This window comes from Streptomyces sp. NPDC002499 (genome assembly GCF_053595415.1).
This window is the reverse complement of sequence record NZ_JBSFXO010000004.1, coordinates 111,328-226,670: the sequence shown is the minus strand read 5'-3', so window position 1 is coordinate 226,670 and position 115,343 is coordinate 111,328. Positions and strand designations below refer to the sequence as shown.

90 protein-coding genes, 1 other RNA gene and 7 pseudogenes (2 of these 98 only partly in view) are annotated in these 115,343 nt (G+C 69.9%); 43 read left to right on the top strand and 55 right to left on the bottom strand.

Features of this window, described 5'->3' with window-relative positions; all coding sequences use genetic code 11:
- The 3 genes in view from ACWD5F_RS12005 to ACWD5F_RS11995 are tightly spaced (each overlapping or abutting the next) and all read left to right on the top strand, a layout consistent with a single transcriptional unit that may run on beyond the window.
- On the top strand, positions 1-698 hold the 3' portion of the coding sequence (locus ACWD5F_RS12005) for a glycosyltransferase family 4 protein (protein WP_451253504.1). 685 nt of this gene lie to the left of the window's left edge; the window shows 698 of its 1,383 coding nt (coding positions 686-1,383); its start codon lies beyond the left edge, outside the window; its stop codon occupies positions 696-698.
- Positions 692-1,435 (top strand): class I SAM-dependent methyltransferase, encoded by a 744-nt coding sequence (locus ACWD5F_RS12000; protein ID WP_123999535.1) that lies wholly within the window; start codon positions 692-694, stop codon positions 1,433-1,435. The genes ACWD5F_RS12005 and ACWD5F_RS12000 overlap by 7 nt, the downstream gene beginning before the upstream one ends.
- Entirely contained in the window at positions 1,432-2,502 is a 1,071-nt protein-coding gene (locus ACWD5F_RS11995) for a prenyltransferase/squalene oxidase repeat-containing protein (RefSeq protein ID WP_451253502.1), read from the top strand. Before ACWD5F_RS12000 ends, ACWD5F_RS11995 begins: the two co-directional genes overlap by 4 nt.
- Positions 2,503-2,522: 20 nt before the next feature.
- Here the strand turns inward: ACWD5F_RS11995 and ACWD5F_RS11990 are convergent, their stop codons facing one another.
- A complete protein-coding gene (locus ACWD5F_RS11990) occupies positions 2,523-2,810 on the bottom strand; it encodes a hypothetical protein (protein WP_401727677.1) in 288 nt (95 codons plus the stop codon).
- A 147-nt stretch (positions 2,811-2,957) separates the two neighbouring features.
- On the opposite strand from ACWD5F_RS11990, the gene ACWD5F_RS11985 reads away from it, so the two are divergent.
- Complete coding sequence (locus tag ACWD5F_RS11985; RefSeq protein WP_451253500.1) at positions 2,958-3,548, top strand: hypothetical protein; 591 nt, start codon at positions 2,958-2,960, stop codon at positions 3,546-3,548.
- Positions 3,549-3,753: 205 nt separating this feature from the next.
- Here the strand turns inward: ACWD5F_RS11985 and ACWD5F_RS11980 are convergent, their stop codons facing one another.
- The 5 genes from ACWD5F_RS11980 to ACWD5F_RS11960 form a co-directional block, all read right to left on the bottom strand.
- Positions 3,754-4,758, bottom strand: a complete 1,005-nt coding sequence (locus tag ACWD5F_RS11980; RefSeq protein ID WP_451253499.1) for an LLM class F420-dependent oxidoreductase — start codon at positions 4,756-4,758, stop codon at positions 3,754-3,756.
- A 139-nt stretch (positions 4,759-4,897) separates the two neighbouring features.
- Positions 4,898-5,686 carry a hypothetical protein gene (locus ACWD5F_RS11975; protein WP_451253497.1) on the bottom strand — a complete coding sequence of 263 codons (789 nt, stop codon included), beginning with the start codon at positions 5,684-5,686 and terminating at the stop codon, positions 4,898-4,900.
- 84 nt (positions 5,687-5,770) lie between these two features.
- The gene (locus tag ACWD5F_RS11970; RefSeq protein ID WP_451253495.1) at positions 5,771-6,757 is read right to left on the bottom strand and encodes an N-acetylmuramoyl-L-alanine amidase; all 987 of its coding nucleotides are present in this window, start codon (positions 6,755-6,757) and stop codon (positions 5,771-5,773) included.
- Positions 6,758-6,767: 10 nt separating this feature from the next.
- On the bottom strand, positions 6,768-7,442 hold the full coding sequence (locus tag ACWD5F_RS11965) for a class I SAM-dependent methyltransferase (protein ID WP_451253493.1): 675 nt from the start codon (positions 7,440-7,442) through the stop codon (positions 6,768-6,770).
- 151 nt (positions 7,443-7,593) lie between these two features.
- Positions 7,594-9,330, bottom strand: coding sequence for an MFS transporter (locus ACWD5F_RS11960; RefSeq protein ID WP_451253491.1), 1,737 nt, complete (start codon positions 9,328-9,330; stop codon positions 7,594-7,596).
- 194 nt (positions 9,331-9,524) lie between these two features.
- On the opposite strand from ACWD5F_RS11960, the gene ACWD5F_RS11955 reads away from it, so the two are divergent.
- The 4 genes from ACWD5F_RS11955 (at position 9,525) to ACWD5F_RS11940 (ending at position 13,639) form a co-directional block, all read left to right on the top strand.
- Positions 9,525-10,715 carry a lipid-transfer protein gene (locus tag ACWD5F_RS11955; RefSeq protein ID WP_451253489.1) on the top strand — a complete coding sequence of 397 codons (1,191 nt, stop codon included), beginning with the start codon at positions 9,525-9,527 and terminating at the stop codon, positions 10,713-10,715.
- A gap of 63 nt (positions 10,716-10,778) precedes the next feature.
- Positions 10,779-12,230, top strand: coding sequence for an MFS transporter (locus ACWD5F_RS11950; RefSeq protein WP_451253487.1), 1,452 nt, complete (start codon positions 10,779-10,781; stop codon positions 12,228-12,230).
- A 51-nt stretch (positions 12,231-12,281) separates the two neighbouring features.
- Entirely contained in the window at positions 12,282-12,827 is a 546-nt protein-coding gene (locus ACWD5F_RS11945) for a SigE family RNA polymerase sigma factor (protein ID WP_451253485.1), read from the top strand.
- On the top strand, positions 12,824-13,639 hold the full coding sequence (locus ACWD5F_RS11940; RefSeq protein ID WP_451253483.1) for a hypothetical protein: 816 nt from the start codon (positions 12,824-12,826) through the stop codon (positions 13,637-13,639). Before ACWD5F_RS11945 ends, ACWD5F_RS11940 begins: the two co-directional genes overlap by 4 nt.
- A 9-nt stretch (positions 13,640-13,648) precedes the next feature.
- Here ACWD5F_RS11940 and ACWD5F_RS11935 read toward each other — a convergent pair whose 3' ends face one another.
- The 4 genes from ACWD5F_RS11935 to ACWD5F_RS11920 all read right to left on the bottom strand — a co-directional run bounded on the left by ACWD5F_RS11935 (position 13,649) and on the right by ACWD5F_RS11920 (position 17,451).
- Positions 13,649-14,281 (bottom strand): response regulator, encoded by a 633-nt coding sequence (locus tag ACWD5F_RS11935; protein WP_401729231.1) that lies wholly within the window; start codon positions 14,279-14,281, stop codon positions 13,649-13,651.
- 117 nt (positions 14,282-14,398) lie between these two features.
- Entirely contained in the window at positions 14,399-15,733 is a 1,335-nt protein-coding gene (locus ACWD5F_RS11930; protein ID WP_451253482.1) for a sensor histidine kinase, read from the bottom strand.
- 15 nt (positions 15,734-15,748) lie between these two features.
- On the bottom strand, positions 15,749-16,465 hold the full coding sequence (locus tag ACWD5F_RS11925; protein WP_451253480.1) for an ABC transporter permease: 717 nt from the start codon (positions 16,463-16,465) through the stop codon (positions 15,749-15,751).
- Positions 16,465-17,451 (bottom strand): ABC transporter ATP-binding protein, encoded by a 987-nt coding sequence (locus tag ACWD5F_RS11920; protein WP_451253478.1) that lies wholly within the window; start codon positions 17,449-17,451, stop codon positions 16,465-16,467. Before ACWD5F_RS11920 ends, ACWD5F_RS11925 begins: the two co-directional genes overlap by 1 nt.
- Before the next feature lie 280 nt (positions 17,452-17,731).
- On the opposite strand from ACWD5F_RS11920, the gene ACWD5F_RS11915 reads away from it, so the two are divergent.
- Genes ACWD5F_RS11915 through ACWD5F_RS11905 form a run of 3 tightly spaced genes read left to right on the top strand, consistent with a single transcriptional unit; the run spans position 17,732 to position 20,663 of the window.
- Positions 17,732-18,589 carry a MaoC/PaaZ C-terminal domain-containing protein gene (locus ACWD5F_RS11915; RefSeq protein ID WP_401729204.1) on the top strand — a complete coding sequence of 286 codons (858 nt, stop codon included), beginning with the start codon at positions 17,732-17,734 and terminating at the stop codon, positions 18,587-18,589.
- A 44-nt stretch (positions 18,590-18,633) separates the two neighbouring features.
- Positions 18,634-19,710 (top strand): Zn-dependent alcohol dehydrogenase, encoded by a 1,077-nt coding sequence (locus ACWD5F_RS11910; protein WP_451253475.1) that lies wholly within the window; start codon positions 18,634-18,636, stop codon positions 19,708-19,710.
- Positions 19,711-19,721: 11 nt separating this feature from the next.
- Entirely contained in the window at positions 19,722-20,663 is a 942-nt protein-coding gene (locus tag ACWD5F_RS11905; RefSeq protein WP_451253473.1) for a 3-oxoacyl-ACP reductase, read from the top strand.
- A 113-nt stretch (positions 20,664-20,776) separates the two neighbouring features.
- Here ACWD5F_RS11905 and ACWD5F_RS11900 read toward each other — a convergent pair whose 3' ends face one another.
- Together ACWD5F_RS11900 and ACWD5F_RS11895 are read right to left on the bottom strand one after the other, a co-directional pair.
- Entirely contained in the window at positions 20,777-20,920 is a 144-nt protein-coding gene (locus tag ACWD5F_RS11900; RefSeq protein WP_401729201.1) for a hypothetical protein, read from the bottom strand.
- Positions 20,921-21,015: 95 nt separating this feature from the next.
- The gene (locus tag ACWD5F_RS11895) at positions 21,016-22,320 is read right to left on the bottom strand and encodes a hypothetical protein (RefSeq protein ID WP_451253471.1); all 1,305 of its coding nucleotides are present in this window, start codon (positions 22,318-22,320) and stop codon (positions 21,016-21,018) included.
- Between the two features lie 198 nt (positions 22,321-22,518).
- On the opposite strand from ACWD5F_RS11895, the gene ACWD5F_RS11890 reads away from it, so the two are divergent.
- The 3 genes from ACWD5F_RS11890 to ACWD5F_RS11880 are packed head-to-tail and all read left to right on the top strand — an operon-like array spanning position 22,519 to position 25,337.
- A complete protein-coding gene (locus tag ACWD5F_RS11890; protein ID WP_451253469.1) occupies positions 22,519-23,373 on the top strand; it encodes a Nif3-like dinuclear metal center hexameric protein in 855 nt (284 codons plus the stop codon).
- Positions 23,370-24,113, top strand: coding sequence for a zinc ribbon domain-containing protein (locus ACWD5F_RS11885; RefSeq protein ID WP_401729228.1), 744 nt, complete (start codon positions 23,370-23,372; stop codon positions 24,111-24,113). The genes ACWD5F_RS11890 and ACWD5F_RS11885 overlap by 4 nt, the downstream gene beginning before the upstream one ends.
- 12 nt (positions 24,114-24,125) lie before the next feature.
- The gene (locus ACWD5F_RS11880; protein ID WP_451253467.1) at positions 24,126-25,337 is read left to right on the top strand and encodes a bifunctional RNase H/acid phosphatase; all 1,212 of its coding nucleotides are present in this window, start codon (positions 24,126-24,128) and stop codon (positions 25,335-25,337) included.
- On the opposite strand, the gene ACWD5F_RS11875 is transcribed toward ACWD5F_RS11880, so the two are convergent.
- A complete protein-coding gene (locus tag ACWD5F_RS11875; RefSeq protein WP_451253466.1) occupies positions 25,325-26,122 on the bottom strand; it encodes a helix-turn-helix domain-containing protein in 798 nt (265 codons plus the stop codon). The two genes, ACWD5F_RS11880 and ACWD5F_RS11875, sit on opposite strands and share 13 nt — an antisense overlap.
- A 124-nt stretch (positions 26,123-26,246) precedes the next feature.
- On the opposite strand from ACWD5F_RS11875, the gene ACWD5F_RS11870 reads away from it, so the two are divergent.
- The gene (locus ACWD5F_RS11870; protein WP_451253464.1) at positions 26,247-27,275 is read left to right on the top strand and encodes a zinc-dependent alcohol dehydrogenase family protein; all 1,029 of its coding nucleotides are present in this window, start codon (positions 26,247-26,249) and stop codon (positions 27,273-27,275) included.
- Here ACWD5F_RS11870 and eda read toward each other — a convergent pair.
- Positions 27,259-27,885, bottom strand: a complete 627-nt coding sequence (gene eda, locus ACWD5F_RS11865; protein WP_451253462.1) for a bifunctional 4-hydroxy-2-oxoglutarate aldolase/2-dehydro-3-deoxy-phosphogluconate aldolase — start codon at positions 27,883-27,885, stop codon at positions 27,259-27,261. The genes ACWD5F_RS11870 and eda overlap by 17 nt on opposite strands.
- Positions 27,886-27,959: 74 nt before the next feature.
- Positions 27,960-28,742 carry a peroxide stress protein YaaA gene (gene yaaA, locus ACWD5F_RS11860; RefSeq protein ID WP_451253460.1) on the bottom strand — a complete coding sequence of 261 codons (783 nt, stop codon included), beginning with the start codon at positions 28,740-28,742 and terminating at the stop codon, positions 27,960-27,962.
- A gap of 77 nt (positions 28,743-28,819) precedes the next feature.
- Between yaaA and ACWD5F_RS11855 the strand changes: the two genes are divergently transcribed.
- Positions 28,820-30,256 (top strand): RNB domain-containing ribonuclease, encoded by a 1,437-nt coding sequence (locus ACWD5F_RS11855; RefSeq protein ID WP_451253458.1) that lies wholly within the window; start codon positions 28,820-28,822, stop codon positions 30,254-30,256.
- Here ACWD5F_RS11855 and ACWD5F_RS11850 read toward each other — a convergent pair.
- Positions 30,204-30,875: a hypothetical protein gene (locus ACWD5F_RS11850; protein WP_451253456.1), complete on the bottom strand. Its 672-nt coding sequence runs from the start codon at positions 30,873-30,875 to the stop codon at positions 30,204-30,206. The two genes, ACWD5F_RS11855 and ACWD5F_RS11850, sit on opposite strands and share 53 nt — an antisense overlap.
- Positions 30,872-31,642 (bottom strand): MerR family transcriptional regulator, encoded by a 771-nt coding sequence (locus ACWD5F_RS11845; RefSeq protein ID WP_451253454.1) that lies wholly within the window; start codon positions 31,640-31,642, stop codon positions 30,872-30,874. Before ACWD5F_RS11845 ends, ACWD5F_RS11850 begins: the two co-directional genes overlap by 4 nt.
- Before the next feature lie 172 nt (positions 31,643-31,814).
- Between ACWD5F_RS11845 and ACWD5F_RS11840 the strand changes: the two genes are divergently transcribed.
- The 3 genes and pseudogenes from ACWD5F_RS11840 to rnpB all read left to right on the top strand — a co-directional run bounded on the left by ACWD5F_RS11840 (position 31,815) and on the right by rnpB (position 34,046).
- Positions 31,815-32,666, top strand: coding sequence for an AraC family transcriptional regulator (locus ACWD5F_RS11840; RefSeq protein ID WP_451253452.1), 852 nt, complete (start codon positions 31,815-31,817; stop codon positions 32,664-32,666).
- A 63-nt stretch (positions 32,667-32,729) separates the two neighbouring features.
- A pseudogene (locus ACWD5F_RS11835) lies at positions 32,730-33,509 on the top strand (DMT family transporter); the annotation flags it as partial.
- Positions 33,510-33,627: 118 nt separating this feature from the next.
- An RNA gene (gene rnpB / locus ACWD5F_RS11830) (RNase P RNA component class A) lies at positions 33,628-34,046 on the top strand.
- A gap of 196 nt (positions 34,047-34,242) precedes the next feature.
- On the opposite strand, the pseudogene ACWD5F_RS11825 reads toward rnpB, so the two are convergent.
- Together ACWD5F_RS11825 and ACWD5F_RS11820 are read right to left on the bottom strand one after the other, a co-directional pair.
- Positions 34,243-35,503: pseudogene (locus ACWD5F_RS11825) on the bottom strand (IS110 family transposase).
- A 5-nt stretch (positions 35,504-35,508) separates the two neighbouring features.
- Positions 35,509-36,154: pseudogene (locus tag ACWD5F_RS11820) on the bottom strand (IS30 family transposase); the annotation flags it as partial.
- A gap of 372 nt (positions 36,155-36,526) precedes the next feature.
- On the opposite strand from ACWD5F_RS11820, the gene ACWD5F_RS11815 reads away from it, so the two are divergent.
- Together ACWD5F_RS11815 and ACWD5F_RS11810 are read left to right on the top strand one after the other, a co-directional pair.
- Positions 36,527-37,543 carry a protein NO VEIN domain-containing protein gene (locus ACWD5F_RS11815; RefSeq protein WP_451253450.1) on the top strand — a complete coding sequence of 339 codons (1,017 nt, stop codon included), beginning with the start codon at positions 36,527-36,529 and terminating at the stop codon, positions 37,541-37,543.
- Positions 37,544-37,645: 102 nt separating this feature from the next.
- Positions 37,646-39,505: a DNA/RNA helicase domain-containing protein gene (locus ACWD5F_RS11810; protein WP_451253448.1), complete on the top strand. Its 1,860-nt coding sequence runs from the start codon at positions 37,646-37,648 to the stop codon at positions 39,503-39,505.
- Between the two features lie 134 nt (positions 39,506-39,639).
- On the opposite strand, the pseudogene ACWD5F_RS11805 reads toward ACWD5F_RS11810, so the two are convergent.
- Both ACWD5F_RS11805 and ACWD5F_RS11800 read right to left on the bottom strand, forming a co-directional pair.
- Positions 39,640-39,921: pseudogene (locus ACWD5F_RS11805) on the bottom strand (transposase family protein); the annotation flags it as partial.
- A 200-nt stretch (positions 39,922-40,121) separates the two neighbouring features.
- Positions 40,122-40,514, bottom strand: coding sequence for a DUF6221 family protein (locus ACWD5F_RS11800; RefSeq protein WP_451253446.1), 393 nt, complete (start codon positions 40,512-40,514; stop codon positions 40,122-40,124).
- A gap of 163 nt (positions 40,515-40,677) precedes the next feature.
- On the opposite strand from ACWD5F_RS11800, the pseudogene ACWD5F_RS11795 reads away from it, so the two are divergent.
- From ACWD5F_RS11795 to pglW, 3 genes and pseudogenes are all read left to right on the top strand, one after another.
- Positions 40,678-41,214, top strand: a pseudogene (locus ACWD5F_RS11795) (transposase family protein); the annotation flags it as partial.
- Between the two features lie 49 nt (positions 41,215-41,263).
- On the top strand, positions 41,264-41,413 hold the full coding sequence (locus ACWD5F_RS11790) for a hypothetical protein (protein WP_451253444.1): 150 nt from the start codon (positions 41,264-41,266) through the stop codon (positions 41,411-41,413).
- A 120-nt stretch (positions 41,414-41,533) separates the two neighbouring features.
- Positions 41,534-45,922, top strand: coding sequence for a BREX system serine/threonine kinase PglW (pglW, locus tag ACWD5F_RS11785; RefSeq protein WP_451253442.1), 4,389 nt, complete (start codon positions 41,534-41,536; stop codon positions 45,920-45,922).
- Positions 45,923-45,966: 44 nt separating this feature from the next.
- Here pglW and ACWD5F_RS11780 read toward each other — a convergent pair whose 3' ends face one another.
- The 3 genes from ACWD5F_RS11780 to ACWD5F_RS11770 are packed head-to-tail and all read right to left on the bottom strand — an operon-like array spanning position 45,967 to position 49,308.
- On the bottom strand, positions 45,967-47,439 hold the full coding sequence (locus ACWD5F_RS11780) for a hypothetical protein (protein ID WP_451253441.1): 1,473 nt from the start codon (positions 47,437-47,439) through the stop codon (positions 45,967-45,969).
- On the bottom strand, positions 47,436-48,788 hold the full coding sequence (locus ACWD5F_RS11775) for a KGGVGR-motif variant AAA ATPase (RefSeq protein ID WP_451253439.1): 1,353 nt from the start codon (positions 48,786-48,788) through the stop codon (positions 47,436-47,438). The genes ACWD5F_RS11780 and ACWD5F_RS11775 overlap by 4 nt, the downstream gene beginning before the upstream one ends.
- A gap of 52 nt (positions 48,789-48,840) precedes the next feature.
- Positions 48,841-49,308, bottom strand: a complete 468-nt coding sequence (locus tag ACWD5F_RS11770; protein WP_451253437.1) for a hypothetical protein — start codon at positions 49,306-49,308, stop codon at positions 48,841-48,843.
- Between the two features lie 254 nt (positions 49,309-49,562).
- Here ACWD5F_RS11770 and pglX point away from each other — a divergent pair, with 254 nt between their 5' ends.
- Positions 49,563-53,306: a BREX-2 system adenine-specific DNA-methyltransferase PglX gene (pglX, locus tag ACWD5F_RS11765; protein WP_451253435.1), complete on the top strand. Its 3,744-nt coding sequence runs from the start codon at positions 49,563-49,565 to the stop codon at positions 53,304-53,306.
- Positions 53,307-53,372: 66 nt separating this feature from the next.
- On the opposite strand, the gene ACWD5F_RS11760 is transcribed toward pglX, so the two are convergent.
- Complete coding sequence (locus tag ACWD5F_RS11760; protein ID WP_451253433.1) at positions 53,373-53,564, bottom strand: DUF397 domain-containing protein; 192 nt, start codon at positions 53,562-53,564, stop codon at positions 53,373-53,375.
- A complete protein-coding gene (locus ACWD5F_RS11755) occupies positions 53,561-54,391 on the bottom strand; it encodes a helix-turn-helix domain-containing protein (RefSeq protein WP_451253431.1) in 831 nt (276 codons plus the stop codon). The genes ACWD5F_RS11760 and ACWD5F_RS11755 overlap by 4 nt, the downstream gene beginning before the upstream one ends.
- A gap of 192 nt (positions 54,392-54,583) precedes the next feature.
- Here ACWD5F_RS11755 and ACWD5F_RS11750 point away from each other — a divergent pair, with 192 nt between their 5' ends.
- A complete protein-coding gene (locus ACWD5F_RS11750; protein ID WP_451254107.1) occupies positions 54,584-54,994 on the top strand; it encodes an ATP-binding protein in 411 nt (136 codons plus the stop codon).
- Positions 54,995-55,011: 17 nt separating this feature from the next.
- Here the strand turns inward: ACWD5F_RS11750 and ACWD5F_RS11745 are convergent, their stop codons facing one another.
- Entirely contained in the window at positions 55,012-56,118 is a 1,107-nt protein-coding gene (locus ACWD5F_RS11745) for a hypothetical protein (RefSeq protein ID WP_451253429.1), read from the bottom strand.
- Positions 56,119-56,441: 323 nt separating this feature from the next.
- Here ACWD5F_RS11745 and ACWD5F_RS11740 point away from each other — a divergent pair, with 323 nt between their 5' ends.
- From ACWD5F_RS11740 to ACWD5F_RS11705, 8 genes and pseudogenes are all read left to right on the top strand, one after another.
- On the top strand, positions 56,442-60,347 hold the full coding sequence (locus tag ACWD5F_RS11740; RefSeq protein WP_451253427.1) for a PglY protein: 3,906 nt from the start codon (positions 56,442-56,444) through the stop codon (positions 60,345-60,347).
- Complete coding sequence (pglZ, locus tag ACWD5F_RS11735; protein ID WP_451253425.1) at positions 60,347-63,109, top strand: BREX-2 system phosphatase PglZ; 2,763 nt, start codon at positions 60,347-60,349, stop codon at positions 63,107-63,109. The genes ACWD5F_RS11740 and pglZ overlap by 1 nt, the downstream gene beginning before the upstream one ends.
- The gene (brxD, locus tag ACWD5F_RS11730) at positions 63,106-64,437 is read left to right on the top strand and encodes a BREX system ATP-binding protein BrxD (protein ID WP_451253423.1); all 1,332 of its coding nucleotides are present in this window, start codon (positions 63,106-63,108) and stop codon (positions 64,435-64,437) included. The genes pglZ and brxD overlap by 4 nt, the downstream gene beginning before the upstream one ends.
- Positions 64,434-66,566 (top strand): DEAD/DEAH box helicase, encoded by a 2,133-nt coding sequence (locus tag ACWD5F_RS11725; RefSeq protein ID WP_451253421.1) that lies wholly within the window; start codon positions 64,434-64,436, stop codon positions 66,564-66,566. The genes brxD and ACWD5F_RS11725 overlap by 4 nt, the downstream gene beginning before the upstream one ends.
- A gap of 821 nt (positions 66,567-67,387) precedes the next feature.
- A complete protein-coding gene (locus ACWD5F_RS11720) occupies positions 67,388-67,699 on the top strand; it encodes a hypothetical protein (protein ID WP_451253419.1) in 312 nt (103 codons plus the stop codon).
- Positions 67,700-67,705: 6 nt separating this feature from the next.
- Complete coding sequence (locus tag ACWD5F_RS11715) at positions 67,706-72,145, top strand: DUF6531 domain-containing protein (protein WP_451253417.1); 4,440 nt, start codon at positions 67,706-67,708, stop codon at positions 72,143-72,145.
- 9 nt (positions 72,146-72,154) lie between these two features.
- The gene (locus ACWD5F_RS11710) at positions 72,155-72,718 is read left to right on the top strand and encodes a hypothetical protein (protein ID WP_451253415.1); all 564 of its coding nucleotides are present in this window, start codon (positions 72,155-72,157) and stop codon (positions 72,716-72,718) included.
- Between the two features lie 113 nt (positions 72,719-72,831).
- Positions 72,832-73,098, top strand: a pseudogene (locus ACWD5F_RS11705) (ATP-binding protein); the annotation flags it as partial.
- A gap of 273 nt (positions 73,099-73,371) precedes the next feature.
- On the opposite strand, the gene ACWD5F_RS11700 reads toward ACWD5F_RS11705, so the two are convergent.
- On the bottom strand, positions 73,372-74,091 hold the full coding sequence (locus ACWD5F_RS11700; RefSeq protein WP_451253413.1) for a hypothetical protein: 720 nt from the start codon (positions 74,089-74,091) through the stop codon (positions 73,372-73,374).
- Between the two features lie 336 nt (positions 74,092-74,427).
- Between ACWD5F_RS11700 and ACWD5F_RS11695 the strand changes: the two genes are divergently transcribed.
- Positions 74,428-76,260 carry a discoidin domain-containing protein gene (locus tag ACWD5F_RS11695; protein ID WP_451253411.1) on the top strand — a complete coding sequence of 611 codons (1,833 nt, stop codon included), beginning with the start codon at positions 74,428-74,430 and terminating at the stop codon, positions 76,258-76,260.
- Between the two features lie 28 nt (positions 76,261-76,288).
- Here ACWD5F_RS11695 and ACWD5F_RS11690 read toward each other — a convergent pair whose 3' ends face one another.
- Positions 76,289-77,104: a FadR/GntR family transcriptional regulator gene (locus ACWD5F_RS11690; RefSeq protein ID WP_451253410.1), complete on the bottom strand. Its 816-nt coding sequence runs from the start codon at positions 77,102-77,104 to the stop codon at positions 76,289-76,291.
- A 46-nt stretch (positions 77,105-77,150) separates the two neighbouring features.
- Between ACWD5F_RS11690 and ACWD5F_RS11685 the strand changes: the two genes are divergently transcribed.
- Positions 77,151-78,023, top strand: coding sequence for a carbon-nitrogen hydrolase family protein (locus ACWD5F_RS11685; protein WP_451253408.1), 873 nt, complete (start codon positions 77,151-77,153; stop codon positions 78,021-78,023).
- Positions 78,024-78,084: 61 nt separating this feature from the next.
- Positions 78,085-79,461 (top strand): APC family permease, encoded by a 1,377-nt coding sequence (locus ACWD5F_RS11680; RefSeq protein WP_451253406.1) that lies wholly within the window; start codon positions 78,085-78,087, stop codon positions 79,459-79,461.
- 58 nt (positions 79,462-79,519) lie between these two features.
- Here ACWD5F_RS11680 and ACWD5F_RS11675 read toward each other — a convergent pair whose 3' ends face one another.
- Entirely contained in the window at positions 79,520-79,816 is a 297-nt protein-coding gene (locus ACWD5F_RS11675; protein ID WP_451253404.1) for a hypothetical protein, read from the bottom strand.
- A gap of 890 nt (positions 79,817-80,706) precedes the next feature.
- On the opposite strand from ACWD5F_RS11675, the gene ACWD5F_RS11670 reads away from it, so the two are divergent.
- A complete protein-coding gene (locus ACWD5F_RS11670; RefSeq protein ID WP_451253402.1) occupies positions 80,707-82,479 on the top strand; it encodes a helix-turn-helix domain-containing protein in 1,773 nt (590 codons plus the stop codon).
- Positions 82,480-82,522: 43 nt separating this feature from the next.
- On the opposite strand, the gene ACWD5F_RS11665 is transcribed toward ACWD5F_RS11670, so the two are convergent.
- From ACWD5F_RS11665 to ACWD5F_RS11595, 15 genes and pseudogenes are all read right to left on the bottom strand, one after another.
- A complete protein-coding gene (locus ACWD5F_RS11665; protein WP_451253400.1) occupies positions 82,523-83,179 on the bottom strand; it encodes a response regulator in 657 nt (218 codons plus the stop codon).
- Entirely contained in the window at positions 83,176-84,516 is a 1,341-nt protein-coding gene (locus ACWD5F_RS11660) for a sensor histidine kinase (protein WP_451253398.1), read from the bottom strand. The genes ACWD5F_RS11665 and ACWD5F_RS11660 overlap by 4 nt, the downstream gene beginning before the upstream one ends.
- Before the next feature lie 97 nt (positions 84,517-84,613).
- Positions 84,614-86,956: an MMPL family transporter gene (locus ACWD5F_RS11655; protein WP_451253396.1), complete on the bottom strand. Its 2,343-nt coding sequence runs from the start codon at positions 86,954-86,956 to the stop codon at positions 84,614-84,616.
- Positions 86,957-87,094: 138 nt separating this feature from the next.
- Entirely contained in the window at positions 87,095-88,258 is a 1,164-nt protein-coding gene (locus tag ACWD5F_RS11650) for an MSMEG_0565 family glycosyltransferase (RefSeq protein WP_451253394.1), read from the bottom strand.
- A 426-nt stretch (positions 88,259-88,684) separates the two neighbouring features.
- Positions 88,685-89,524: a carbon-nitrogen hydrolase family protein gene (locus tag ACWD5F_RS11645; RefSeq protein WP_451253392.1), complete on the bottom strand. Its 840-nt coding sequence runs from the start codon at positions 89,522-89,524 to the stop codon at positions 88,685-88,687.
- The gene (locus tag ACWD5F_RS11640; protein ID WP_451253390.1) at positions 89,521-90,372 is read right to left on the bottom strand and encodes a carbon-nitrogen hydrolase family protein; all 852 of its coding nucleotides are present in this window, start codon (positions 90,370-90,372) and stop codon (positions 89,521-89,523) included. The genes ACWD5F_RS11645 and ACWD5F_RS11640 overlap by 4 nt, the downstream gene beginning before the upstream one ends.
- On the bottom strand, positions 90,369-91,802 hold the full coding sequence (locus ACWD5F_RS11635; RefSeq protein WP_451253388.1) for an MSMEG_0567/sll0787 family protein: 1,434 nt from the start codon (positions 91,800-91,802) through the stop codon (positions 90,369-90,371). The genes ACWD5F_RS11640 and ACWD5F_RS11635 overlap by 4 nt, the downstream gene beginning before the upstream one ends.
- Positions 91,803-91,807: 5 nt before the next feature.
- Positions 91,808-92,899: an MSMEG_0568 family radical SAM protein gene (locus ACWD5F_RS11630; RefSeq protein ID WP_451253386.1), complete on the bottom strand. Its 1,092-nt coding sequence runs from the start codon at positions 92,897-92,899 to the stop codon at positions 91,808-91,810.
- A 10-nt stretch (positions 92,900-92,909) separates the two neighbouring features.
- Positions 92,910-93,431, bottom strand: a complete 522-nt coding sequence (locus ACWD5F_RS11625; RefSeq protein WP_280877547.1) for an MSMEG_0572/Sll0783 family nitrogen starvation response protein — start codon at positions 93,429-93,431, stop codon at positions 92,910-92,912.
- A 55-nt stretch (positions 93,432-93,486) separates the two neighbouring features.
- Positions 93,487-94,302 carry an amidohydrolase family protein gene (locus ACWD5F_RS11620; RefSeq protein WP_451253384.1) on the bottom strand — a complete coding sequence of 272 codons (816 nt, stop codon included), beginning with the start codon at positions 94,300-94,302 and terminating at the stop codon, positions 93,487-93,489.
- 3 nt (positions 94,303-94,305) lie between these two features.
- Complete coding sequence (locus tag ACWD5F_RS11615; RefSeq protein ID WP_451253382.1) at positions 94,306-95,646, bottom strand: MSMEG_0569 family flavin-dependent oxidoreductase; 1,341 nt, start codon at positions 95,644-95,646, stop codon at positions 94,306-94,308.
- 333 nt (positions 95,647-95,979) lie between these two features.
- Entirely contained in the window at positions 95,980-96,987 is a 1,008-nt protein-coding gene (locus tag ACWD5F_RS11610; protein ID WP_451253380.1) for a transporter, read from the bottom strand.
- On the bottom strand, positions 96,984-97,880 hold the full coding sequence (locus ACWD5F_RS11605) for an ABC transporter ATP-binding protein (protein ID WP_451253378.1): 897 nt from the start codon (positions 97,878-97,880) through the stop codon (positions 96,984-96,986). The genes ACWD5F_RS11610 and ACWD5F_RS11605 overlap by 4 nt, the downstream gene beginning before the upstream one ends.
- Positions 97,877-98,281, bottom strand: a complete 405-nt coding sequence (locus ACWD5F_RS11600; RefSeq protein ID WP_451253376.1) for a GntR family transcriptional regulator — start codon at positions 98,279-98,281, stop codon at positions 97,877-97,879. The genes ACWD5F_RS11605 and ACWD5F_RS11600 overlap by 4 nt, the downstream gene beginning before the upstream one ends.
- A gap of 153 nt (positions 98,282-98,434) precedes the next feature.
- Positions 98,435-98,548: pseudogene (locus ACWD5F_RS11595) on the bottom strand (IS5-like element IS4811 family transposase); the annotation flags it as partial.
- 184 nt (positions 98,549-98,732) lie between these two features.
- On the opposite strand from ACWD5F_RS11595, the gene ACWD5F_RS11590 reads away from it, so the two are divergent.
- Positions 98,733-99,050: a hypothetical protein gene (locus tag ACWD5F_RS11590; protein ID WP_451253374.1), complete on the top strand. Its 318-nt coding sequence runs from the start codon at positions 98,733-98,735 to the stop codon at positions 99,048-99,050.
- Between the two features lie 39 nt (positions 99,051-99,089).
- Here the strand turns inward: ACWD5F_RS11590 and ACWD5F_RS11585 are convergent, their stop codons facing one another.
- The 6 genes from ACWD5F_RS11585 to ACWD5F_RS11560 form a co-directional block, all read right to left on the bottom strand.
- Entirely contained in the window at positions 99,090-99,878 is a 789-nt protein-coding gene (locus tag ACWD5F_RS11585; protein WP_451253372.1) for a thioesterase family protein, read from the bottom strand.
- 69 nt (positions 99,879-99,947) lie between these two features.
- Positions 99,948-102,092 carry an RICIN domain-containing protein gene (locus ACWD5F_RS11580; protein WP_451254105.1) on the bottom strand — a complete coding sequence of 715 codons (2,145 nt, stop codon included), beginning with the start codon at positions 102,090-102,092 and terminating at the stop codon, positions 99,948-99,950.
- Positions 102,093-102,255: 163 nt separating this feature from the next.
- Positions 102,256-103,617: a lectin gene (locus tag ACWD5F_RS11575; protein ID WP_451253370.1), complete on the bottom strand. Its 1,362-nt coding sequence runs from the start codon at positions 103,615-103,617 to the stop codon at positions 102,256-102,258.
- A gap of 181 nt (positions 103,618-103,798) precedes the next feature.
- Positions 103,799-105,769 (bottom strand): glycoside hydrolase family 5 protein, encoded by a 1,971-nt coding sequence (locus tag ACWD5F_RS11570; protein ID WP_451253368.1) that lies wholly within the window; start codon positions 105,767-105,769, stop codon positions 103,799-103,801.
- An 83-nt stretch (positions 105,770-105,852) separates the two neighbouring features.
- The gene (locus ACWD5F_RS11565) at positions 105,853-106,218 is read right to left on the bottom strand and encodes a MazG-like family protein (protein ID WP_401729140.1); all 366 of its coding nucleotides are present in this window, start codon (positions 106,216-106,218) and stop codon (positions 105,853-105,855) included.
- Positions 106,219-106,240: 22 nt separating this feature from the next.
- On the bottom strand, positions 106,241-106,819 hold the full coding sequence (locus ACWD5F_RS11560; protein ID WP_451253367.1) for a DoxX family protein: 579 nt from the start codon (positions 106,817-106,819) through the stop codon (positions 106,241-106,243).
- Positions 106,820-106,985: 166 nt separating this feature from the next.
- Here ACWD5F_RS11560 and ACWD5F_RS11555 point away from each other — a divergent pair, with 166 nt between their 5' ends.
- Both ACWD5F_RS11555 and ACWD5F_RS11550 read left to right on the top strand, forming a co-directional pair.
- On the top strand, positions 106,986-107,312 hold the full coding sequence (locus ACWD5F_RS11555; RefSeq protein WP_401729138.1) for a nuclear transport factor 2 family protein: 327 nt from the start codon (positions 106,986-106,988) through the stop codon (positions 107,310-107,312).
- Between the two features lie 113 nt (positions 107,313-107,425).
- The gene (locus ACWD5F_RS11550) at positions 107,426-108,412 is read left to right on the top strand and encodes an aldo/keto reductase (protein WP_451253364.1); all 987 of its coding nucleotides are present in this window, start codon (positions 107,426-107,428) and stop codon (positions 108,410-108,412) included.
- Between the two features lie 46 nt (positions 108,413-108,458).
- Here ACWD5F_RS11550 and ACWD5F_RS11545 read toward each other — a convergent pair whose 3' ends face one another.
- The gene (locus tag ACWD5F_RS11545) at positions 108,459-109,256 is read right to left on the bottom strand and encodes an ABC transporter ATP-binding protein (protein ID WP_451253363.1); all 798 of its coding nucleotides are present in this window, start codon (positions 109,254-109,256) and stop codon (positions 108,459-108,461) included.
- Between the two features lie 94 nt (positions 109,257-109,350).
- Entirely contained in the window at positions 109,351-110,808 is a 1,458-nt protein-coding gene (locus ACWD5F_RS11540) for an ABC transporter permease (RefSeq protein ID WP_451253361.1), read from the bottom strand.
- 200 nt (positions 110,809-111,008) lie between these two features.
- On the opposite strand from ACWD5F_RS11540, the gene ACWD5F_RS11535 reads away from it, so the two are divergent.
- Complete coding sequence (locus ACWD5F_RS11535) at positions 111,009-112,205, top strand: D-alanyl-D-alanine carboxypeptidase family protein (RefSeq protein WP_451253360.1); 1,197 nt, start codon at positions 111,009-111,011, stop codon at positions 112,203-112,205.
- A 242-nt stretch (positions 112,206-112,447) separates the two neighbouring features.
- On the opposite strand, the gene ACWD5F_RS11530 is transcribed toward ACWD5F_RS11535, so the two are convergent.
- Entirely contained in the window at positions 112,448-113,236 is a 789-nt protein-coding gene (locus ACWD5F_RS11530) for an SDR family oxidoreductase (protein WP_451253359.1), read from the bottom strand.
- A 61-nt stretch (positions 113,237-113,297) separates the two neighbouring features.
- Positions 113,298-114,296, bottom strand: coding sequence for a Gfo/Idh/MocA family protein (locus ACWD5F_RS11525; protein WP_451253358.1), 999 nt, complete (start codon positions 114,294-114,296; stop codon positions 113,298-113,300).
- 103 nt (positions 114,297-114,399) lie between these two features.
- Between ACWD5F_RS11525 and ACWD5F_RS11520 the strand changes: the two genes are divergently transcribed.
- A protein-coding gene (locus ACWD5F_RS11520) for a multidrug effflux MFS transporter (protein ID WP_451253357.1) crosses the window boundary here: on the top strand, positions 114,400-115,343 show its 5' portion. 421 nt of this gene lie beyond the right edge of the window; 944 of the gene's 1,365 nt are visible here — the first part of the coding sequence; its start codon is at positions 114,400-114,402; the stop codon falls past the right edge of the window.

The following is a 115,343-nucleotide window of genomic DNA, read 5'->3' as shown; positions in this document are numbered from 1 at the left end:
ACCGTATCCACGTGGTCCACATCGGCGCGAACGCCGAGCTCTTCTCGCCCGACCCCGCGGTGCCCGTCGTACCCGGCCGGATCGTCACCACGTCCAGCGCGGACGTCCCCCTCAAGGGCCTGGTCTTCCTGGTCGAGGCGCTCGCCAAGGTCCGTACCGAACACCCCGACGCGCACCTCGTCGTCGTCGGCAAGCGGCCCGCCGAGGGGCCCGTCGCGCAGGCGATGGAGCGCTACGGGCTCGAAGGCGCCGTCGAGTTCGTCAAGGGCATCTCGGACGCCGAACTGGTCGACCTGATCCGCTCCGCCGAGGTCGCCTGCGTGCCGTCCCTGTACGAGGGCTTCTCCCTGCCGGCCGCCGAGGCCATGGCCACCGGGACGCCGCTGGTCGCCACGACGGGCGGCGCGATTCCCGAGGTGGCCGGGCCGGATGGGGAGACCTGTCTCGCGGTGCCGCCCGGCGATCCCGGGGCGCTGGCCGCGGGGTTGAGCCGACTGCTGGGCGACCCCGAGCTGCGCGAGCGGCTCGGCCGGGCCGGGCGTGAGCGGGTGCTGGCCCGCTTCACCTGGGCCCGCGCCGCCGAGGAGACGGTGGCCCGCTACCGCGAGGCGATCGCCGCCGCCGCGGCCCACAGCTCCGGCCGCCCGGCGGCCGTCAGTGTTGCAGGCATCTCATCCGAAAGCAGGGCCACGTGCTGACCGTCGACTTCTCCCGGTTCCCGCTCGCGCCGGGCGACCGCGTCCTGGACCTCGGCTGCGGAGCCGGCCGGCACGCGTTCGAGTGCTACCGGCGCGGCGCCCGGGTCGTCGCGCTGGACCAGAACGGCGAGGAGATCCGCGAGGTCGCCAAGTGGTTCGCGGCGATGGAGGAGGCGGGCGAGGCACCGGCCGGCGCGACCGCGACCGCGATGGAGGGCGACGCCCTCGCGCTGCCCTTCCCCGACGAGTCCTTCGACGTCGTCATCATCTCCGAGGTGATGGAGCACATCCCCGACGACAAGGGCGTACTCGCCGAGATGGTACGGGTGTTGAAGCCCGGCGGCCGGATCGCCGTCACCGTCCCGCGCTACGGACCCGAGAAGGTCTGCTGGGCGCTGTCCGACGCCTACCACGAGGTCGAGGGCGGCCACATCCGCATCTACAAGGCCGACGAACTCCTCGCGAAGATGCGCGAGGCGGGCCTGCGCCCCTACGGCACGCACCACGCCCACGCGCTGCACTCCCCGTACTGGTGGCTGAAGTGCGCGTTCGGCGTCGACAACGACAAGGCGCTGCCCGTGCAGGCGTACCACAAGCTCCTGGTCTGGGACATCATGAAGAAACCCCTGGCCACCCGGGTCGCCGAACAGGCGCTGAACCCGCTGATCGGCAAGAGCTTCGTGGCCTACGCGACCAAGCCGCACCTGCCCGGCCTCGCCGAGGCGGCCGCCAAGTGACCACCCCCCGGACAGAACACCTCGTCCTGCCCGGGGTCCTCACCGCGGAGGAGGCCGCCGCGACCGTGCACGGCGTCCTGGCGGTGCAGCGGGAGGACGGGGCGATCCCGTGGTTCCGCGGACACCACCTCGACCCGTGGGACCACACCGAGGCCGCGATGGCCTTGGACGCGGCCGGCGAGCACGAGGCCGCCGAGCGGGCCTACGAGTGGCTCGCACGGCACCAGAACGGGGACGGTTCCTGGTACGCGGCCTACGCCGACGGGGACTTCGCCGACGTCACCGACCGCGGCCGCGAGACGAACTTCGTGGCGTACGCGGCCGTCGGCGTCTGGCACCACTACCTCTCCACCGGCGACGACACGTTCCTGGACCGCATGTGGCCGACCGTGTACGCGGCCGTCGAGTACGTGCTGCGGCTCCAGCAGCCCGGCGGGCAGATCGGCTGGAAGGGCGAGGACGACGGCAGCTTCACGTCGGACGCGCTGCTGACCGGGTCGTCCTCCGTCCACCACGCCCTGTGCTGCGCGCTCGCCATCGCCGAACAGCGTGAAGAGCCGCAGCCCGACTGGGAGTTGGCGGTCGGCGCACTGCGGCACGCGATCCGCCGGCACCCGGAGCGGTTCCTGGACAAGGACCGCTACTCGATGGACTGGTACTACCCGGTGCTGGGCGGGGCGTTGACCGGTACGGAGGCCAAGTCCCGGATAGAGGACGGCTGGCAGCGCTTCGTCGTGCCCGGCCTCGGTGTGCGCTGCGTGGTCCCCAACCCGTGGGTGACGGGCGGCGAATCGGCCGAACTCGCCCTCGCGCTCTGGGCGATGGGCGAGTCCGACCGTGCGCTGGAGATCCTCCAGTCGATCCAGCACCTGCGCGATCCGGAGACCGGCCTGTACTGGACCGGCTACGTCTTCGAGGACGAGACGGTCTGGCCCCAGGAACTCACCACCTGGACGGCCGGCTCGCTCCTCCTCGCGGTCGCCGCACTGGGCGGCCACGAGGCCACCTGCGCGGTGTTCGGCGGCGAACACCTGCCCAGGGGGCTGGACCCGGACTGCTGCGACTGAGACGTCAGGCCGTTGTCGTCTCAGTGGCGCTGCATGCGTCCGGCGATGGCGTGGCCGATGAAGAGGTAGACGACCGCCGCCAGTCCGTAGCCCGCGACCACACGTGCCCACGCCTCGTCGAAGGTGAACAGGTCGCGCGACCAGCCGGCCAGCCAGTAGGCGATGTTGTGGACGAACTGCACCAGGTCGTTGGCCCGGTTGGCGTCCAGGAGGTACATCAGAATCCACAGGCCCAGGATGAGGGCCATGACGTCGGCGACGATCGCTATGACCGCGCCGGCCCGATTGCCGCTTCTGTATCGAGACATGGTTTCCGGATTGCCGCCGAATCCCATATGAAACCGGATCGCATCTTGAAACCCGGACGGCTTCGCCCGAGTGGCGCGCCCGCCCGTCCCGGGTGAGGCTGTCGGAGGCAAACGCCCGCTCGGGGAGGACACGCCGGAGGACTTCTCGTGCGCGTACCGATACAGCGCCTCGCAGTGGCGCTCACCCTGTGCTGTGCCCTGTTGGCCGGAGCCACCGCCTGCGGCAGCGGCGGCGGTGACAGGAGTGGAGCCCGGGAGACCACCGCCGCGGACGTGGCGGCCGCCGCGGACCAGGCGGCCACCCCGAGCCCGAGCACCTCCGCCCAGCGCCAGAAGTTCGCCAAGACCCGCTTCGTGGCCAACGCGGGTCTCGCCGCCGGGGCTTCGTACCAGTGGATCGTGAAGCCCTGGAAGGCCGGCAAGTTCAAGAAGGGCGCCAAGGGCCGCAAGTTCGCCCTCGTCAAGGCGGGCCTCGCGGGCGCGTTCGCCTACAACCGGCTCAAGGCGGCCACGCGCAACGCGAAGGGCGACCCCACCCTCTCCAAGGCCGTGGCCCCGCTCACCGCCGGCATCGACTCCCTCAAGGACCTCCCGTCCAAGCTCCGCAAGGGCGACTCCACCGACTCGGTGGCCGGTTCCTTCGACGACATCATCAACAAGGTCAAGGACGCGGGGAAGAGCGCGGGCGCGGAGGTGACGGACAAGGTGCCGTCGGCCGGGCAACTCGCGGGCGGCTAGGGCCTGTCTTTCGGATCATGTCGGCGTCGCGGGCCCTGGCACGCACATCTGCGGCGTTGTCGTCGGTTGTCGACGCTCCGCGTCGCCGCCCTCCTCCGCCTTGCAGCTGCACGCACCAAACCCCGCTCGGGTCGGCCAAGAGGCACCGAGCCTCGCAGCCAACCTGATCCGAAAGACAGACCCTAGCGGGAGTTCACCGAGGCGGTCAGGAGTTCAGCTCCGCCAGCACCCGCAGCGTGTGCGGGTCGGGGGCGAGGGCCAGAAGGTCCGTCACCGGGCCCTTGCGCCACAACTCCAGGCGTTCCGCGATGCGTTCGCGCGGACCGACCAGGGAGATCTCGTCGGCGAAGGCGTCCGGCACGGCCCGTACCGCCTCCTCGCGGCGGCCGGACAGGAACAGCTCCTGGATCCGGCGGGCCTCCTCCTCGTACCCCATGCGCGCCATCAGGTCGGCGTGGAAGTTGCGGGCCGCGTGGCCCATCCCGCCGATGTAGAAGCCGAGCATCATCTTGACCGGGAGGAGGCCCTCGGCGACGTCGTCGCAGACCTTCACCTGGGTCATGGGCGCGACGAGGAAGCCGTCGGGGAAGTCGGTCGTCCCGTACACCTCGGGCCGGCTCGGCGACCAGTACAACGGCAGCCAGCCGTCCGCGATCCGGGTCGTCTGCGCCACGTTCTTCGGGCCCTCGGCGCCGAGCAGGATCGGCAGGTCGGGGCGGAGCGGGTGGGTGATCGGCTTCAGCGGCTTGCCGAGCCCGGTGCCGTCCGCGCCGCGGTAGGGGTGGGAGTGGAACCGGCCGGCGAGCTCCACCGGGGCCTCCCGGCGCAGCACTTGGCGTACGACCTCCACGTACTCCCTGGTCGCGGTGAGCGGTGACTTGGGGAACGGGCGCCCGTACCAGCCCTCCACCACCTGCGGCCCCGACAGGCCGAGCCCGAGCATGACCCGCCCGCCCGAGAGGTGGTCGAGGGTGAGCGCGTGCATCGCCGTGGTGGTGGGGGAGCGGGCCGCCATCTGGGCAATGGCCGTACCCAGCTTGATCCTTGAGGTCTGCGCGGCGATCCAGGTGAGGGGCGTGAAGACGTCGGAGCCCCACGACTCGGCGGTCCACACGGAGTCGTAGCCGAGCCGCTCCGCCTCCTGGGCGAGCGGTACGTGGTCGGCGGAGGGGCCGCGCCCCCAGTAGCCGAGTGCCAGACCGAGCCGCATGCCTGCCTCCTGACGATCCGTCAGATACCGGGTGACCGCTGGCGACTGTACGACAACGGCCCCCCGCCGGGAAGGGCGAGGGGCCGTCGGGAGACTCGGCGGTGGGACTCGGCCGCGTCGGGAAACTCTGTGCTGGGACTCAGCCGCGCTGGATCCCGCTCGTGTCCTGCAGCACGCCACGACGGCCGTCCTGCGTCTGCGCCACCAGGCTCGGACCGCGCTGCTCGACGGCCAGGTACCAGGTGCCGGGCGCCAGTTCGGCGATCGGCGACGGCGAACCGTCCTCCGCGAACAGCGGGCGCGCCACCGGCACGGCGAACCAGAACGGCGCGAACTCCCCGGCCGGCTGCGGCGGCTGGGCGGCGGGCGCCGGCTGACCACCGTAGGGCTGACCCGGCTGCGGCTGACCGCCGTAGGGCTGGGGCTGCTGCGGCTGCTGCGCGCCGGGGTAGCCATAGCCACCGGGCGGCGGCTGAGCGCCGTAGGGCTGGGGCGCGTTGGGGTTGGGCGCCGGGAGCAGGGCCGCCTGGAGCGGGGGCAGGAGGGGGGTGGCGATGGCGCCGCCGGCCAGGATCAGGGCGGCGAGGAAGCCGATGATGAGGCCGACGCCGGCGCTGGCGCCGTCCGGGACACCCACCAGCGTCCAGAACATGGCCCACGCGGCGAGGACAGTGAACGCCACGCCGACCGTGCCGAGGTCCAGGCCGAGGATCTTGCGCGGTTGCGGGAGCGCACGGTTGACGACGATCAGGGCGGCGCCGATGACTCCGCCCACGTAGACGCCGAGGCCGGTGCCGAGGTAGTCCCAGGCGTTCTGGTCGAGGTTGAAATTCTCGACGGAGTAGATCTTGAGGAACGACGCGATGAACAGCAATACCGCTGCCCCGATCACCACGCCGTCGCCCCGAGTGAGGGAGCGGATATTCACTTCAGGTCCTTCGTAGGTCGTCATCGTCGTCGGTAGACCCTATCGCCCACCCGACCTGGGTGTCCGCTGGGATCCGCCCGCCGATCAGGAACCGCGCAGGAAACTCACGATTCCCTCAGAGATTCCCTGCGCGGCCTTCTGTCGCCAGGCGCCACTGGTGAGCAGTGCCGCGTCCTTGCTATCGCGCATGTTCCCGCATTCGATGAACACCTTGGGAACCGTTGACAGATTGAGACCCCCGAGGTCCGTGCGGGTGACCAGTCCGGTGCCGTCACCGATGTAGTTGGAGGGGGCGCTGCCGGTCGCGCGCAGGAAATTGCCCGCCACGCGCTCGCCGAGATCGGCCGAAGGGGCCACGATCTTGCGGGTGTCGGCGGCGCCGGCGTGCACGGAGCCCGGCAGGATCACGTGGAAGCCGCGGTTGCCGACGGCGGCGCCGTCCGCGTGGATGGAGATCGCCGCGTCGGCGTGCGCCTTGTTCCCGATCTCGGCCCGCTCGTCCACGCACGGCCCCCACGGCCGGTCCCCGTCCTGCGTGAACTTCACCGTGGCGCCCTGCTTCTCCAGCAGCGTGGCCAGTCGCCGCGAGACGTCCAGCGTGAACTGGGCTTCCGGATAACCGGAGTTGGTGGACGTCCCCGTGGTGTCGCATTCCTTGGAGTTGGTGCCGATGTTCACCTTGCGGTTGATCTCGGCCGTGTGCCGGAAGTTGGTCGGGTTGTGCCCCGGGTCGATGACGACGACCTTGCCCCTGAGGGGCGTGGATCCGGCGGGCGCGGAGGTGCCGGGCGTCGCACTCGACCCCGGCTGCTTGTCGTCGCCCGCGGAGGGGCCGGTGGGGGAGGGCGCGGAGGCGGAGCCGGAGGCAGGGCTGCTGAAGGCCGACGCCGTGCCGGCCGTCGCCACCCCTGCCCGGTCCGACCCGCCACCGTCGCCGGAACCCCCCACCGCCTCGTACACGAGCCACCCGAGCAGCGCCCCCGGCACGAGCGCGGCGACCGCGACGGTCAGGGGACGGCGACGGGAACGGCGGGGCTGAGGGGGATCGAAGTCCGGGCCTACGTACGACACGTCAGCCACCCTAGCTTCCGTCGCGCCCCTGTCCCCGCAGCCCCGCCTCCGTCCGCCGCAGCACCCGCAGGGAGCCGGTCGGCGGGAGTTCGGTGAAGGCGCCGGACTCCAGGGCGCGGAGGTAGACGCGGTACGGGGCCTGGCCGGTGAACTCGTCCTTCGGGTCCGGGAAGACGTCGTGGATGAGGAGGAGGCCGCCCTCGGCGACGTGCGGGGCCCAGCCCTCGTAGTCGGCGGTGGCGTGCTCGTCGGTGTGGCCGCCGTCGATGAAGACGAGGGCGAGGGGGGAGGTCCAGAACTTCGCGATCTGCGGGGAGCGGCCGACCAGCGCGACCACATGGTCCTCCAGACCCGCCCGGTACAGGGTCCTGCGGAAGGTCGGCAGCGTGTCCATCAGGCCGAGTTCGGAGTCGACCGTCTCCGGGTCGTGGTACTCCCAGCCCGGCTGCTGCTCCTCGCTGCCCCGGTGGTGGTCGACGGTGAGCGCCGTGACGCCCGCCTCGCGGGCCGCGTCGGCGAGCAGGACGGTGGAACGGCCGCAGTACGTGCCGACTTCGAGGAGCGGCAGCCCGAGCGCGCCCGCCTCGACGGCGGCCTCGTACAGGGCGAGGCCCTCGTCCACGGGCATGAAGCCCTTCGCCGCCTCGAACGCGGCCAGGATCTCGGGCTTGGGGGCCGCGGGCATGGGGGTCCTCTCGGTCGTACGCGGGTCCGGGCGGCCCATGCTGCCGCACCCCCTGCCGGTGTGGCGACAGGGGGTGCGGACAGACGTACCGCTGGATCTCCGTGGCCGGCGTCCCGGGGCGTGGGACGACGGCCGCACGGTCATCGGTGGGTCAGTTGGCGGACACCGTCTCCGACGGCAGGGACAGGTCCAGGTCCACCGGACGCTCCTCGCCCCCGTGCGTCGCCGACGAGGCCAGCGGGCCGTGGCCCGTCGCCCGCGCGGCGAGGACGTACGCGCCCCCGGACGGTACGGCGAGCACGTAGCCGCCGTCCTCGTCGGAGACCGTGGCGCCGGCCTGCCGTCCCCGTCGGTCGATCAGCGTGACCTTGGCGCGGGCGACCGGGGAGCCGCCGGCGTCCAGGACCCGGCCGCGGAAGCCGCGCAGGATCTGCTCGGCGCGCTCCAGGTTGGTCTCCTCGTCGCTGCTGAAGTTCAGCTGCGGGGCCCGGTTGGGCCTGGGCAGGAACAGGGCCATCAGCAGGCCGACCGCCACCGCGCCGGTCGCGATCAGGAAGGAGACGCGGAAGCCGTGCATGGTCGGGACCGCGACGCCGTTGACGTTGTTCGCGGTGTTGGCCAGCACCATGCCGATGACGGCGCTCGACACCGACGTACCGATCGACCGCATCAGGGTGTTGAGGCCGTTGGCCGCGCCCGTCTCCGAGGCCGGGACCGCGCCGACGATCAGCGCGGGGAGGGAGGAGTAGGCGAGGCCGATGCCGGCGCCGAGGACGACCGCGATGACCAGGCTCTGCCAGGCGGCGCTCATCAGGCCGATGCCGGCGCCGTAGCCGATGCCGATGATGATCATGCCGAGGATGAGGGTGACCTTCGGGCCGTACTTCGCCGACAGGCGGGCGTAGACCGGGGCCGTGAACATCATCGTCAGGCCGAGCGGCGCGACCAGCAGACCCGCGGAGACCATCGACTGGCCGAGGCCGTAGCCGGTGGCCTTCGGCAGCTGGAGCAGCTGGGGCAGGACGAGCGAGACGACGTAGAAGCTGACGCCGACCATGATCGACGCGAGGTTGGTGAAGAGGACGGCCGGGCGGGCCGTGGTGCGCAGGTCGACCAGCGGGGCCTTCACCTTCAGCTCCATCACGCCCCACAGGAGCAGGACGGCGGCGGACGCGGCGAACAGGCCGAGCGTGGTGGTGGACGTCCAGCCCCAGTCGCTGCCCTTGGTGATCGGCAGCAGGAAGAGGACCAGGCCGGCGGAGAGGCCGATCGCGCCCAGGACGTCGAAGGTGCCTTCGGCGCGCGCCGGGGACTCCGGTACGACGAGGAGGGTGAGGCCGATGGCGAGCACGCCGAGGCCGGCGGCGCCGTAGAAGAGGGCGTGCCAGTCCATGTGCTGTGCGACCAGGGCCGCCGCGGGCAGCGCGAGGCCGCCGCCGACGCCGATCGAGGAGCTCATCAGGGCCATCGCCGAGCCGAGCTTCTCGCGGGGCAGCATGTCGCGCATCAGGCCGATGCCGAGGGGTATGGCGCCCATGGCGAAGCCCTGGAGCGTACGGCCCGCGATCATCGTGAGCAGGTCGCTGGTGAGGGCGCTGACCAGCGCGCCGCCCACCATGACGGCGAGGCTGAGGATCAGCATCCGCCGCTTGCCGTACAGGTCGCCGAGCCGGCCCATGATCGGGGTGGCGACGGCGCCCGAGAGCAGCGTCGAGGTCAGGACCCAGGTCGCGTTGCTGGGCGCGGTGTCCAGCAGCTGCGGCAGGTCCTTGATGACCGGGACGAGCAGGGTCTGCATCACCGCGACAACGATGCCCGCGAAGGCGAGCACCGGGACCACGGCCCCGCTGGCTGCCCGGGCGGGCTGTTCGTTGATCGTGTGGGTCATGAGGTGAGGCCTCCAGAAGAGATAAGTGCTGGGTAAACCTCGTATGCATGGGCAACTATTCCGTTGCTTCGCGCCTCTAATCAATTCTTGACCATGTCATGGGGGTCTGAGTCGGCGTCAGGTTCCGGCGGGTTCCGGCGGACGGGCGTGCCAGGGGCTGGTGAATGAATGGAACGTGTTCTAGTCTCCGCGCCATGAAGGCTTACCTGGCCGGGGTCGGCATGACGAGGTTCGAGAAGCCGGAGACCCGGGACTGGCAGTACTGGGACATGGCACGGGAGGCGGGGAGTGCGGCGCTCGCGGACGCCGGGGTCGCGTACACGGAGGTGGAACAGGTTCCTGTCGGGTACTGCTTCCAGCCCTCCACCGCCGGCCAGCGCGCCGCGTATGAGCTGGGTCTCACCGGCGTCCCCGTCTACAACGTCAACAACAACTGCGCCACCGGCTCCACCGCCCTGATGCTGGCCCGGCAGCTCGTCGAGGGCGGGGCGGCCGACTGCGTCCTGGCGCTGGGCTTCGAGAAGATGAAGCGGGGCGCGCTGGGGAGCGGGGCGGACGGAGGCGACTTCGCCACCTCTCCCGTCGCCCGGCACTACGGGATCATGGCCGCCCGGCACGGCTTCGAGATGACCCCGCCCACCGCCCAGATCTTCGGCGACGCGGCCCGCGAGCACATGGAGCGGTACGGCACCACCGAGGCGCAGCTCGCCGCCGTCGCCGCCAAGAACCACCGGCACTCGGCGCACAACCCGAACGCGCAGTTCCGGGACGTGTACGAGGTCGACGACATCCTCGCCGCGCGCACGGTCCACCGGCCGCTCACCAAGCTCCAGTGCTCGCCGACCTCCGACGGCGCGGCGGCGGCCGTGGTCGTCTCGGAACGGTTCGCCGAGCGGCGCGGACTCACCGGCCTCGTCGAGATCGTCGCCCAGGCGATGACGACGGACACCGAGGAGTCCTTCGCGTCGGGTTCCTGCATCGACGTCGTCGGACAGCCGATGTCCCGCGAGGCGGCCCGGCAGGTGTACGAGCGGTCCGGACTCGGGATCGAGGACGTGGACGTCGTAGAACTGCACGACTGCTTCTCGGTCAACGAGCTGCTGACGTACGAGGCCCTCGGGATGTGCGCGGCGGGGGAGTCCGGGAAGCTCGTCGAGTCGGGGGCGACGACGTACGGCGGGCGGTGGGTGGTCAATCCGTCCGGCGGGCTGATCTCCAAGGGGCATCCGCTGGGCGCGACCGGACTGGCCCAAGTGGCCGAACTGGCATGGCAGTTGAGGGGGACGGCGGGGGAGCGGCAGGTGCCCGGGGCGCGGGTCGGACTCGCGCACAACATCGGGCTGGGCGGGGCGGCCGTGGTGACGCTCCTGCGCGCGGGGTCCTAGGACCCGGGGTCCAGGCCGGGTGCGGCGAAATCCCGATGCAAGGGGCGCAGGCGGGTTGAGAGTATGACACCCATGCTCGAAGCCCCTGATGCAACCCGAATAACCCGCCGCACCGCGCCGCCGACCTGGCTGGTGGTGGCGCTCGCCTGTGCGGGGCAGTTCCTGGTCGTGCTGGACGTGTCGGTCGTGAACGTGGCGCTGCCGTCGATGCGGACCGACCTCGGGCTGAGCGCGCAGGGGCTGCAGTGGGTGGTCAACGCGTACGCGATCGCCTTCGCCGGGTTCATGCTGCTGGGCGGCCGGGCCGGGGATCTGTACGGCCGCAAGCGGATGTTCCTGGTGGGGCTCGCCCTGTTCACGCTGGCCTCGCTGGGCGGCGGGCTCGCCCAGGAGGGGCCGGAGCTGCTGGTCGCGCGGGCCGTGCAGGGACTCGGCGCGGCCGTCCTCGCGCCCTCGACGCTGACCATCCTCACCGCCGCCGTCCCCGAGGGCGCCGCACGCGCGCGTGCCATCGCCACCTGGACCGCGGTCGGCGCGGGCGGCGGGGCCGCGGGCGGGCTCGTCGGCGGGGCGCTGGTGGACGGGCTGTCGTGGCGGTGGGTGCTGCTGATCAACGTGCCGATCGGAGCGGTCGTGCTGGCCGGCGCGTACCGGTGGCTCGCGGAGAGCCGCAACGGCGACGGACGGCGCCTCGACCTGCCGGGAGCGATCCTGGTCACGGCCGGACTCGCCACCCTCGCCTACGGCATCTCGCAGACCGAACGGGAAGGCTGGACGGCGGCGGCCACCCTGATACCCCTGCTCGCCGGCATCGCGCTGGTCGCGCTCTTCCTGCTGGTCGAGGCGCGTACGGCGGCCCCGCTGATGCCGCTCGGGCTGTTCCGCGCGCGGGCGGTGTCGTCGGCGAACGCGGCGATGTTCCTGACCGGCTCCGCGATGTTCTGCATGTGGTTCTTCATGACCCTGTACGCCCAGAACGTGCTCGGCTACTCCCCGCTGGAGGCCGGTCTCGCCCTGGTGCCCAGCTCGCTCGCGGTGCTCGTCGGCTCCAAGTCCGCGCCCCGCTTCCTGCCCCGGCTCGGCGCGCGCAACGTGGCCGCGCTCGGCGCCCTGATCGCGGCGAGCGGCTTCGCCTGGCAGTCCGCGATGACCGCGCGGGGCGACTACCTCACCGAGATCATGTTCCCGGGGATCCTGATGATGCTGGGCGCGGGCCTGACCGCGACCCCGCTCGCCGCGCTCGCCACGTCGGGGGCGGCGCCCGGCGAAGCGGGCCTGGTCTCCGGGCTGATCAACACCTCGCGCACGATGGGCGGCTCGCTCGGCCTCGCGGTCATGTCGACGATCGCGGCGGCCCGGACGGGGGACAGCCTGACGCCGGACGCGCTGACGGAGGGGTACGCGCTGGTGTTCCGCACGGGGGCGGGAGTGCTGCTCGCGGGGTCGGTGCTGATGCTGGTCTGGCTGCCGAGGAAGGTGCGGCCGAGAAAAATGTCGACGAGTTCGGCCGGGTGAGGCAACGATCCGGGTGGTCCATGGACTCCTTTGAACATCTAGGAGGTGCCCATGGGGGAACGCAAGCAGGCTCGGGACGAGGAGTTCCAGGGCTTTGTCGTCGGCCGCTGGCCGCGGTTGTTGCGGACGGCATTTCTCCTCACGGGGGAGCAGCACGCCGCGGAGGATCTCGTCCAGTCGACGCTCGAACAGGTCTACGTGGCCTGGCGCAGAGTCGGCTCGGCCGATGACCCGGAGGCGTACGTACGGCGCGTGATGGTCAACGCGCACGCGCGCAGGCACCGAAAGCGACTCAAGGAGTTCCTGGCGCCCAGGGACGACTCCGGCCTGGCCCGCGAGGTGGCCGACACCGGCGACCGCATCGCCCAGGCCGAGGACCGGGGCGCTCTGCTGACGGCGCTGGCGAAGCTGCCGCCCAGGCAGCGGACGGCGGTGGTCCTGCGCTACTGGGAGGACCTCACCGAGACCCAGACGGCACAGGCGATGGGGTGCTCGGTCGGCACGGTGAAGAGCAACGCGGCCAGGGGGATCGCGAAACTCCGGGCCATACCGGGACTGGCGGACATGGTGACGAGCGGGGAAGGGCGGCGGCAGTGACGAGCGCGGACCGGGAGCAGCACACCATGACGGAGCGGGACATCGCCCTTCTGCTGGCCGACGCGGCGGACGGGGTCGAGGTCGGTATAGCCCCCACCCAGGCGGTCATCAGGGGCGGGCGCCGACGCCGGGCCCGGCGCTGGGCGGTGGCCACGGCGGCGGCACTGGCGATCGTCGGCTCCACGGGGACGCTGGCGCTGGCGGGGCTGCCGGGGGGAGGGGACGGGCGCGCGGTGCGCCCGGCGGCCTCGCCGACGCCGGCCGCGTTCCAGGACGCGCCGCACCGCACCACGCTGGCGACCGGGACCGACCAGGGCACGAAGTGGAAGGTGTTCATCGACGTCTGGGGCGCGCCGCGCGACGAGGCGGAGGCGCAGGCCCAGTTGACGGCGATGGCCGAGTACGAGGAGTCGGCACCGGACGTCCGCAAGGCATCCGATCTGGTCGGCAAGGTGGCGTACTTCGTGTACCGCGGCTACGGGGACACGACCTCGCCGGTGCTGGAGAACACGGTCGAGGCGTCGGACGCCATGGCGGACACGGACCTCACCTCGGGTGCGCTGCCGCTGGTGCCCGGTGCCGACAACCCTGTGCGGCTGGGCATCGGTTCGGTGGGCAAGACCGCCGAGCAGGTCCTGTGCCACATCAAGGACGGCGACGGCATTTACCTCACCAAGACACCCGCCGACAACACGACGGACAACGTCGAGCCGGCGATCCGCCCGGCCGAGGGCTCCCCGTACAACTGGTTCGTGTGCGTGGCGCCGAAGGGCACGGAGTTCGAGTCGGCGGAGGTGACGGCGCTGAGCTGACGGCCCGCGTCACAACCACCCCTGCTGCCGGGCCTCCCGCATCGCCTCCATCCGGTTGCGGGTGCCGGTCTTGCCGATCGCGGAGGAGAGGTAGTTGCGGACCGTCGACTCGGACAGATGCAGCTTCCCGGCGATGTCCGCGACGGTCGCGCCGTCCACCGAGGCCTTCAGCACGTCGCACTCGCGCGCGGTGAGCGGATTGGGCCCGGCGCTCAGCGCGGCGGCGGCGAGCGCGGGGTCGATCACGGTCTCGCCGGTCAGCACCCGGCGGATCGCGGCGGCGAGCTCCTCCACGGGACCGTCCTTGACGAGGAAACCGGCGGCTCCGGCCTCCATGGCCCGCCGCAGATAGCCGGGGCGGCCGAAGGTGGTCAGGATCAGGACACGGCAGTCGGGGACCTGGTCGCGCAGTTCGGCGGCGGCGTCGAGGCCGCTCATGCCCGGGAGTTCGATGTCGAGCAGGGCGACGTCGGGGCGGTGGATCAGCGCGGTGTCCACGATCACGTCACCGGCGCCGACCTGCGCGACGACCTCGATGTCCGGCTCGAGACCGAGCAGCAGGGCGAGTGCGCCGCGCATCATGCCCTGGTCCTCGGCGAGCAGCACTCGGATGGATTTGGCGGGCCGGTGGTTCCTGGGCATCTCATCCACGAGGAAAGAGTAGGTCCCCGAAGGTCACCGGCCGCTCCGGAACGCCTTCGGCAGCGCTGCCTCCTCGACGGACACGGTGCTATGTCCTCGACCGGCCACGTCGGCCGGTCACAGTGCCCTGGGCGCCGTAGTCACCACCGAGGAGGTGAAGTCGGCCGGTTCGACGGGGAGTTCGGCGGTGACGGTGAAGCCGCCGTGCGGTGACGGGCCGGCGGTCAGGGAGCCGCCCGCCGCCCTGAGGCGCTCAGTGAGGCCCTTGAGGCCGGTGCCGCCGATGCCTTCGATGCCTCCGATGCCTTCGGCGGGGCCGGTCGTGGGGGAGTCGATGCTCTTGTCGCCGGCGTCTGTACCGGTGGCTGTGTCGGTGCCGATGCCGTTGTCCGTCACCGTGAGTTTGGCGCGGTCCAGGACGCCGCCGATGGTGATCTCGCAGCGGGTCGCGCCGCTGTGCCGCAGGACGTTGGTGACCGCCTCCCGCACCACCCAGCCGAGCAGCACCTCGGTCTGCGGGGTGAGCGGGGCGCCGGAGCGGGTCACGACCGGTTCGATCGCCGCCGCCGACAGCGCCGAGCGGGCCCGGTCCAGCTCGGTGGCCAGGCTGCCCTCGCGGTAGCCGGTCACCGCCTCCCGGATCTCGGTCAGCGCCTGGCGGCCGACGGACTCGATGTCGGTGATCTGGGCGAGGGCCGCGTCCATGTCCCGCGCGGCCAGGCGCCGGGCCGCCTCCGACTTCACGACGATCACCGACATGGTGTGCCCGAGCAGGTCGTGCAGGTCGCGGGAGAAGCGCAGACGCTCCTCCTCGACCGCGCGCCGGGCCAACTCCTCGCGGGCGGCGCGCAGTTCGCGTACCGCCTCGGAGAGGGAGAGGATCGCGGCCGTGACCATGGTGGACAGGAAGGTGCCGTAGGCGATGTTGATGGCGTCCCAGCCGGCCCGGAACACCGAGACCGTGGCCGCCAGCGCGGTCAGCCCGAGGCCGACCTGGCCGAGCCGCGGGCCCCGCAGCGCCGCGCCGGCGGCGAGGCCGAGCAGTGGGAAGAAATACAGCCAGCTGCCGCCGTACCCGATGGCGAGACCGCAGGTCACCAGCGCCATCACGGCGAGCGCCACCCGGGTCGAGACCGCCTCGCGCGCCTCCTTCACGAACGAACGGAAGGTCACGTAGATGTACAGGGAGTTGAAGGTGAGCAGGCCCAGGGCGCCCACCCAGGGGTTCGGGGTCTCGCCCTGGAACAGGTTGGAGAACGCGCCCATCCCCATCAGCAGCCACGGCAGCAGGGAGAAGCCGGTCGGCGGCGGGCCCGGGTGCTCGGGCATCTCCTTCCCGCTGCGGCGGGCCTCCTTCTGCGCGGCCTTGAAGGCCTCCATGTCCGCCTTCCACTGGGCCCGCGCCGTCCGCCACCGGCCCAGCTGGCAGGACACGTCTCGCATCCAGGTCATCTCTCAGCTCCCCGTTCAGACGGTCCGGCCGGACCGGCGGTACGACAGCACAGCGTACGAACCGAAGGCCAGCAGCCAGAGGGTCAGGACAAGGATGGCTCCGATCGCCGGGGCGTGTCCCTCCGCGACGCCCGTCCCCAGCTGGGCGAAGCGGTACGTGGGGGTGTACGCCGACAGGGTGCGCAGCCAGTCGGGGAAGAGGGTGACCGGGAACCACAGACCGCCCAGGACGGCCAGGCCCAGGTTGCAGGCCATGTTGGTCACGCCGGTGGTCTGGCCGGTCAGCCGGTAGCCGTTGCCCAGGCCCAGCAGCGTGAAGGGCACCGAGCCCAGCCACAGCAGCAGGGCGACGGCCGCCCACTGCCAGGCGGCCAGCCGGACGCCGTTGACCAGACCGCCCGCCGCGAGCACCACGACGATCGCGGGCAGCACGGTCACCGAACCGGTCAGGGTGCGGCCCACCACGACCTGGCGCGGGGTCATCGGGGTCACCCGCAGCTGCCGCAGCCAGCCGATCGCCCGGTCCTCGGCGACCCCGCCACCGGTGTTCAGGGCGCAGCCGACGGCGCCGTACCCCGCCATGCCGATCATCGAGCCGGTCTTCCAGCCACCGTCGTCTCCGCCGAGGTTGGTGAAGAGCAGGTACATCAGCACCGGCATCGCGATGCCGCCGATCACGAAGCCCGCGTCACGCAGGGTCCGGCGCACTTCGAGCCGCAGGTAGTCCAGCATCACGCCACCTCCACCGAGGTCGAGGTGGAGCCGGAGAGCGAGGTGGAAGTGGCGGGGGCGAAGGTGGTGGAGTCCGACGTCAGCGCCAGGAACGCGTCGTCCAAGGAGGCCGGGGCGACCTCCAGGCCGCGGATCGCGCCGAGGCCGGCGAGTGCGATCACCGTCGCGTCCGGGTCGTCGGTGCGCAGCCGCGCCCGGTCGCCGCGCACCTCCAGGGACCGCACCCCGGGCAGCCGGTCGAGGCCCGCGGTGTCGCGCCCGGCGAGGTCGAAGGCGACCAGGCCGCCGCCCACCGAGCGCTTGAGCTGCTCGCCGGTGCCGTCGGCGACGATCCGGCCGCGGTCGATGACGAGGATGCGGTCGGCGTACGCGTCCGCCTCCTCCAGGTGGTGCGTGGAGAACAGGACCGTGTGGCCGCGGCGCGCGAACACCCGCATCGACGCCCAGAAGGCCTGCCGCGCCTCCACGTCCAGGGCGGCGGTCGGCTCGTCAAGCACGATCAGCGAGGGGTTGCCGGCCAGCGCCACGGCGAACCGGACCCGCTGGGTCTGGCCGCCGGAGAGCCGGTCCACGCGCCGCCCGGCCAGTTCGGCGATGCCGGCCAGCCGTAGGGCCTCGGAGACGGGGAGCGGGGCCGGGTAGCGCCCGGCGACGAAGGCGACCAGTTCGCGGACCGTGACCCGGGGCACCGCCCGTGCCTCCTGGAGCATGGCGCCGACCCGTCCGGCCCGCACCGACAGCTCCGGGGGAGCGCCGAAGAGCCGGACGGTGCCCTCGTCGGGCTCGTTCAGGCCGAGCAGCAGCGAGATCGTCGTCGACTTGCCGGCGCCGTTGCGGCCCAGCAGGGCCACGGTCTCGCCGGGGGCGATGTCGAGGTCGATGCCGTCCACGGCACGGACGGCGCCGAAGGATTTGACGGCGGCGGTGAACCGTACGGCCGTCTCCGTTGGTGTGCCTGGTGTCTGTGTACCCGTCCCCTGAGTCATGGCTATGACGCTACGAACTCGGCCCCACCTCGCGGCAGATGCGCTTGTACGGACTCCGGCAGGACAAATGTCATGGCCCGGAACGGGAGGGGGGCCGGGAGCCGGTCGGGGTGCGTCCGGTCACCTGACACAGTGTCAGGAGCCTTCACAAGTGCGGTGCGCTGGGCTATACAAGGGGCGCCGGACTGGAACGCGTTCTAGATCGGCCCGTGACGACCTCGGTGCGGCCGACGGTGCGGACGGCCGTACCGGGGTCTCTCCGATTACTCAGGGAGCCGCATTGCCCATCGACGCCGCCAAGGCCCTGGCCGCCGAACCCCGGACCGGCGAGATCACCTGGACCTCGAAGGACGTCCAGCTGTACCACCTCGGCATCGGGGCCGGCCGCCCCGCCACCGATCCCGACGAACTGCGCTACACCCTGGAGTCCCGGCTGCACGTCCTGCCGAGCTTCGCCACCGTCGCCGGATCCGGCGCGCCCGGCGTGATCAGCGGACTGTCCCTGCCCGGTATCGACGTCGAACTGGCCAAGGTGCTGCACGGCGGCCAGACGCTGGAGCTGCACCGCCCGATCCCGGCGACGGGCAGCGCGACCACCACCAACCGGATCGCCGCCGTGTACGACAAGGGCAAGGCGGCCGTCCTGCTGATGCGCTCCGAAGTCGCCGACGCCGAGGGCCCGTTGTGGACCAACGACTCGCAGATCTTCGTACGGGGAGAAGGGGGATGGGGTGGCGATCGTGGTCCTTCCGCTCGTCTCGACCCGCCCTCCGGCGAACCCGACCGGACCGTCGAGCGCGGCATCCGTGAGGACCAGGCGCTGCTCTACCGGCTCTCCGGCGACTGGAACCCGCTGCACGCGGACCCCGAGTTCGCGAAGGTGGCCGGGTTCGAGAAGCCGATCCTGCACGGGCTGTGCACGTACGGCATGACGCTGAAGGCGGTCGTCGACACGCTGCTCGACGGTGATGTCGGCCGGGTCCGCGCGTACAGCACCCGGTTCGCGGGGGTCGTGTATCCCGGCGAGACCCTGCGCATCCGGATGTGGCGGCTGGACGGCTCGGTCCGGGTGGCCGTGAGCGCCGTGGAGCGGGACGACGCGCCCGTCCTCGCCGACACCATCGTCCAACACTCCTGAATCCACGCCGACTTGACCGGGGATCACCTGAGGGGAGCCGCACCATGCGCGCAGCCGTACTGCAAGAGATCGGCCAGGACAAACTGGAGGTCCTCGACGACGTCGAGACGGTGGGCTTCGGGCCCGGCAAGGTGCGGATCCGGGTGCGGGCCACGGGCCTGTGCCACTCCGACCTGTCCGCGATGAGCGGGGTGCTGCCGCAGCCGGCGCCGTTCGTGCCCGGGCACGAGGGCGCGGGCGAGATCCTCGAAGTCGGGGAAGGCGTCAGCAACTTGAAGGCCGGCGACCGGGTCGTCGTGTGCTGGCTGCCGGCCTGCGGCGAGTGTGCCGCCTGCAAGCGCGGCCAGACCGAACTGTGTCTGGCCGGGTTCATGAACGCCGGCACGCCCAACTTCCGGCGCCCCACCGGTGACCTCTTCGGCTTCGCGGGCACCGGCACCTTCGCCGAGGAGGTCGTCGTCGACGCGGGCTGCGCGGTCCCGATCCCCGACGACGTGCCCTTCGACATCGCCGCGCTGATCGGCTGCGGGGTGACCACGGGACTCGGCGCCGCCCTCAACACCGCTGATGTGGAGGCCGGTTCGTCGGTCGCCGTCATCGGCTGCGGGGGCGTCGGGATCTCCGCGATCCAGGGCGCACGGCTCAAGGGCGCCGCCGAGATAGTCGCCGTCGACCCGGTCGCCTCCCGGCGCGACTCTGCGCTCAAGTTCGGTGCCACCAGGGCCGTTTCGCCCGAGGAACTGGCCGACGCCAAGCAACAGGTCACCGCGGGCGAGGGGTTCGACTACGTCTTCGAGGTCGTCGGCCGTTCCAGCACCGCCCGCACCGCCTACGACAACACCCGGCGCGGCGGCAGCCTGATCATCGTCGGCGCGGGCGCCATGGACGACTTCCTCCAACTCAACATGTTCGAGCTGTTCTTCGACGAGAAGCGGATCCTGCCGTCGATGTACGGTGGCGGCGACGTCCTGCGCTCCTACGAGCGGACCATCGCCCTGTGGCGGGCCGGCCGCATCGACCTGGAGGGCCTGATTACCCACCGGGTCCCGCTGGCCGACATCAACGAGGCCCTGGACCAGATGCGTACCGGGACGGCCCTGCGTACGTGCATCGAGATCTGACGGGAGTTCCTGTGTCGTCGCTGCCACTTGAGGGGCTCTCCGCCGTCGTCACCGGCGCCGGCCGGGGCCTCGGCCGGGCCGAGGCGCTGGAGCTCGCCCGGCTCGGCGCGGCCGTCGTCGTCAACGACTTCGGCCAGCCGGGCCGGGACGGATCGGGGGACGCCTCCGCGGGCCCCGCCGAGGAGGTCGCCGCCGAGATCCGCGCGGCGGGCGGCACGGCGGTCGCCCACACCGGGGACGTCGCCGACTTCGCCCAGGCCCGCGCGCTCGTCGAGACGGCCGTGTCGGAGTTCGGCAAGCTGGACGTCCTGGTCAACAACGCGGGCATCCTGCGCGACCGGATGGTCTTCTCGATGACCGAGGGCGAGTGGGACGCGGTGATCCGGGTCCATCTCAAGGGGCACTTCAACACGACCCACTTCGCGTCCGCGCACTGGCGCGAGCGGTCCAAGGCGGCCGGCGCACCGGTGTACGGGCGGATCGTGAACACCTCCTCGGAGGCGTTCCTCGCGGGCTCGGCCGGACAGCCCAACTACGCGGCCGCGAAAGGCGGGATCGTCGGCCTCACCACCTCCACGGCCCTCGCGCTCGCCAAGTACGGCGTGACCGCCAACGCCATCTGCCCCCGCGCCCGCACCCGGATGACCGAGGACGTCTTCGCCGGCTTCGCCACCCCCGAGGAGGGCCTCGACCCGCTCGCGCCCGAGCATGTCGCCCCGCTCGTCGGCTACTTGGCCTCGCCCGCCGCGGCCCGTGTCAACGGACAGCTCCTGGTGGTGCACGGCGGCATGGTCGCGATCGTGGAACGCCCGCGCGTCCAGGCGAAGTTCGACAGCAAGAAGGACATCTTCAGCTTCGACGAACTCGACGCCCTGCTCACTCCGCACTACGCGGAGCGGCCGACGGGGGAGACGTTCGCGGCGGCGGAGGTGCTGGGGCTCAAGCGGGACTGACGCCCAGAAGTACAGAAGCAGAGGTACAGAAAAAGAAGTACAGAAAAAGAAGTACAGAAGGGGGTGGCCCCGTAACCCGGGCCACCCCCTTCATCTACGTGCCGTCAGGCCACCTACTCGCCCGACTCCGGCTTGCGGTGTCGGCCGCGAGGGGCCGTCTCGCCGTCCTGGGCCGAGACCGGCCCCCGGTGTCGGCCCTGCCCGTTGTCCTCGTGGGTATCGGCGGTCAGCGGCTGCATCGTGCTTGCGTCGCTCATCGGAAGGTTCACCCCGTCAACATGATCTTTCTAACAGCCCGGCGAGTTTATCCAGCACACCTGACCTCGGATCCACAAGGGCGCGCCAACCGGCACTAGTTCGTTACAAGACGCGCCAACGGCGCCTTCCCGAGCGGCACCGGACGCGGCGCCGCGGGCACGGCGGGCACCGGGGGATCCGGCTGCGACGACCCGTCCGCGGCCGGGGACGAACTCCCCGACGCCGCCGACACGGCCGTACCGCCCCGATCCGAACCCCCCGGGCCCGCGCCCCCCGCGTCCCCCGATCCCCCCGTCATCCCCGCGCCCCCCGTTTCCCCCGTCATCCCCGCATCCCCCGTCTCCCCCCGGTCCCCCGTCTCCCCCCAGGGCACCACCACCCGCGCCACCCCGCACGGCACCTCGGCCGTGGTGAAGGGCAGTTGGAGCACCCCGTCCCTGGTCCACAACCCGGTGCCCGCCAACCAGCCCTCGGGCGCCGGGAGATGGCACATCCGCCGCTCGGACGGCCGCCATGCGCCGACCCAACTGCCGACCGGCCCGTCCACGCGCAGCGCCACCCCGCAGCTCTCCGGCATCAGCACCAGCCCCGGCTGGATCGCGAACGGCGTCACCGCGCAGTCCGGCAGCCGCAGGCTCTCCGGGAAGCGCACCGGCAGCGTGCTGCCCAGCACCCCCCAGCCCAGCCGGTCCTCGCCCGGCGACGGCGCGTCCGAGCGGATCAGCAGCAGCCCGCTGTCCGGGTCGGCGAGCAGCAGCCGGTCGTCGCTGCCGGCCGCGATCTGGAGCAGCGGCGAGACCTCGCCGGCCCGCTCCAGGTCGACCACGATCGCCTTGGTGCAGCCGCCGACCTCCCGGTCCAGGGCCAGCATCCGGCCCGTCCGGTCCAGCCACACCCCGCCCGAGCAGCGCCCCGGGATCTCCGCCACGTGCTCGGGCCCGAAGGAGCCGCCCGCCACCAGCCACAGCGTGCTGGCGCGCCGGCCCACGGCGAGGGCGTACGCCTTCTCGCCGCACGGCGCGGGCGGCAGCAGCCGCAGCCGGGTGTCCTCGTCCGGGCACTCGACCCCGCCGATCAGCACCTCGCCGGTGCCGGGTCCGGTCGGGTACAGCAGCGTGAAGACGTGCCGCCCGTCCACCAGGCGCCGGATCAGGACCCGCCCGTCGCCCATCGGCTGCACCTCGGTGCCGGGTTCCTCCGGCTGGTTGCCGGGCAGCGGGACGGCGTACGGCTCGGGGCCGTCCAGGGTCCAGCGCTCCGGGAACCAGGAGCCGCCGTCGAGCGCGAGGCGGGCGGCGTAGGCACCGTCCGCGCTGATCGTGCACTCCACCTGCGGAGCCCCCTCCTCGGGTGTCGTCTCCTCAGGGGTCGTCCCGGGTTCGATCGCACAGGCCGTCATCGTCTGGTCACCTCCGGCCACGAAGCTAGTTTTCGTACGCACGGACGTGGGACCACCAGGCACCCTCTTCACACATAAGGGTGGCCCAGGAACGATTCGCCTGAGGAAACGGTGGCGGATGTGCTGAGCGGGGCCCAGGGGAGAGGCCGGGTGGCTTTGTCGGTTCAGCGCCACAGATCAGCCAGGTAGCCTTTCCCCGTGCCCCGTCTGTCTGAAGTCATCGCCGCGCTGGACGAACTGTGGCCCGCCGCGCGGGCCGAGTCCTGGGACGCGGTCGGCACGGTCGTGGGCGACCCCGAGCAGGAGGTCACCCGGGTCCTGTTCGCCGTGGACCCCGTCCAGGAGATCGTCGACGAGGCGGTGAAGCTGGGCGCCGACCTGCTGGTCACCCACCACCCGCTCTACCTCCGCGGTACGACGACGGTGGCGGCCACGCACTTCAAGGGCCGGGTCGTGCACACGCTGATCAAGAACGACATCGCGCTGCACGTCGCCCACACCAACGCCGACACCGCCGACCCGGGCGTCTCCGACGCACTCGCCGGCGCCCTGGACCTGAGGGTCGTACGACCCCTCGTACCGGACCCGACCGACCCGCAGGGCCGCCGCGGCCTGGGCCGGATCGCCGAACTGGACCCCCCGCTGCCACTGCGCGAGTTCGCGGCCCGCGCCGCCGAACGGCTGCCCGCCACCGCGCAGGGCATCAGGGTGGCAGGCGACCCCGAGGCGATGATCCGCACGGTCGCCGTCAGCGGCGGCTCCGGGGACAGCCTCTTCGACCAGGTCCGCGCGGCCGGCGTCGACGCCTTCCTCACCGCGGACCTGCGCCACCACCCGGCCTCCGAAGCGGTGGCCCACAGCCCCCTCGCGCTGCTCGACGCGGCGCACTGGGCCACCGAGTGGCCCTGGTGCGAGCTGGCCGCAGCCCAGCTCGACGAGATCTCCGACCGGCACGGCTGGGACCTGCGCGTCCATGTCTCGCCGACGGTCACCGACCCCTGGACCGCCCACGCGGCGTCCAACCCGACGCACACCCCTGGAGCCCCCAACTGAACGCCGCGCCCGCCGACCAGATCCGACTCCTCGAAGTCCAGGCCCTCGACGTCCGCCTCCAGCAGCTCGCGCACCGCCGCCGCTCGCTGCCCGAGCACGCCGAGATCGACGCGCTGACCAAGGACGCCACCCAGCTGCGCGACCTGCTGGTGGCCGCGCAGACCGAGGAGAGCGACACCACCCGCGAGCAGACCAAGGCCGAGCAGGACGTGGACCAGGTGCGCCAGCGCGCCGTCCGCGACCAGCAGCGCCTGGACTCCGGCGCCGTCACCTCGCCCAAGGACCTGGAGAACCTCCAGCGCGAGATCGTCTCCCTCGCCAAGCGCCAGGGTGACCTGGAGGACGTCGTCCTTGAGGTCATGGAGCGCATCGAGTCCGTGCAGGAGCGGATCGCCGAGCTCACCGAGCGGGTCTCCTCCGTCCAGTCGAAGATCGACGACGCGACCGCGCGCCGCGACGCCGCGGTGAAGGAGATCGACGGCGAGGTGGCCACGGTCACCAAGGAGCGCGAGGTCATCTCGGGCACGATCCCCGCAGACCTCCTCAAGCTCTACGACAAGCTCCGCGAGCAGCAGGGCGGCATCGGCGCGGCCAAGCTGTACCAGCGCAGCTGCCAGGGCTGCCGCCAGGAGCTGGCCATCACCGACATCAACGCGATCCGCGCCGCCGCCCCCGACACGGTCGTCCGCTGCGAGAACTGCCGCCGCATCCTGGTGCGTACGTCCGAGTCCGGTCTGTAAGGAGCCCTGGGCGTGCGGGAGTTCATCATCGAGGCCGACGGCGGCTCACGGGGCAACCCGGGGCCGGCGGGCTACGGTTCCGTGGTGCTGGATGCCACGACGGGCGAGACGTTGACGGAGGCGGCGGAGTACATCGGCGTCGCCACGAACAACGTCGCCGAGTACCGCGGCCTGTTGGCGGGCCTCCGCGCGGCCCACACCCTGGACCCCTCCGCCTCCGTCCACGTCCGCATGGACTCCAAGCTCGTCGTCGAGCAGATGTCGGGCCGCTGGAAGATCAAACACCCGGACATGAAGCCCCTGGCGGCAGAGGCGGCGACCGTCTTCCCGCCGGACCGGGTGACATACGAGTGGATCCCCAGGGAGCAGAACAAGCACGCAGACCGCCTGGCCAACGAGGCGATGGACGCGGGCAGGCGAGGCGAACAATGGTCGGCATCGATGTCCGGTGCCGACTTGGACGTGCCTCTTAAGGGGCGCGGGGAACTGCGCGACCAGCCCCCACCGGCCGGCACTGTCACAACTGCCGACACCCGCGCCGCGCGCAATCTGGCGACGACACCTCAACCCACAGTCGGCTGGGGCTCGTCCCCCGACATGGGCGCCCCCGCCACCTTCGTCCTCCTCCGCCACGGCGAAACCCCACTAACTCCCCAAAAGCGCTTCTCAGGCAGCGGCGGCACCGACCCGTCCCTGTCAGACGTCGGCCGCGACCAGGCCGAGAGGGCGGGCGCGGCCTTGGCAAAACGCGGCACGATCCAAGCCATCATCGCGTCCCCCCTAAGCCGCACACGCGAAACCGCAGCCATCGTCGCCGCCCACCTCGGCCTCGACGTAACCATCGACGAAGGCCTACGCGAAACGGACTTCGGCGCGTGGGAAGGCCTCACCTTCGGAGAAGTCCGCGAGCGCTACCCGGACGACATGACCGCCTGGTTGGCCGACCCCGAGGCCCAACCCACCGGCGACGGCGAGAGCTTCGCGGCGACCGCCACCCGAATCGCCGCCACCCGCGACAGATTGGTCGCGGCCCACGCGGGCCGCACGGTCCTCCTCGTCAGCCACGTCACCCCGATCAAGACCTTCGTACGCCTCGCCCTCGGCGCCCCACCGGAGGCCCTGTTCCGCATGGAACTCTCGGCCGCGGCCCTGTCGGCGGTGGCGTACTTCGCGGACGGCAACGCGAGCGTACGGCTCTTCAACGACACCTCTCACCTGCGCTGAGCGGCCCGGTCGCGCAGGATCTCCGCCGTCCGCGCGTCCGCGGGCAGGAACGCCTCCAGTTGCAGCTCGGCGAGCGTCACGTCGACGGCGGTGGCGAACGAGGTCAGCGTCGTCAGCAGCCGCAACTCGCCCTCGGCACACCGCAGTCGCAGAGGTACGGCGAAGCCGAGATAGTCGTCGCCGGAGGCGTCCGGTGCCGGCACGTACGAGGCCAGCTCCGCCGCGAGCCCGTCCAGCGACGGGTCGGGACCGCGGGCCGCCCGCGCCCGCAGGTTCTCCACGATGTGCCGTCCCCACGCGTCCAGGTTGATCACCCGAGGAGCCATCCCGCGTGGATGCAGCGCCAGCCGCAGCACGTTGACCGGCGGCGCCAGAAGCTCCGCCGCCACCCCCTCGGTGAGCACGTCGAACGCGCCGTTCGCCGCGACGAGTTCACCGCGCGGCCCGGCGACGAGCGCCGGATACGGCAGATGCCCTTCCAGGATGCCGTCCAACGCCTCCCGCACGGGCCCCAGTTCGACCGCGTCCAGCGGTGACTCGGGATACGCGGGCGCGTAACCCGCCGCGAGCAACAGCGTGTTGCGCTCCCGCAGGGGCAACTCCAGCGACTCGGCCAACCGCAGCACGACGGCCCGCCCCGGCACCGAACGCCCCCGCTCGATGAAACTGACGTACCGCTGAGTGGTCCCGGCCCGCGAGGCCAGCTCCAGCTGACTGACCCGGCGCGCGGTGCGCCACCGCAGCAACTCGCGGGCGAAGGGCGGTGGTTGTCCCACAGTGGTCATGGGGTCAGTTGTACGGGACGGGTACGACACCCGAGGCTGGCGAGACCCCCGCCCTGCTGGATCCCGCGGCTCCCATACCCCGCCGGGAATTGAGCCCCGCCCCCCGCCTGACCAGCATGACCCCATGCGCACCTACCACTTGGAAACCCTCGGCTCCCCAGACGGCATCGTCGCCCGCGACACCGCCCGTCGCCCCGAACCCGGCCCCCGCGACCTCGTCGTCCGGATGCGTGCCGTCTCGCTCAACCGGCGGGATCTGCTGATCCTGGACGGGAGTTACCCGCTGAAGGCGGCCCCTGATGTGGTCCCGCTCAGTGACGGCGCGGGCGAGGTCGTCGCCGTCGGGGACGAGGTCACGCGGTTCTCCGTCGGCGACCGGGTGACCAGTACGTACTTCCCGCGCTGGCTCGACGGCCGGATCACCCCGGCCCTGATCGACCAGCCCGGCGTCACCCTCCCGGGCATGCTCGCCGAGTACGTCCGCCTCGACCAGGACGCGGCCGTCGCCGTACCCGGCCACCTGACCTGGGAGGAGGCGGCCGCTCTGCCCTGTGCCGGCGTCACGGCCTGGAACGCGGTGACCGGCGGCGCCGAACCGGTGCTCCCCGGCGAGACGGTTCTGACCCTCGGCACGGGCGCCCTCGCGCTCTTCGCCGTGTCGTTCGCGAAGGCCCTGGGCGCCGAGGTCGTCGCCACGACGTCCGGTCCCGCCAAGGCGGAACGTCTCAAGGCGCTGGGCGCGGACCACGTCCTCAACTACGCCCGGAATCCGACCTGGTGGCGTGACGTCCGCGAACTGACCGGCGGACGTGGCGCCGATCTCGTCGTGGAGACCGGCGGCCCGGAGACCGTCGAGCAGTCGGTGCGCGCCGCCGCGCTCTACGGCCGTATCGCCTTGATCGCCGGCAACAGCCCGGGCCGGAAGTCCCTGGAGATCAGCACCGAGGCGCTCGGCTCCGCCCTGGTCACCCTGCGCCGCCTTTTCGTCGGCAGCCGCGCCGACTTCGAGCGGATGAACCGCGCGATCACCCTGCACGCCCTCCGCCCGCCCGTGGACCGGGTGTTCGGCTTCGGCCACGACGACGTGCGCGAGGCGTACGCCTACTACGCGACCGGCGCCGCCTTCGGCAAGGTCGTCATCCGGATCGCCTGAGCCCCGCGGCCTCCCGCGCCAGCCCCTCGATCCGCCCCCAGTCCCCGGCGGCCACCGCATCCGCCGGAATCATCCAAGTCCCGCCCACGCAGCCGACGTTGGGCAGCCCCAGATACTCCGGCGCGTTGGCCGCCCCGATTCCGCCCGTCGGACAGAACCGCGCCTGCGGCAACGGCCCCGCAAGGGACTTCAGATACGCCGTCCCGCCCGCCGCCTGCGCCGGGAAGAACTTCATCTCCCGCACCCCGCGCTCGAGCAGCGCCACGACCTCCGAGGTCGTCGACACCCCCGGCAGATACGGCACCCCGGACGCCCGCATCGCCTCCAGCAGTACGTCCGTCCAGCCCGGGCTGACCAGGAACCGAGCCCCCGCCGCCACCGACTCCGTCACCTGCGCCGGCGTGATGACGGTCCCGGCTCCGACCACCGCGTCCGGCACGGCATCCGCGATCGCCCGGATCGCGTCCAGCGCGACCGGCGTCCGCAACGTCACCTCGATCGCGGGCAGCCCACCGGCGACCAGCGCCCGCGCGAGCGGAACGGCATCGGCGACGTCATCGAGGACGACGACCGGGACGACGGGGGCAAGGTCCAGTACAGACGTGGGCATGCCGCTCATCCTGCCGGGGTGATGCAGCCTATGCAAAGGGCGTTGCGCACACTGCAACAGGCTTCAATGTGATGTCAGTGAATCTCGTCCACCAAGACATCCAACGACCACGCCTGCCCACCCCGCGCAGGCGCCTCCCCCTCCACCACATACCCGAGGTCCCGCAACGCCTCGACCAGCTCGGCCGGCCCCTTCGGCGCCACCCCGGCCGACAGCAGACTCCGTACGATCCGCCCCTTGGTCGCCTTGTTGAAGTGGCTGACCACCTTCCGGGTCGGCGCGTGCAGCACTCGTACGCTCGCCGTCCGGTCGGCCACCTCGCCCTTGGGCTTCCAGGCGGACGCGTACGCGGAGGACCGCAGGTCGAGGACGAGTCCGTCGCCGGCGACCTCGGGCAGGACGGTGGCCATCGGCGCCCGCCAGTGGCCGCCCAGCGCCCCGAGCCCGGGCAGCTTCACGCCCATCGAGCAGCGGTAGGAGGGGATGCGGTCGGTGACGCGGACCGCGCCCCACAGTCCCGAGAAGACCAGCAGCGACCGCGCGGCCCGTCTCTTGGCGGCGGTGTCCAGCGTGGCCAGGTCGAGGGCGTCGTACAGCACCCCCGTATAGATCTCCCCGGCGGGCCGGGCGGCGGCCGTGCGCAGGTCGACGTTCTTCGCGATCTCGCCGCGCAGTCCCTCGGTCAGCCCGAGCACCTCGCGCGCCTTCTCCTCGTCGGCGGCGCACAGTTCGACCAACTCGTCGAGCACGGCCGCGCGGGCGTCGGAGAGCCCCGGCAGCGACAGCGACTCCATCTTCAGCGGGGTACCACGGCCAAAGGACGCCTTGCCTTCGGAGGGCGGCAGCAGGACGAGCACGGGATCGGTCTCCTTCGGTTGAGCTCCGGGACAGCGTACGGCGTGCCACCCGGCGGACCGGGACCTACGCTCGCTACATGCCCAGCCGCCACATCCGCGTGACCGGCGCCCCCGAAGCCCCGCTCCGGGCGGCCCTCACCGCGCTGCGTGCCGAACTGGAGGTGCCCGCGAGCTACCCGCCCGAGGCCCTCGCCGAGGCCCAGCGGGCCGCGAAGGCGCCCGCGCTGCCGTCGTACGACGCCACCGACATCCCCCTGTTCACCATCGACCCGCCCACCTCCACCGACCTCGACCAGGCGATGCACCTGAGCCGCCGGCCCGGTGGCTACCGCGTCCGGTACGCCATCGCCGATGTCGCCGCCTTCGTCGTACCCGGCGCGCCGCTGGACCTGGAGGCGCACCGGCGCGTGACGACCCTGTACTTCCCCGACGAGAAGGTCCCGCTGCACCCGACCGTGCTGAGCGAGGGTGCGGCGAGCCTGCTGCCGGACCAGACCTGTCCGGCCGCGCTGTGGACGATCGACCTCGACGCGGACGGCTGCACGGTCGCCGTCGACGTCCGCCGGGCCCTGGTCCGCAGCCGCGCCAAGCTCGACTACGCGGGCGTACAACGGCAGATCGACGCAGGCACGGCCGAGAAACCGCTCGCGCTGCTCAAGGTGATCGGGGGGCTGCGGGAGGCGCTGGAGGTCGAGCGCGGCGGCATCTCGCTCAACGTGCCCGAGCAGGAGATCGTCGAGCGGGACGGGCAGTACGAACTCGGCTTCCGCGCCCCGCTCCCCGCCGACGGCTGGAACGCCCAGATCTCCCTGCTCACCGGTATGGCGGCGGCCGACCTCATGCTCGCCCACGGCACCGGCGTCCTGCGCACCCTCCCGGCCGCCCCCGACGGCGCCGTCGGCCGCCTGCGCCGTACCGCGCGCGCCCTGCACATCGACTGGCCGCACCACGTCTCGTACGCGCGCCTCGTCCGCTCCCTCGACCCGCACCGCCCCGACCACGCGGCCTTCCTCCAGGAGTGCACGACCCTGCTGCGCGGCGCCGGCTACACGGTCTTCCGGGACGGCAAGCTGCCGCCCATCACCACGCACGCCGCCGTCGCGGCCCCCTACGCCCACTGCACCGCGCCCCTCCGTCGTCTGGTCGACCGCTACGCCGCCGAGATCTGCCTGGCCGCCGTCGCGGGGACGGCGGTACCGGACTGGGTCCTGACCGCACTGGATGCGCTGCCGAAGGAGATGGCCGACGGAACGCGCCGCGCGGGCGCCGTGGAACGGGCGTCCGTGGACATCGTCGAGGCGGCCCTGCTGAAGGACCGGGTGGGGGAGCTCTTCGACGCGGTGGTCGTGGAACTCGACGAGCACAAGTCCGGTGTCGGGACGGTGCAGTTGGAGTCGCCGGCGATCATCGGCCGCATCGAGGGGGACCAACTGCCCCTGGGGGAACGGCTGCGGGTACGCCTCAGCCGGGCCGACCCGGGAGCGGCGGCGAAGGTGCTGTTCGTGCCGGCGTGAGGGTCCCTGTGAGGGTCTCTTCCATTGCCTGCTTGATAGCTCGTACGAATCCGTCGGCGTCGTCGGCGTGGAAGCGGACGAGGTGGAGGGGCCGTTGGCGGCCGCTGAAGCTGAAGTGGGTCACCGGCTCGGCGAGTTCGAGGGTGACGGTGGTCTGCGAGCCGATGGGGAGGTCGAGTTGGCCGTCGGTCTTGGTGTGCGTCATGCGCAGTTCGCGCCGCACGGACGCGATCTTCTCCAGCGGTATCCGCAGATCGATGTGCCCGGCCTGGCGGACGCGCAGGGAGCGGGCGTCGACGTCGAGCACGTGCGGCCGTACGACCGAGGCCGCGTGCATGCCGAGGACGAAGAGGACGGTGTAGACGTCCAGGACGAGCAACACCGCGTGCAGGACGGGCAGTTCGCGGAGCAGCACGGACATCGCGACCGTCTCGACCACGCACACGAAGGCGAAGCCGTACATCATCGCGGCCTGTCCGCGGGCGTACCCGAAGGCCTGCTTGCCCTCGGTGTCGTGCGTGCGGCGGGTCACCCAGAGCACGAGGCTCGCGAGCAGCCGGAGTTCGTGGCGGAGGACGGCGTACGCGGTTCTCGTCGCTGTCGTCATGGCGGTGGTCATGGCTGTTCCTCCGTTCGTCGTTCCTCGGCGAGGATGCGCAGGGCGCGGCGGATCGCGGCGGCCTGGGCCGGGGCGAAGTCGGCGTAGAAGGCGCGCAGGAAGCCGTTGTCGTGGTCGAGCGGGCCGGAGTCCGGGAGCAACTGCGGCGGGGTGCACTCGGCGAGCAGCCGGGCCGCGGCCTCCACCCGGGGATCGCCGGGATCGGCGTCGGCGAGCCGGTCGAGCAGCACGTACGCCTCATTGGCCTTGGCCACCGTCTCCGGCGAGTCGGCGACGACCCCCATCGCCGCCAGCAGCCGTTCCCGGTCCTCGGGGGTCGCGGCCGTCTCGACCAGGGCGAGGACCTCGCGGTCCTTGGCGGCCATGGGGGAGTCGGACCAGTGCGCGGTCCGCTCGAACAGCGCGGCCAGCTCGGGCGAGACCGGGGCATCGGCGGACAGCCCGCCCTCCGCCTCCAGCAACGCCCGCAACCGCGACCGCCGCTCCCGGATCGCCGCCTCCTGCCGGGCGAGGTCCTCGTCCAGCTCGGTGAGCACCTCGGCCAGATCCTTCCCGGCGTCCTCGGCGAGCACGTCCCGCACCTCGGCGAGACCGAGCCCCAGCTCGGTCAGCCGGCGGATCCGCGCCAGCACGACCGCGTGGCGGAGCGTGTACTGCCGGTAGCCGTTGGACAGCCGCTCCGGCTCGGGCAGCAGCCCCTGATGGTGGTAGTGCCGCACGGCCCGCGTGGTGACGCCGACGGTGGCGGCGAGTTCTCCGATCCGCATGGGACCAGTAGAAACGTTGACGCTGCGGCAAGGTCAAGCGACGGCGCCGCCGCGCGGGTGCCGATGGGGGAAGGTGGAGGCGGGGGCATGGAAAAGGGCTTGAAGGTGTTGCGTCCGTAGGAGTGAATGGGGCCGGCCTACGGCCTACGGCGTACGAGGGGGGTGCGGGGCGATGGCCGAAGAGGCTCTGTGGACGAAGGCGCGGCTGGGCCGTTGCGGCCCGGCGCTGCACCTCCTGACCGCCCGCTTCGACAAGCACGTGTACTCGCCGCACGCGCACGACGAGTTCACCATCGGCGTCTGCGTGGACGGCTCCGAACTGATCGACTACCGAGGCGGTCACATCCGTACAGGACCCGGCTCGATCGTCGTCCTGGCCCCCGGCGAGATCCACACCGGCGGCCCCGGCAGCGCGACCGACGGTTACGCGTACCGGGCGCTGTACGCCGAGCCGACCCTCCTGACGGAGGGCACGGTAGGAGGCGTCCCACACTTCCGCGAACCGCTGCTGGACGACCCGGAACTGGCGTCCGCACTGCTGCTGACCCACTCCGAACTGAGCGCCTGCCCGGACCCCTTGGAGGCGGAGTCCCGCCTCCCCTGGCTCCTGACGGCCCTGTCCCGCCGCCACTCCACGTCCCGCCCGACCTGCGACCAGGTCCCGGGCGCGGACGCCATAGCCCGAGCGGTACGGGACCGGCTGGCCGACGAGCTCCTGGAACCCCCGTCCCTCGCCGCCCTGGCGGGCGATCTGGGCCTGTCCCGCTACCAGCTCCTCCGGGCCTTCCGTACGGCGACGGGGGTGCCGCCGTACGCGTGGCTGGCGCAGCACCGGGTCTCCAGGGCCCGCCGCCTCCTGGACACGGGTCTGCGCCCGGCGGAGGTGGCTCCACTGGTCGGTTTCGCGGATCAGGCGCACCTGACGCGGTGGTTCCGGCGGGTGCTGGGAGTGACGCCGGCGGTTTATCGGAGCAGTGTTTTGGGTGGGGGCGTTGAGGGGGGACGCCGCGTGCCCAGGGCGTGACGCCGGCGGCGTACCGCAATAGCGTTCAAGACGCGGGCCGCTGAGCGGAGCCATCCTCCCTTCATGACTGCACGCGGCTGGTTCCTGTTCTCCCTCATGGGCGTCATCTGGGGCATCCCCTACCTGATGATCAAGGTGGCGGTGGACGACCTCTCCCCGTCGATGGTCGTCTTCACGCGCTGTGCCCTGGGCGCGCTCCTCCTGTTCCCCTTCGCCCTGCGAGGCGGCGGCCTGGTCCGCACGGTCCGCGCCCACTGGTTGCCGATGCTGGCCTTCGCGTGCATCGAGATCATCGGCCCGTGGTTCACACTGACGGACGCGGAACGGCACCTGTCGAGCTCGACGGCGGGGCTGTTGATAGCGGGCGTCCCGATCGTCGGCGTAGTCCTGGCGCGCTTCTTCGGGGACACGGAACGCCTGGGCGCGAGGAGGGTGACGGGCCTGGGTCTGGGCCTGGCGGGCGTAGGAGTCCTGACGGTCCCGCACCTGACGGGAGGCGACGCCCGCTCCCTGGCGGAGGTGTTCGTGACGGTCCTGGGCTACGCGACGGCACCGCTGATAGCGGCGCGCTACCTGAAGGACGTCCCGACGCTCCAGCTGACGGCCCCGTGCCTGGCACTGGCAGCGCTGGTGTACGCCCCCGCGGCGGCGATGTCATGGCCGTCGACGGTCCCGTCCACGTCGGTCCTGGCGTCGCTGGCGGGCCTGGGAGTGATCTGCACGGCGGTCGCCTTCGTGACCTTCCTGGAACTGATCAAGGAGGTGGGCCCGACGCGCTCGACGGTGATCACGTACGTCAATCCGGCGGTGGCGGTGGCGGCGGGAGCGCTCTTCCTGAACGAGGCGTTCACCCTGGGCATCGCAACGGCGTTCACCCTGATCCTCGCGGGCTCGATCCTGGCCACGGCGGCCTCCGGTCCGCGCAAGGGCACACGCCCGGTAGCATGGTCGACACGGCAGACGAGCCGGGCGGACGGCCGCGTGGAGTCCCCTTGACGGGGGCTTCCCGAGGAACGTCCGGGCTCCACAGAGCAGGGTGATGGCTAACGGCCACCCGGGGTGACCCGCGGGACAGTGCCACAGAAAACAAACCGCCCGGTGCTTCGGTGCCGGGTAAGGGTGAAACGGTGGTGTAAGAGACCACCAGCGCCTGAGGTGACTCAGGCGGCTAGGTAAACCCCACCCGGAGCAAGGTCAAAAGGGAGTCCCTTCCTGGGAATGGACGGGGCTCCTGCGCGGACGTTCGAGGGCTGCTCGCCCGAGTCCGCGGGTAGACCGCAGGAGGCCGACGGCAACGTCGGTCGTAGATGGATGGCCGTCGCCGGGGGGACCGTGAGGTCCTCCCGGACACAGAACCCGGCGTACGGCCCGGCTCGTCTGCCAGCAGGGCTCTGACCTGGCCTTATGGCATGTTCAGGGTTCTTTGTCGTGTTTTGGGCGTCTCCCGCCTCTACCCGCGAGCTCCCTAGGGTTCCGCGCAAGTGCGCACGCGTTGTGCACTGGGTCGCGGTGCTGGACGGTGGCTCGATGAGTACCGGCATTGAGTCCCCCCCGGGGGGTGCCCCTATGACTTCGGTCAAGGGGCAGCTGGGGTTGGTGGTTGGTAGACGGTGCCGTCGCGGAGCATCGCGAAGAGCACGTCCGCTCGGCGTCGGGCCAGGCAGAGGATGGCCTGGGTGTGGTGCTTTCCCTGGGCGATCTTCTTGTCGTAGTAGGTGCGGGAGACCGGGGCGGCCAGGGCGGCGAACGCGGAGAGGAAGAAGGCCCGTTTGAGCTGCTTGTTTCCTCTCCGTGAGGGCTGTTCACCGCGGATGGACGAGCCGGAGGTCCGGGTCGCCAGGGGCGAGGCCGGCGTAGGCGGCAAGGCGTGCGGCAGACGGGAACGCCATGCTGTCACCGACGTCGATTAGGATGCGGGCTCCGGTCCTGATACCGATGCCCGGCATGGACATCAGGACCTTGGAAAAAAGGGTGGGCCTCCAGGAGTTCCTCGATCCGGCGGGCCAGCAGTTTGCGCTGGTCGAGCACTGCCTGGAGGGAGGACGTAAGGCTGGGAACGATCAGCGCGGCCGCATCCGTGCCGGGGACGACGACGGTCTGCTCGTCGAGCGCGGTGAACACGGCGTCGATCAGCCGTTCGGCCATCCTGGGAGCCTTCGGACGGATCAGGGGGTGACGAGCCGTCGGCGTCCGGCCTTGCGGATCTGCGCGGGCGAGCCGAACTGGTGCAGCAGCCTGAGCGCGGCCGGGTGCTGCATGCGCGGGCCCAGGACCCGTTCAAGATGCGGGTGGATCTGTGTGAACAGGCCCCGCAGTTGGTTGGACAGGCGGGTGGCTTCGGAGGCGAGGTCGTCGTCGAAGCCGACGAGCATCTGCAGCTCGGCGATCGTGTCGTCGTCGAGGTCGACCGTCCGCAGTGTGTGGGGCATGGCGCGGGCGGCGTCGGCGATGATGAACGCATCCTTCGCGTCGGTCTTGGCCTCGCCGGGGTAGAGGTCTGCGATCCGGCGCATGGTCAGGCCGGGCAGGTAGGCGACATGGCAGCCGAGTTCGCGGGCGACGGTCAGGGGCAGGGCACCGATGGAGGCGACCTGGTCGACAATGACGAGGACGGTGCCGTGCTTGACCTGCAGTTTGGCGAAGACCTCGCGGAGTTTGGGTTCGCTGTTGGGCAGCCGCTTGTCGAAGGTCTTCTTCCCGGCCGGGGTTAGTGCGGTGGCGTGGTGTTCGCCCTTGCCGACGTCCAGGCCGAGATAGACGTCGATGTCACCAGTGTCGATCACGGGGTGTCCTCCGGTCGTACTCGTCCGGCCCTGCCACGGCACTGATCGCCACATTCACATTACGAAGAGCCTCCCGACGTGGGAAAACGCCGCAACTCCGAAGGCCGGCAGCCCTGTTGCAGGACTACGAAGACGGTCGTGGGGGGACTCGGCGGGTTCCGGTGATCGTCGCAACACGTAGTCGGTTGGTCAGGCAGCGAGCAGTTAGACAGAGGCGCGGCCGGGGCTTCCCAGCCGAGTGTCTTGCCTGGGCGACTGTTCGTTTCGACAGCGACGGCGGCGAGGTCCTCGCGGGTGTGGGTGGACAGGTCGGTGCTCATGGGGAAGTACGCAGCAGGCCGTTCGTGTTCTCGTTGGAGCCGCGTTGCCAGGGGCTGGCCGGGTCGCAGAAGTAGACCGGGACATTGGAAGCGACGGTGAACTCCTAGCGGGCGGCCATCTCGGAGCACTGATCCCACGTCAGAGACCGTTTCAGGCGCGGCGGCCGGGTTTCAACGGTTCCTGGAGGGCGTCGCGGACGCTGACGGATGTGTGGTCAGTCGGCAGATGGATGAGCATGCTGAAACGAGTGCTGCGTTCGACCAGTATTCCGATGGCTGAGCCGTTCTCCTTGCCGACGATCAGGTCGTCCTCCCAGTGGCCGGGAACGGCCCGGTCAGTGGCCTGCGTCGGGCGTTTGCTGATCATGACCATGAGCTGCGAGAAGTGCTACTGGCGCCGGAGTCGCTGCTGGGTCTGGCGTTGGGGTCTGCGAAGAGCCGGTCGTCGCCGGCGAAGGCGTGCACCTCGTCTGCCAGGACAGCCCGGATCACTGCCCAGCAGGTGGGCATGGTCCGCCTTCGTGGTCCGAGCCACTGGGCGTGTGCGGACGCGGGGCGTGATGTTGTTGAGCAGCGTGCCTTGAGCGGGTTCAGGGTGAGCACTGAGGTGCCATCACGTCCTGTGTCTGATTTGTTCTGCCAACTCGCCAACCTCTGACTTTAGTTGTATGAAAATCTGACTGTAATGTGGCATGGTCATGGGCTCAGTCGATCGTTTGGGATCGGCGCAGAGGTAGGCGGTCACGGAGGAAGGCACTTGGCGAGGCACGAGGGCAGCCGCAAGGGCGACGATCCTGCTCCCCTCCACGGTCCCTCGCGGACATCCTCGTTCGTGATGGTCCACGTAGCTCAATCGCCCGGAACCCAGCGCAATCTGCAGTACGGGATCGAAACTCGATCGTGGGGGTTCCCTGTAAGGAGGCCCGAGTACCGGTCCGCGTGCCCGCGCTTCGCCGTGCTGGCCACGGGAGTGGGTCCGCGCGTACACCTCGACATATGGAGTTCCAAGAAGATCACTCTGTACCTGTTCGAAGTACGTGAGAACTTCTACGAGGCAGAGGCTCCTCACTGGCCGGACGAGGAAGCCGAGAACGCCATCAAGTACCCGGTGCGCTTCGGCATCGAGCCGTTGGCTGTACTTCGCGACGTCCGTCTCGATGAGGACGGGCCGCTTGGAATGGCCGCCAGTGACGCCATACGTGTTTCGGGGACTCAACGAGGCATAGGCATGCTCGTCGACATGGATCCCCAGCCGTTGCTCGATGCGGCCGGGATTCCAGCGAACTGGTCGGAAGAGCAGACGGTGGCTCTGAACCGCACGCCCGGCTTCACCGCGGAGCAGGTGAAGCCGCCCAAGCCACCGAAGCGGCCCTCCAATGGAGCGGGCTTCGTCTCCGACCCCAAGAAGCGCAAGGCCATCGAACTGCACGCGGAGGACATGGCAGTCGCTCACTACGAGGGGGAGGGCTGGACGGTCGAACGCCTTGGCAAGCCGTACGACCTCCACTGCACCCGTGACAGGGAAGAGCGTCGCGTAGAGGTGAAGGGCACAACGGGAGCGGCCACGAGCGTGGACCTGACGATCAACGAGGTCGAGCATGCCCGGGACCCGCAGAACACCGTGGACCTATTTGTGGTCAGTGACATCAAGGTGGACTTGCGGACCGACACCTACACAGCGAGTGGCGGCAGGGTGTCGCACCTCCACGACTGGACGCCGGCTGAGGAGGACCTGAGGCCCAGGAGCTTCGAGTACCGCCTACCGCTCGCCTGACTGCCCAGATGCACCTTCAGGGGTTCCGGGAGTAAGCCCCCGCTAGCCCCCCTGCCTTCGAGTCCACCGCCCTTACGGAGATCTTCCGTGCCTCTTCTTCGCATGTCCGCACGCGCGCTGTTCGACCAGTGCAGTGATGGAGCCCTCTCTGAGCGACTCGCCCAGAAGTACCGCTCCGTGCTCTTCCAGGGCCCGTCGCTCAGTGAACGCCGCTCGTGGGAGAACAGCATCCCGGCCCTGGCAGAGGTTCTGTTCGATGCAGGGCTTGATGACGTCGAGGTGCTGATAGAGCACCGATTACCCCTAACCAGCCTTCGCGCAGACATTATTCTTGCTGGCTCCCACCCCACGACGGGCAGACCGTCCTACGTCATCGTCGAACTTAAGCAGTGGAGCGAAGCGCGCCTCGTTCCTGGCACTGACAATTTATGTCTAGTAGCGAGAATGGGCAATCGACCGGTTCTACATCCTGTGGCCCAAGTGCGCCGCTACTGCGACTACCTGCAGGATTTTACCAATGTGCTGAGTGATCAGGAGGACGTCGTCGCGGGCGTGGCCTATCTGCACTACGCAGCCGATCAAGATGTCAGTGAACTTTTTAGAGTACCCGACGCGAAGGCGCAACTCTTCACGGATACATCCCGCGGAGAACTTATTAGGTATCTACAGACCCGCCTTTCTGCCCTGGATGGTGCGGAAGAGGCTGATTATCTCCTGGATAGCCCCCGTGCTCCCGGCCGCCAGCTAATGCGTGCCGCCGCTGCCGAGATAATCGACGGCGGTGAGTTCCTCCTGATGGATGAACAAGAGGTGGCGGCGCGTTTGGTGAAGCGGGCGGCAAACCTGTCGCGACAGTCGGACCAAAAGGAAGTCATAGTGATATCCGGGGGTCCTGGTTCGGGTAAGAGCATCATTGCGCTGCACCTGATGGGACACCTCGGGAGGAACGGGCGAAGCGTTGTCCACGCCACCGGGTCCAAGTCCTTCACTACCACTCTTCGGCATGTCGTCGGCACTAAGAATGGCCGAATTCCAAAGCTTTTCCGTTATTTCTTCGACTTCACAAGTGCTGAACGAAACGGGCTGGACGTCTTGATCTGTGATGAAGCCCATCGAATTCGCCAGCGGTCGTCGAGGCAGGGCGCGTACGCCGGGCATCGGAGCGGTCGAAGCCAAGTGGAGGAGCTCATCGACGCAGCCAGGGTCCCCGTCTTCCTGATCGACGAGCATCAGGTCGTGAGGCCTGGGGAGATGGGAAGTGTCGAGACCATCGACGAGGCTTCTCGCACACGCGGGTGCATTGTTCGCCATGTCGATCTCAACAGTCAGTTCCGGTGCGGCGGGAGCCGTGCCTACGAAAATTGGGTCCTCCGTCTCCTTGGCCTTGAGCCCGGTGGTCCGATTCAGTGGCAGCCCGAGGAAGATTTCGAGTTGCTCGTCGCCGAATCACCCAAAGGTATGGAGAGCTACCTACGCGGTCGGCAGGAATCCGGCCACACCTCTCGCATGACGGCAGGATTCTGCTGGCGGTGGAACGAGCCGCGGATTGACGGCAGCCTCGTCGACGACGTGGTTATCGGGGAATGGCGCAGGCCCTGGAACCTCAAAGGTGAGCAACCTGTAGGAGGGGCACCCGTTTCCTCGCTGTGGGCCACTGATCCGTCAGGCTTCGGGCAGATCGGGTGCATTTACACGGCCCAAGGATTTGAGTACGCTTGGAACGGAATGATCTTCGGTCCCGACTTGGTGTGGCGCGGAAATGAGTGGCGTGCTGTTCCTGGAGAGAGCAAGGACCACGCCGTGAAAAAGGCGGAGCGAGGAGCCTTCGGTCGCCTTATTCGAAATACCTACAAAGTGCTACTCACGCGGGGGATGGTCGGTACCGTACTCTACTCAACCGATCCCGAGACTCAGGCCATGTTGGCCAGCCTGGTCCCGACTGGGATAAAGCAGGGCCCCTGATTGGGTGACCTTCGCCTTCCACTTGGTTCGCCGGTGCCCCCAAGGAGCCGGACGACGCCTACCTGCACGGTCCAGTACGCGGCAAGCGTGAGGGTTTCTGCCGTTCTAGGACAAACGGTTCTCGGCGAGCGTTTTCAGCGTTGCTTCTCCAGGGTGAGGACGGCCTTGGTGGTGACGGTCATGCGGTTGGGGCCGATGCGGGATCTGCGGAAGATCTGCCAGGACTCCAGTCGTGCCATGCCGCGTTCGACGGGCGCTCGTGCCTGGGTGACGGCGCGGTCGAGGGTGCGCTGGGTGGGGGCGAGTTCACCGCCGGGTCGGCGTCTGAGGCCGGTGGTGACCCGGGGGCCGGAGCCCGTGTGGGCGCGGTCAGCGAGGATCGGGACGCCTTGTCGCTCGCAGATCCGGACGATCTTGCCTCCGGGGCAAGCATCCGGGCCGTCTCCTCGTTCCCCCAGGCCGTAGCCCCAAGGCCTTCTTCATGTCCTTCTGGAAACCCCTGACGTCGCGTCGAGACCGTCGGGGTCTCGTCAACGCGCGCCGTTCCAGCCCCCTCCTGGCGCCACCTTGGGCTAATAGCGCTCCTCATCGTTACGCGCCCTCGGTCTCCTGCGGGTCACACAGTGCGAGCCATCAGAGTGCCCTCACGTGGCTCGTACTCATCCTCGACCTCGACCAGCCGCCACGCAGGGTGGAAGTCGCGATGGCCGTCGTACGCCGCAACGAGTGCGTAGATCGCAGGGCTGCGGAAGTCCCGCGAGAGTCCCGCGCACAACTTCCTGGCCGCCCTCTTCCAGAGGACGCGCTCCTCGTTGTCCTCCACCCTCCGCGGAAACTCCTCCACCCAGTCCATGAGCCGGCGCTTCGCCTCGACGTCGGCGAGGACACGAGCCTGCAACTTTGCCACATTCTGGTTCTTGCCGGGCTTCAGTGCGCGAGCCGCAGTTTCGTCCTCGTGAAGACGGGCCCAGAGGAACTGCATCATGGCCGTAAATTCGTCGTCTCTCATCGCATTACCCCCATAGTCGGCGTTGAGATGCCATCATCCACCAGACCGGTCAGTCCGTGAGCTTTTTCAGCGTGGGCCACTGGGGGACGCAGGTGAGGTGGTATAGGGGTCACAACGCGCGAGGGTCCTGTGCCGTTGGGGGAGGTGTTCGAAGCCTCAACCCATCGGCGCAGGAGCCTCGTTGGTTCCATATGGCCTGGTTGAGTGGGTCACGAGCTCCTCGTCACCTACGAGGGTGACCGACACCGCAAACTCCCGCCACACCAGCGTGCGCTCGTCGCTCTCGTGTACCTGCGCCGTCATGACACTCTCTCCCGCATCGCGGCAGGCTTCGGCATATCCGTCAGTACCGCGCACGCCTACGTCACGGCCGTCGTCGAACTGCCCGCCGACCGGGCTCCGGGTCTGCTGAAGGTACTGCGTGAACGGGATCCGGACTTCGTCCTGCTGCACGGGACCCTCGCCGAGTGTGACCGTGCCGGCGACAGCCGGGGTGGCTACTCGGCCAAGCACCGTCGGCACGGCGTGAACGTGCAGGTCGTCACCGATCCCGCCGGTGAGGTGCTGTGGATCTCGCCCGCACTACCGGGCCGCACCCCACGATCTGCCCGCAGTGCGCAGCCCGCAGCCACCGCATCGTCCAGATCTGTAGCGACAGGGCGTCCCGATCCTCGCTGACCGGGCCTATACGGGCGCCGGCCTCCGGAACACTCTGCCCGCGAGTAGGAGAGCTGCAGCATAGGTATCGCATGGTGACGGGCAAGTGGACGGGGCCGGGTCGTGGTGTCGGACTGGCGGCGGTGCCGTCGGCGGCGGAGCTGTTCCGAGCCGGCACCCCTGCCGACGCCGTCGCTCTCGCCCAGCAGCATCCCACCGCCCTCGCCGTGACCGAGCCGTGAAACAAACACGGATCCGGCCTGTCGGTGGGGCACGGTAAGGTCGGCCAGGGGATTTCGCCGTGAACAAGGCGAGAAGCGGACAGCGGAGGTCGGACGGTGACGGCAGCAGGATCGCGTCCGGTGCCCAAGCCCGGACCGCCGCGTCCGGCGCAGCAGTGGTTCCAGGATCGGCCATCCCCGTACCCCTGGGAGCAGGACGCTCTCGACCATGTACGGCGCCTGATGCCGGCCGCCGAGCCTTATCGCGCTTGGGCGACGTTCTCCTTCACCGCGCAGTCGGGCCGTATCAACGAGTGCGACCTGCTGATCGCGGTGCCCGCGGGCTTGTACCTGGTCGAGATCAAGAGCCACCCGGGGCGGCTGGAGAACAACGGATCCACCTGGAACTTTCGAGGCTCCGACCGCACCAGGACGATCAACAACCCGCTCCACTTCAACGACGCCAAGTCGAAGGACCTCAAGAGCAGACTCCTGTGGGCGGCGCGCAAGTTGGGCATCCCCGAGCGCTCCGTGCCACGCGTGGAACCGGCGATCTTTCTCTCGGCTCCGGACCTCGAGAGCCATCTTGACGATGTCCAAAGAGTCAAGGTCTACGGGCGCGACGACCGCCCCACCGGTCTGAAGCGCATCTGGCAGGACTTCCTCGGGCTGCCGCCGGACCGCCCCGACCGTCGCATCACGCCCGACTTCTCCCGGGACACTCTGCCGCGTCTGTTGAAGGCCATCGGCGTGCAGCAGTCCACGGCCCATCTCCGGTTCGGCGACGCCTGGAAACTGCAGCCGCATCCCCTGGACCGCGGGCAGTCCTGGGAGGACCGCCTGGCAACGCGCGACGACGGACTTGTGGAGGAGGAGGGCCGCGTTCGCATTTACCTGGTCGGCCACATGGCCACCGAGGCGGCGAAGAAGTCGACCGATCGCGCGGCGCGCCGGGAGTACCAGGTACTGCAGGGCATCACGCACCGCGGGATCGTCGAGGCCGTCGAGATCCGGGAGCACCAGGGCGGACCGGCGATCCTCTTCCGTCACAAGCACACGGACCTCCGCCTCGACCAGTATCTGGCCACCTACGGCGGCAAGCTCACCCCCGAGATCCGCCTCGACCTCGTGCGGCAGCTCGCCGAAGCGGTCCGCTACGCGCACAATCGCGCCCTCTACCACCGGGCCCTGGCGGCCAGTTCCGTCTACGTCTCCTTCCGCTCCGATGGGACGCGCCCCGAACTGCGCATCACCGACTGGCAGACAGCCGCCCGAGACTTCGACAGCAATGCCACCTTCTTCCGGTCCATCGGCGGTTCGGCGCTCGACGCAGCTCTGATCGAGGACGCGGCCCGCCTCTATCTCGCCCCCGAGACCGACCAGCCGTACGCCGATCCGGCCGACCTGGACATGTTCGGGCTCGGTGCCGTTGCGTACCTGATCCTCACCGGCCAGCCTCCCGCCACCCAGCGAAGTGCCCTGAGCGAGCGTCTGCGCACCGACTCGGGCCTGCATCTGTACGCCGTCGCCGACGGCTTCTCGGACGCGCTCGACGAGCTGGTATTCAAGGCGACCCGCTCCGACGTCAACGAACGCCTCGGCTCAGCCGAAGAGTTCCTCGACCTGCTGGACAGGGCAGAGCGCGCCAGCGTGCTGCCCGAGGCGCCCACCGCCATCGGCGTCGACCCGCTGGAGGCACTGCCCGGCCAGTCGCTCGACGCCGAATGGTCCGTACGCCGCGTCCTCGGCACCGGCGCCACGGCCCGCGCCCTTCTCGTGGAGCGCGCGGTCGAGGACGAAGACGGCGACGTACAGATCGACGAGTGGGTCTTCAAAGTCGCCCTGGACGAGCAGAAGGCGGAACGGCTGCGTGCCGAGGCGGGCGTCCTCAAGGATGTCGGCGGCGGCGCGATCGTGCAGCTGCGGGGCGAGGGGCTGCGCGAGATCGCTGGACGGACCGTCCTGCAGCTCGAGTACGCCGGTGAGCAGTCCCTGGGCGCCCGGCTGCGAGGCAAGGGCAAGCTGACCTACCACGAGCTGGAGCGCTTCGGCGATGACCTGTTCAAGGCGATGGACCAGCTGGCCGCCAACGGAGTCCTGCACCGCGACCTGAAGCCCGACAACTTCGGCATCCACCACAGCAAGGACCGGATCTGGCGTCTGAAGCTGTTCGACTTCTCCCTCGCTGACGCCTCCGAGCGTGACATCAAGGCGGGCACGCGCGGCTACCTGGACCCGTTCCTCGGCTCCATGCGCCGGCCGTACTACGACGACCACGCCGAGCGGTACGCGGCGGCCGTCACCCTGCACGAGATGGCTGGCGGAGAGCGCCCCATGTGGGGCGACGGACAGGTGGACCCGCTCACCAACGAGTCCGCCGAACTGTACGTCGCTTCAGAGCTGTTCGAGCCTGCCCTCAGCGACGGCCTTACGTCCTTCTTCCGGCGGGCGCTGCACCGCGACGCCGAGCACCGCTTCGACACGCTGCGGCAGATGCACGACGAGTGGCGCGAGGTGTTCCGGGCGGCCGACGCGACCAAGCCGGCCACCACCCCCGCTACGGTCGGTACTCAGGCCGAGGACGCCGAGGAGGCCCGCGACGCCGCAGCGGAGGCTGCGGACGCCGAGACTCTGCTGGAGGCCGCGGGCCTGTCGCCCCGGGCTGTGTCCGTCGCGCATGGCCTGGGCGCCACCAAGGTGGGGGAGCTGCTCAACGTCCAGCCGTACGCGATCTCGAAGGCGCGGGGCGCCGGCGCGCTCGTACGCAAGGAACTCAACCGGCGTCGCAAGCAGTGGGCGGTCGCGCTGCGGCAGCCCACCGGGGCCGACGCCCGCCCGGAGGTGCCGCCAGCGCGCGCGGACGGCGGCTCCGACCCGGACGGGCCGCTGGTCCTGTCGATAGACGACATGGCCGTCCGGCTCACCCCTGAGCCCGGTCGCAAAGGTTCCCACCGTGCGCCCGTGGTCCGGCTCACGCTGGGCCTGCCGCCCGAGGAGGGTGGGCTGTCGCCGTTGGGCCCCTGGCCGGTTCAGGCACGCATCGCCGACCACCTCAAGATCAAGCAGCCACCGGTCTCGCGCCACCACCGCATCGAGATCAAGCAGTGGGCCGAAGCGGACTGGCTGGGGCGGGTGCGCGACGAACTCGTCGACATCGTGACGGCGGCAGGGCGAGTCATGACCGCCCAGGAGGCCGCCGCTGAACTGCGCGTCCGGCACGGCGCGGGCGACGACACGCCCGAGCGCACGCTCGCCAGGGCGCTGGCCGTTGTACGGGCCGCCACCGAGGCCGAGTTGTGGGACGGCGAAGGCGCGGAGCAGCACGAGCCGCGACTGGCCGTGCACCGGCGAGGCGACACCGTACTGATCGCGGGGGAGTCGCTGCCCGGGACAGACGACCCCAGCCCCCGCGAACTGGCCGACTATGCGGCTGAGTTGGGGACGGAAGCGGAGCGTCTGGCGCGTCAGGAGCCGTTGCCGGGGCGGGCCGCGGTGGTCCGCGACCTGCGTGCGGTGCCCGCCCCGGAGGGCTTCGCACCGCTCGCGGACACCCGGCTGGTAGCCCTCGCAGCTGCTGTCGCCGTTGGGACCGAGGTCAGTCCCCGTCTTGAGCTGTATCCCCGTGACCTCAGCCTGGACCGCGCCCTGCGGATCTCGCAGGCGGGGGCGGGGGTACGAAGGGACCGCGGCATCACGGTCGCCGAGCTGCTGGCGAGGCTGCGTGCCCGCTTCCCGGTCCTCGACGCGCTCTCCGGGGAACGGGAGCCGACGTACGTCGAGCTGGAGGACCCCCTCAGGGAGGCGCGCTTCGAGCTTCGGTACGACACCAAGCTGGAGCGGTTCTTCCCGCCGGCCCTGGAGGCGGTCGGCCAGTGGACCTCTACCGGGACGGGCACCAGCTACCTGTCACCCGGGCATGGCGTCCCGGCGGTCGCGGAGGTGGACGGGGATCCGCATGCCGCCACCCGTGCCAGGCTCTCGTCCAGCGTGCAGCGTGGTGGATTCCTCGCGCTGACGGTGAAGGGCAGCCGGCTGCCGGGTGCGGCAGAGGCGGTGGCTGCGGCGTTCCCCGTCGAACGTGTCGACCTGGGGCGGGAGTTCCTCGCCGAGTTCCGTGCGCTGGCGGCGGAGAAGGGGCAGGACTGGGAGAAGGTCCTGCGCGCTGACGCGGGCTCCGCGCCGGGGCAGATCAAACGGGGTCTGGCTTCGTTCGTACGTGCGGTGTGGGTGCGTCTGGAGGCCGTCCTGCTGGAGCGGGCCGCGGCGCCGCGTGCGGTGCTCTTCCTGCATGACGCGGGGCTGCTCGCCCGGTACTGGGACGAGGGTGGCCATGACCTCCTGGTCCGGCTGCAGACGGCGGCCCGCCGACCGGCCGACGACCCGCACGGGCTGTGGCTGCTCTGCCCTGTGGACACGCGGACGCAGGTCCCGCACCTGGACGGGCGGACGGTCGAGGTGATCGGCGGGGACGGGGAACGGGCGTACCTCGACGGCGAGTTCCTGGCAGCGGTGGCTGCGGCGGCGGCCTAGACCCGCGCCCACTGCCAAGGGCGAGCGCAGGCCCCAGCCGGTTGTCAGTGGGTGCGCCTGGAAACGCCGCCCTTGCGGCCGATTCCGAAGGCCAGACGGTAGACGTCGGGGATGTCGACCGCGTAGTCGCGCAGGTCGGTGGCGCCTGCCGCACGCCGTGTCATCACGCCGAGCCTTTCCAACTCGTCGATCAGCTCACGGTGGTTGTCGACGTCCTCCGGGCCGCTGCCCTGCGAGCCGTTCGCCAGGACCTCGCGCAGTTTCCCGGAGAGGGAGGCGTCCCGCCAGTAGGCGAGGACCACGGACGGCTGCATCGGCACCTGGCCGCCCCGCAGTTGTTCGACGGCGACCGCGGCCCAGCGGATGTCCTCCGTGATCTCGTCCACGCGGATCTGGGAAGCGGTACTCACGGATGCCCGGATGGCGTCGTAGTGGAGGGCGTGCTCGTGTGTGGGATGCCGGTCCCGGGTGATTGTCGCCGCAGTGGAGACGGCCTGGAGCAGGGTGCGCGGGCTCACCTGGCCCCGGCCGTCCTGAAGGTGGTTGGGAAGCCAGGTGTACGTGTAGCCGCGGCGGTGGCTCGTGCCCATGTACTGGCCGGCCATCGTGACGAACAGATCGTGCTGGCGCTTCGGAGTGGCGATGACGTCGACGGGGGCGATGAACCGGCCTTCGCCCTCCCTGTTCCAACTGCCGGTCCACACCCGGAACTTCTCCGCTTCGGGGCTCGCGTGATTGCCGAGCTGGTGGTAGAGCAGGCCGTACAGGTTTTCCGTTGTCCAGGTCAGCTCGGTCGCGTTGGCGCCGAGTTTCGAGGCGTCGGGAAAGTGCTTGGGGGCGCTCTCGTACATGTCCGGACGGACGAAGATCTTCGCCCGGATCGCGCCGGTGCTCATGCGGAGATCGAGTGCCACCTCGAAGAGGCCGGACACCAGGCGGTCGACGACCTGCCGGTCGTTGTGGAGGTGCTCCAGGGCGTCGAAGATCAGCAGACGGGTGCGGCCGCTCTTGCGGGCCTCCTGGTCGATCGTCCACAGGGCGCGTTCGTAGGACTCCATGTGGTCGGCAACCCAGCGGACGCGCTTGTCCCAGCCTTCGATGCGCAGGATCTCAGGGACCTGGAGTCCCGTCAGGACGATGGCGGACCAGAGGTGCTGAGGTGTGACTCGGGGATCCTCCAGCAGCCTGCTGATGACGTTCTTGCTGGGGTGGTGCAGGTTGGGCTCGCCGCCCTTCGCGTGGCCCGTGGCGACCGTCATCCGTTCCAACCGGGGCATCATGTACGAAGCCGCCGCGATCTCGCGCATCCGGTCGTCGCTCAGGACCTTGGTCCACACGGTCTTGCCGGAACCGCGTGCGCCGCGCACCACCGTCACGTCGGGGTCCAGCGCGCGTCGGTGGCTCGACGGAGTGAACAGCCGTGTGACGTCGGGGCTCACGGTGTCGGCGTCGAAGGCGCTGCCGGGGGCGGTGGCGAGCAGCGTCCGGTACTCGTCGGTGGACAGCGCGTCCGTCATGACAGCTCCTCGCTCGGGAAGACGAGTTGTTCGACCTCTTTGAGGAACCTCTTGTACGCGGCTTCCACGAAGGGAAGTTCGGGCCAGTCGCGGTCCTGGAGCGGGTCGAGGCCGATCAGGTCGTGGCTGAAGAGGATGGGGATGGGCGCGTGCGGGGCCTGGTTGTCCTCCAGGGCCGGGTGGTACGCGGCCAGGTCCGCGCCCTCCGCGTCGTCGTAGAGCGTCTTGGCGAACATCAGCTGGGCGTTGTCGCGCAGCTTGTGCAAACGCTGTATGTCCCCGGCAGAGCGGAACATGGCGGCCACGATACGGAGGCGCTCGCGCAGGTCGACGGCCCGGTCCGGGTGCTGCTTCCACTGGGAGAGCAGCATGCCGTAGCCGTACCAGGTGGACGGGTTGTCGACGGCGAAGAGGAGGGAGAGCCCGCTGAGCTGGGTGAGGGTGACGGCGGCGATGTCGTGAATGCCGGCGCGGCTGTCGAGCAGGACCACGTCCGGTTGCCGCGAAATCTCGGCCACCTGTGCCTCGCAGGCGGCGATGGCCTCCTCCAGCCGTACGCAGAACGGCTTGGGCGCGCCGCCCGGTTCGGCGGCCGGCAGGTCGCTGTAGATGCGGTTCAGCTTCGCGAGGTAGTCGTAGTCGTCGCGGGGGCGGCCTCCGGCGGGCGCCAGCCAGATCTCCCCGTTGCCCTGTGAGGGCACGAAGAACGAGCTCTGGGTGACGAGGTCCAGCCCTTCGGCGTTGCCGACACCGGCTTCGACCAGGTGGTCGACGATGCCGTGATCGGGTAGTTCGTCGAAGCTGTGCAGGAGCGAGGAGACTCCCGGGGACTCCAGGTCGAGGTCGACGACGAGGACGCAGTGGCCCTTTTCGGCGAAGTGTCGGGCGAGGACGGCCGTGGCGGTGGAGCGCCCCACTCCGCCTTTGAACCCGTACAGCGCGACGCGTCGCTCTCGCACCTCGGGCTGCGGCGAAGCGCCCGGTGCGGTCTCCCGGGCCCAGTCTGCGCCCACGACGGTCCGTTCGAGTACGGCAACCCGGCCTCGGCTTCCCGGCTCGCCCTCGTCCTGCACGATGAGTTCGGGCGAGGCGAAGAACATCTCCGGTGCGAACATCGTGGACGCGGCCTGAACGGGCTGGGCGCCTGCGAAGGCCCGGGTGTCGCGTCGGAACTCCTCCGCGAGCGACGCCAGTTCCTCGGCCGACATCGGCTCGTCCTCGTCGTCGAGGAGGAGCGACGCGCGTCCGAACAGGTCGCGTACGAGGACGGTGTCCCTGCCGGTTTCGGCGGCTCGGTGGGCGTGACCCAGGGCAGCGGTCCACGCGGCGTCGAATCGGGTGGGGTTCATGGGGTGGGCGCCTGCTTTTCCACTTCGGCTGTGTCTTCTACTTCTGCTTGGGCTACTTCGCCTGCTGGTAGGCGGCGATGACGGTACGGGCGGCGGCGAGGTGACGCTTCACGCGCTGCTCGGATATCTGGCCGCTGTCACGGTAGCGGTGGGCCACGTCCCACTCGTCCGCGGATTCCCGGAAGGGGTTCTGCTGGGAAACCTGCGCGAGGACGGTGGCGCCACGGTGGCCGTGGGCGAGAAGGAGGAGTTGCTCCCATACATGCGGCATGTGACCGTGCTCGGAGGCCTTCCGCGCCTTCTGGATCTGGGTGTTGCTCGGCGCCGCTGGGTTGTTCCTGATCGTCGGGCTGTACGGAATCCCGTCCGGGGTGTCCTGTACGGAACCGAAGAAGTCGAGGAGCATCGCCTTGATGGCGCACTCGGCGGCGATACCGGCCAGATGGTCAGCGGGGCCGAAATGCTGCGATGACTTGGCGAGCTGCGTTGCCGCGTTGTAGTGGCAGTGGCCCGCCTCCAAGAAAGAGTGTGGGTGGGCGGGTGCGGGTGTCGGCGCGGGTGCCGGGGGCGCGGGTGTGGTGGAGGCCGCCGGGACCGGAGGAGGTGTCTGAGCCGTCACGGTGATCACCTTAGCGGCGTGATCATGGCAGATGAGAGTACTTTGCGATGACTCCTGCGGGATCTGTTGCGGTCGACGGTGCTGGCAGGATTGGGATGCGAAACCGTATGGCGATGTGCGGTGGGTGACGTGGTGCTGCGAGAGGGATGCGAAGAGTGACGGTCACGGGCCAGGATGCGCGGGCGGGGCTGGACCAGGCGGCGCTGCTGAAGGATCTGCGGCGGCAGGTCGTTGTTCTTGAGGACGATCTGCGTGCGCGTAGTGAGTCCGAAGAGGAGTACCGCGTCCGGCTGGAGTCCGAGTATCGGCGGGCCCGGGAGGCGCAACGTACGGCGGCGACGTATGGCGCGTGGCGGGACGAGCGGGTGACTCAGGCTGCGGTGGCTTGGGTACTGGCCTGTGTCTTCGTACGGTTCTGTGAGGATCACGGGCTGATCGAGGTGCCGTTCATCGCGGGGCCGGGGGAGCGGTTGGTTGAGGCGGAGGAGCGGCATGAGGCGCACTTCCGGGAGCATCCGGATCACAACGACCGGGACTGGCTGATTGCGGCATTCGAGCATCTTGCGGGTGCCCATGAGACGGTGGCCGGTCTCTTCGACCGCGCGCACAATCCGCTCTGGGAGTTGATGCCGAGCTATGAGGCCGCGACGGAGTTGTTGCGGTTCTGGCGGCGGTGGGATGCGGACGGGCGGATCGTTTACGACTTCTCGTATCTGGAGTGGGATACGCGGTTCCTCGGTGACCTGTACCAGGACCTGAGTGACCATGCCCGGAAGACGTACGCGCTGTTGCAGACGCCGGAGTTCGTCGAGGAGTTCATCCTCGATCTGACGCTGGAGCCGGCCGTTGCGGAGTTCGGGCTGGATCCGGTGGTGGAGGGGCCGGGGGGCGTTGAGCGGCGGGGGTTGCGGACGATCGACCCCGCGTGCGGGTCTGGGCACTTCCTGCTGGGCATCCTCGAGCGGCTCGTCGAGAAGCGGCGGGATGCGGAGCCGGGCACGGATGAGTGGTCGGTGGTGCGGAGGGCCCTGGAGTCCGTCCACGGGTGCGACAAGAATCCCTTTGCCGTGAGCATCGCTCGGTTCCGGTTGTTGGTTGCGGCTATGCGGGCTGCGGGGGCTGAGCGGTTGGCGGATGCGCCGGTGTTTCCCATCAATGTGGCGGTGGGGGACTCGTTGCTGCATGGGCGCGATGCGACGGGTATTCAGACGGATCTGGGTACGTTGTTTGCGGAGGTGGAGGAGGGCGGCTCTGGGGGTGGGGGGGCCTTTGTTTACTCTACGGAGGATGTGGGGGATTTCGCCCGGGAAGTTGATCTGCTGGGACGGGGGTCGTATCACGTTGTGGTGGGGAATCCTCCGTATATCACGGTGAAGGACAAGCAGGAGAATGAGAACTATCGGGCGGCATTCAAGGATTCTTGCGCCGGGAAGTATGCATTGTCGGCGCCGTTTGCGCAGAGGCTATTTGAGCTAGCCCTGAAAGGCGCGGGTGGCAGGACAGGTGGTGGTGGCTTCGTCGGACAAATCACTGCGAACTCCTTCATGAAGCGGGAGTTCGGCAAGAAGCTCATTGAGGTGGTCTTCCGGGAGAAGGTCGAGCTGTCGCATGTGATTGACACGTCTGGGGCATTCATTCCTGGACACGGAACTCCGACGGTGATCCTCGTAGGTCGGAATCGTCTGCCGAACCCTGAGCGGACTTTGCGAGCGGTGCTGGGTATTCGAGGGGAGCCGTCCCAGCCGGAGATCGCGGCGCAAGCCGCCGTTTGGCGGGCGATCGTTGACCAGGTAGGTAAGCCTGGCAGTGAGTCAGAGTGGGTGTCGGCGGAGGACGCCCCAGCTGACAGCTTTACTACGCATCCCTGGTCAGTGAGTGGCGGCGGCGCGGGGACGCTTCTGGAACACGTCGAGAGCGGTGCGGCCCGGAGGCTGTCCTCACGGGTGGAATCGATGGGCTTCCACGACATTCTTGGAGAAGACGAGGTATTCGCTTCTGGCACCGTGCCGACGCAGTGGAAGCAGGCTGCGGCTCAGTCGCGTTCGTTGGTCACCGGCGATGTACTACGTGACTGGGGACATGGTGAGGCGGCGGTGCTCTGGCCTTATAATGGACGCGCAGCTGATCTATCGTTGCAGAGCACTCCAGTCTTCTGGCCTTACCGCAGCACACTTCGTGCTGGCTTGACATTCGGCAAGACCAGGGAACAGCGAGGGTTGGCCTGGCACGAGCACATCATGCTCTCCTGGGAGCGGACTGAAGCTCCCTTTTTGCTCTCGTTCGCGTTCGTGGCAACGCATAATCATTTTGTGTTGGGCCGAGCTGGGAACGTGTTCAAGCACTCTGCGCCAGTGATCAAGCTGCCCAAGGGGACGCGGGAAGATGAGCACCTGGAGTTGTTGGCTGTACTTAACTCGTCGACCGCATGCTTCTGGCTGAAGCAGGTGAGCCAGGGTAAGGGTGGCAGCGGTCTCGGACGAGGCCTCCAGGATGAGGCGTGGGAGGAGCGGTACGAGTTCACGGGGACCAAGCTTCAGGAGTTCCCGTTGCCCGAGCGGCTCCCGCTTGCTCTTGGGCGTGTACTGGACTCTCTGGCCCAGAGGTTGGCAAGCGTTGAGCCCTCTGCTCTCGATGAAGCACGTGCTCCTACTCGTGCGGCCTTTGACCAGGCCCAAGCCGAGCACGACCGCAGCCGTCACACCATGATCGCCCTTCAGGAAGAGCTGGATTGGCAGGTGTACGGGCTGTACGGGCTGTTGTCCGAGGCCGACGTGGCGCGGACCACCGTACCGTCCCCCGGTCCAGACACCATCCCCGAAGTGAGGCTCGGCGAGCGAGCGTTCGAGATTGTGCTGGCTCGGAAGCGCGCGAACGGTGAGATCGACACCTCATGGTTCGAGCGGCACGGGTCGACGCCCGTCACTGAGGTTCCACGCCACTGGCCTGATTGGTACCGGGACATCCTGCAGGCTCGTATCGACATCATCGAGCGACGCAAGGACATCGGGCTCATCGAGAGGCCCGATTGTAAGCGGCGGTGGTCTGTCGAGCCCTGGGAGAAGAGGGAGAAGGCTGCCCTTCGTACCTGGTTGCTCGACCGATGTGAGGATCCCGCGCTGTGGTTCAGCCTGCGCGAGGGTGTGAAGCAGCCCCGTACCCTCACCGTCAACCAGCTTGCGGATGCGCTGAGTTCCGATTCCGACTTCAACGCCGTTGCCGCGCTGTACGCCTCCGATCACCTCAACAAGCCCGACCTCCCGCTCGGGCAGGTGCTCGCCGATGTCGTCTCAGACGAGCACGTGCCGTACCTCGCCGCCATGCGGTACAAGGACTCCGGCCTCCGTAAGCGTGAGGATTGGGAAGACGTTTGGGAGAAGCAGCGGGAGGAGGACCGGACAGGGCAGCAGCTCGCTATTGCCGTACCGCCGAAGTACTCGTCCGCTGACTTCATCAAGACCTCCTACTGGTCTAACCGCGGCAAGCTCGACGTGCCCAAGGAACGGTTCATCTCCTATCTGGAGGCCGGACCCGATGCCGACCCGACCGTGTTGCTCGGGTGGGCCGGGTGGGATCACAAGGATCAGGCTCAGGCGCTCATCAACCTCATTGAGGACCGTACGGAGCAGAGCGGTTGGGACACCGAGCGGCTCACCCCGTTGCTTGCTGGGCTGTACGAGGTCATGCCCTGGGTGCGGCAGTGGCACGGTGAGTACGACGCCGAGTGGGAGTCCGTGCCGGCGGAGGACTGCGATGCATTCCTCGACGAGCAGCTGGGCAAGCATCGGCTCAGCGCGACGGAACTCAAGGCCTGGCGGCCAGTGAAGCGGGCGCGGGGGCGTAAGGCTGCCGCTTCGAAGAAGGCGAGCGCCCCGGAGCAGCCCGCCCTCGACGTCGAGTAGGCATAACGTGGCAGTGGGGCTGACGGAATCCAGAACTCCGGCAGCCCCACGAACGTTGGGCAGGTCTCAGATTCGGGCGTCTGCGGCGTACGCGACGAAGGTCGACCACGTGGTGCGGGAGAGGGCGAGCTGTCCACCCTCCTTGTCCTTGGAGTCCCGGACACGGACAGCTCCAGGGCAGTTAGCGACCTCGATGCAGTTGTCGCCAGAGCTGCCGCTGTAGCTGCTCTTGAACCAGTCCAGTTCGGTGCTGCTCATAGTGCTCCTCGCATCTGCTCCAGCAGGCTCACGGTGGCTTCGCGGCCGAGTGCCTGCGACCGCAGCTTGCCATAGCGCTGAAGCATTGCGCTCACGTCATCTGGGTTGGTGAGCAGGACGCTCGACTGCTGTCCCTCGGTATAGCCGATCCACTGGTGTTCTGTGGTCTCGGCCAGGTACATCTGGCCATCAATACCGGCGTGTTCCTCTTGCCGTAGGGGCATGATCTGGAGTTCTACGTTGCGTAGGCTCCCGACCTCCAATAGACGGTCGATGAGGGTCCTGGTGACCTCTGCGCCACCAGCCCATCGCTCCAGGATGGCCTGCTCGATGATGAAGCTGAACGCTGTGTTCTGCCTTTCCTCCAGTAGCCGCTGCCGCTCCAGCCGCGCCACCATCTGTTGCTCGATCTGCTCCTCCGTCAGCGGTGGCAACCGACGTTCGAAGATTGCCCGGATGTATGCCTCAGGCTGCAACAACCCGGGGATGGCCCGGCACTCGTATGTGTAAAGCGAGATCGCCTCCTCCTCGATCCCCGCCCACTGCACGAACCACGACGCCAGCCCCTGCCTCCGCGTCAGATGCCGTGCCGCCGCCTTGAGGACTTTCGGCGCATCGAGGACCACCCCCGCTCGCTCGATGAACCTCACCGACGGGAACCGTTTCCCCTGCTCCAGCTTGGCCACCGCATGCACCGAGTACCGCACCAACGGTGCGAACTCCTCCTGCGTCAGGCCCGCTTCCTCACGCAACGCCTTCAGGACCGCGCTGAAGCTCTTGAGGCCGTCCGACACTTCCGGTTCACTGCTCGCGACGCCGTCCAACACGCCCGGCCCACCTCCCACGTACCCCACCAGGACATCAACCCACCCATGGTTACGAGGCGTCACCCACCCTGTCCACTCAGTCAACCCACCCAGCCGCGGCTGTACGAGTGTCGTGCCTGTTGAGGCGCTCTCCCTCCCACGACGCTGGACCGCATGACCGCACCTCAGGCCCAACCAGCCGTCACCGTACGTATGTTCTTCCAGCAGCTCAGCGCCACCCGACGCGGCGCCCGCCTCGCCCGCCACCTCGCCACGCACCAACTCGACGTCTGGGGGATCCCGTTCGGCTCGGCCCTCTCCGACACCGTGGCCCTCGTCGTCGCCGAGCTGGCCTCCAACGCCGTACTCCACGCACGCGTACCGGGCCGTGACTTCGCCCTCCGCCTTGAGCACCGTGCGGACGCACTCCGCATCGAGGTCGCCGACGCCCGAGGCGACCGCGGCCCCGTTGCCGCAGCGCCCACGACCACAGACACGACGGCCGACCACGACCACGGCCGTGGTCTCGTCATCGTCGACGCCCTCGCCTCCCGTTGGGGCGTCACCGACCGCTCCGGGCCTGGCAAGATCGTCTGGGTCGAGATCGACCTCCGCCGAAGCTGAGCCACCACCATTGACCCTCACGGCATCGGAACCGCCGGCGGGCTCGCCTGCTGCCAGTAGTGCAGCACCGGAGGATGCGCGACCTCCTCCCCGAGATCGGAGGTCAGCAGGTGATGCCGAGCGACCGCGTCGTCGACGATCTGCCGCCACCACTCCAACCGGTCCCGGCCCGCATCGGCCGAGATCAACTCGTCGTGCAGCGCGTACAGCTCACACGTGTTGTGCCACTGCGACTCGCGCACATCGGCGTTGCTCTCGCTGAAGCGCGACAACTCCGCGCCCTCGCACACCGCGCACCCGCACGTCCACGGATCGACGCGCGCGAACCAGTTCTGGAGCACCTCCACCCGGTGGTACTTCAGCAGCTCGCGGACGAGCACCACCGGATACGGCCGCCAGCCCCGGCCCTTGCGGCGCGGGTCCATGCCGTGGCGGAGCATGGCGGTGACCCCCACCGCCGTGCCCAGCGCCCCGTGCGCCAGCGCGTCGAACGCCGCCAGGTCCGTGCGCCACAGCAGCAGGCGCGGGCATGACCGGCACAGCACGCGCAGCCCCTCGGCCACACCCACCCGCTCCAACGGGTCCTTGTAGTGCTGCATGATCAGCGCCACGGGATGCCGGCTGGCCCGTACCGCCTCCACCAGGTGCAGCAGCGACTCGTCCCGCAGCCAGCGGTAGCTGCATGGCAGCAGGACGACCGTGTCTGTCCGCTGCAGCCGGTTGGCCTGGGTGATCACCGCACGCAGGACGCGGGCGTCGCCGTCCTCGTCCGGAGGTATGAAGCAGGTCGGGGTGACCGCGAACGCCGCCTTGTTGGCTAGCTGGCCGTTCAGGACCTCCTCCAGGCCGGAGAAGTCGAGCGCGTGCCAGCCGTCGGCGGCCTGATAGCCGAAGGGCCGGTCGACGGTCGCGACCCGGTGCTCGTGGCCGCCGTAGTCGACGGCCACGACCGTGTCCGGGTAGCTGTTGCGTATGTTCCGGCACCGCGACGCCGCATCGAAACCGGTTAGAAGCAGGCCGCCGGCGTTTCCGTCGATGTGCGGCAGCATGCCGATCGCCGACCTGTCGTTCACCATGATCAGTAACCGGTCGCGCAGTAAGCCCTCGATCCCGTCGCCCCCCATGGGGTCCCCCTCACGGTCATGAAACACGTCCCGCTGGTCATGAGTGTCGGAGCCGGTCGAAAAGGAGCGCAAGACGGTCACATGCGGGCGTAAGCGGTTCTCGGCCAGGCCCTCGACAGCGCCGCACCCAGGCGAATGTCACGGTGCGCTGCCAATCCGTTGCATCCCGCGACGATTCCGTCCGTGTGAGTCGCTCAACGTGACACTCGCGTCACGGAACTTGCGTCTGGCCAGGCACAAGGCATCGCAAGACTGGCAAGATTGGACGTCGCGCGCGAGATCAGCGCGCTCCGACTGCTGCCGAGCGAGGGAACGAGAGCCGGATGCCCACCAGCGAGCTCTTCCTGAAGGATGTCATCGACATCAAGGAAGACGTCCATGCCGGCGATTTCAAGGTCGAGCTGTCCGGTGGGTTCACCGAAACCGATACCCGCGTCGCCGAGTACGTGGTCACCGAGCAGCTGCAGGGGGCCTTCCGGAGCGCGCTCGGGCTGGTCGGGGCGGCAGTCAGGTCAGGGAACTCGCACGCCGCCTACCTGCACGGATCGTTCGGTGCCGGTAAGAGCCACTTCCTGACCGTGCTGCACGCCGTCCTGAACAACAACGCGGCGGCCCGCTCCAAGCCCCGGCTGCAGGAGGTCATCGCCGAGCACGACGACTGGCTGCGCGACAGCCGGTTCCTCATGGTGCCGTACCACCTCGTCGGCTCCACGGACCTCGACTCGGCCATCCTCGGCGGGTACGTGCACGCGGTGCGCTCTCAGCACTCGGACAAGCCGACCCCCGCGGTCTACCGGGCCGACTCCGCGCTCGTGGACGCGCGCAGGCAGCGGGAGTTCCTGGCCGACGACGCGAAGTTCGTCCAGTGGCTCGGGGGCGCCGCCGCCGCCGTGGCTCCGGGCGGTGGTGCCGTCGGCGCGGACGGCGATGACGACGACCTCGACCTGCTCGACGCGGACGACGCGGCCCCGGCCGCGGGCAGCTGGACCTCCGCCGACCTGAACCGCGCCTTCGACGCGCCCGCCGGCGACCCGTACCGCGAGGCACTCGTGTCCGCGCTGCTCTCCGGGCCCATGGCGGCGTACGCGCAGGGAGCTCGCGGCGACAAGGACGCCTTTGTGCCGCTGGAGAACGGGCTGTCCGTCATTTCCCGGCACGCCAAGTCCCTCGGCTATGACGGCATCGTGCTGTTCCTCGACGAGCTGATCCTGTGGCTCCAGGCGCACATGGGCGAGCAGGACTTCGTGCGCGACCAGGTGCAGCGGCTGGTCAAGCTGATCGAGTCCGGGGACACCGACCGGCCCGTGCCGATCGTGTCTTTCATCTCGCGTCAGCGCGACCTGTCGCAGCTCATCGGCTCCGACGTGGCCGGCGCCGAGGTGCAGAACCTGGAGCAGCAGATCGAGTACCTGGCCGGTCGCGTCGACGTCGTCAACCTGGAGGACAGCAACCTCGTCGAGATCATCAAGCGCCGTGTGCTGGAGCCGAAACCCGGGATGGAGTCGGCCCGCGACGAGGCATTCACGCTCGTCGAGTCGTCCAAGGACGAGGTCCGGCAGGTGCTGCTTGACGCCCACGGGCGGACCTCGGCGAGCTGGGACGACTTCCGCACCCTGTACCCGCTGTCGCCCGCGCTGCTCAACGTCCTCGTGGACCTCTCCGGAGCGCTGCAGCGCGAACGCACCGGTCTGAAGCTCGTCCAGGAGTTGCTTCGGCGCCGTCGCGACGACCTGAAGATGGGAGAGCTGATCCCGCTCGGCGACCTGTGGGACGTCATAGCGTCGGGCACCGGCGAGGCGTTCACCGCCAAGCTGCGCCGGGAGTCCGAGATCGCGCACCGCTTCCACGCGCGCGTGCGAGCCCATCTGCTGGAGAAGTACGGGTCCGTTGACGATCCGCGCTACCGGCGGGACGACCGGCTCGTGAAAACGCTCTTGCTCGGCGCGCTCGCGCCCAATGTGCCGGCTCTGGCACGGCTGACCGGTGGACGGCTCGCCGCGCTCAACCACGGTACGATCCGGGCGCGGGTGGGGTCGGCCGGATCGATCGCGGTGAAGGCGCTGCGCGACCTCCAGGCCCAGGGGTTCGGAGAGCTGAGGAGCGAGGGCGACGCCGACCCGGTGTTCCATCTGCACCTGTCCGACCTGGATGTCGAGCCGCTGCTCGAAGAGGTCCAGGGGGTCGCGGACAAGGTCGGGCAGCGGCGGCAATGGGTCAAGGATCAGCTGTGGGAGGCCTTCGGTATCCGGGACACCCAGGCGTTCGTATGCGAGCGCGAGATCGTCTGGCGGGGCACCAAGCGGACCGCCGAGTTCGTCTTCGGGAACGTACGCGATCCGCATCTGCCCGACGAGCAGTTCGAACCGCAGATGGACGGCAACATCCGTTTCGTCCTGGACTATCCCTTCGACGAGCCTCAGCGCTCGCCCATTGAGGACGTTCAGCGGATCGAGGCACTGAAGCGGTCGGGGCGGACCGGGAGCACAATCGTCTGGCTGCCCGACTTCTTCTCCGAGCAGCGGGCCCGGCAACTCGGACGGCTCCTGAAGATCAACTATCTGCTTGAGCGTGACCGGCTCGACGACGTCACCGCCACCCGCTCGACCGAGGAACGAATCCAGATCCGCCACCAGCTCAAGGCGCAGAGCGACAACCTCACCACCCAACTCTCCGCTGTTCTGGAGCAGTTGTACGGGATCAGTAAGGCGGAGGCCGCGAACGTCGGAGCCGAGGTCCCGGCGGACCAGCACGTGTGGTCGCTGCGGCCCGGCTTCACGCGGAAGAAGCCTGAGCCCGGGATCGGCTTCGAGAAGAACCTCTACGCCCTCGCCGACGAGATGTTCGCCGTGCTCTACCCGAAGCATCCCGACTTCGATCCCGCCCTCACCCGCAAGCCCGTCACTCTGCGCGAGCTGAAGACGGCGCTCGAATGGATCGGCCGGGCCATGGAGAGCGGCGAGCGCCGGGTCGTCGTCGACAGCCACCAGCTGGCCATAGTGAAGAAGATCGTGCACCCGCTTGGACTGGGCGAGGTACACGATGGTCCGCTAAACGTCAGCCGCGACTGGCGGCTGCGGATCAACCAGAAGGCCGCCGACGGCCACGCCGGGACGGACCTGTCCGTCGAGGACATCCGCAAGTGGATCGGCCAGCTCGGGTTCACCGGCCTGGAGAAGAACGTCAGCAACCTGATCATCGCGACGTACGCGCTGCTCGACGACCGGACGTGGGTGTACCAGACCTCGCCGCTGCAGCAGGCGCCGGAGCTGGAGCGGATCGGCCCTGGCTATGGTCTGCGCGCCGTCGAGAAGCCGACCGACGAGGAGTTCGCGACCGCGCGTGAACGAGCCGGCAGGATCTTCGGGGTTGCCGTACCGCCTGCGCTCATCGCGCTGAACGTCGCCAAACTCGCCACCGGCGTAAAGGAAGTGGCCGAGAGGCACCGGGACGCCGTGAGCGGGGTCCGGTCCGTGCTGCAGAGGCGGGCCGAGGAGCTGGGACTGCGAGGTCCGCAGGGAGCGGACGCTCCACGGATGAAGTCCATGAAGGCCGCGGCGGACCTGGTGGCCCGGCTCGCCCGTAGTGACGATACGGCCGTGGTGGTGCGCGAACTCGCGGCGGTGGCCTACGACGTGACCGACCCGGAGATCGGGGCAGCCCTCAAGCAGGCGCCCGAAGTGCTGGCCGCGCTCGACGACACCAACTGGAAGCTCCTCGACAGCGTACGCGGCTTCGCCGGGCGGGACGACAGCGTGGGGGACCGGGCGGCGCGGCTGATCCGCGTCGTCGAGGAGACAGCCAACGACCACGAGCAGGCCCGTTCGCTCGTCCCGGTGCTCGACCAGCTCCAGGACCGGGCGCTGGCCCTCATCAACGACGTGGCACGCTTGGCGCAGGTGGCCCAGCCCGTGGCACCGCAACCGCAGCCGACGGCAGACGACGTCAGCCTCACGGAACACGGGCAGCCGGCCGTCCAGTCGGGGCCTGGCGTGACGGAGGTCGTGCCCCAGCGGTCCGACGGTGGCGAACGGACTGCCGACGTACCTGCGCAGGACGTACGGCCGGGCGCTCCGCATGTCGTCGAGCCCACTCGGCTCGAAGCAACTCTCGCCGCCACAGTCGCCGATGTTGAGGACGAGATCAGGTCTTACCTCGCCACTCATCCGGGCACGCGCATCCAGGTCACCTGGCGTCCCGTGCCCACCGACGGCCAAGAGGCCGGTCACTGATGGCCGCTCTGCCCCAGGTGGGCCGCCGCACCATCGAGGCCCTGCTCGCCACGCACGCCTCCGGGCTCGGAGACCGGCGGCTCGTCCTGGTGCACGGGCGCTACACGGCCGGCGCGCCCGAGGAGTTCACCGTGCGGACGGGGGAGGAGACGCGGCGAGTTCGCGTCAGCCACCAGGCGTCCGTCCTGGGCATCCTGGAGGAGTGGACGAGGCACCGGGAAGAGGCGGCCGGTGCGGACATCCTCGTCGTCACCACCGGTGTCGACGACGGTCAGATCGGCTGGGACCTGCGTGGGCAGGCGGTACGGCGGCAGACGCTCACGGTGGAGAACGCCGAGATCGTCATGCAGCGCTTCGGCGCCGCCGGACTCGACCCACGCATGTACGACGAGGGGTGGCTGCTGGAGGCGCTGCTCGACGCCGAGCCCTCGCAGGGCTGGAAGCGTGCGGGCTCCGTCCTGACGCGGGACGCGGCCCTGCGCGCTCTGGTCGTGGCGCGACTCGGGCTGGGCAACGGAGATGGCGAGGCGGGCCCGGCGGCAGGAGCTGTCGTCGATCTGGACGCACTTCTCACGTGGTCCCGTACACCCGCGGGGCCCCTGCGCTTCGCGGAGCTGGACAAGACCGAACGGGACGAGCTGAAGAAGTGGCTCGGTGAGACCGCCGGCCCGGCGGCACCGGTTCTGATGTCCCTGGCGGAGACCGGGCACGGACAGGACGCGATGCCGCTCGGTCTGCTGGGAGCGGTCCTGCGCGATCCGGCAGTGAGCCCGGACGTGGTGCTCGCCGTGGGCGGGCTGTTCGGGCAGGTGATGCCGCGCCGGACCGAGCTGCAGTCCTTCACCGAGGCCGTTGAAGGCGCCCTCATCCGCTGGATCGGTGAGGCTCGGCACAACGCCGAAGCCCGGACGCGAGTCTTTGCCGTCCTCAACCGCGCTGACCAGCTCGCCGAGGGCGCCGGACTCACCACTGCCGTCGAATCCAACCGCTTTCTGCCGTCCAGCTTCACGGCCCAGCTGCGGCACGTGGCGGCAGCGGCCCGCACCTCCCCGGCAGCGGGGGAAGCCGCCCTGGCCGAGCTGAGCGCGCACATGCTGGCCCGGCTGAACACGGACCGCGTCGGCGTGGCCGAGATGGCCGTACGGGTCGCCCGCTGGCTGGCTCTTCCGCGCCCGGCCGTGGCGTCGGTGGCGGCCGGAGTACGGGACCAGGCAGGGGACTGGGGTTGGGCGGACCGGGCGCTCGCGGTGCTGTGGGCCGGAGACCTCGCCGGGGACACCGTCACGGGCGAGGACTTTCGTGCCCTGTACGAGGCGGCCCGGGAGCGGCGCGAGCGGCTGGACGAGGAGTTCGCGCGGAGGCTCGCGTCCTGGACACCGAATGCTACCGCCCTCCATCCCGGCGGCTGCCTGGTCGTCGAGAACGTAATGGCCGAAGCTGTCAGGCCGCTGGCCGGCGACACGGCTCCGCTTGTCCTGGTGCTGGACGGCATGAGCTGTGCGGTCGCGGCCCAGATCGGCGAGGAGGTCGAGCGCGAGGGCTGGACCGAGATCGTGCCCAGCGAGGCGGGCTCGGCGGATGCGCCGCAGCGGATGGCCGCGGTGTCCATGCTCCCCTCGGTAACGGAGGTCAGCCGCGCGTCCCTGCTCACCGGTACGCCGGTCAAGGGCGGGCAGACGAAGGAGAGTTCGGGCTTCTCCGCTTTCTGGAGGCAGCGGCGACTCGACGCAATGCTCTTCCACAAGGCCGGGATAGAGGGAGGGGCGGGAAGGTTCCTCTCCGAGGAGATCATGGCCGCGCTGGCCTCGGAGGCAGTGGTCGGCGTCGTGCTGAACACCATCGACGACGCCCTGGACAAGGGACAGCAGGGGCGGCGTACCCAGTGGAGTCTGGGTGACGTCACATACCTGCGGGAACTGCTGTCGGCGGCCAAGGGGTACGGGCGCCCGGTCGTGCTCGTCGCGGATCACGGGCACGTGCTGGAGCGCGGTGCGAGTGAAGGACCCGTGGGGGACGAGGGCGAGGGGCCCGGCTCGGCCCGATGGCGTACGGGCGCGGCGAAGGACGGCGAGGTCCAGCTGTCCGGGCCCCGCGTGCTGGAGGGCGGCGGCACCATAGTCGTGCCCTGGCGGGAGGACATCCGCTACACCGGCCGCCGGGCCGGGTACCACGGCGGAGCCTCGCTCGCGGAGGTCACCGTGCCGCTGCTCGTCCTGGTGCCTGACCGCGACATGGTGCCGAGAGGGTGGGAGGTCTTGCCTCGGGAGCAGGCCGTCCCGCAATGGTGGGCTCCTCGCAAGGTCGGGCTGCCCGAGGACGTTGCCCTGCAAGAGGCACCGCGGAAGCCGAAGCGAGGGAAGCCGAAGGAGCAGTCGGCCGGCGAGGGGCTCTTCGCGGCCGCCGACCTCGTGGCACCTGCCGCGGACGGAGCCGCACCCGCCACCCTGGGCGAGCGTGTGGTCGCCAGCGAGGTGTACGAGGCGCAGAAGGAGTACGTACGCAAGGCACCCGAGGGCAAGGTCGTGGCAGCGGTCATCGACGCATTGGCCGGGGCGGGCGGCACGATGTCACCGGCAGCCCTCGCCGGGGCCATCTCGGCGACCGGGCGGGTGCGGCGCAACATCGACGGGTTCATCGCCACCCTGCAGAGGCTGCTCAACATCGAGGGCTACCCCGTCCTCGGCTTCATCGACGCCGGGCACACGGTGAAACTCGATCTGACCCTGCTGCGCGACCAGTTCTTCCCGAAGGAGAAAACGTGACGTCGTCGCCCGACGTGAGCGCGGTCCGGCGGCGGGAAGTCGTCGACGCACTGCGCCGGGGCACCGTGCCGCACTCAGGGCTCGACCTCTTCGCGGTCGGCCTCGACCGGTTCACCAGTGCCCTCGACGAGGATGTGGCCACGGTGGCGCGGGGCGGAGCCGCCTTTCATGCCATCCGTGGCGAGTACGGATCCGGCAAGACCTTCTTCGCACGCTGGCTTGCCGAGCGCGCCAAGCGCGCCGGGCTCGCCACGGCTGAGGTCCAGATCTCCGAGACGGAGACACCTCTTCACCGGCTGGAGACGGTGTACCGACGGCTCACCGAGCGGCTGTCCACGGCGACCCACCAGCCCAGTGCGCTGCGCGCGATCGTCGACTCCTGGTTCTACACGTTGGAGGAGGAGGTCCTCGACAACGGAGACGTGGACGAGGAGGACGAAGCGGCGCTGGATGAAGCTGTCGACGCGCTGATGGAGCGTCGGCTCGCCGAAGTGGCCCGCACCACACCGGCGTTCGCCGCGGCCCTACGCGGATACCGGCGCGCGGTCGCGGCCGACGACACGGCGACTGCGGAAGCCCTCATCGCCTGGCTCGGCGGTCAGAAGTCCGTCGCCGCATCAGCACGCCGGGCCGCCGGGGTACGGGGTGACCTCGACCACTTCGCGGCACTCGCTTTCCTGCAGGGTCTGCTCACCGTGCTGCGGGACTGCGGCCACCCCGGTCTGCTGCTCGTCCTCGACGAGATCGAGACCCTTCAGCGGGTGCGCGGTGACGTACGGGAGAAGGGGCTCAACGCACTGCGGCAGCTTCTCGACGAGATCGACGCGGGGCGCTTCCCAGGGCTGTTCCTCGTCATCACGGGGACACCGGCCTTCTACGACGGTCAGCAGGGCGCGCAGCGGCTTCCGCCACTCGCGCAGCGGCTGGCGACCGACTTCACCACCGACCCGCGCTTCGACTCCCCGAGAGCCGTCCAACTGCGACTTGCGGGCTTCGACCTGGAACGACTCGGCGAGTTGGGCAGGCGCGTGCGCGACCTGTACGCGGGCGCCGCCCGGCATCCGGAACGAGTCGAGCAGCAGGTGGACGACGCGTATCTCATGGAACTCGCCACTGCCGTAACCGGCGGACTCGGGGGCAAGGTCGGGGTCGCACCCCGTGTCTTCCTGCGCAAACTCGTCGCCGATGTGCTCGACCGGGTGGACGAGTTCCAGGACTTCGATCCACGCAAGCACTACGCGCTCACCATCACGGACGGCGAGCTGACCGAAGTGGAACGCAACGCGGCAGCCGCCCGCGCGGAAGACATCGACCTGGAGATGCCGTGAGCGGTATCGACGACCTCGAACCCGCACTGGTCCACCACGTCGTCAACACGCTCGGCTGGCCCGGACTGCGCCCTCTGCAGGAGGAGGCCATCGGGCCGCTGCTCGCGGGAGACGACGCGATCCTTCTGGCGCCCACTGCCGGAGGCAAGACGGAGGCCGCGTCGTTTCCGCTGCTGTCGAAGATGGTGCAGCAGAAGTGGTCGGGGACGTCCGTCCTCTATGTGTGTCCGCTCAAGGCTCTGCTGAACAACCTGCTGCCCCGGCTGGAGACGTACACCTCGTGGCTCGGTCGCACGGCCGCGCTATGGCACGGGGACGTCACCTCCGGCACGCGGAAGCGGATCCTGGCCGCCCGGCCCGACATCCTGCTCACCACGCCGGAGTCGCTGGAGGCCATGTTGGTGAGCGCCAACGTCGACCACACCTCCTTCTTCTCCGGATTGCGCACCGTGGTCGTCGACGAGGTGCACGCCTTCGCCGGGGACGACCGGGGCTGGCATCTGCTGGCCGTCCTGGAACGGCTACAGCGTGTCGTCGGACATCCCATTCAACGAGTCGGGCTGTCCGCGACGGTCGGAAACCCGGACGAGCTGCTGCTGTGGCTGCAGGGATCTGGAGCGGGCAAGCAGCCGTCCGCGGTGGTGGCACCGCACCTCGCCGATCCGAAGCCGGAGACATCGGCAGCGGCGTCGCCGGCCCCGACGGACATCCAACTGGACTACGTGGGATCCGTCGACAATGCCGCCACCATGATCGCGGCCCTGCACCGCGGCGAGAAACGGCTCGTCTTCTGCGAGTCCCGCAGGCTCGTCGAGGAACTGGGCGAGAAACTGCGCGCCAAGGGCGTGACCACCTTCCTCTCCCATGCCTCTCTCTCCGTCGACGAACGCCGTCGCGCGGAACAGGCTTTCGCCGAGGCCCGTGACTGCGTGATCGTCTCCACGAGCACCCTCGAACTCGGCATCGACGTCGGGGACCTGGACCGGGTCATCCAGATCGACGCTCCGCTCACCGTCGCCTCCTTCCTGCAACGGCTGGGCCGCACCGGACGCAGGCCCGGAACGTCCCGCAACTGCCTGTTTCTCGCGCTGGATCGCGACGGACTGCTCGGAGCGGCGGCTCTTCTCATGCAGTGGTCGCGAGGCTGGGTGGAGCCCGTCATCGCCCCGCCGGAGCCGCGGCACATCGTGGCCCAGCAGCTTCTCGCGCTGTGCCTGCAGGAACCGCGGGTCGGGGACCGTCTCTGGCAGGAGTGGTGGAACGGCCTCGGCCCGTTCGGCCAGTCCGCCGAGCCGATCGTCCGTCACCTGGTCGACAACGGCTACCTGGACCAGGACGGCGGACTCCTGTTCATCGGCCCCGAGGCCGAACGGCGCTTCGGGCACCGGCACTTCATGAACCTCACGGCGGTGTTCACCGCACCTCCGCAGTTCACCGTGCTCCAAGGCCGTAAGGAGATCGGCAGGACGGATCCGAGCCTGCTCACCGAACGGATCGACGGACCGCGGCGGTTGCTCCTGGCCGGGCGGAGCTGGCAGGTCACGTACATCGACTGGAAGCGCAAGCGGTGCTTCGTCGAACCCGTCGACGGCGGCGGCAGAGCGAAGTGGAGTGGCGCCGGACTCGACTTCGGCATCTCCTTCGAACTGATGCGAGCGGTCCGGGATGTGCTCCTCGGGGCGAATCCGCCGGTGGACCTTACGGCGCGTGCGGAGAAATACCTGGCCGAAGCGCGGGAGCACTTCATGGAAGAGGTGCATCCCGGAGGCACGGTGATCATCCGCGGCTCGGGTGGATACCTAAAATGGTGGACTTGGGCCGGCCATCGGGCGAATGCCACGCTAGCGGCGACGCTCGCCGAGGTTGCCGTACCTGCCCAGCAGATCAACGACTGCTGGATCCGTCTGCGTGAGGACCTCACCCCCGACGATTGGAAACAAGCTTCGGCAGCAGCCCCGGACCACCTGTGTCTGCCGGAGGTCGACGAACGGGCGGTCAAGGGACTGAAATTCGCGGATGCATTGCCACCCCGGCTCGCCGAGTCGACGCTGGCGAGGCGGCTGGCGGATCTGGAGTCGGCAGCGAGAGTACTTTCCGAACCTGCGCGGTTCGTTGTGCGTCCACAATGAGTACCTGGACCCCGCCAAGAATTGCGTCAGCCTGTCAGGCCTGGGGCCAAGCAGGCTTTTAGCGAGCCTCGCGCGAGCGGCCGATACCGCGTCCGGTCGAGCCGCCGCTGTGTGCTGCCGCTTACCCCCGAGGCAATGCTCGCTGCTTCAGGGGCACCTCGACCACGCAGATGAGCCGCCCATGGCTCCTGGAGCGACTCTTGGACGCCACGGACCGACTGCCCCAGAAAGCGACAAAGCACCGCTGGACGGTTTGGTGCCGAGGCAGGAACTCTCAGCGGCGGGGAGAGACGGGACGCATCCGCGCTTGAGTAGCCGTCAAAGTAGCCACGTTGATGGGGGCTACGTCCGTCTGTGCAGGTCATAGCGCTACGATGACTCTCCCCGGCGTGCAGCTCGACTCGTCTGCCGCTACATGCAGCCCTTCCTTGAAAGGGGCCTTTGATCTGTGCCGGAGGCCCTTTCCAGTCTATCGGGGGTTTGCCGCGCCGGGCGGCGGAAAGTCCCTCGGACAGGGCTGAAAGTCAGCGGAAAGTCCCTCGGGTCTTGAATGGTCTCTGCTCGGCGGGAGTACGTGGCCACGATGCGGATCCCTGGGGGGAGCGCGCTACCCCACAGACCGAGATGAGTTGCCGCGCGGCCGCTGCGGGAGACCGCCCTGTGCGGCCGCAGTCGCGAGAGACGTGGAGTGCCACGACTACAGCCCAGGCGCACTTGTCGATCTTTGCCTTCCCTTGATGCTGCCCATACCTCCCACATAGACGCCCTCCGTAGCCTCTTCGGTTGGCATGTGCACAGAGTGAAGTACGGGGGTGGACGGCATGTCGGATCTGAAGAAGGAAGCTGCGTCCATGCACAAGGCGGCCTCGGGGCTGCGTGGCGTGGGGCAGCACACGGCGAAGCCGTTGCAGCAGTTCCAGGCGCAGAGCCATGACCTGGGCGCGCTGGGAGCACTTGGCTCATTGCTGGGGGCGAAGGGCGAGATAGAGCAGGGCATGACCACCCTGGCCAAGCTCACCAAGCAACTGGGCGAGGAATGGGACGTAGAGGCGAAGCTGATGGGCGAGGTCTCCGACGCGTTCGATCTGCTTGATGTGCTGATCGCGGCCGCGGCCCAGGGCGAGAAGGACTGACCGGGCGTGGTCGACCTCAACCCTTTGCACTACATCAGCAAGTTCAACCACATGTTCGGCGACTCGGTCGCCAGTGGTCTTGAGTTCCTGGGCATCTCGGATCCGGCGGTGGATCCGGACGGGGTGCGGGAGATCGCGAAGAAGTGGCGGAGCCTGGCCTCGGGACTGGACGACGCCGCGGCCGCGGCCGAGCGGGCGCTGCGGGGCGTGGAGTGGGAGGGCAAGACCGCCAAGGCGTTCGACAAGCGTTCCAAGGCGGCCCGTAAGCAGGCCACGGAGATGGCGCACGCGCTGCGTGAGGGTGCCAAGGCGCTTGACGACTTCGCGGACAAGGCACACGAGTTGCTGTCCGAGATCGGCGTGATGCTGGCGGAGATCGCTGAGTTCGAGATCGCGGGACTGGCGTTGTCGGTGCTGACCGCGGGTGCCTCGGAGGTTGCCTCGACGCTGCTGGCCGGCGAGCGGGCCCTGAAGGTGCTGGCGCTGGTCGGGCGGATCGAGGAGGAGGGCACAGCCCTCGGGACCGCCGTGCGCGGGATCATGGAGGTCATCCGGGGGGTGGAGCGGGCGCTAAAGGCGCTCAAGGAGATCCGCGGGGTCGCCGAGGTCGCCAAGCTGGCCAAGCAAGGCGCGGCCTTCTCCGCGTTCACCACGCTGCTGGAGGACCCGGGCGCGTTCAAGGACCCGGAGAAACTGGCCGGCATCCTCGCCGAGGGCGCGGTGATGGGCGTCGGATTCGGGGTGCTGGGCAAGGCGCTGGGCAAGGGGTTGAAGGCGCTGGGGCCGGCGGCGCTGGCAAGGCTCGGCAAGTCGATGGGGTTGGACTGCGCCGCGTTCGAACGGCTGAAGCTGAACCCGGGCTTCAACAAGCTGCCCGCTTCGGTCCGCAACATGGTCAAGACGTTTGTGCGGGACCCGATCGACGTGGCCACCGGCGACATGGCCCTGCCCCGCACCGACGTGATCCTTCCGGGCGTGCTGCCGTTGGTCCTGGAGCGCACGCACGTATCGTCCTACCGCCATGGCGGCTGGTTCGGTCCCACCTGGGCCTCCACCCTCGACCAGCGCGTCCAGGCCGACGACGAGGGCTTCGTCTACGCGGCCGCGGACGGCGCACGTCTCTGCTTCCCGGTCCCCGACCCCGACACCGGCGAACCCGTCCGACCGGACACCCCCGGCTCACGCCTGCTGCTGTCCTGGGACACCGAGATCGACGGCGGTATCCGCGTCCACGACCCCGACACGGGCCTGGACCACGTCTTCCACAGCCCAGTGCCCGCGGCCGACGACACGGCCGTCGACCTGCCGTTGCAGTACATCCAGGACCGCAACGGCAACCGCGTCACCATCGAGTACAAGACGGGCGACATCCCAGGAGCCGTCGTTCACTCCGGCGGCTACCGCATCGCCCTCGACCACGACCCCGCCCGCTCCCGCATCACCGGTCTGCGTCTGACCGACCCCGCCCACCCGGACCGGCCCGGCACCACCCTGGTCACCTTCGGTTACGGGGAACACGGCCACCTCACCGAGGAGACCAACTCCTCCGGCGTGCCCCGGCGTTACACCTACGACCCCGAAGGCCGCATCACCTCCTGGACCGACCGCAACAACACGACCTACTGGTACCGGTACGACGACCGAGGCCGAGTCACCGCCACCGGCGGCACCGCGGGCGCCCTCGCCTCCACCCTCGCCTACGACGAGGAATCACGCACGACCCGCGTCACCGACTCCCTCGGCCACGTCCGTACCTATGAACACAACGAGGCGCTGCGCCTGATCCGTGAAGCGGACCCGCTCGGCAACGCCACCCGCCAGGAGTGGGACGAGGACCTCCAACTCGTCGCGGTGACAGACCCGCTCGGCCGCACCATCCGCTACGAACGGGACGAGAACGGACGGGTTGTTTCCGCCACTCGACCGGACGGCCGGACGACTCAAGTCGTCTACGGCACGCTCGGGCTGCCGGTGACCGTCATCGCCACGGACGGCAGGCAGTGGGACTGCGCATACGACGAGCGCGGAAACCTGACCTCCTCCACAGCCCCGACGGGAGCCGTGAGGAAGTCCGCCTACGACCGCGCCGGCCGCCTCACCAGCGTCACCGACGCACTCGGCCACACCACCCGCATCCAGTCCGACGCCGCCGGAGTTCCCGAACTCATCACCGACCCGGGCGGAGCTTCGACCCGGCACACGCTGGACGCCTTCGGCCGTCCCGTCGCACTCACCGACCCGCTCGACCACGTGACTCGCCTCGAGTGGACCGTCGAGGGGAAGTTGGCTCGCAGCACCGCCGCGGACGGCACCACCGAGTCGTGGACCTATGACGACGAGGGAAACCGCACCGGCCACACCGATGCCCTGGGCGCCGTCTCCCGCTTCGAGTACACGTACTTCGACCTGTTGTCGGCGCGTACCGGCCCGGACGGCGTTCGGTACACCTTCGCCTACGACACCGAGTTGCGCCTGATCGGGGTCACCAACCCCCAGGGTCTGACCTGGAGATACGAGCACGACGCCGCCGGACGGCTGGTCACGGAGACGGATTTCGACGGCCGCACCCTGACCTACACCTACGATGCGGCGGGCCAGCTCATCAGCCGCGCCAACGTGCTCGGCGAGACGATCCGCTTCGAACGTGACGAGCTGGGCCGGACAACCCTCAAGGACGTGGCCGGCCAGGAGACCACCTACGCCTACGACCTGACCGATCAGCTCGCCAGGGCCACCGGTCCGGACGGCACCACCCTCATGCTGCTCAACGACCGTCATGGGCGCCTGAGCTCGGAGACGGTCAACGGCCGCACTCAGACCAACACCTACGACATCCTGGGCCGCCGGACCAGCCGCACCACCCCCACCGGGGCCACCACCACCTGGTCCTACGACGCCACCGGCCGCTCCACCGGGATGCAGGTCTCCGGCCGCAGCATCGACTTCTCCTACGACGAAGCAGGCCGGGAACTGACGCGCCGCATCGCCGGGACAGCCACCCTTGAACACGGCTTCGACGCCGTGGGCCGCCTGACCACGCAGTCGGTGACCCGAGAGGATGGCCGCACGCTACAGCGCCGGGCCTACAGTTACCGCGCCGACGGCTATGTGACCAGCATCGACGATCAGCTCAACGGCACCCGCCACTTCGACCTCGATCCGACCGGCCGCGTCACCGCAGTCCACGCCCACGACTGGACCGAGACCTACGCCTACGACAGCGCCGGCAACCAGACACACGCCACCTGGCCCGCCCAACACCCCGGCCACGAGGCCACGGGCGCCCGCACCTACACGGGCACCCGGATCACCCGCGCGGGCAACGTCCGTTATGAACACGACGCCCTCGGCCGCATCACCCTGCGCCAGAAGACCCGCCTGTCCCGCAAACCCGACACCTGGCACTACCAATGGGACACGGAAGACCGCCTCACCCAGGTCACCACCCCCGACGGCACCCGCTGGCGCTACACCTACGACCCCCTGGGCCGCCGCACCGCCAAACTCCGCCTCGCAACGGATGGCGAAACCGTCGCGGAGCACGTCGACTTCACTTGGGACGGCGCGACACTCTGCGAACAGACCACGCGATCCGCGGACCTCCCCAACCCCGTCACCCTCACCTGGGACCACCAGGGCCTCAGACCCATCGCCCAGACCGAACGCATCACCGTGGCCGACGCACCCCAGCAGGAGATCGACTCCCGTTTCTTCGCGATCGTCACGGACCTCGTCGGTTCTCCCCGTGAACTCGTCGACGAACAAGGGGACATCGCCTGGCGCGCCCGCAGCACCCTCTGGGGCGCCACAACCTGGACCAGCGATGCGACCGCCTACACTCCCCTTCGCTTCCCCGGGCAGTACAACGATCCCGAAACCGGCCTGCATTACAACTACTTCCGCCACTACGACCCCGAAGCCGCTCGCTACGTCACCCCTGATCCCCTCGGTCTCGCCCCCGCTCCCAACCCCAACACCTACGTCCACAACCCGTACACCAGGACCGACCCACTCGGTCTCGAAGAGTGCGGCGAGGACCTGATCTCGGTCTACCGCAAACAGACCGACCACCCACTGAGCCAGCGGATTCACATCGGTGAGAACGGCGAGGTGACGATCACCGGTAAAGGCAAGCTCTATCTGAACATGAGCGGCAATATCAATCACACGTTGGAATACCGGGGTAACGGCGGCCAGATCGTCTCCTTCAAGATCTCCGAAGACTACTTGCTCAAGGTCCGTGAATCCGCTCTGCCGCAGAACAAGGATGATCATCCTGACGGTGACGCCTTCACGCGCACGGAATGGAAAGGACTGCTCCAGGAGTACCCGGAAATCTCCGATCCGACCAAGGGGAAGGATCTCTACGGAGTCCCGGCCAAGCTCCTCAACGAACTCCGCGACAACATCGTCAAGGGTTCCGGACGTGTCGAACAGGAAGGATAGGATCCTGCGATGATCCACAGCGAGGAGAGTGTCGCTGCCGAACTGGACCGAGTTCGGCAGCGCCCCGCGATCGAGTCGGCTCCGCCGGTTCTGGCCGCTTTCACCGTCGATGTACTCGAGGGGACCTCCGAGGCGTACGCGCTACGCGTACGTCGCGTCCTGTCGGCCGCCCTCCACCTGGCCTGTACGGCGGAGTTCGGCGACGAAGACCTGCCGACGGACGAGTTCCCCGACTGGTTCAAGACGGTCTCCGTCCGGGACGGTGAGATTCCGCCACAGGAATTCGCCCGACGCGGCCGCACCGCGTATGTGGACCGTAGCGGTGGAGGTCCTTGGTCCTTGCAGAACTGGATCTATCGGTTCGACCCGGAAGAGGATTCTCGCGGCTGGGAGTTCTGGGACATCGTCCAGGTGGGGCCGTCGCGGCTCCGCGTCTGGGTCGACAGCTGGGGGGAATCCTTCTTCGGCTCCCTTGAGCTGCTGTGGCTCCTGTACACGGCCGGTGCCACACACGTAGAGGGACCGGAAGTTCACAAGGCGGGTACGTGGGCGTCCGAGGTGCGCGATCGGTGACGGAGGCGGAGCAGGGGCGGATGGTGCGGGCGGCATACGCCGATTCCACGATCGCGGTGTAACTCCCGTGCGTCAGCGGGTTTCTGAAGTAGGCAGATCACACTTGGCGCTTCAGTGGAGTGCACCCGGTCTGGGGCGAACCGTCATACGTCGCGGTGGAATTGAAGCAGTGGAGTCAGGAACTGCCTCACGAACACGTGAATCGGCAGGCCGGAGCGGCATATTTGCAGAGCGCCACCGAGTTCGGCGTGAGCGGGCTGAGAGAGATCGAATGTGACGGCCACGGACTGCTCTTCATCGCGTGACGCCGAGGCGCCTTCCTCAACCACCTTCGTTCGAGGCTGAGCGACAAGCGCTTGGGAGCTCGGGCGGCGGACGAGACCGCTTGAGGCCGCGTGCGGCGAGTCGGGAACGGATCGCGTCTCCCTGCCGACAACGCGCAGGTGCCGCCCGCCCAGCCGTCAATGCTCGCGGTCTACACGATCACCGTCGGGTTCGTCTGCAGTATCCGAAGGCAGCTCGATTGGGCGCGGACTCGGACATCTTCGAGCGCAGCGAGCAGACCGTCTGGCCCGGCAGTGACGAAGACCCCGGCGTACAGCCTGACTCGTCTGCTGCTCTATGTTTTCCGCAGTCGCGCAGCCCCGGATCCACTAGGCCGTTGAGACGTGGAAGTTCATGACGTCGATCTTGGTGATCGCACGCCAGTCGTCCGCGCTGTACCCGTCCCAGTCCTTCGCCTTGCGGTCGGCCGGGAACTTCGCGGCCTGGTCGGAACCGACGAGGACGAGCAGGTAGGTCTCGCTGATTCCCTCGACGCCGGGATAACCGACCGGGTGGTTGTCGTCCTCCCAGCAGCCGCTGGACGTGGGGCTGACGGGTGTGCCCGGATAGAAGCGGCCGTTTCCCGGGTGTCCAAACTCGTCTTTCGAATCGGGGTCGGGCCGGGTGACGAGATAGAGGACCTGGCCTGCCGGGATGTTGAGGCCCATCTGCCCCTTGACGCTGATTTCGGGGCTTCTTGCGGGGCCGCCCACCTGCGTGTAGACGCGGGGCGCCTCGTGGTTCGCGAAGAGCGTCTCGTTGTAGCGCTGTGACGGCGGCTGATTCCACGAGTCGGCGAGCCGTTGCAGATCGCACGGGTCTTCGGTTTTGAGCTCGGGCGAGACCTGTGTGGAGATCGAAGAGCCGGTCGGCTGATCCTTGGTGTCACCGTCATGAGCGAACAAGGCTCCGGCGGTCGCGGCGCCTACGGCCGCCAGCGCGCTGATGGACGCGATCAGGATCCTGGTCCTGTTGGCGCTCCTGCCTCCCTCGCCCTGCGGTTCGTTGCTCGTGGTGTCGTCATCGGAGCCTATGTTGGTGCTTGTCACTTTCATCCCCCTCGTGCAGAAGTCTGTAATATCAGCGCTTTGTGTGACTCGTAAGAGGGTGTTGGAGTGAAGGGGGCGTGCGACTGCTAACACGTGCGCTGTTGTGTCAACTTCTGCGTGACACAGCTGAATGGCTCGGCAACCTGACGGCCTCCAAGTGACCGCCGCCCAAGTCAACCCCGCCCCGTCCCGTAACCGTTGCCGCGTCTCTTGACATGGACCAGACCAAAGGAACACGCTCCGGAGAGCGCTCTCACCTCCACCCCGCAGGGACACCACCTGACGGAGCATCGTTCAAGTGGTCCTCCTTGCCCCCCACAAGGGGAAGGAGCACGGATGTCCATCAGAGACATGAGCTCGCACCTGCTTTCGCTGTTTCCGCGCCGAAGAGGCAGGCGACGAACCGGCGTTGGCCTGCTCGCGGTGGTGTCGGCCCTCGCGACCGTCGCGCTGGCCGGTGCCCCCGCCGCCCAAGGAGCCTCCGCGCAGGCCCCGGTGACGACCATCGCGGCGCAGCCCGCAGCGGCCGCCGCCCCCGCCGCAGTACCGGCCCCGCCCGCCGGTTTCACCACCACCTGGAGTGACGACTTCTCCGGTGCCGCCAACACCGGGTTGGACACCGGGACTTGGCGTTACGACGTGGGTGAGGGCTGGACCTTCGGTACCGGTGAGGTCGAGACCATGACCAACAGCACCGCCAACGTTTATCAGGATGGCAACGGCCACCTGGTGTTGAAGGCTCTGCACACGGGCTCCGACCCCGTCGCCGGGTGGACCTCGGGGCGGGTCGAGACGCAGGCGGACGGGTTCGGGGCGTTGCCCGGTGGTGTCGTACGGATGCAGTCGTCCATTCAGCAGCCGAACGTCAACACGGCTAATGGTCTTGGGTATTGGCCCGCGTTTTGGATGTTGGGTTCCCCGTTGCGGGTCGGCACCGTCTGGCCCGGGTCCGGTGAGATCGACATCATGGAGGACATCAACGGCCGCAGTTCGACCTTCGGGACGCTGCACTGCGGTGTCAGTCCGGGCGGGCCGTGCAACGAGTCCACCGGTGTCGGATCCGGTGAACGCGCCTGCTCCGGCTGCCAGACCGGGTATCACACGTACGCCGTGGAGATCGACCGCTCCACCTCTCCCGAGCAGATCCGGTGGTATCTCGACGGGGCCCTGTTCTACACGCTCAGCTCCAACCAAGTCGACGCCACCGCCTGGTCCAACGCGGTCGACCACAGCTTCTTCATCATCTACGACCTGGCCATCGGCGGCGCCTTCCCGGCCGCTTACGGCGGCGGTCCCACCGCGGCCACCGTGTCCGGCGGTTCGATGAACATCGACTACGTCGCCGTCTACAACAAGGCGCCGGCCGGCACCACGGGCACCAACATCGCCCAGGGCAAGCCCACCACGGCGTCGTCGGCGGAGAGCGCCTCGTTCCCGGCGTCCAATGCCACCGACGGCAACATCAGTACACGGTGGTCCAGCGCGTTCAACGACCCGCAGTGGTTGCAGGTCGACCTCGGGGCCACTTACAACCTCACCCACGCGACGGTGATTTGGGAGGCGGCCGCCGCGTCGGCCTACCAGATACAGACCTCCGCGAACGGCAGTACGTGGACCACGATCTACTCCAACAACAACAGTCCACAACTGCTCCAGGACACCGCGCTGTCGGGCTCCGGGAGATACGTGCGGATCTATGCGACGGGGAGGAATTCGGCATACGGCGCCTCGCTCTACGAGTTCAGGCTCTACGGGTCGACCACCGGCGGGAACCCCGGGCCGGGGACGCTGCTGTCGCAGGGCAGGCCCGCCACCGCCTCCTCCTCGGAGAACGCCAGTTTCACCGCTCCGATGGCGGTCGACGGCAACACCGGTACTCGCTGGTCGAGCGCGTTCAGTGATCCCCAGTGGCTGCAGGTGGACCTCGGCGCCACGCACGCCATCAGCTCGGTGGGGCTCAACTGGGAGGCCGCGTACGGGACTTCGTACCAGATCCAGACCTCGGCCGACGGGGTGACCTGGACGACCGTCTACACCACCACGGCGGGAAGCGGTGGCAATCAGACGCTGGCGGTCACCGGTTCCGGGCGGTACGTGCGGATGTACGGCACCGCGCGTTCCACTCAATACGGCTACTCGCTCTGGGAGTTCCAGGTCTACGGCACCTGATAGCGCCCCAACCCCGCTGCCCTGCGGCTCAGTTCGTCAGTTCGTCAGGTCGTCCGTCCGTCAGTCCGACGAACATCGTGCTGTGCAGTGTCCGTACGTGACGGCACGCGATGTCGGCCGCCAGGGCGGCGTCACCCGCGCGCATCGCCTCGACCAGAGCCCGGTGTTCGTCGTTGGACTCGCGCAGGGCGGTGAGGGGGTAGGGGAGGTAGTACGCGTAGAGCCTGCGCAGGACGGTGGCGTACGTGTCCACGGTTTCGGCCAGGCCGGTGGTGCGGGCCAGGGCGAGGTGGAACCGTTCGTCGCAGGAGTGGAACTCCGCCCAGCTCTCCGCCTTGTCCATGACCTCGACGAGTTGGTGGAGTTCGTCGAGGTCCGCGGTGGTTGCGGCGCGGGTCGCGAGGTGGGCGATCCCGCACTCCATGACGAGGCGTTCGTCGATCAGGTGGTGCACCTCGGCGGCCTGCCCGCGGTACACCTCGGCGGCGTCCACGGCCTTCCGGGTCGGCTGCTCGGCCACCAGCGTGCCGCCCTTGCGGCCGCGTCTGCGCTCCAGGACGCCGTCCGCACAGAGGGAGCTGAGCGCGCGACGCACGGTGATCTCGCCGACGTCGAGCGCCTGGGCGATGGCGTCGGTCGGCGGCAGCCGCTCGCCGGGGGAGAGCAGTCCGAGATCGACCGCCATGGCGATGCGGGCGCGCACCGTGTCCAGGGCCGTGAGTCGGCGAATGCCTTTCAGCTTGGGCGAGTTGAGGGAGAGATCGATCTCCTCGGTGCTCGCCGGTGCGGGTTCGTCCGGGGTGCCGACCATGCCCTCAAGATAGCGGCCAGGAAAAGTGCTCATAATGAGGCCATTGTATAAGGGCTCATCTTGAGCTAATTTCCTGCGTATGTCCCGACCGCTCCCCGTCGCCCTGGTCCAGGCCCCTCCCCGCCTGGCCACGGACCCCCTGTCCGGATTCGCCGCCGACGTCGAGGGTGTGCTGGCGCGCTTCCCGCAGACCCGGCTGATCGCCTACCCGGAGCTGCACCTGTGCGGCGTCGACGGCCCGGCCGTCGAATCCGAGAGCCTGCTTCAGGCCGCGGCGGAGCCTCTCGACGGCCCGCGCGTGAAGCTGCTGGCCGAGCTCGCGGGAGATCTGGGCGTCTGGCTGTTCCCGGGCACCGTGTGCGAGCGCGGCGCGGCCGGCGAGCTGTTCAACACCGCCCTCGCCTTCTCCCCGCAAGGGCAGCTCGCCGCCCACTACCGCAAGGTCTTCCCGTGGCGGCCCTACGAGCCGCACGCCCCCGGTGACCGCTTCGTCGTCCTCGACCTCCCGGAGGGCGGACGTATCGGATTCGCGATCTGCTACGACGCCTGGTTCCCGGAAGTGGCCCGTCACCTGGCCTGGATGGGCGCAGAGGTGATCGTCAACCCGGTCATGACCACCTCGGCGGACCGCGCCCAGGAACTCGTCATCGCCCAGGCCAACGCCATCGTCAACCAGGTCTACGTCGTCAGCGTCAACACCGCGGGCCCGATCGGCACCGGGCGCAGCATCGTGGTCGATCCCGAGGGGCGCGTGCGTGTCCAGGCGCCCGACTCCGGGCCGACCGTGCTGACCGACGTCCTCGACCTGGACGACGTAAGACGTGTGCGCACATTCGGCACGGCCGGCCTCAACCGCATGTGGGACCACTTCACCGACGCCGACGTTCCCATCGAACTTCCGCTGTACGACGGCCGGATGGACCCGCGTCGCTGGCGGCCCGCCGACGACTGACCCGCTCCTTCCTTGGCCTTCTCGTCCCCGCCCTCCTCGTCCCCGTCGCGCAAGGAACGCCATGTCCGCTCCCGCCCCCGCTCCCACCCTCGCCCGCAGTCTGACCCTGAGATCCGTGGTGGTCTTCGGGCTGGCCTACATGACCCCGATCATCGTGCTGGGCACGTACGGTGTCGTCGCGGACACCACCCACGGCTCCGTACCGACGGCCTATCTACTGGCCTTGGGCGCCATGCTCTTCACCGCGCACAGCTACGGGAAGATGGCCGCGGCCCACCCCGTCGCCGGGTCCGCCTACACCTACGTACGGCGTTCCATCGACTCCAGAGTCGGGTTCCTCGTCGGCTGGGCGACCCTGCTGGACTACTTCTTCCTGCCGATGGTCATCTGGCTGATCGGCGGGGCCTATCTTCAGGCCGAGTACCCGTCGGTTCCGTTCTGGGTGTGGATCATCGGGTTCATCACGATCACCACCGCGCTCAACATCCGAGGCATCAAGACCGCGGAGCGCGTGAACGACCTGCTGATGATCTTCCAGGTCCTGGTCGTCGGGATCTTCGCCGTGCTGTGCCTGCGGCACGTCTTCCAGGACCAAGGGGCGGCGGGGCTCGTCAGCGCCACGCCGTTCGGCAACGACGCGACCACCCTCGCGGGCATCTCCTCCGGTGCCGCCCTCGCCGCCTATTCCTTCCTCGGGTTCGACGCGGTCACCACGCTGACCGAGGAGACCATCGAGCCGCAGCGCACCATTCCCCGCGCCATCCTGCTCATCGCCCTGATCGGCGGCGGCATCTTCGTCGCGGTCGCGTACGCCACGCAACTGGCCCACCCCGGCTACGCGTTCACCGATCCAAGCTCCGCCGCGTTCGAGATCGCGAAGGAGATCGGCGGCGACCTGTTCTCGTCCCTCTTCGTGGCGGGTCTGATCGTCGCGCAGTTCGCCTCCGGGGTTGCCGCGCAGGCCAGCACGTCGCGGCTGCTCTACGCGATGGGCCGTGACTCGGTACTGCCCCGGAAGATCTTCGGGCGGATCCACGCCAAGTACCGCACCCCTGCGCTGAACATCCTTCTCGCGGGCGCGGTCGGCCTGATCGCGCTGCGCCTGGACGTCGCCACGTCCACGTCCTTCATCAACTTCGGCGCCTTCACCGCCTTCACCTTCGTCAATCTCGCCGTCATCGCCACGTACGTCCGCGAGCGCCGCGCGGGTCGGCGGCCGGCCGTGTGGTCGTATGTCCTTATCCCCGCGGTCGGTGCCGTCGTCGATCTGTGGCTGCTGGTCCATCTCGACAGCAAGGCCCGCACGCTTGGCCTCATTTGGCTGGCTCTCGGGGTCTGCTACCTGGCCTACCTCACGAAGGGGTTCCGGAAGGCGCCGCCGGAGATGACCTTCGACGAGGACGCGATGCCGGTGGAGGAGCCGCAGGCGACGCGTTAGCTCGGTGCCGGGAGGCGGTGCACTGCCCGAAGGGAGTGCACCGCCAACGCCTGGACGGCTACGCGGAAGCCTCGGGTTCCGTTACGTAGCCTTCCGTCCAGTGGTCCTCGTCGATCACCGCCTCTTCCACATAGAAGCAGTTGGGCTCTTCGGCGAACCCAGGAAGCAGCCGGGCGCGCTCGATGCGGCTCTGGGCGGCGTCCCGGCTCGAATAGGTGCCGAGATGCTTGACGTCGTCACCGGCTTCTTCGTCGGACCAGAAGTCGTCGGGTTCCGTGAAGTGCCGGACCACGCCGTCCTCTTCGGCCTGATGATGCACGTGCCACAGCAGATACACCTTTGAGGGTCCGTTCATGCGGTCTCGTAGCCTTTGCTTTCTTTCCTCGGGCGGTCGAGCGGAATACAGGTACTTCTAGTTGCGGGAGAGGTACTTCCGCACCTTGTTGTAGATCGAGCCGGGCCCCTTCTTGTAAGGCGGGCGGTAGCCGCCGTGCTTCATCACCCGGTCCGTCGCCCATGTTGACCGGGTCGCCGGTCTTGCCGGTGGCGACGAGATCGCCGTCGGGGCCGTCGACGTTGCGGGCCAGGACTCCGCTGGCGGTGTTCTCCACGATCCAGCGCGGGGCGTCCGGGTGCAGCGGCCCGTCCTCTTCGAGTTCGCGGGTGCCGGCGTCGTTGTGGAGAGTGACGGTCGACAGCAGCTAGGCGCGTTCGGCGGAGGACAGGTTGATGATGCCGAGCGCGGTCGGTCCGGCCCGCTGGTCGGCGGTGGCGCCCAGGGCCAGTTCACGGTTGCCCGCGCTCAGGCTGCGCACGGTGTTGCCGAACTGGTCGTACTCGGTGATCCCGATGTGGTGACGCGGGGTGACCGAGTCGACCTCACGGCCGGAGGCGTTCAGGTAGTGGATGTCGGCGGGGGTGTAGCTTCCCGCGGTCAGGGAGCCCGGATGGGGAGACCGCCCTGCATGTCGATCCCCGGCCCGGAGCGCCCCCCGCGCGCCCCGGACCGGAGGTCCCGTTCTGACCCTGCCCCCAGGTCGGTGTCAGAACGGGTGGGTGGGCGCCGTCGTCGCCCCGGGATTGCACGAAGTCATGGGCAGTGCTCCTGTTCTGCCGGTGGGCAGGCACAGGGGCCCGGTAGGCTCCGGCACCAACAGATTCGTTCGTGAGCGCGCCGGTCTGCAGGGGTGGGCTGTTGCCAGTGGCATTTTGGCAACACGTGGCGGACGGTGCGCTGTTGGGGGGATGATCATCGAGCACGACGGATTCGGTGCCGAATTGCGTCGGCGCCGCATCGCGGCCGGCCTCTCGCTGAGCGAGCTGGCCGGCAAGGTGTACTGCAGTCGAAGCTTCCTGAGCCGTGTCGAGAACGGGCGGCGCAGGGCCTCACTGGAGCTGGCGCAGTTGTGTGATGAAGTGCTGCGTGCCAAGGGGGCGTTGGTCGGTCTGGTGCCGGCGCCGGGGTCCGACACCCAGCAGAGGGCTGGTCGGCGTGGTTCCGGCGAGCGGACGATCGACCTGGTCAAGTCGCCCCGGAGAGAGCCGGGTTCGGCTCCCGCCCAGGACCGTGCCGAGTTTCGGCGGTTGTTGCGGCGCGGTGATCTCAGTCATGCCGCCGGTGAGATGCGGGACGCCGAGCGGCACTACACCGCCGCCTTCCGCAGCGCCGCCGGGGATTCGCGTGCGCAGGCCGAGGCCGTGATCCGGATGGCTCGGCGGTGGTCCGATCCCGGGCAGGTCGACCGTGAGTTGTTGCAGTCGCTCCGGCGGTGTCTGGCCGCGTTACAGGGCGATGACAGCATCGAGGCCGCGGGCCTGCGACTGCGTCTGGAAGCCCACCTGGCGAAGAAGACGTCCCTGGCGGTCAGTCAGGACACCGCGGCGGGCCTGGCCGGTCCCGGCGAGGGGGCGCGGCTCGCCGAGGACACGCTGCGCCGATTACCCGACGTCGGCGACGACGAGGTGCGCTGCGAAGTGCTCACCGAATGCCGGTGGGCCCGCTACGACTTCATGTCCGCTCCCGACGCGCTCGTCCTCTCCGAACAGCTCCGCGACGCCGCCGCCCGGCAGGACTCGCCCTACTTCCGTGGCGAGGCGCTCATGGCCCTCGCCATCGACCAGTTGCGCAACGGCAAGATCTTCAGCGGCCTGGCCACCGCGAACCAGTACCGCAAGCACGCCGCCGACACCCACAGCACCCTCGTCGTCTGGCAACAGCGCACCCTCGACGCCCTGCTCGACCTCTGGCACGGCCGCTTCGACGCCGCCGCGGACTGGGTTTTTCGCGAGTCCCTCGAATTCACCGAGCTTCTCAGTGCCGACTTCGCCGTACCCGCCGACAATCTGCGCCAGACCCGGCTCGGCCAGGCCTACTGGCTGCTGCGTCAACAGGGGCGGCTGGCCGAGCTGTTCACCTCCGACCTGGCCGGGGACGTCGAGCGGCACGCCTACTTCCCGATCTGGCGCGCCGGTCTCGCCCTCGCCCTGTGCGAGACCGGGCAGTACGCGGAAGGGGCTGATCTCTTCCTCGGCTGCGCCGCCGACGTCGAGCTGTTTCCGCCGTCCGGCTGGGCCGTGCCCACCCTCGTCATCCTCGCGGAGGTCTGCGCGGCGCTCGATCTGGAGGGGGGATTCGAGGGGGAGTTGGCGCAGGTGGTTCCTCAACTACGTGCGCATCTCTCACCGCACGACGGTGAGCAGATCGCGCTCGCCGGGTGGCCCACCGTTCTTCTCGGTCCGACCGCCCGGGCCTGCGGGTTGCTCGCCCTGGCCGCCGGGGAGCCGGAGACTGCGCTCGAACACTTTCGGCAGGCGGAGGTCCCGGCCCGTTCCTCCCAACCGGAACTCGCTCGCCTCCGCCTGGCCCGTGCCCGTGCGCTGCGCCGGGCCGCGGGGCAGGGGAGTGAGCAACACGCTGTCCGGTTGTTGCGGGAGGCGTCGCGCGGGGCCGAGGCGTACGGGATGTCGTGGTTCGGCGGGCAGAGCCAGGCGCTGTTGGACGACCCCCGGCGGAGTTGACGGTCCGGAAACGGTGGCTCCCCTCAGGTCCCGTCCGGTTCCTTCAAGCCGGCCTGACCAACCCGGTGTCGTACGCGAAGATCACCGCCTGCACCCTGTCCCGCGCCTCGATCTTCGTCAGGATCCGGCCGATGTGGGACTTGACCGTGGATTCCGCGAGGTGGAGTCGGTCGGCGATCTCCTGGTTGGTCCAGCCGGTGGCCATCGCCGTGAGGACCTCGCGTTCGCGGGCGGTGAGGTCGTCGAGTCGGCGTTGTTGGCGGGGGCTGTGGCCGGGGAGGCGGTCGCTGAAGGCGTCGATGAGTTTGCGGGTGAGGCCGGGGGAGATCACGGCGTCGCCGGCGGCCACCGCCCTTACGCCGGCGACGAGTTCGTCGGGCTGGGCGTCCTTGAGCAGGAAGCCGCTGGCGCCGGCCCGCAGGGCGTCGTAGGCGTGCTCGTCGAGGTCGAAGGTGGTCAGGACCAGGATGCGGGAGCGGCCGCCGGACTCGACGATGCGGCGGGTGGCCTCGATGCCGTCCATGCCGGGCATGCGTACGTCCATCAGGACCACGTCGGGGCGGAGTTCGGCGGTCAGGCGGACCGCCTCGCTGCCGTTGGCGGCCTCGCCGACGACGTTCATGTCGGCGTGGGCCTCCAGGAGCATGCTGAAGCCCATGCGTTGCAGGGCCTGGTCGTCGACGATGAGCACGGTGGTCATGAGGGGTGCTTCTCCGGGGAGTTGGGCTGTGGAGTGGGGACGAGGAGCGCGTGGACGGTCCAGCCGCCGTGGGTGTTGGGGCCTGCGGTGACGTTGCCGCCGTAGAGGGTGGCACGCTCTCGTATGCCGACCAGGCCTCGGCCATCTCCCTTGCGGGGGACGCCTGTTGACGAGGGGCTTCGGGCCGGGCCGGTGTCCTCGACCGTGATGTGGACGGCGTCCGGGGTGGCCGTCAGGGTCACCTGGACCGAGGTGTCGGGGGCCGCGTACTTGACCGTGTTGGTGAGCGCCTCCTGGACGATGCGGTAGACGGAGAGTTGGAGGCCGGGGGCCAGGGCGGTGAGGGCGCCGCGGGTGTCCAGGGTGACCGTGGGGCCGGCGGCGCGGACCCGGTCGAGCAGGTCGTCGAGGTCGGACAGGCGTGGTTGCGGGGCGAGTTGGGAGTCGCCCGGACGGTCGTCCTCGTCGCCGATGACCGCGAGGAGCCGGCGCAGTTCCGCCAGCGCGTCGCGGCCGCTCTCGCTGATGATGCGCAGGGTCTGGGCGCCGCGTTCGGGCTTGGTCGCGGCGAGGGCGGCGGCACCGTCGGCCAGGCCGACGATGACAGCGAGGGTGTGGCCCAGGATGTCGTGCATCTCCCGGGAGACGCGCGCGCGTTCGCGGGCGGTGGCCAGGTCGGCCTGCTGGTCGCGTTCGTGGCGCAGGGCGTCGATATAGGCGTTGGCCACTCTGCTGACCAGCCCCAGCGCGGCGACGGCCGCCAAGGCGGTCATGGCCAGGAAGGTGACCACTTCCGGTCGCGAGGACTGCACCATCTGATCGCCCCGCCAGATGATGGCGGCCCACCACCCCAGTACCGCCATGGTCACGACGAGGGCCAGGACCACCTGGCGCGGGGTGCAGAGGCGACCGACGTGGAACAGGGCGACGACGCGGGCCGTCTCGGCGCCGGAGACCACTCCCAGCGGGAGGGCCGCGACCGCCGCCGCGGTGACGAGGGCGAACACCAGCAGGGGCCGGCGTTCCCGCCACAGGAGCGGGACGCAGAAGGCGAGGAGGAGCGCCAGCTGGGGCAGGAGGGCGCCGTTGAAGGGGTTGAGGAAGGACAGGACGCCGCAGAAGGCGCAGAAGGCCGGTACTCCCCAGTGCCGGACCTGGGGGCGGGCGGTGTCGGCCCGTCGCCAGGCGGCGAGCCGGAAGACGAGGGAGGCGATCACGCGTTGGTCGGCGTCGGTGGTCAGCCTCTCCAGGATCCGCTCGTCGCCCGGGCGGCCGTAGACCGATGAGGTTCCCGGCTGCTCGCGCGAGCCGGCGGGCCTGGAGGAGCGTGCGGTCACGGGGATCCTTCGCGGGTCGGGGACCGCCCGCCGGTTCCGGGGGGAACGAACCGGCGGGCGGGGTTTCGTCAGTTCTGTTGTGCCAGTTCTTGTTGTGTCAGTTCTTGCGGGTCAGTCTCTTCCCCAGTCCCCTCAGCGCCGAGCTCTTCGGCTCGGTCGTGTCGGCGGAGGCGGCGTCGCCACCGGCACCGTCGCCACCCGCACCGACGAGCACGGGGTCCGCAGCCGGGCGTACCGACGCGCCGACGTGGGGCACGACTCCCGCCTGCTCAGCGGCCAGCACCCGCCGCAGACTCTCCCCCTCCACATCCACGTTCGGCAGGACCCGGTCCAGCCACCCGGGCAGTGCCCACGCCCGGTGGCCCAGCAGCGCCATCACCGCCGGGACGATGGTCATGCGGACCACGAAGGCGTCGAAGAACACGGCGGCGGCGAGGCCGAGGCCGATCGACTTGATGAGGGCCACGTCGTCGAGGAGGAAGCCGGCGAACACGGAGATCATGATGACCGCCGCCGCGGTGACCACCCGCGCGCTGTGCCGGAAACCCTGGACCACCGCGTGGGTGGGCTCGGCCCCGTGGACGTACTCCTCCCGCATCCGGGTGACCAGGAAGACCTCGTAGTCCATGGCCAGTCCGAAGACCACGCCGATCAGCAGGATGGGCAGGACGCTCACGATGGGCGCGGTCTCCTCGACGCCGATGAGGTCCTTGAGCCAGCCCCACTGGAAGACGGCGACCACGACGCCGAGAGTGGCGCCGACGCTGAGCAGGAAGCCGAGGGCCGCCTTGAGCGGGACCAGGATCGAGCGGAAGACCAGCAGGAGCAGGATCAGCGCCAGCCCGACGACGATCGCCAGGTAGGGGACGAGGGCGCTGGAGAGCTTGCTGGAGACGTCGATGTTGAGGGCGGTGGTGCCGGTGACCATCAGGTCGGCGCCGGTGTCCTGGTGCAGCCGGCCGTTCTGGTCGCGGATGTCGGTGACCAGGTCCTTGGTGGCCTGGCTGCTCGGCGCGCTCTTCGGGACGGCGGTGATCAGGGCCACGTCACCGGACTGGTTGAACACCGCGTCGCGCACCGCCGCGACATCCGGCAGCGTCTTGATCCGGGCGACCGCGTCCGCGGCGGCGGCCTGCGGGTCCTTGCTGTCACCGGCGTCGACGACCACGGTCAGGGGCCCGTTGAAGCCCGGTCCGAAGCCCTTGCTGAGGGTGTCGTAGGCGATGCGCTGGGTGCTGCCCGGGGTCTGTACGGAGTCGTCGGGCAGGGCCAGCCGCAGCGAGGTGACCGGGATGGCCAGCAGGCCCAGGCCGAGCACCGAGACCGCGAGGACCTTGACCGGATTACGGGTGACGAAGCGCGCCCAGCGCACGCCCATCGCCTCGCCCTCGCCGCGCTCCTCCAGGGCGCGCATACGGCGGCTGAGGAGCGGCGCCTTCATGATCCGCGTACCGGCGAAGCCCAGCAGCGCGGGCAGCAGGGTCAGCGCGATCACGACGGCGACGGCGACCGCGAACGCCGAGGCCAGGCCCATCGACGTCAGCATCTTCACGCCGATGACGCTCAGGCCCGCCAGCGCGATCATGACGGTGAGTCCGGCGAAGACGACCGCGGAGCCCGCCGTGCCCAGGGCGCGTCCGACCGCCTCCTCCGGTTCGTGGCCCTCGCGGATCTCGCTGCGGTAGCGGGAGACGATGAACAGCGCGTAGTCGATGGCCACCGCCAGGCCCAGCATCAGGGCCAGGGTCGAGGAGGCCGAGGACATGTCCACGAACGCGGTGGCGATGGTGATGCACATGACGGCCATGCCCACGCCGAGGATCGCGGTCAGCAGTGGCAGTCCGGCCGCGATCAGCGAGCCGAAGGTGATCACCAGGGCGACCGCGGCGACGGCGAGACCGATCAGTTCGGCAGCCTTGCTGGCCGCCTTCTCCTGTACGGCGTCACCGCCCATGCTGACCGTCAGCCCGGCCTTCTCGCCCTCGGCGGCGACCTTGTCCAGGGCGTCGTGCGCGGCGGTGTCGAGGTCGGACTTGGCGACCTTGTACGTCACCTGCGTGTACGCGATCGAGCCCGACCTGCTGACCAGCCCGCCGGTGTACGGGTCGGAGACGTTCGCCACCTGGGGCGACGCCTTCAACTCGGCCAGCAGCGAGGTGACTTCGGCCTTGTTGGCGGTGGAGGTGAGCTTCTGTCCTGCGGGGGCCTCGAAGACCACGCGGGCGCTCGCGCCGGACGCGGAGGCCTGCGGGAACTCCTTCTCCAGCAGGTCGATGGCCTGCTGGGACTGGGTGCCGGGCACCGTGAAGCTGTCGGTGGAGGAGCCGGTGGAACTCGTGGCGCCGATGCCCACGGCGGCCAGGACGGCGATCCACAACATCAGGACGACGCGTCGCCGCCGGAAGGCGAGCCGTCCCAGTCGGTACAGGAAGGTGGCCACGGGTTACTCCCAGCAGGTGAAGAGATCAATTGCGTGAGCGAGGGCCTGATCAGCCCTTGATCTCAAGCTAGGAGCGGGTTCGCGCACTTCCTGCCCCCTGCGGGACCGAATCGGCGGCCGGGGATTAGTACCGCCGTACTAGTGCGCCTCCTCCTTCGAGCGACCCGCATTCCTGGGGCGGTTCTCCTCCTGGGCGCGATAGAAGGCGACGTGACCCCGGGCGGCCGTCTCCCACGTGTGCCGCGCGGCCAGCCGCCGTCCCGATTCCCGCCGTCCCGATTCCCGCCGTCCCGACTCCCGCCGTGCGGTCCCCTCGTCGTCCGCGAGCGCCCGCTCCAACTCCTCCGCCAACTCCCGTGCCGTGCCCGCGAATCGGGCCGCCCCGTCGAACACCTCCCGCAGCACCGGCAGATCACGCACCACCAGCGGTACGCCCGCCGCCAGTGCCTCCATCGCCGCGAGCCCGAAGCCCTCCTTGAGCGACGGGAAGGCGAAGGCGTCGGCGGCGGCCACGAGGGTGGGCAGGTCGGGGTCCGGAACCGGGCCCAACACCACTGGTTCTACGCCGAGTTCGGCCGCCCGCGTCTCCCAGCGGGCCCGGTAGTCGCGGTAGTCGAAGAGGGTCTCGCCGCCCGCGATCACCAGCCGTACGTCGGGATGCCGGGCGCGCAGCAGTGCGTACGCCTCCAGCAGGTCCAGGGAGCCCTTGCGGGGTTCGATGCCGCCGACCGTGAGGATGTAACGGCCGAGGCGGCGGCGCCAGTTGGAGATGCCCGCCGGGTCCCGGGCCGCGGCGGCGAAGCGGTCGTACGCGACGCCGTTGGGGATGACGGTCGCCTGGATGCCCCAGCCTTCGGCGAGTTCGGCCGCGACGGACGCCGACACGCAGATGTGGGCGTGGGGTTCGACGATCGCGCGTTCGTGGCAGGCGGCCAGTTCGGGGGTGGTGAACCGGTCGAGGTGGTGGACCGTGCGGACGCAGCGGCCGTGCACCGCGTTGGCGCTGATGCAGTCCTGGGCGTGCACGACGTCGTAGGGGGCGGGGTCGAAGGCCGCGCGGAGGGTGGCGATGGAGCGCAGGATGCGGGCGCCGGTCGACTCACCGGCGGGACCGTCCGGGAACGGCACGATCCGCAGCCGTACCCGCGCGTCCACCGGCCGGAAGAACCCCTGGTCCCCGCCCCGGCCGAGCGTCCATACCGTGACGTCCTCGCCCAGCGCGGCCAGCGCCTCCGCGAGGGCGAGGGTGTGCACGACCCCGCCGCGCGGCTTGGTGGAGTAGCTGAGCAGGGCGATCTTCATCGGGCGTGCTCCCTCGGGGCAGTGGTGGGCGCCCGGGTGTGTGGGCTCGGGGTGATCGTGTCCGCCCGGGCGCGCGCTTTCTGGTCGACCTCGCCCGCCTGGGTCCGCGCCTTCCGGGCGACCTCGCCTGTCCGGGTCCGTGGGGCGGTGGTGTGAACCCGGACGTGCTCACCCGAAGCGAGCGTGACCGCCCGGGCGCGCGCCTTCGCAACGACCCCGTCCGTCCTGGTCCCCGTCTTCGGAACGACCGCGCCCGCCCCGGCGCGCTCCCGCACCGCACCCATGCCCACGCGTACCCGACCCCTCGAGCCGGTCCGCCCGCTCCAACCGGTCCGCCCGCTCCAGCCAGTCAATCGCGCACCCCCGGATACGCCGCCGGCCGCCGGTCGTCCGGATGCCGCAGCACCCGCTGCGCCCGCTCGACAGCTAGTCAATCGCGCATCCCCGATACGCCCCCGGCCGCCGCTCGTCCAGATGCCGCAGCACCCGTCGTGCCCGGTCGATCTCCGCCGCGATGTCGATCTCGGCCACCGCGAGACCCGCCTTGGACCAGGTGCGGGCGAGGATGTCGCCGCCGGGGCCGACCACCTTGGCCTGGCCGAGGAAGCGCATGCCGCCCATCGCGCCGGTCTGGTTGGAGGAGGCGAGGACGACCTGGTTCTCGGCGGCGCGGGACTGGTCGTAGAGGTCGAAGAGCTTGGCCTGGCGGTCCTGGGCCATGCGGGGTGCGCGGTTGGTGATGCTGGTCGGCCACGCGGAGAGGCACGCCAGGATCTCCGCTCCGTCCAGCGCCAGTGAACGCGCCGACTCCGGGAAGGTCTTGTCGTAGTCGATCAGCATGCCCACGCGCCCCACCGGGGTGTCGAAGGCGTCGAAGCGGTCGCCGGGGGAGTAGGCCGCGACCTCGCCCGCCGGGAGGTGGACCTTGCGGTGGCGGCCGAGGACGCCGTCGCCGGAGACACAGACCGCGGCGTTGTAGCGCTCGGTGCCGCCGTCCTCGCAGTAGCCGACGCAGACCACCATCTCGGCGGCCAGGCGGGCGACTTGGAGGAGGAGCGGGTCGTCCGGCTTGAGGGCTGGGGGCAGGGCTTCGGGGTCCGGGTGGCGCAGGTCCGCCAGGTAGCCGCCCAGTGCCGCGTCCGGCAGGACCAGCAGGCCGGCGCCCGACGCCCGTGCGTCGTCGATGAGTTTGGCGATCCTCGCCAGGTCGAACTCCAGGTCGCGGCCGAAGTGGGCGGCCACGGCCGCGATCCGGACGGTGCTCATACGGTGACTGCTCCCGCGGGTGTGTAGGTCTCCGGACGCCGGTCGCGCAGGTGACCCATCGACCGGCGAGCGGTCTCCAGGGCTTGTACGACGTCCAGTTCGGCGATCGCCACGCCCGCGCCGACGCCGGTGTCGGCCAGGATCTCGCCGCCCGGGTCGACGACCTTGGCGCTGCCGACGAAGCGTAGCGAGCCGAAGGTGCCGGACTGGTTCGCCGACAGCCACACGATCTGGTTCTCCAGCGCCCTGGCCCGGTCGAAGAGGTCGAAACGGCGCTTCCAGCGGTCCTCGGCCAGGTCCGCCGTCGCGTTCGTGCGGGCGCCCGGCCAGGCCGACACACAGACGCCGATCTCCGCGCCGTCCAGCGCCAACGCCCGTGCGGACTCCGGGAACGCCTTGTCGTAGCAGATCATCATGCCGAGCCGCCCGACCGGTGTGTCGAAGGCGTGGAAGCGGTCGCCCGACGAGTAGCTGGCGTCCTCGCTCAACGGCTGGTGCACCTTGCGGTGGTTGCCCAGGACGCCGTCGCCGTGCACGCAGACGACGCTGTTGTAGCGGTTGCCGTCCGGATCCGCCTCGCAGTAGCCGGCGACCACCGTCAACTCGCCCGCCAGCGCGGCCAGTCGGCGGATCTCCGGGCCGTCGAGCGCCAACGCCGGTGGCCCCTCGTCCAGTTCGGCCCCGTCGTCCAGGCTCAGCAGATAACCGCCCAGACAGGCCTCGGGCAGCGCCAGCAGTCGTACGCCCGCCTCCCGCGCCTCCTTGATCAGGCGCTCGGCGATCGCGAAGTCCTCCTCCAGGTCGCGGCCGAACTCGGCGGCCACGGCGGCCATGCGCAGCGTGCTCATGCGGCTCCCATCCCGGTCACGGTGGAGGTGACCGCTTCGGTGATCTCTCCGTCGGGCCAGCGCAGTCCGACGCCTTGTCCCTCGGTCAACTCCCCGCAGACGGCACCGACGGCCGGTCCCGCGGCCAGTGGCGGGCGGCCCGGCGCGTCCGCGGTGAGCATCGCGTAGCCGGGGAAGCAGGTCAGCCAGTCGCCCGTCGAGGCCTCCGACGGGCGTGGCACCGCGGCCACGTCGAGCACTGCCCGGCACCCGCTCGCCTCGGCGAGCATCCCGAGGGTGCCGGCGATCCCGGCCATCGACACGTCCTTCGCGGCAGCAGGACGAGCGGCGGCCACCGCCCCTGTCATGGCGCGGAGTTCGGGCGTACGGCGGTGGCTCGTCGAGTCCCATTGACGGCCCCGGTAGCCCGCTCGCCAGCCGCCGGCCAGGTCGGCCGTCAGCCGTACCGCGTGCCCGGGGCGACCCCCACCGCCCGGCACGGGGTGCGCGGTGCGGCCCAGGGCGGTCACCGACAGGGCGGCGGGGACGCCGAGTTGGGTGTGCCCGCCGAGGACCGGGAGGTCGTACGCCCGTGCCGCCCTGCTCAGTCCGGCCAGTACCCGCGCGGCATGGGACGCGTCCCGCGCGCCCACCGCGTCCAGCAGGCCGAGCGGTGAAGCACCCATCGCCGCGAGGTCGTTGACGTTGACCAGGACCGCGCACCAGCCCGCCCACTCCGGGTCGCGCTCGACCATCGACGGCACGATCGCGTCGCACGCGGCGATCACGTCGGTGGTGGGGACGGGGGCGCCGTCGTCGCCGACGAAACCGGTGCCACCGGGGGAGAGGGTCGAAAGGAGCGGTCCGAGCGCGGACTTGGTGGCCGCGGCCTGCGCCGCGACGCGTCCGATCGGCCACCGCATCACGATGTGCGGCGCGCCCGCGACCTCGGTCGCCCGCACGGACCGCCAGCCCAGCCGGCGGAACAGCAGCTCGTTGCGGGCCTGGACGGTCGCGTCGAAGCGCAGGGCGCCCTCGGACTCGGCCCGCGCGCAGGCGGCCCGCACCAGGGCGGCGCCGATGCCGTGTGGGCCGCGGGCGTGCGCCGAGACGACCAGCCGGCCGCCCTGCCACCAGCCGATGTCGGGCCCGTCGTCGACCGGCCCGAGCCGCACGCCGCCGACCACGGTGCCGTCGGGCGCCCTGGCGACCAGGACGACCGTGCGCGGGTCGAGGTCGCGGTCGTCGGCGTCGTCGTGGGCGAACAGCCCCTGCTCGACGACGAAGACGTCCCGGCGCAGTCGCCGGTAGGCCGTCAACTCGGCCCGACCGTCGGCCTGTTCGATGTGAAATGCGGGTCGGCGGGCCAGCGTGCTGCGGTCGCCGAGCAGGGCCAGGACGTCGAAGGGCTCGTCCCGTACCGGCGCCGCCGAGGATCCGTCGAGATACATCTTCCTCACCCGCCCGCCGTCTTGAGCACACTGCACGCCCCGCAGGCCGCGCACCCCGCCTTCTGGTCGGCGCCGCTCATCCCGGCGGCGACCAGCTTCGTGGCGACGCCCTCGGTGACGTACCGCAGCAGCTCCGCGCTCGGCGCGGGGATGCCGTCCCGGGCTGCGAGGGTGCCGCGCATGGGGCGGAAGGGGACGACGAAGGGGTAGACGCCCCGGTCGATCAACTTGCCTGCGCCGGCTATGAGTTCGTCGGGATCCTCGCCCAGGCCGATCAGCAGGTAGGTGGAGACACGGTTGCGGCCGAAGACGCGGACCGCCTCGTCCCACGCGGCCTCGTACTCGGCCAGCGGGACGGCCGACTTGCCGGGCATCCAGCGTTGCCGCACCTCGTCGTCCAGGGACTCGACATGGATGCCGATCGCGGTGGCTCCGGCGTCGTGCAGGGCGCCGATCCAGGAGAGGTCACCGGGTGGTTCGCACTGCACCTGCACGGGGAGTTCGGGCACGGCTTCGAGGACGGCGCGCACCGACCGTACGAGGGTGCGGGCGCCGCGGTCGGGCCCGGTCGTCGTGCCGGTGGTCATCACCATCTGCTGGACACCGTCCAACCGCACCGCCGCTTCCGCCACTTCGGCGAGCTGCGCCGGGGTCTTGGCGGCCACCGTGGCCCCGGCGCGCAGCGACTCCTCGATGGTGCAGAAGCGGCAGCGGTCGGACTCGGCGTAGCGGATACAGGTCTGCACGACGGTGGTGGCGAGGACGTCGGCGCCGTGCAGGCGGGCGATGTGCTCGTAGGGGATGCCGTCGGCGGTCGTCAGGTCGTAGAACTTCGGGCGGCGCACGGCGGTCAGGGTCAGGCCCGTGTCCTCCTCGCCTAGCCACACCCTGCCGTCGCGGACGCGGTAGGGGCTGGCCGGGTTGGTGGGGAGGGCGGCGTTGGCACCGTCGACGACCATGTGCCCGTCGTCGCTCGGGCCCGCGCCGTCGGGGCGCCGTACGGGAGCGTCCAACGCCACTCCGCGCAGGGCGAGTTCGGCGCGGGTCAGGATGCGGACGTCCACGGCCGTACTGGTCGATCCGGTGCCAACGCTCACGGGGTGCCCCCTACAGCTGGTAGGTCGAGTTGATGATGGCGCCCTTGCGCGCGTAGTGGATCAGCGCGTCCTGGACGTCCAGCGGATGGGTGGGGATGACGCCCTCGATGAGGTCCTCCTCGCGGGCGCCGTGCAGCGAGAGGCCGAAGCGGCAGCAGAACACCTTGCCGCCCTCGGCGATGAACGTCTTGAGCTGGTTGTTGATGTTGTGCTCGCCGGGGAAGGCGGAGGTGCCGGTGGTCGGGAAGCCGCGGGTGGCAAGGCAGTTGAGGGAGCCGGGACCGTAGAAGTAGATGGCCGTCTCGAAGCCCTTGCGCAGTGCGCGGGTCGCCTGGAGCACGGCGACGAAGGACACCGACGACTCGTGGGCGATGCCGTGGACGAGCGTGAAGTAGGTCTCGCCGTCCTCCGCCTTGTAGTCGGGGAAGACCTTGGTCGCGCCGTAGATGCTGGTGCCCTCGGGCAGCGACGGGTGCGGGATCTCGGTGAGGGACTTCTGCTCGATCTCGCTGAGTTCGACGGTTTCGGACATGGCTGTCTCCTTGCGCGTACGGGAGGTGAAGGACGGGTCGGAGCTGCGGGAAGGGTCAGTCGTAGAGCGTGGCGAACGTGTCCCGGAAGACCCGGTCGCCGAGTTCGCCACCGCCGGTCGCGGCGGTCATCCGGGCGTACTCGCCGGTGAAGTCGCCCCAGGGCTGGTCGCTGGCGAAGAGCACGCGGTCGTGGCCGAGGCCGCGGTGCTCGATCTCCCGGGCCAGCCAGTACGGCAGGAACCCGATGGCCCAGGAGAGGTCGGTGTAGACGCGCTTGCCGGCCGCGATCCAGTCGAAGAAGCGGGACCCGGCGAGCTTGATGTGGCCGCTCATCCCGCCGCCGAAGTGCACGAGATGGACGGCGACCTGATCGGCGTACCAGTCCACGAGGTGGCCGACCTCGTCGATGTCGGAGGCGGCGCCGGGGGAGGTGTGGACGTGGACGACCAGGTCGTGGCGGGCGGCGACGGCGAAGATGCGGTCGAGTTGGGGGCGGCAGGCCGGGTCGGTGGGCCGGCCGCCGAGCAGGAAGCTCAACTTCAGGGCCCGTACCCCGCGTTCGCCCGCGAGCCCGAGGGCCAGGTCCGTGCGGTGGGCGTCCTCGGGGCGCGGGGAGACCCAGAGTCCGGCGCGGATGCGGTCGTCGGTCTGGGCCGCCTCGATCGCCAACTCATTGAAGGAGAAGGCGATCTCGGGGTCCGGGACGCCGTAGTTGGGGATGACCAGGGCGCGTTCGGTGCCCTCCGCGTCCAGGTCGGCGAGCAGCTGCTTGACCGTGGCGCGGGCGGTGGTGTCGGGGTGCACCGGCGGGCCGCCGTAGAAGGGGAAGGCGGGCAGCACGCCGATGTGGCGGTGGGCGTCGTACACCATGGCTCAGCCCACCGGTACCGCGGCGGCGACCCGGGTCGGGGCACCGGTGAGGGTGCCGCAGACGTCGGCGAGGCGGCGGCCCGCGTCGATGTGCCCGGCGATGAACTCGGCGTCCCTGCCCACCGCTTCGAACCGTCCCGAGCCCCACGAGTGCTGCCAGGGCAGGCCCACGAAGTACAGCCCCGGCACGCTGGTGACACCGCGCCAGTGCATCGGGTAGCCGCGCCCGTCGAAGGCGGGGATCTCGATCCAGCGGTGGTCGCGGGCGAAGCCGGTCGCCCAGACGACGGAGGTGACGCCCGCCTCGACCAGGTCCAACTCGCCTGCCTGGCCGTCCGGTTCCCACACCGGCGTGTAGCGGGGCTCGGTCGGGGCGTCGATGCCGTGGGCCGCGATGTGGGCGTCGATGGCGTCCTTGATGCCCTCCGCCACGGCGTCCGCGTGGTCGAGATTGGCCTTGAGGTCGTCGGCGAACTCCAGGGCCGGGCCGTCGACCGAGGTCAGCCGGCCATGCAGCCGCATGCCGCCCTTCGCGAAGGCGCGCAGGTCGATGTCCCGGCCGCCGTCCCGCCCGGTGACGTAGTGGTTGACCCGCATGCGCACCGCGCCCGCGTCGTCGAACTCGTCGATGGACCGGGTGTAGTGGCCCATCTCGTCCAGCCAGGCCACGCAGTCCCGGCCGCGGTAGAAGCGGGCCACGCGCGGGGCGCTGCCGACCGCCAGGTGCACCTGCCGGCCCGCGAGGTGCAGGTCCTCGGCGATCTGGCAGCCGGACTGACCCGTGCCCACCACCAGGACGGCCCCGTCGGGGAGTTGACCGGGGCTGCGGTAGGCGGAGGAGTGGACCTGCTCGATCCCGCCGGGCAGCCGCTCGGCGGCGCGCGGGATCTTCGGGCGGTGGTAGGGGCCGGTCGCCACGACGACCTGCTCGGCGGTGAAGTCGCCCGCGGTCGTGGCCAGTTCGTACGTCCCGCCGGCCGGCCTGCGCACCCGGGTGACCGACACGCCCTCCACCAGCGGAGGCCGGAAGTGGGCGACGTATCCCTCCAGGTAGCGCACTATCTCCTCGCGCACCATGAAGCCGTTGGGGTCGTCGCCCCGGTAGGGGTAACCGGGCAGCCTGCACTGCCAGTTGGGGGTGACCAGACAGAAGGAGTCCCAGCGGCGGCTGCGCCACTCGTGCCCGACCCGGTTCGCCTCGACGACGACGTGCTCGATGCCGCGTTCGCGCAGGCAGTGGCTGACCGAGAGGCCGGCCTGGCCGCCGCCGATGACGGCGACCGGGAAGTGGGCACCGGCGAGCCGGCGCGTGTCGAAGTAGGTCTCGGGGTAGGTCTCGGGCATGACATCCCTCCCACGCGAGGCGCCGAGGTCTTTACACCTCGACGCTGCCTGTGGGACCCACTTCAGCCACCGGCCGTTACCGGTCCAAGTCATCCGGAATAAAGCGGAGTTACGTGGTCCTCACGGTGGGTGGGGATACGGACACCCTGAGTTGCCTCAGAGGCAAAAGCCTCACAGAGCCTGTGTCTGAACCAGTCACGCCAGGACTGGCGTCCTCGTGTTCGATGACACGCGACCCTGTGAAACACAGGGAGGGGCGGCCGGATCCGGATCCCGGCCACCCCTCGTACCTGCTTCAGCGGTCCGGCGTCGCGCTCCGCTCCTGCTGCCTGGTCAGGTCAGTCGGCGGCGGATCCACCAGGCGCAGAAACCGGCCAGGGCCGAGGCGAGGCCAAGGTAGAGCCCGGTCTCGGCCCATTGAAGGGCCCAGAAATTGCCGGCGGGATGGTAGGTCACCTGCTGCTGGTAGCCCCGGGCGCCGAGGTCGGCGAGGCAGCGGTCGTATTGCTGCAGAGTGGGCGGCCCCGACTCGGTGCGCAGGCAGTCGGCGAAGGACGACGGCACGGAGACCGGCTGACCGGCGGCGTTCAATGTCTGTTGGGAGGTGACCCAGGCCCCAGGCACTTCGGGGTGCGTGACAATCTGTTTGGCGCCCTCCTGGATGCTGATGGGGACGCCGCCGGGCTCGATCGGCACGGTGGTCCGCTCCGTAGCGGCCAGATGGGGCCGAAGCCACAACGGCACGGAGATCTGGACGGCGGCGTAGACGACGAGCGTGGTGGCCATCGCGGGCAGGGTGCGGCGGATGACCAGGCCGAGGGCGATGCCCAGGACGAAGGCGAAGGCGGCATAGGCCATGGGGACGACACCCCGTGCGGCGAAGGCGACGGGGTCGAGCCGCGGGAAGTACGTGTCCGTCGCGCCACCGCCGTTGACAGCCCGGTCGATGGGGCTGCTCCACCAGCTCACCGCGAGGCTGGTCAGCCCGGCGGCGGTCATGGAGGCCGCCGCACCGAGGCTCAGCTTGGTCGCCAGCCAGCGCGTACGCGTGACGCCCTGGTTCCAGGCGAGGTAGTGGGTGCCGGTCTCCAGTTCACGGGAGATCAGCGGCGCGCCCCAGAACATCCCGATGACCGGCGGCACGGCGAGCACGACCAGCAGTCCGGCGTAGTAGACGCTCTGGTCCGAACTGGAGACCTGGTCCACCAGGCTGCTGCCGGCGGTTCGGTAGAGGTCGGCCAGCTGCGGGCCGGTGACCGCGAGAGCGGCGGCGAGGGCAGCCACCGCGGCGAACACCACGGCGGCCTGGGTGCGGAACTGGCGCCAGGTCAGCCAGATCATCGAAGGACCTCCAGTGCGGGCCGGGTGTCGCGTACCGCATCGGCGGGCCGGGCCATGTAGGCCAGGACGATGTCTTCCAGACCGAGCGGGCTGACGGTCCAGGACGGATCGTGGACCGCGGTGTCCGTGCGCACCAGGAGGGTGGTCTGCCGGTCGGTGTGGCTGGCGGTGATGACGTGCTGTCCGGCCGGGAGCGTGTCCGTGTCGCGGCGCGGTCCGGTGAGCCGGTGGTGGCAGGCGACCAGGTCGTCGATATCTCCGGCCACCTGCACCCGGGAGCCGACCAGGACGATGACGTAGTCGCAGGCCCGCTCCACGTCGGAGACCAGGTGGGAGGAGAGCACGACGCTCAGCTCGTGCTCGGCCACGGCCTCCATCAGGTCCTGCATGAACTCCCGCCGGGCGAGCGGGTCCAGGGCCGCGACCGGCTCATCCAGGATGAGCAGCTCGGGCCGCTTGGCGATGCCCAGGGTGAGAGCGAGCTGCGCGCGCTGGCCGCCGGACAGCCTCCCGGCCCTTTGCCCGAGGTCCAGACCGAGCCGCCGGATCCGCTCGCGGGCCAGGGCATCGTCCCAGCCGGGGTTGAGGCGGGCGCCCATCCGTAGATGGTCGGCGACGCTCAGGGCGGCATACGTCGGGGTGTCCTGGGCGACGAAGCCGACCTTGGCCAGCTGCGCGGGGCCGGTGGCGGGACGGCCGCCGCACACCTCGATCGTTCCGGTGGTCGGCGTCAGCATGCCGGAGGCGAGGTTCAACAAGGTGGATTTGCCTGCCCCGTTGGGCCCGACCAGGCCGACGACCCGCCCGGCGGGCACGTCCAGGTCGCAGTTCTGCAGCGCCCAGCGCTGCTTGTATCTCTTGCCCAGGGCCTGGGCCCGTAAGACGGCGCTCACGCTACGTCCTCTCCAGCGGCGGTCCGAAAGGTGGTCGTGAACAGGGCCTCGATCGACTCGTCGTCGAGGCCGGCCAGGCGGGCCTTGGCCAGCCAGCGCCGCAGGTCTTTTTGGAGCGCGCCATGTGCGGCGAGCGAGGCGTCGGCCAGCGTCCGGGTCACGAACGTCCCCACCCCCGGCCGGGCGGCCACCAACCCCTCGAGCTCCAGCTCGCGGTACGCCTTGAGCACGGTGTTCGGATTGACCGCCACCTGCCGGGCCACCTCCTTGACCGTGGGGAGCCGGTCCCCCTCCTCCAGCAGACCCAGCCGCAACGCGTGGCGTACCTGCTGGACCAGCTGCTGATAGGGGGACAGGCCGGACCGGTCGTTCAGGTGGAACTCAATCACCAGTTCCTCCATTTACCTAGTTGCCTAGTACTTTAGCCTCCTGGTGTGGCGCGCGGTCAACATGCAGGGCGGGGCCGGCCGGAACCGATGTGACTGCGGAGGTGCATCGGAGCCCGGACGGGCTGTCAGGCCACCTGCGCCAGGTAGTCCGGGGTGACGTCGCGGCGGGCGGCGGACGGTCTTGATGGTGAGGTCGAGGTAGGTCTTGACCCAGGTCACCAGCTTTCCGGCACAGGCGGAGTCGGCCCAGACGATGGCGATTTGAGGGTGCGACGACCGAGCCGAACAGGCTCACGCCCGGCCGCGTCCGCAGAGTGTTCAGGAACCTGCACGCCAAGACCGGCTCCCCGGCTGGTGCACCGAAACCGTCCCGCCCACCACAGAGTCGGCACCAAGCCTCGCCGCGGCACCTGAAGCTCCGCCCGCCTGAACGGTCGGGAAGCCGACGAGGTTGGATGGCTCCATGGTGAGACGAAAGCGGGAGAAGAAGAGGCGACCTCCCTGCGGTATGCCGAAGGGCATCGTCCTGCTCGCGACGCCGGAAGGCTGGCGCCACAGTGTCCTCACCGTTGAAGGCGGGATGCTCTGCGGGCGCCTCGCCGACGTCCCGGTCAACGCCGGACCCGCCGAGGCGCGGGCCGCCGCGGCGGCCATGGTGGTGGGACTCGCACACGACTTCCACGACGTACGCGTCGACGTGACCTGGGATCCGCCCCGGGAACCCGGGTCCTGGACCGCCCAGGTCACCGTTGCCGCGACCCCGCCGAACGCCCCTGGTTAGACGACAAGCTCAGTGCGCTCCCGCTCGGCGCGCCCCCGTTCAGCGTCCCGGCTGTGGGCGGACCGTCAGGAGCTGCTGGGCCTGGCCGACCGGGCCCTCGATGTCGTACAGGACCGTGCTGGTCAGGCCCTGGCCGGTCGGGCCGAAGGTGACCGTCGTGTCCAAACCGGTCCAGGAGCCCACCGGTTGGCGGTGCAGGTGGATCGTGAGGTCGACGTTCGGGAACATCCACTCGGCGGGCGACTCCCGTACGGCGATGCCGTTGGCCGTGTCGACGAGGGCGAGGTAGGAGGCGAGCGGGCCGCTGGGCTCGCCGGCGACGAGGTCGAGCTCGGTGGAGATCCAGGCGGTGGTGCGGCCCGGCTGCGGCGGCGCGAGGGGGCGGACGTCGATCGAGGCGATGTAGCCGCCCGGCCAGGCGTCGGCCATCTTCCACGGCTCGAGGGACTCGGGCGGGGCGAGCCGGGCGTCGGGGCCGCCCGCCACCGCCGTGGTGTCGACGGCGGCGAGCAGCCAGGCGCGGGCCCGGACCACCGGGCGTCCGGCGATCCGCACCACGGCTTCGAGGAGCTCGATGGTGCGGCCGGGGCGGACCGTCTCGACGCTGATCTCGCACTCGTCCAGGGCAGGACGGCCGAGGATGTCGAAGCTGATGCGGGACAGCAGCAGCCCGGGGCGCTCGCCGATGTGGCGGTCCAGCGCGTGGGCGATGAGGCCGCCCAGGGGGCTGAAGTGCTGCTCGTCGGAGGACCAGGCGCCGCCCGTGTGCGGGGTGGGCTTGTAGCGGTGGTCGTCGATGCGCTCGTAGTAGGCGGCTGAACTGCTCAACGGATGGATCTCCTCGCGGTGGTCGCAGGCTCGTCCAGCAGCCTACGACCACCGCGACCGGGAGATCCGTTACGGGTAGCTGGTCAGGTTGGCGACGTTGTTGGAGGAGTTGGACGGTCCTCCCGTGTTGTTGATGACGTGGCTGATGGTGCCCGTACCGCCCAGGGACACCGTCAGCATGCTGGTGAAGCGGACGTTGGAGTTGGTCGGCGCCTCGATGGCACGCGCGGCCACCACGCCCGGGTTGACGTTGAAGTAGCAGTAGCTGCCCAGCCCGTAGGCCTGGTGGCTGGTGACCGAGTCGGCGACCTTGTAGGCCGCGTAGCCCTGGGTGGATCCGTTCATCCAGGACGCCTGGTTCGGTGGGTCGTAGGGCATCTCGTTCTGGTAGAAGTACGTGCGCCCGCCGTTGCCGTTCCAGATGGTCTGGTACTTCTGGTAGTGCTCGACGAACAGGCCGTACATCGTCACGTTGTCGCCGTTGACCGTCAGGCCGTTGTCGGCCGTGTTGCTGGTCCAGCCGACGCCCGAGCCGTGGTCGGCGCGCCAGATCCACATGTGGTCGCCGATCACGTTGTCGCTGTTGACGATCAGGCTGTTGGTCGCCTTGCCGACGCCCGCGCCGCCGACGCGGAAGTACACGTCGTGCAGCGAGGTCGGGTCGGCGGTGTGGGTGGCGGAGGAGCCGCTCGGGCCGACCTCCATCAGGGACGGCGAGTTGGTGGTGCCCGCGTCGAAGAGCAGACCCGCGACCTTCACGCCGTCGACGTCCGCGACCTTCATCGCGGTGATGCCGTTGTCCGGGATCAGGGTGGCCAGGCCGAGGCCGAGGATCACCGTGTCGGGCCGGTTCACCTGGAGGGTCTGGTTGAGGTGGTAGACACCGGGCGTCACCAGGAGGTTCTTGCCGGCCGCCAGTGCCTCGTTGATCTGCGCGGCGGTCGCGCCCGGCTTCACGATGTAGAAGCTGTCGATGGACAGCGACGAGCCGGCCGGCGAGCCCGAAGCCCAGCTGGTCCCGGTCGAGTTGGAGCGCAGCGACGGTACGAACACCTGGTAGGCGCCGGCGCTGTCGACGTACAGGAACGGCTTCTCACGCGTGACCGGGGTCTGCGCGACCGTCGTGTAGGGCGGGTTGGGGAAGCTGGTGCCCGGGACGCCCTGGCTGCCGACGAAGACCATGTTCCAGTTGGAGCCGGTCCAGCTGCCGAGCTGCGAGTTGCGGGTCAGCCACTGCTGCTGGCTGCCGGAGTTGACCTGGCCGTCGATCTTGCTGTCGGCGAGCAGGCCGCCGCTGGACCAACCGCCGTCGTCCAGCGCGAGGTTGCCGCGCAGGTGCATCCGCCGGTAGGCCGCCGCCTGCGAGACCGCCCAGCGGTCGGAGCCGCCGGTCGGGGTGACGGAGAGGTTCTCCGCGCCGCGCCAGAAGTTCTGCGTGGCGTTGCCCTGGAACCAGTCGGCCTCGGCGTGCACCGCGCCGTTGATGTTGACCGCGTCCGGGGTCAGACCGAGGCCCAGCACCTGGGTGTAGAAGCCGACGTTGACGTTGGCGCTGTAGGTGCCCGGCTTGAACATGACCGCGTAGCGCTGGGAGCCGAACTGGTTCGTCTCCTGCTGCGAGAAGATCGTGTTGACGCGGCTCTGGATCGTCGACGCCGACATCGACGGGTCGAAGACGACCACGTTCGGGCCGAGGTCGGGGTTGCCGGACGACGGCGGGTTCACGGCGGCCACCTGGAAGCGCTGGGCGGCACTGCCGTTGCAGGTGTACTGCACCAGCTGCACGCTGTCGGCGGTGGAAGCGGCCGGGTCGTCCAGGCACTTGCCGCTGTTGCGGTTGACGAAGTGGTACGCGCCGCCGCCCTCGTCGACCGGCAGCCACTGCTGGTTGGTGCCGCCGCCGTAGGTCCACAGCTGGGCCAGCGCGTTGTCGGCCGTGGAGACACCGGTGACGTCGACGACCTGGCTGGTGTTGTTGCCGTTGTTGATGCTGACGTAGCCGTCCGTGGTGGTCGTGAAGCTCCACTGCTGGGCCGTGCTGCCGTTGCAGGTGTACTGCTGCACGGCCGTGCCGTTCGTGGTGGCGGCCGACCTGGCGTCCAGACACTTGCCGCTGGCCGCGTTGGTGAGCGTGGAAAAGCCGGTGGGCAGGGCGGTGGCCGCCGCCTGCGAGGGGCTCGCGGTCAGCAGCGACGCGGCCGCCCCGGCGACCATCGCGACCGCGAGCGGTCTGCGGCCCCGGGAGGCGGTGCGTAGATGACGGAACACGGGTTCTCCTAGCCTGAGTTGCTGAGGGGGGTGGGGTGCGGCCCGGCTCGGCCGGTGCGGGCCGAGCCGGGCCGGTGTACGCCGCGACTCAGTCGGCGTACACCGTCGGTCAGCCGGTGTAGGCCGAGAAGACGCGGGTGTAGTCCCAGTTGCCCTGGCTCACGCCGGAGCAGCTGTCGGCGGGGCCGCCGGTGCAGGGCCGGTCGCGGTTGGCGGACCAGAAGGTCAGCCGGGCCAGGTGGTGCTGCTGGGCGTAGGCGAGGATCGTGCGGAAGTCGGCGACGGTGACGGTCTCGTTGTTGTCGGTGATCCCGTTCATGGACGAGATGCCCATGTCCCGGTAGGCCGCGTCGTCGGTGTAGCCGTACGCGCTCTTCAGCGCGTTCTTCAGGCCCTCGGCGGCCTGGACCGTCAGGTTGCCCATGTTCTGGCCCGCGCCGCCGAAGTCGAACGGCATGATGGCCCACGCGTCCACCGTCAGACCGGAGTTGTGCGCCCGGTTGATCAGGCTGGTGTCGGGGCCGCTCTGCCCGGTGCCGATGGTGATGTAGATCTTGATGCCCGGGTTGCTCGCCTTCACGGTCTTCAGCGCGTCCACCGTGCGCTGCTGCACGGTCGGGTTGCTGTACGCGTCGGCCTCGATGTCGATGTCGATCGCCTTGAGCGCGTAGGCGTTGATCACCTTCTGGTACGCCGCCGCCAGCTCACCGGCGCTGGAGCAGGAGCTCTCCAGCTTGTTGCCGCTGTAGCCGCCGAAGGACGGGATGACCTCGCCGCCGTTGGCCCGGATGGTGTTGATCGTGGACTGGTCCACGCCGCCGGTCAGCGCGCGGCCGCCGTCCCACTGGGGGTTGCAGTAGCCGTTGCTGAGGACGAAGGCGAGCGTGAAGTTCTTGACGCCGGTGGCGTTGGTGATCGTGGTGGGGCTGGGCGGGCTGCCCCAGCCGTTGTAGAGGTAGGGCGCCACGGCCAGGGGCGAGGAGGTCGGCGGGTTGTCGCCGCCGGCGGCGGGCGCGGTCCACTTCTGGTTGGCGCCGCCGGAGCACGTCCAGATCTGGGCGCGGGTGCCGTTGGCCGAGGAGTTGCCGGTGGCGTCCAGGCACTTGTTGGCCTGCGTGCCGACGATGTCGCGGGCGGCGGAGACGGTCCACTTCTGGTTGGCGGCGCCGGAGCACGTCCACAGCTGGATCTTGGTGCCGTCGGCGGTCGAACTCCCGGTGACGTCAAGACACTTGCCCAGCGCGCGGATCGTGCCGTCGGTGCCCACGGTCCACTGCTGGGCGGCGGTGCCGTTGCAGTCGTAGAGCTGGACGGCCGTGCCGTCGGCGGAGCTCGCGCCCGCCACGTCCAGGCACTTGCCGCCGAGGCCGGTGATCGTGCCGGTCGCGGCGGCGGCGGGGGTGCTGGCGAGGAGGCCGGCGGAGAGGGTGAGTGCCGCGACGGAGAGCGCGGCGACGAGTGGTCTGGGCATGACAGATCGGCCCTTTCGTGGGGGGTGGGACGCCCGGGGCCGGGGCGACCGGTGCAGGGCGAGCGCACGCGTGGTACTGGGGCTGACCGGTGAACTTAAAGGTATGGACCACTTACGTCAAGAGGTGAAGTAAGGTTTGACGGAAGCGGCTTGCCTGACGTCAGGGTGTGACGGCAACGCTTCAGGCCAGTTTGCGGCAGTACAGCGCGTCCGGTGTCCGCGACGAGCCCAGCCGGCCCGTGTACGCCACGCCCGCCGCGTACTCGTCGTCGGCGCACTGACCCTTGTAGTTGCCGGACGCGAAGTCTCCGCCCTTCGGCGCCGATCCCCGGTTGTCACCGCGGTCGAACCAGACGGTACGGCCGCCGGAACCGAGCCGTCCGGCGGACGCGGTCGCGCACAGGACGGCCGATACGGCGGCGCCGCGGACGCTGTATCCCGTCATGAACTGACCGTCGGCGCACTGGAGTTTGGTGTAGCCCGACGCCCAGTCGCCGCCCGGCGCGACATGCCGTTCGTCTCGGACCACCTCGTGAGCGCCGGCCGGTGCCCACAGCGCGCCCGCGGTCACGTCCGAGCACAGCCCCCGGTTGCCGGTGTGGCTCAGGCCCAGCAGCCGCTGCCCGTCGGGGCAGGCCGCCTTGCGGGCGCCGGAGTCCCAGTCGGGCAGGGCGCGCAGCCGCCGGGACTGGACGAAGTCGCCGTGGTCGGGGCTGAGCTGGGACCACTCCGGTACGGCCGCCACGGGCCCGGTCCGGCCGGTCGCGGTGATCAGTCGGGTCCAGGCGGACGCCCGCCAGTCGTCACCGTCGTACAGGCCCATGCGCCGGCCCTGGCTGTCCCAGTGCAGCAGGGCCCAGCCGTTGCCGGTGCGGTTCTCGTGCCAGCCGACCAGTGGCCAGTAGGCGAAGTCGGCGTCGTTGCGGATCAGTTCGTCGACGAAGTTCTCGAACCAGGCGCGCGGTTTGGCGCCGGTCTCCTCCCGGCCGCCGACGCCGAACTCGCTGATCCAGACGGGCGCGGTGAAGTGCTGGTCCTGCTCGGCGGTCACGAAGAAGGCCTGGCGGTACAGGACTTGGGTCAGTTCGGCCGGAGTCAGGTCGCGGTAGCGGGGGTCGCTGGTCTCGCCGGTGCCGGTCGCTCCGCTGTGGTTGGGGCCGGTGTAGTCGTAGAAGTGGGCGGAGTAGACGAGCTTGCCGGAGTCGACGAGGGTGTGCGAGAGGGTGCGTACGGGTGCCAGGGTGGGGCGTTCGTGTGCGAAGCCGTCGATCGGGATGCCGGTCCAGTTGATGCCCTCGACGACGATCAGCAGATCGGGGTTGGCCTCGGTGAGGATGCGGTCGCCGACGTGCTGCGAGGCGGCGAACCAGTCGTGGTCGTCGCCCAGGCCCCAGTTGGGGTCGTCCCAGACATTGCGGCGCACCTCGTTGTAGAGGTCGGCGCCGACCACGCGCTTGTTGTCCCGGTAGCGGCGGGCCATGAACAGCCAGTCGTCCTCCCAGGTCTGGGTGGACTGGCTCGCGTTCCAGCGCTCGTTGCCGTCGACCCCGCAGCACCAACGGGTGGTGTTCGTATGGTTGTTGAGGATCACGGCGAGCCCGGCGGCGGTCAGCTCGCGCACCACCACGTCGTACACCTGGAGCGGGGTCAGACCGCGCAGGGACGGGTTGGCGGCGACCGCGCGGTCCGTGACGGGCACGCCGTCGTGGATCATCTCGTTGGAGAACGGCAGCCGGATGCTGTTGATGCCGATCTCCTTGAAACCGGCGATGATCTCGGCGATGGACGCGCGGTCCAGGCCGAGCGGCATTCGGCCGGAGTTCTCGCCCGCGTGGTGGTTGGCGTCGTCGTCCGTGCTGCCCGAGCCGTTCCAAGTGCCGCTGGCGCCGTGCCAGTTGCCGGACCGGAGCTTGAAGCGGTTGCCGTTGGCGTCGACGATCCAGCGGCCCCGGGTGCTGAGCGGGGGCGTCCAGTCGGTGGCGGCGACCACGGGAGCGGTGACCGGCGCCGGCGCGGCCGGCTCGGCTCCCGACGCGGCCGAGGCCGTCGACACCGGTACCGGAAGCACCAGCAGGAGTACGGCGGCCAGAGTGGCCCTGACGAGGGATCCGCGCACGGTGACCGCCCTGCGAGACGACGTCGTTGTTGTCATGGCAGCGTCATCATCAGGGGTGGGTGCGGGGCAGGTCCAGCCCTGGGAAGGTGTTGGTCCGGTCCAGGACTCATGCCCTCTGTCTATGACGCCCCGTCCACCCCCAGCGACCGCGACCGCACCCGCGCCAGATGGTGGGCGAAGACCTCGCGGGTGTCCGGGGTCAGGGTGCGCAGCGCGACCAGGGCCGTGATGACGACATCGCACAGTTCCGCCTGGACGTCGTCCCACGTGTGGGTGATGCCCTTGCGCGGGTTCTGGCCGGTCGCCCCGATCACCGCCTCGGCGACCTCGCCTACCTCCTCCGACAGCTTGAGCATGCGCAGCAGCATGCCTTCCTTGCCGTCGAGCGGACGGTTCGCCTCCAGCCAGGTCCACAGGTCGTCGATGGCGGCCCAGAGGTCGACGGGAGCGGCGGCCGGCGGGGCGGAAAGGTCCTGATCACTCATACGCGGAGCCTGTCACGCGGGCTCACCGGTCGAACAGCACCTCCTGCGCCCCTGCCCCCTCCTCCCAGTCCTCCCCTTCCTCCTCGTCCACCACCCTCCGCAGTCGCTGGTTCCGCATCCCCACGACCACCGCCGTCACCGCCGCCGTCACGCCCAGTGCCACCGGGACCATCCAGTTGCGGTCGACCGCGTGGCCGAGGGCGTGGTCGAGGGAGAGGCGGCCCGGGCCCGTGACGGCGAGGCCGGCCGCGGTCAGGCTCAGGCTCGCCGCGTACTCGTAGCCGCCGCCCGCGGCGAAGAAGCCGTTCGGGGTGTGCACCGCGGCCGCCCCCGCCATCGCCCCGGCCGCCGCCGCGCCCGCCGCCGGGGTGGCCAGGCCCAGGGCCAGCAGGGTGCCGCCGCCCGCCTCGGCGAGGCCCGCCGCCGTGGCGCTGGCCCGGCCGGGCGCGTAGCCCACGGACTCCATGAACCTGCCGGTCCCTTCGATCCCGTGCCCTCCGAACCAGCCGAACAGCTTCTGCGCGCCGTGCGCGGCCAGCACACCTCCCGTGCCCAGCCGGAGCAGCAGCAGGCCCAGATCACGTCGGTCGTAGCAGGTCACGGTGACTCCCGATGCGGACGGCAGGAACAGGTCCCCCCTCGTCTTCCCACCGTTCTCCGACGGTGGCCCTCCCCGTCTCCCCACCGTCCCACCGCACCCATCCGGCAGCCCCGTTCGCGCGGCCGTTCGGGTGGCGGTCGTGGGGGAGCGGTGTGAGTCTGCTGGCATGACGATTCAGCCAGCCAAACTCACCGACCCGACCGTCCGGGCCTTCGTCACCGCCGTCAACGCCCATGACCGCGACGGCTTCGTGGCGCTGCTCGCGCCCGGCGCGACGATGGCGGACGACGGCTCCGACCGGGACCTCGACGAATGGATCGACCGGGAGATCTTCTCCTCCAACGGTCACCTCGACGTCGACAACGAGTCCCAGGGCGGCCGCGCGCTCCTCGCGAACTACCGCAACGACACCTGGGGCGAGATGCGCACCCGGTGGAGCTTCACGGTCGAGGACGACGGCAGGATCTCCCGCTTCGAGACCGGGCAGGCGTAACCGGCGCCAGGCGGCCGGGCGGGCATGGCCGGCCCGTAAACCCCTTGCCTTAATACCCCTCGCCTTAAAACCCCTTGCCTTCGTGTGCGCTTCAACTCCTAGCGTCTGTCGGCATGGACACCAACAGGACACTCGGCCGCAGCGGTATCGCAGTGAGCGCCCTCGGCTTCGGCTGCTGGGCCATCGGGGGCGAGTGGCAGGATCCCGACGGACAGCCCCTGGGCTGGGGCAAGGTCGACGACGACGAGTCCGTACGGGCGATCCGCCGCGCCCTCGACCTCGGCGTGACGTTCTTCGACACCGCCGACACCTACGGCGCCGGGCACAGCGAGCGGGTGCTCGGACGCGCCCTCGGCAAGCGGCGCGACGACGTCGTGGTCGCCACCAAGTGGGGCAACGTCTTCGACGAGGAGACCCGCACCCTCACCGGCAGCGACGACTCCCCGCAGCACGCCCGCCGCGCGCTGACCGCCTCGCTCGCCCGCCTGGGCACCGATCACATCGACCTCTACCAACTGCACCTCAACGACCTGGACCCCGAGCGTGCGGCCCAACTCCGGGACGCCTGCGAAGAGTTCGTGAGCGAGGGGCTGATCCGGGCGTACGGGTGGAGCACCGACGACCCGGCGCGGGCCGCGGTGTTCGCCGAAGGGGCGCACTGCGCCTCCGTGCAGCACTCGGTGAACGTCCTCGAGGACACCCCCGAAATGTTCGCCCTGTGCGACGAGTTGGGGCTCGCGAGCATCAACCGCGGCCCGCTGGCGATGGGTCTGCTGACCGGCAAGCAGCGCCCCGGACGGGCCCTGGAGGCCGGCGACATCCGCAACACCCCGCCCGCCTGGATGACCGGCTTCAAGCAGGGCGCCGGCGCCGACGAGGACTGGGTCGCCCGCGTCGAGTCCCTGCGGGAGGTCCTCACCAGTGACGGCCGCACCCTCGCCCAGGGCGCCCTGGGCTGGCTGTGGGCCCGCAGCGGGCGCACGATCCCGATCCCCGGGTTCCGGTCGGTCGAGCAGGCCGAGCAGAACGCGGGCGCCATCGAGAAGGGGCCGCTCACCGCCGGGCAGCTGGCCGAGGTCGACCGGATACTCGGAAGGTGAACGGCCCCTGGGGGCACGGCATTCGGTAACGCCGGGTGCCGTGCCGTCAGTACCCCTGGTTCCCGTACCGGGCGTACTGCTGATCGCCGGGCTGCTGACCGCCGTAGCCCTGATCGCCGAACTGCTGGTCCCCGTACGGCTGTTGCTGTGCCGCCTGGGCGAACTCCCCGCCCTGCTCCGTGAGCGTCAGCCGGCCGGCCTTGATGGTCGCCAGGCGCGGGGCGCGGCGGGCGATGGAGGAGTCGTGGGTGACCATGACGAAGGTCAGCCCGTACTCGTGCCACAGGCCCTCCAGCAGGCCCATGATGTCGTCGCGGGTGCCCTCGTCGAGGTTGCCGGTGGGCTCGTCGGCGAGCAGTACCTTCGGCTTCTTCACCAGCGCGCGGGCGATCGCCACGCGCTGCTGCTGGCCGCCGGAGAGTTCGGCGGGGGCGTGCCGCAGGCGGTCGCCGAGGCCGACCGAGGCCAGTGCCTCGGCCGCCCGCTCGCGCCGCTCGGCGGGCTTCACGCCGAGCGGCACCAGGGCCGTCTCGACGTTCTCCTGTGCGGTCAGGGTCGGGATGAGGTTGAACGACTGGAAGATGATGCCGACCTTCTCGGCGCGCAGCCGGGTCAGCTTGGCCTCGCTGATGCGGGCGAGGTCGACGCCGTCCAGCTCGACGCTGCCCTCGGTCGGCCGGTCCAGGCCGCCGATCATCTGCAACAGGGTGGACTTGCCGCCGCCGGTCGGGCCCTGGATGACGAGCTGGTCGCCGTCCTCGATGGTCAGGTCGATGTCGCGCAGCGCCTCGACCGTCTCCTTGCCGCGTGTGTACCGCTTGGTGACGCCGCTGAGTCTGTACATGGGAACTCCAGGAGGTCAGGAGGTGTGGCAGGAGGTAGGGGGCGGGGCGCCGCCGCCCGGGGGGAACGGTGGCGGCGCCCCGGCTCGGGGGGTGTTACGAGACGCTGCGCAGGGCGTCGGCCGGGCGCATCCGGGAGGCGCGCCAGCCGCCCATGGCGCCGGCGATCAGACCGCCGGTGACCGCCAGGCCCACCGCGAGCGCGATGGTGGTCAGGGAGACCGGGGCGGAGAGGGCGATCTCCATGGTGCTGGCCGTGGACTGCCGGCCGGGGCCGCCGCCACCGGGGCCGCCGCCCTGGCCGCCACCGCCGGTGGAGCCGAGCTGCGCGGTCAGCTTGGGGCTGATCGCGGTGACCGTGTAGGCCGCCGCCAGACCCAGGGCGATGCCGAGGCCGCCGCCGATCAGGCCGTTGACCATGGACTCGCCGACGACCTGCCGGGTCACCTTGCGGCTCGGCCAGCCCAGCGCCTTCAGCGTGCCGAACTCGCGCACTCGCCGGGAGACCGCCGAGGAGGTCAGCAGCGCGGCGACCAGGAAGGCCGCCACCAGCACCGCGATCGAGAGCCACTTGCCGACGCTGGTCGCCAGGTCGGAGGCGGTGGACAGCGAGCCGGAGACGGTGGAGGCGAGGTCGGCGGAGGTGGTGACCGTCGTACCCGAGATGTTCTTCTGGATCGTCGACTTGACGATCGAGATCTGCTTCGAGTCGGTCGCCTTGACGTAGATCGTGGTGACCTTGTTCTTCGAGTCGCCGAGCGTCTGGGCCTGCTTCAGCGGCAGGAAGACGTCGGTGGTGGACTCGGAGCTGTCGGGCGTCGCGATGCCGATGACCGTGAACTTGGTGCCGGAGATCTTGAAGGTCGAACCGACCTTGTACTTCTTCTCCTTGGCGTAGGACTTGCTGACCACCGCGACCTTGGAGTTCGCCTGCGCGGAGGTGAAGGTCTTGCCCGAGGTGATCTTCGAGGTGGCGAGCGGGCCGAGGTCCTGGTTCGTGACGTCGATGCCCGCCACCGAGTAGGAGTTGACGTCGAAGGACGCGCCGCCGCCCTGGACCTGGGGCGGGGCGGTGCTGCCGCTGTTGCCGCCGCCGGGGCCGCCCTGCTGGGAGGAGCCGGAGGTGGAGGACTGCGCCTTGCCCTGGGTGAACGAGCCGTCGACCTTGGTGACGTTCAGGGTGAGCGCGCCGACCGCGTCCGACACACCCTTCTGCGCCGCGACCTTGGTGACCAGGGAGGACGCGAGGACCTGACCGCCCTGCGTATTGACCCGGTCGGAGCTCTGCGTGGTGCTGCTGCTCGACTTGGCGTCGAAGTTGAATCGCGGGCCCCCGGAGCTGCCGCTGGTGGGGGCGGACTGCGCCTTGGTCACGGTCATGTCCGTGCCGAGGCCGTAGAGCGACTTCAGGACCTTGTCCTGCGCCTGCGTCATGCCGGCCGACACCGAGTTGACGGTGATGACCAGAGCGATTCCGAGCGCCAGACCCAGAGCGATGACCAGAGCCGCTTTCTTTCTCCGGCCCAGTTCGCGCTTGAGATAGATGCCAAACATCCCGTTCCCCAAAGGTTCTTGGCGCCCGCTGTGGGCGCTGCCACAAGGTATGGAGAAACCTTTGAGCCAGGCTGAGTAAAGGATGTGTCAGGGCTGAGAAAGCAAGGTGGGGATTCAAATTTGTATAAGACAGGCAATTCTTATCCTGTAGAGGGTCTACTGCCAGGAAACCCCTGTTGGGTGCGGTGTACGGTCCCGGGATGCACGCTTCCCACCCGCTCTCCCGGCGGACCGCGCTCGGCCTGTGCGCGGCCGCCGCCATTCCGCTCGCCTCGGCGACCGACGCGCACGCCTCGACCGTTGTCGGCGGTGCGCGGCTGGCCCGCGCCGGAATTCAGGGCACAGGTCTGCCCAAGGCGCTCACCGCCAAGCTGACCGCCGCCGCCTGGCTCGTCGCCGACTGCGACAGCGGAGAGGTGCTCGCCGCCCGCGACCCGCACCGGCGGCTCGCGCCCGCGTCCACGCTGAAGATGCTGTTCGCCGACACGGTGCTGGGGAAGTTCGAGCGGACCGAGCGGTACCGGGTGACCGACGCGGACCTGGCCGGCATCCCGTCCGGCTCCAGCCTGGTCGGCGTCAAGCCCGGAATCACGTACACCGTCGAGCAGTTGTGGCAGGGCGTCTTCCTGCGCTCGGGCAACGACGCCGTGCACGTGCTCGCCCACATGAACGGCGGGATCGCCAGGACGGTCGCCGAGATGCAGGCCAGGGCGGAGGATCTGCAGGCCCTGGACACCCATGTGGTCAGCCCCGACGGCTTCGACCACAAGGGCCAGCTGTCGTCCGCCTACGACCTCACGCTCTTCGCCCGGCACGGGCTGAAGGACGCCGACTTCCGCGCGTACTGCGCCACCAAGGCCGCCGACTTCCCGGCCGGCGGAAAGAAGACCTTCCAGATCCAGAACACCGACCGCCTGCTCACCGGCACGTACGGGGTGAAGACGTACGACGGTCTGATCGGGGTCAAGAACGGTTACACGAGCAACGCCGGCAACACCTTCACCGGAGCCGCCACCCGCGGCGGCCGGACCCTGCTGGTGACGGTGATGCACCCCAGGAGCGGTTACAACGCCGTCTACGAGGAGACGGCCGCGCTGCTCGACTGGGGCTTCGGCAAAGGGAGTTCGGCCCGGGCGCTGGGCACGCTGGTCGATCCGCTCAGCGAGGGCGGGGCCAAGGCGACCGCGACCCCGGGTGGCGCATCGGCCCGGGCGGCGGCCGGGGCACCGGGTTCGGCGGCGGACGGCGGGTCCTCGGCCTGGGGGACGCTCGCGGGCGCGGGCGGCGCGGTCGCGCTGCTGGCGGGCGGGGCGTGGGTGCTGCGCAGGCGAAGGGCGGCCGGGGCAACGGGAGTTGAGGGGGCGGCGAAGGCGAACGAGGCGGATCGCCCCGACTGAGTCTCGCGGCAGCCGTTCCAGGCACCGGTGCGTACCTCACGGTCCCGCATGAGGTCCACCCCCACGCGATGCCGTGGAACGGCTGCCGCCTCCCCCCTCGGTTTTGGTCTGCGGAAGCCCCGTGCTCCAAGTGTGAAGCTCTTGTGTAGGAGAGTTGAGCATAAGGCCGCCACCGGCCGCAATAGTGCGGACGGTCAAATTCCGCTTGTGCAAGTTGGGGAGTTGGGGGTCGGCGGACGCGCTCAGCCGCGGCCGACGTACGGCATCGTCGTCGCCAGTACGGTCGCGAACTGCACATTCGCCTCCAGCGGCAGCTCCGCCATGTGCCGCACGGTGCGCGCGACATCGGCGACGTCCATCACGGGCTCGGGCGCGATCTCCCCGTTCGCCTGCATCGCGCCCGTGCTCATCCCCGCCGTCATGGCGCTCGCCGCGTTGCCGATGTCGATCTGCCCCACCGCGATCCGGTACGGCCGCCCGTCAAGGGACAGCGACTTGGTGAGGCCGGTCAGCGCGTGCTTGGTCGCCGTGTACGCCACCGACAGCGGCCGGGGCGTATGGGCGGAGATGGAACCGTTGTTGATGATCCGTCCGCCCTGCGGCTCCTGCTTTTTCATCAGCCGGTAGGCCGCCTGCGCGCACAGGAACGCCCCGTTGAGGTTGGTGTCCACCACGTGCCGCCAGGCCTCGTACGGCAGTTCCTCGACCGGCACCCCACCGGGACCGAACGTCCCCGCGTTGTTGAACAGCAGGTCCACCCGCCCGAATCGCTCCACGGTCGCGGCGAACAGCGCGTCCACGTCGGCCGGTTGGGAGACATCGGTGCGTACGACGAGGGCGGCGCCGTCGGGCACGAGCGCCGCCGTCTCCTCCAGCGTCTCGGCGTGCCGGCCGGCCAGCGCGACGGACCAGCCGGCGTGCGACAGCTCGACGGCGACGGCCCGCCCGATCCCGGAACCGGCGCCGGTCACCACGGCGACCTTCGGTACGGCGGATTGCGATACGGCGGTCTTCGATTGCTCAGCATCCATGGGACCGCAGCCTACGAAGCGGGATCCCGCGAGGTCACGCCCCGTTCCGGTGTCGCCGGGATCACGCCTCGTCCGGGTACCGCACCCCGATCCGCTCCCGGATCGCGTCCAGCGTCCGCATCACGGCGAGGGTGCCGTCGATCGGGACGAGCGGGGACTCGGTCTCGCCGGCCCGCAGCGCGCGCATGACCTCGCGGGCCTCGTGCTTGAGGCTGTTGCGCGGACCGTCGGCCGGGTCGGCGGTGAACTCCTGCGGGTCACGTCCGTCGCGGTGCAGGACGAAGCGGTCCGGGAAGAAGAAGCCGTCCGGGACGTCGATGCGGCCCAGCGAGCCGGTGACCGAGGCCGAGGTCGCCAGACCGCCGACGATGGAGCAGTGCACCGAAGCGAGAGCCCCGCTCTCCCAGGTGAGCAGCGCTCCGGTCTGGAGATCGACGCCCTCGTCCGAGAGCACCGCTCGCGCCACCACGTCCGACGGCTCCCCGAGCAGCAGCTGCGCGAACGACACCGGATACACCCCGAGGTCGAGCAGCGAGCCGCCGCCCTGCTCCGGATCGCGCAGCCGGTGCGCCGGCGGGAAGGGCCCGGCGAGCCCGAAGTCCGCCTGAATGGTCCGCACTTCACCGATCGCGCCGTCGTCGACCAGCGCCTTGAGCCGCCGGATCATCGGGTTGCAGTACATCCACATGGCCTCCATCAGGAAGCTCCCGCGCCCCCGTGCAAGGGCGACCAACTCGTCCGCCTCGCGCACGTTGAGCGTGAACGCCTTCTCGACCAGCACGTTCCGCCCGGCCTCCAGGCACAGGCCCGCGGCCACCCGGTGCGCCGAGTGCGGGGTGGCGACGTACACGACATCGATGTCCTCGTCGTGCGCCAGCGCGTCCCAGTCGCCGTAGGCCCGCTCGATCCCGAACCGCTCCGCGAACGCCTTCGCCGACGCCTCGGTGCGCGAGGCGACCGCGACCACCTCGGCATCCGGCAGATCGACCAGATCCGCCGTGAACGCGGCGGCGATCCCACCGGTCGCCAGAATTCCCCACCGCACGTTCTCCGCCGCCATCTCGCGCCGCCCTCGCTCAGGTGCCTCGGCCGCTCGTGTGACCCTCGGCACTGTGTACGAGCTGAGAGCATAGGTGTCGGATCGATCGGAGAGGGAGGGGCACATGCCCGAGCAGGGGGCGCCGCCACCGCGCCTGGACCAGGGCATGGACCCGGGCGTGGAGCAGAACACGAAGCCGGCGACGGCACCCGCGGCCGAACCCGCCGCGGAACCGGCCGTCCCCACCACCGCCCCCACCGTCCTCGCCGCCCGCCGCACCGGCATCCTCGTCACGCTCATCCTGGGCGGCCTCACCGCCACACCCCCGCTGGCGATGGACATGTACCTCCCCTCGCTCCCGGAGGTCACCCGCTCCCTGCACGCGCCCGCCGCGACCGTCCAGCTCACGCTCACCGCCTGTCTGCTCGGCATGGCGCTCGGCCAGCTGGTGGTCGGCCCGATGAGCGACCGCTGGGGCCGCCGCCGCCCGCTGCTGACCGGCCTGGTGGTCTACGTCGTCGCCACCGTCCTGTGCGCCCTCGCGCCGAGCGTGGAGGTCCTGGTCGCCTTCCGCCTCGCGCAGGGCCTGGCGGGCGCGGCCGGGATCGTCATCGCCCGCGCGGTGGTCCGTGACCTGTACGACGGCGTGGCGATGGCCCGCTTCTTCTCGACGCTCATGCTGGTCTCCGGGGTCGCCCCGATCGTCGCGCCGCTGATCGGCGGCCAGATCCTGCGGGTGACGGACTGGCGGGGCGTGTTCGTGGTCCTGACGGTGGTCGGTGTGCTGCTCACCGCGGTCGTGTGGACGCGACTTCCCGAGACCCTCGCGCCTGCCGAGCGGCACAGCGGCGGGGTGGGCGAGGCCCTGCACGCGATGCGCCGCCTGCTGGCCGACCCGCCCTTCACCGGCTACATGCTCACGGGCGGCTTCACCTTCGCCGCGCTGTTCGCGTACATAGCGGCCTCGCCGTTCGTGATCCAGGAGATCTACGGCGCCTCTCCGCAGACGTTCAGCCTGCTGTTCGGCCTGAACTCGGTCGGCCTGGTGATCGTCGGCCAGATCAACGG

What these genes read in the sequence shown, in the direction of transcription:
- ACWD5F_RS11840 (WP_451253452.1), top strand. Translation starts at nt 31,815, where the DNA reads ATGGCCGAAGAGGCTCTGTGGACGAAGGCGCGGCTGGGCCGTTGCGGC.
- ACWD5F_RS11580 (WP_451254105.1), bottom strand. Translation starts at nt 102,092, where the DNA reads ATGGTCGCCGGGGCGGCCGCGTCGCTGCTGACCGCGAGCCCCTCGCAG.
- pglZ (WP_451253425.1), top strand. Translation starts at nt 60,347, where the DNA reads ATGGCCGCTCTGCCCCAGGTGGGCCGCCGCACCATCGAGGCCCTGCTC.
- ACWD5F_RS11900 (WP_401729201.1), bottom strand. Translation starts at nt 20,920, where the DNA reads ATGAGCGACGCAAGCACGATGCAGCCGCTGACCGCCGATACCCACGAG.
- ACWD5F_RS11670 (WP_451253402.1), top strand. Translation starts at nt 80,707, where the DNA reads ATGATCATCGAGCACGACGGATTCGGTGCCGAATTGCGTCGGCGCCGC.
- ACWD5F_RS11945 (WP_451253485.1), top strand. Translation starts at nt 12,282, where the DNA reads ATGGGGGAACGCAAGCAGGCTCGGGACGAGGAGTTCCAGGGCTTTGTC.
- ACWD5F_RS11590 (WP_451253374.1), top strand. Translation starts at nt 98,733, where the DNA reads ATGGTGAGACGAAAGCGGGAGAAGAAGAGGCGACCTCCCTGCGGTATG.
- ACWD5F_RS11685 (WP_451253408.1), top strand. Translation starts at nt 77,151, where the DNA reads ATGTCCCGACCGCTCCCCGTCGCCCTGGTCCAGGCCCCTCCCCGCCTG.
- ACWD5F_RS11990 (WP_401727677.1), bottom strand. Translation starts at nt 2,810, where the DNA reads ATGTCTCGATACAGAAGCGGCAATCGGGCCGGCGCGGTCATAGCGATC.
- ACWD5F_RS11690 (WP_451253410.1), bottom strand. Translation starts at nt 77,104, where the DNA reads ATGAGCACTTTTCCTGGCCGCTATCTTGAGGGCATGGTCGGCACCCCG.
- ACWD5F_RS11645 (WP_451253392.1), bottom strand. Translation starts at nt 89,524, where the DNA reads ATGAGCACCGTCCGGATCGCGGCCGTGGCCGCCCACTTCGGCCGCGAC.
- ACWD5F_RS11565 (WP_401729140.1), bottom strand. Translation starts at nt 106,218, where the DNA reads ATGAGTGATCAGGACCTTTCCGCCCCGCCGGCCGCCGCTCCCGTCGAC.
- ACWD5F_RS11980 (WP_451253499.1), bottom strand. Translation starts at nt 4,758, where the DNA reads ATGCGGCTCGGTCTGGCACTCGGCTACTGGGGGCGCGGCCCCTCCGCC.
- ACWD5F_RS11535 (WP_451253360.1), top strand. Translation starts at nt 111,009, where the DNA reads ATGCACGCTTCCCACCCGCTCTCCCGGCGGACCGCGCTCGGCCTGTGC.
- ACWD5F_RS11710 (WP_451253415.1), top strand. Translation starts at nt 72,155, where the DNA reads ATGATCCACAGCGAGGAGAGTGTCGCTGCCGAACTGGACCGAGTTCGG.
- ACWD5F_RS11720 (WP_451253419.1), top strand. Translation starts at nt 67,388, where the DNA reads ATGTCGGATCTGAAGAAGGAAGCTGCGTCCATGCACAAGGCGGCCTCG.
- ACWD5F_RS11760 (WP_451253433.1), bottom strand. Translation starts at nt 53,564, where the DNA reads ATGAGCAGCACCGAACTGGACTGGTTCAAGAGCAGCTACAGCGGCAGC.
- ACWD5F_RS11800 (WP_451253446.1), bottom strand. Translation starts at nt 40,514, where the DNA reads ATGAGAGACGACGAATTTACGGCCATGATGCAGTTCCTCTGGGCCCGT.
- ACWD5F_RS11545 (WP_451253363.1), bottom strand. Translation starts at nt 109,256, where the DNA reads ATGTACAGACTCAGCGGCGTCACCAAGCGGTACACACGCGGCAAGGAG.
- ACWD5F_RS11640 (WP_451253390.1), bottom strand. Translation starts at nt 90,372, where the DNA reads ATGAGCACGCTGCGCATGGCCGCCGTGGCCGCCGAGTTCGGCCGCGAC.
- ACWD5F_RS11920 (WP_451253478.1), bottom strand. Translation starts at nt 17,451, where the DNA reads ATGACTCAGGGGACGGGTACACAGACACCAGGCACACCAACGGAGACG.
- ACWD5F_RS11850 (WP_451253456.1), bottom strand. Translation starts at nt 30,875, where the DNA reads ATGACCACCGCCATGACGACAGCGACGAGAACCGCGTACGCCGTCCTC.
- ACWD5F_RS11910 (WP_451253475.1), top strand. Translation starts at nt 18,634, where the DNA reads ATGCGCGCAGCCGTACTGCAAGAGATCGGCCAGGACAAACTGGAGGTC.
- ACWD5F_RS11530 (WP_451253359.1), bottom strand. Translation starts at nt 113,236, where the DNA reads ATGGATGCTGAGCAATCGAAGACCGCCGTATCGCAATCCGCCGTACCG.
- eda (WP_451253462.1), bottom strand. Translation starts at nt 27,885, where the DNA reads ATGCCCACGTCTGTACTGGACCTTGCCCCCGTCGTCCCGGTCGTCGTC.
- ACWD5F_RS11955 (WP_451253489.1), top strand. Translation starts at nt 9,525, where the DNA reads ATGAAGGCTTACCTGGCCGGGGTCGGCATGACGAGGTTCGAGAAGCCG.
- ACWD5F_RS11570 (WP_451253368.1), bottom strand. Translation starts at nt 105,769, where the DNA reads ATGACAACAACGACGTCGTCTCGCAGGGCGGTCACCGTGCGCGGATCC.
- ACWD5F_RS11875 (WP_451253466.1), bottom strand. Translation starts at nt 26,122, where the DNA reads ATGACCACTGTGGGACAACCACCGCCCTTCGCCCGCGAGTTGCTGCGG.
- ACWD5F_RS11525 (WP_451253358.1), bottom strand. Translation starts at nt 114,296, where the DNA reads ATGGCGGCGGAGAACGTGCGGTGGGGAATTCTGGCGACCGGTGGGATC.
- ACWD5F_RS11575 (WP_451253370.1), bottom strand. Translation starts at nt 103,617, where the DNA reads ATGCCCAGACCACTCGTCGCCGCGCTCTCCGTCGCGGCACTCACCCTC.
- ACWD5F_RS11925 (WP_451253480.1), bottom strand. Translation starts at nt 16,465, where the DNA reads ATGCTGGACTACCTGCGGCTCGAAGTGCGCCGGACCCTGCGTGACGCG.
- ACWD5F_RS11750 (WP_451254107.1), top strand. Translation starts at nt 54,584, where the DNA reads ATGTTCTTCCAGCAGCTCAGCGCCACCCGACGCGGCGCCCGCCTCGCC.
- ACWD5F_RS11610 (WP_451253380.1), bottom strand. Translation starts at nt 96,987, where the DNA reads ATGATCTGGCTGACCTGGCGCCAGTTCCGCACCCAGGCCGCCGTGGTG.
- ACWD5F_RS11810 (WP_451253448.1), top strand. Translation starts at nt 37,646, where the DNA reads ATGTCCGCACGCGCGCTGTTCGACCAGTGCAGTGATGGAGCCCTCTCT.
- ACWD5F_RS11550 (WP_451253364.1), top strand. Translation starts at nt 107,426, where the DNA reads ATGGACACCAACAGGACACTCGGCCGCAGCGGTATCGCAGTGAGCGCC.
- ACWD5F_RS11780 (WP_451253441.1), bottom strand. Translation starts at nt 47,439, where the DNA reads ATGACGGACGCGCTGTCCACCGACGAGTACCGGACGCTGCTCGCCACC.
- ACWD5F_RS11775 (WP_451253439.1), bottom strand. Translation starts at nt 48,788, where the DNA reads ATGAACCCCACCCGATTCGACGCCGCGTGGACCGCTGCCCTGGGTCAC.
- ACWD5F_RS11625 (WP_280877547.1), bottom strand. Translation starts at nt 93,431, where the DNA reads ATGTCCGAAACCGTCGAACTCAGCGAGATCGAGCAGAAGTCCCTCACC.
- ACWD5F_RS11620 (WP_451253384.1), bottom strand. Translation starts at nt 94,302, where the DNA reads ATGGTGTACGACGCCCACCGCCACATCGGCGTGCTGCCCGCCTTCCCC.
- ACWD5F_RS11855 (WP_451253458.1), top strand. Translation starts at nt 28,820, where the DNA reads ATGCCCAGCCGCCACATCCGCGTGACCGGCGCCCCCGAAGCCCCGCTC.
- ACWD5F_RS11665 (WP_451253400.1), bottom strand. Translation starts at nt 83,179, where the DNA reads ATGACCACCGTGCTCATCGTCGACGACCAGGCCCTGCAACGCATGGGC.
- ACWD5F_RS11540 (WP_451253361.1), bottom strand. Translation starts at nt 110,808, where the DNA reads ATGTTTGGCATCTATCTCAAGCGCGAACTGGGCCGGAGAAAGAAAGCG.
- ACWD5F_RS11600 (WP_451253376.1), bottom strand. Translation starts at nt 98,281, where the DNA reads ATGGAGGAACTGGTGATTGAGTTCCACCTGAACGACCGGTCCGGCCTG.
- ACWD5F_RS11555 (WP_401729138.1), top strand. Translation starts at nt 106,986, where the DNA reads ATGACGATTCAGCCAGCCAAACTCACCGACCCGACCGTCCGGGCCTTC.
- ACWD5F_RS11870 (WP_451253464.1), top strand. Translation starts at nt 26,247, where the DNA reads ATGCGCACCTACCACTTGGAAACCCTCGGCTCCCCAGACGGCATCGTC.
- ACWD5F_RS11650 (WP_451253394.1), bottom strand. Translation starts at nt 88,258, where the DNA reads ATGAAGATCGCCCTGCTCAGCTACTCCACCAAGCCGCGCGGCGGGGTC.
- ACWD5F_RS11635 (WP_451253388.1), bottom strand. Translation starts at nt 91,802, where the DNA reads ATGTATCTCGACGGATCCTCGGCGGCGCCGGTACGGGACGAGCCCTTC.
- ACWD5F_RS11845 (WP_451253454.1), bottom strand. Translation starts at nt 31,642, where the DNA reads ATGCGGATCGGAGAACTCGCCGCCACCGTCGGCGTCACCACGCGGGCC.
- ACWD5F_RS11960 (WP_451253491.1), bottom strand. Translation starts at nt 9,330, where the DNA reads ATGACCCACACGATCAACGAACAGCCCGCCCGGGCAGCCAGCGGGGCC.
- ACWD5F_RS11680 (WP_451253406.1), top strand. Translation starts at nt 78,085, where the DNA reads ATGTCCGCTCCCGCCCCCGCTCCCACCCTCGCCCGCAGTCTGACCCTG.
- ACWD5F_RS11930 (WP_451253482.1), bottom strand. Translation starts at nt 15,733, where the DNA reads ATGACCTGGATGCGAGACGTGTCCTGCCAGCTGGGCCGGTGGCGGACG.
- ACWD5F_RS11740 (WP_451253427.1), top strand. Translation starts at nt 56,442, where the DNA reads ATGCCCACCAGCGAGCTCTTCCTGAAGGATGTCATCGACATCAAGGAA.
- ACWD5F_RS11950 (WP_451253487.1), top strand. Translation starts at nt 10,779, where the DNA reads ATGACACCCATGCTCGAAGCCCCTGATGCAACCCGAATAACCCGCCGC.
- ACWD5F_RS11965 (WP_451253493.1), bottom strand. Translation starts at nt 7,442, where the DNA reads ATGCCCGCGGCCCCCAAGCCCGAGATCCTGGCCGCGTTCGAGGCGGCG.
- ACWD5F_RS11790 (WP_451253444.1), top strand. Translation starts at nt 41,264, where the DNA reads ATGGTGACGGGCAAGTGGACGGGGCCGGGTCGTGGTGTCGGACTGGCG.
- ACWD5F_RS11615 (WP_451253382.1), bottom strand. Translation starts at nt 95,646, where the DNA reads ATGCCCGAGACCTACCCCGAGACCTACTTCGACACGCGCCGGCTCGCC.
- ACWD5F_RS11675 (WP_451253404.1), bottom strand. Translation starts at nt 79,816, where the DNA reads ATGAACGGACCCTCAAAGGTGTATCTGCTGTGGCACGTGCATCATCAG.
- ACWD5F_RS11895 (WP_451253471.1), bottom strand. Translation starts at nt 22,320, where the DNA reads ATGACGGCCTGTGCGATCGAACCCGGGACGACCCCTGAGGAGACGACA.
- ACWD5F_RS11745 (WP_451253429.1), bottom strand. Translation starts at nt 56,118, where the DNA reads ATGGGGGGCGACGGGATCGAGGGCTTACTGCGCGACCGGTTACTGATC.
- ACWD5F_RS11695 (WP_451253411.1), top strand. Translation starts at nt 74,428, where the DNA reads ATGTCCATCAGAGACATGAGCTCGCACCTGCTTTCGCTGTTTCCGCGC.
- ACWD5F_RS11935 (WP_401729231.1), bottom strand. Translation starts at nt 14,281, where the DNA reads ATGCCCAGGAACCACCGGCCCGCCAAATCCATCCGAGTGCTGCTCGCC.